Here is a 115,343-nt window from a genome sequence, read left to right as displayed (position 1 = left end):
AACGTTTTTATCCTTATGATGATTTGGCTGCCCATATTCTTGGTTTTACGGGCATTGATAATCAGGGCTTAACGGGTGTCGAGAAGAAGTATGATGATAAGCTGAATGGTTTGAATGGCAGTGTGTCCTACTTGTCCGATGCGGCCGGAAGGCTAATGCCGGGCTCATCCGAGAAGTATGTGGAACCGAAGGACGGCCTTAACCTCAAGCTGACCATTGATAAATCCATTCAGTCCATCATGGAGAGAGAACTGGATCAGGCCATGGTGAAGTTTCAGGCGAACTCAGCATTGGCCATAGCGATGAATCCCAAAACGGGTGAAATTTTGGGGATGTCCAGCAGGCCGGGATACGAACCTGCCGATTATCAGCAATATCCAGCGGAGATATACAATCGCAATTTACCGATCTGGATGACCTACGAGCCGGGCTCCACATTTAAGATCATTACTTTGGCAGCAGCGCTTGAAGAGAAAAAGGTCAATCTGCAACAGGATCAATTTTTTGATCCCGGATATGTTGAGGTGGGTGGAGCCCGTCTGCGTTGCTGGAAAAAGGGCGGCCACGGGAGTCAGACCTTCTTACAAGTTGTGGAGAACTCATGTAACCCGGGCTTTGTGGCTTTGGGGCAGAGACTGGGCAAAGAATCGCTCTTCTCCTATATTAAAGATTTTGGTTTCGGTACCAAGACAGGGATCGATCTCAGCGGAGAAGCCAGTGGAATTCTGTTCAAACTGTCCAGAGTGGGACCTGTCGAGCTTGCAACGACTGCTTTTGGTCAAGGTGTATCGGTAACGCCCATTCAGCAAGTAGCAGCTGTGTCAGCGGCCATCAATGGGGGTAAACTTTACAAGCCTTATGTTACGAAAGCGTGGGTCCATCCGGTCACAGGGGAAGTTATGGAAGAAGCCAAGCCGGAACTGGTTCGTCAGGTGATCTCGGAGAATACATCCAAACAAGTACGTGAAGCACTCGAGAGTGTTGTCGCAAAAGGTACCGGGCGTCCGGCATTCATTGATGGATACCGGGTTGGTGGCAAAACAGGTACAGCCCAGAAGGTTATCAACGGACGTTATTCCTCGACTGAGCATATCGTATCCTTTATCGGATTTGCACCGGCAGATGACCCACAGATTGTGGTTTATACCGCAGTGGATAATCCCAAAGGAATTCAGTTCGGAGGTGTGGTTGCCGCCCCGATTGTGCAGAACATCCTTGAAGATGCTTTGCATTATATGAATGTACCTGTTCGGAAAGATCAGGTCGCCAAAGAATACAAGTATGGTGAAACCAAAATCGTGACAGTCCCAGACCTGACAGGAGCTACTGTTGAAGATCTGTACGAAGACCTGAACATGAATTTTATGCTGGCGAAGTCTGGTAGTGGTAAATACGTAATTAATCAGGCACCTAAGCCTGGGGCGAGGGTAGATCAGGGATCAACCATCCGCATTTATATGGGGAATGTACTGAACGATGCACATGATCACACAAAGGATGAATAACAGGACTTAGGGGTAGTTTGAGGCTTCTAGCGCAACAAAATTCATCCAAGTGCGTTTCATTATAGGGTTGTATTGACGATATTAATAAATACAGACATATGTTAAAACAGAAGTATAATTGGAAAAGTGAGGTTATTCATGTGCTTTTAAAACAATTTGCATCGATGCTGACCACCGCCCGCCTCGTGGGCGAATCAAATACAGAATGCCAAAACCTTCAGACAGATTCCCGGCAGGTAAAACCGGGTGATCTGTTTATCTGTCTTCCGGGACATACGGTAGATGGTCATGATTATGCAGAAAAAGCTGTAAATGCTGGTGCAGTTGCATTGGTGGTTGAACGGCAGCTGGATCTGCCTGTACCACAATTGCTGGTGAAGGACAGCCGATTTGCGATGGCTGTTCTGGCAGATTTCTTTTTTGACTCGCCAAGCCAGAAGATGAATATGATTGGTGTAACGGGAACGAACGGAAAAACAACGACCACCTATTTAATTGAAAAAATCATGAGTGATTACGGGCGCAAGACGGGATTGATCGGTACTATTCAAATGCGGTATGACGGTCGCACCTACCCGATGTCAGGAACGACACCAGAGGCGCTTGATCTGCAGCGTAGTCTGCATGATATGGTTCAGAAGGGTACGGACTGTTGTGTTATGGAAGTTTCTTCTCACGCATTGGAACAAGGACGAGTAAAGGGAACAAATTTCCGTACTGCGGTATTTACTAACCTGACGCAAGATCATCTGGACTACCACCATTCCATGGAGGAATATCGCGGGGCCAAAGGATTGTTCTTTGCACGTCTGGGTAACGGTTATACGGAAGATGTTTCACAGCGTAAATTCGCTGTCATCAATGCAGATGATCCGGCTGCGGCTTATTTCATCTCTGTGACTGCGGCTGAAGTGATTACATATGGCATGGGTGAAAAGGCGGATGTACGCGCATCCCAAATCTCAATCACGTCTCAGGGAACTTCTTTCCACGTGGATACATTTGCAGGCAGCACGGATATTCGATTGCGCATGGTAGGCAAATTCAATGTGTACAATGCAATGGCAGCAATCTCTGCAGCGCTGGTGGAAGGTATTCCGCTGGAAGAGATCAAGCGCAGTCTGGAGACGGTTCCGGGCGTGGATGGACGTGTTGAAGGAGTGGACGAAGGACAGCCATTTGCTGTTATTGTCGATTATGCCCATACACCGGATGGACTGGAGAATGTGCTGCGGACGGTGAAGGAATTTGCCGAAGGACGTGTAATTTGCGTGTTTGGCTGTGGTGGTGACAGGGACCGTACCAAACGCCCTCTCATGGGGAAAATTGCTGCGAATTATAGTGATTTTGTACTGGTTACTTCCGATAATCCACGGACAGAAGATCCGGATCTGATTCTCAAAGACATTGAACAGGGCCTGATTGAAGAATCCGTTCCTGCTGAACGTTATACGATGATTGTGGATCGACGCCAGGCGATTCATGAAGCTATTGAAATGGCAAGCCCAGCCGATGTAGTATTGATTGCGGGCAAGGGTCACGAGACCTATCAGATTATCGGCACAACCAAAACCGATTTTGATGACCGAATCATAGCCAAAGAAGCGATAAGGGGCAAATCCAATTGATAAAAAGAACATTGGCACAATTGGCCGAGATGTGTGGAGGAACATTAAGTGACGTTGCCGCTCATGGCAATGTAATGGTTGAAGGGGTGTTTACCGATTCGCGTAAACCTCTGGAAGGCAGTTTATTTATTCCGCTAGTGGGTGAAAGGTTTGACGGACACGAATTTGTGCAAGCCTGTCTAGAGAAGGGGGCTGCAGGCGCGATCTGGCAAAAGGATCATGGTATTCCGCCACAAGGAGCTGTCATTGTTGTTGACGACACACTTGTCGCACTGCAAGCACTCGCATCTGCTTATCTAACGGAGAATAAAGCGGCTGTTGTTGGCATTACAGGCAGCAACGGCAAGACAACAACAAAGGACATCGTTGATGCCATTCTCTCAACGACGTTCAAAGTGCATAAGACGCAAGGCAACTTTAATAATCACATTGGTTTACCACTGACTGTACTAAGCATGGACCCGGATACCGAGATTATCATTTTGGAGATGGGTATGAGTGGTCGCGGGGAAATTAACGATTTGTCGGTTATTGCTCAGCCAGATGTAGCGATTATAACCAATATTGGTGAATCTCATCTGCTTCAGCTGGGGTCCAGATTGGAGATTGCCAGAGCCAAAGCCGAGATTGCCGCGGGATTGAAGTCTGGCGGGTTACTGATCTACAACGGAGACGAGCCTTTAATTGCACAAGTCCTTGAAGAGCCTGCAACGAAACAACCTGTGGGATTACAGCGGTTTACATTTGGTCTGCAATCCGATAATGATGACTATCCTACCGGACTTATGAATGCGCAGAACGGCGTAGTTTTCACCACCAAACAGTCTGGAGAACATGCATTTACGCTACCTCTGCTAGGAACGCATAATGTCGTTAACTGTCTGGCTGCTTTGGCTGTAGCCCGTCATTTCAAAGTGACGACGGAGCAGATTGCAGCGGGATTGTCTCGCTTGAAACTGACAGGCATGCGTATTGAGGTTACTCAAGGCGTTAGTGGTCTAACCCTGCTGAATGATGCATACAATGCAAGTCCAACCTCCATGAAGGCCGCAATTGATGTACTAGAGGGTCTGAAAGGATACCGCATGAAAGTGGCTGTGCTTGGTGATATGCTTGAACTTGGACCTGAAGAACAGAATCTGCATCTTGGAATTGGTGAGTATATTACATCTGCCAAAATGGACATGGTGCTCGTATATGGTCACCTATCAGCACATATTGCTGAAGGAGCAAGAAAGCATATGCCGGCAGAGGCTGTGCATGCTTTTATAGATAAAGAAGAAATGACCCGTTATCTACTGGAGAAACTACATCCCAGAGACGTTGTCTTGTTCAAAGCCTCAAGAGGCATGAAGCTGGAGGACGTGGTCGAAGCATTACAAATAGCACCATTACAGAATCGAGTAGACTAGAGGGGTGAACCCATGGATTTTCAGGTATTACTGTTAACAATCGGTGTTTCATTTATTCTGGCGGTGATTGCCGCACCGCTCCTGATTCCGCTGTTACGTCGAATGAAATTCGGACAGCAAGTTAGGGAAGATGGGCCTCAGAGCCATTTGAAAAAAAGCGGAACACCTACAATGGGTGGAGTCGTCATTTTAGTTGCGTTCACATTGGCCTTTTTGAAATTTTCGGCAGTCAAGAATACAGACTTTTATGTCTTGCTTGTGGCTACGCTGGGATTTGGGCTGATTGGCTTCCTGGATGATTACATCAAAATTGTGTTCAAACGTTCGCTGGGACTGACGGCCAGACAAAAAATGCTGGGTCAATTGTTCTTCAGTGCAGTGATGTGTTTCTTGCTGATTCAGAATGGACACAGCACAGCCATCTCTATTCCGGGTACGTCATTTTCGTTTGACTGGACCGGATGGTTCTATTATCCGTTTGTTGTATTCATGATGCTTGCCATTACCAATGCGGTTAACTTTACCGACGGTCTGGATGGTTTGCTGTCAGGTGTAAGTGCGATTGCCTTTGGCGCGTTTGCCATTGTGGCGATGCAAGCCACGTCGATGCCGGCAGCAGTGTGTGCAGCAGCGATGATCGGAGCCGTACTCGGTTTTCTGGTATACAATGCACATCCGGCCAAAGTGTTTATGGGAGACACCGGTTCTCTGGGGATTGGCGGTGCGATTGGTGCGGTAGCCATTGTAACCAAGACAGAGCTTCTTTTTGTCATCATTGGCGGTATTTTTGTTATCGAGATCCTGTCTGTCATCATTCAAGTGGTATCTTTCAAGACTCGTGGCAAGCGTGTATTCAAAATGAGCCCCATTCACCATCACTTTGAATTAAGTGGTTGGTCAGAATGGCGGGTTGTTATTACCTTTTGGGCGGTAGGCGCAATTTTGGCCGCTCTTGGACTTTATCTCAACAAGGGGTTGTAGATCATGAACCATCCTGAATCATATCGCGGACAACAAGTAGTCGTGCTCGGATTGGCGAAAAGTGGCGTACAGGTCGCCAAAGTGCTGGATCGCGCCGGAGCGAAGGTTACAGTAAATGATAAAAAAGAGAGAGATCAATGTCCCGAAGCTTCCGAATTGGAGGCTTTGGGAATTTCTGTTGTATGCGGAGGGCATCCGGATGATCTGATTCACAGTGGTGTGAAGCTGGTCGTTAAAAACCCGGGTATCCCATACCATGCAGCTCCTGTGCAGCAAGCTATGGCATTGGGCATTGAAGTGGTGACCGAAGTAGAGGTAGCTTATCATCTATGTGCTGCACCCATGATCGGGATTACGGGTTCCAACGGTAAAACAACAACGACCACTTGGGTGGGTAAAATGTTGGAGCATGCCGGCCTCAAACCGATCGTTGCCGGTAATATAGGAACACCTCTCTGTGAAGCGGCAGAGCAAGCTTCTCCAGATCACTGGATGGTTGTTGAGCTTAGCAGTTTCCAGCTCAAAGGAACGGTTGATTTCCGTCCCCGGATTGCCAGCTTACTTAACGTTGCAGAGACACATCTGGACTATCACGGGAACATGGATGATTATGTGGCTTCCAAAGCCAAACTGTTCGCCAATCAGCAGCCTGACGACGTAGCCATTCTGAATTGGGATGATGCGGTATGTCGTGGTCTGGTTCCTTACATCAAAGGCAGATTGATCCCCTTCTCAGTGACAGAGAAATTGGATACAGGTGTGTATGCAGATCCTCCTTATGTGGATGGAGAAGAGGACGATGTGAAGCGTCAGGTTATCTACGCGGATGAAAACGGAGATCACCACATCATTATCGACATCGAGGATATTGGCCTTCCTGGGCGATTTAATGTGGAAAATGCACTGGCTGCTGTAGCCATTGCGGTAGCGGCAGGAGCTGATCCTGCGGTGCTGGCTGCACCGCTCGCAGACTTCAAGGGAGTTGAACACCGACTTGAATATGTCCTGGAGCATAACGGCTCTGCATACTACAACAACTCCAAAGCAACCAATTCGAAAGCTACGGTCATGGCCCTGAATTCGTTCAAGGAACCGGTCGTATTGATTGCCGGAGGGCTAGATCGTGGATCAGACATGATGGAGTTGTTGCCCTTGTTCCAGGAACGGGTAAAAGCTGTCGTTGCAATTGGAGAGACACGGACAAAAATTGCCAAGGTCGCGGAACTTGCCGGATTAAAGCAAATTAAGGTCGTCGATAATGAGGAGGACGCTGCCCGGACGTTAACCGTTGCTGTGCAGGAAGCATCGAAGCTTGCCAGTGCCGGTGATGTCGTTTTGTTATCCCCGGCATGTGCAAGTTGGGACATGTTTGCTTCCTATGAGGAGCGGGGACGCATTTTTAAAGAGGCGGCGCATAACTTGTAAGTAGGGGGGTGGAAAAGCCCCTACTTACATGCAAGGGGTGGCCTCCTGATGAAACAGACGCGACCGGCACCAGATATTTGGTTGCTGATTTGTATTTTGGCATTGCTTGCCATCGGCATTATTATGGTATATAGTGCGGGCTCGGTGCTTGCCTTTCATGACTATGGCGATTCATTTTATTTTGTAAAAAGACAGGCCCTGTTTGCGGTGCTTGGGCTTGTGGCCATGTTCGTAACTGCTAACGTAGACTACCGGGTGTGGAGGAAATATGCCAAGCCTATATTGATTGCCTGTTTTATTATGCTCATTGCGGTGCTCATTCCTGGAATCGGTGTGGTTCGCGGTGGTGCAAGAAGTTGGCTGGGCATTGGTTCGTTCGGTATTCAGCCCTCGGAATTTATGAAGCTGGGCATGATTCTGTTTCTCGCTCACTGGCTGAGCAAGGAGCCGGGCAAAATCAAAACCTTCACAACGGGGCTTCTGCCACCGCTGGGATTGATCGGTTTGGCTTTTGGGATTATTATGCTGCAACCTGATTTGGGGACTGGCACCGTGATGATGGGCGCATCGATGCTTATTATTTTTACAGCCGGAGCGCGAATGAAACATCTGAGCTTGCTTGCTCTTGGCGGCGTAGCGGGGTTTGCAGCTTTGATTGCAGCAGCACCCTATCGGTTGCAGCGTATCACAGCGTTTTTGGACCCGTGGTCTGATCCATTGGGTGCCGGATATCAGATCATTCAATCCTTATACGCGATTGGTCCGGGTGGACTGGCGGGATTGGGACTGGGTATGAGCCGGCAGAAGTACAGTTATGTACCTGAACCGCAAACGGACTTTATTTTTAGTATTTTGGCCGAAGAACTCGGCTTTATAGGTGGAATGATTGTATTATTGTTGTTTCTGGTGCTGGTGTGGAGAGGAATGCGTGTAGCCATGACCGTTCCGGATGCCTTCGGCAGTCTGCTTGGTGTTGGTATCGTAGGTATGGTCGCCGTACAGGTCATTATTAACATTGGTGTTGTCATTGGCATGATGCCTGTTACGGGCATTACATTGCCCCTGATCAGTTACGGCGGATCATCATTGACCCTCATGCTCACAGCACTGGGCATTTTAGTGAATTTATCCCGTTATGCGAGGTGACTATGCGATGCGAGTCGTTCTAAGCGGTGGCGGTACGGGTGGACATATCTATCCGGCCGTTGCCATAGCAAGACAATGCGAGGCGGAGAACCCGGACTCGACATTTCTATATATTGGAGGAACCAGAGGACTGGAAAGCAAGCTGGTTCCCCAAGAAAATATTCCTTTTAAATCCATTGATATTACGGGCTTTCGGCGGAAATTGTCCATCGACAACCTGAAAACGATCATGCGTTTCATTCAAGGTGTACGCAAGTCCAAAAAAATGCTGAAGGAATTCAAACCGGATGTTGTGATTGGTACAGGTGGATATGTGTGTGGACCTGTGGTATATGCAGCAACAAAACTGGGAATTCCGAGTATAATTCATGAACAGAACGCCATTCCTGGTCTGACGAACAAATTTTTGATGCGTTATGTGGACACGGTTGCCGTTAGCTTTGAAGGTTCTGAAAAATCGTTTTCCGGCGCAAAAAAGGTGATCTACACCGGTAATCCCCGAGCGACTACTGTAGCCCAGGCTAGCCGTGATCGTGGTTTTGCCACGTTAGGTGTACCGATGAACAGCCGTGTTGTTCTTGTGGTTGGTGGCAGTCGTGGGGCAAAAGCAATCAATCAGGCCATGGTGGACATGGCTCCATTGCTGGAACAACTGGACGATGTACATGTAGTTTACGTGACAGGGGATACCTATTTTGATGAAACGCGTGAAGCCATTCGCAGCTCATTGGGTACGATGCCAAACCACCTGCATGTCCTGCCTTATGTGCACAATATGCCTGAGGTTCTTGCCTGCACATCCTTGATTGTAAACCGTGCAGGTGCATCATTTCTTGCGGAGATTACATCACTGGGTATTCCTTCGATCCTGATTCCGTCACCTAACGTGACTAATAATCATCAGGAAGCCAATGCACGTACGCTTGAAGGTGGAGGCGCATCACTCACGATGCTGGAGAAGGATCTTACAGGCAAAGTCCTGTATGAAGCCATCGCCAAGATTATGAATGATGAATCGGGACGCAAACGAATGGCTGAAGCCTCTAGGAAACTGGGGAAACCCGATGCAGCTGAAGTGCTTGTTCATGAAATTCAGCGTCTTGCTGCACGCCGATAAAGTGTGTTTGTGGGCGATTGTCACACACAAGACGGGGCTGACATAAGATACCGTATAAATCGTGACCATCGTTCCATGGCGCCAGAACACGGTCTGTCACAACAGAACATACCGTGCTCATCGGTTTTGAAGCAAAGGAGGAAGCAAACATGCATCAGTGGATATCGTTACTATCCCAGAATAATGTTGGCAGAGTTCTTGAAAACGAATCGCTAGCCAAATACACCACATGGAAGATCGGCGGTCCTGCGGATGCACTGGTCATTCCCGAGAATAAAGAGCAGATGATGAATCTCATTCAATTGCTTCACACGTATCAGATTCCGTGGATGCAACTTGGACGGGGCTCAAACATGCTGGTGTCAGACAAAGGAATACGTGGTGTTGTGGTGAAACCAGGCGAGGGCTTTGATTATGCCGAATTTCACGAAGGTGGTGTAACTGCCGGAGCGGCGCATTCTTTTGTTAAACTCAGTGTGGTTGCTGCCAAAAAGGAATGGGCCGGTCTGGAATTCGGCAGCGGTATCCCTGGCACTGTCGGTGGAGCTGTGTACATGAATGCAGGCGCGCATGGATCGGATGTGTCACGGATATTCAAATTCGCTGAGATTGTACTGGAGACAGGGGAATTGGTACGTTACAGCAAGGAGGACATGGATTTTGCCTACCGCCACTCTGTTCTGCATGATCGGAGAGGCATCGTGCTGGAAGCTGCATTTGAACTCCAGTATGGAGAGCGCAACGTCATTTCGGAAACCATGGCGGCTTACAAAGATCGCCGGCGCCGCACACAGCCACTGCAGATGGCATGTGCAGGTAGTGTATTCCGAAATCCACCGGGTGATCATGCAGCCCGCCTAATTGAAGCAGCAGGGCTGAAAGGAATGACCCAGGGAGGCGCACAGGTATCCACCATGCATGCCAATTTCATTGTTAATACAGGCCAAGCAACAGCAGAGGACGTTATCACCCTAATGCAGCAGATACAGAGCACTATATCATCTCAAAACGGTATTAACCTGGTACCGGAAGTCTTCGTAGTGGGTGAGCGGTAAACCCCGGAGGTGATACATTGGACAAATTGGTGATTGAAGGCGGGAAACCCCTCTCAGGATCCATACGCATCCATGGAGCAAAAAATGCCGCTTTACCGATTATGGCCGCAAGTTTGTTGGCAGATGGAGAAGTTACACTGCATAACGTTCCACACTTGCTGGACATTGAAGTGATGCTGTATATCCTGGAACGGCTTGGATGCACGTGTCGGCATGAACAGGGAACAGTGACGATTAATACCTCGTCTATCCGGTCATATGATGTGCCAGAAGATCTAATGAAGCAGATGCGCTCTTCCATTTTTTTGATGGGACCATTGCTGGCTAAGTTTGGGCAAGTGTCAGTGTATCAGCCAGGCGGCTGTGCCATTGGAGAACGCAAAATTGATCTTCACCTCCGGGGCCTTGAAGCGCTCGGAGCTTTGATTGAAGAGCAGGACCAACAGATTATCTGTCATGGGCACAATCTGGTGGGTACAGATATTCATTTGGATTTCCCGAGTGTGGGAGCGACCGAGAATATCATGATGGCAGCCGTTATGGCTAAAGGGACGACAACCATTTGCAATGCGGCAAGAGAACCTGAAATACAGGACCTGCAACACTTTTTGAATGCTATGGGTGCAAGCATTATTGGTGCAGGAACGGATACAATCACGATCAATGGCGTTGAGAAACTGAAGCCTTGTTCCTATGAGATTATACCGGATCGAATCGTTGCCGGAACTGTGATGATTGCAGCAGCAGCAACACGAGGCAATGTTACGCTTACACACTGCAATCCTGCTCATCTTACTTCACTTATACATGTATTGAAGCGCACTGGTGTTCAAATCACAGTCTGCAATGATATAATGACGGTGAGCTGTATGAGCCGTCCCAAATCAGTAGACCGTATTGTGACTTCTCCGTATCCTTCGTTTCCGACAGATTTGCAATCGCAAATCATGGTGCTGCTCAGTCTGGCAGACGGATTCAGTGTGATGAAGGAAACGGTATTCGAGGGCCGGTTTAAACATGTGGATGAACTGAATGTGATGGGGGCTGATATTTCAGTCGATCTTAACGCAGCATTTATCCGTGGTGTTCCCCGTCTGTACGGGGCTACAGTAGAAGCAACCGATCTTCGTGCAGGTGCAGCTCTGGTAATTGCTGGTCTGGCTGCTCAAGGCAAAACGGTTGTGGAGCAAGTGCATCATATTGACCGGGGCTACGATCAGATCGAGAAGTTATTCCAAAGTCTTGGAGCATCGGTTGAGCGACAGTCGCCCGTTTCGAAACAGTTGGATTTTGCCAATTAACGTCCTTGGAGTCCCCTTCTTGAAGGGAGGGGACCTGAGGCTTTGTGGAGCGCTACTTATGCCTAAAAGTCAAATTCCGGTTCTGAAGAAGAATCGGCCAAAAGGAAACACAAGCCGAAAAATTGTAATTATTCTCTTATTATTATTTATTGTATTGCTCGCTGTATTATTCTTTCGTTCTTCCATGAGTCGGATTTCGGCAATTGAAATTACGGGTAATGTATATACAGCAACTTCAGAACTGCTGGAGAAAAGCGGGCTGAAAGAAGGCGAACAATTTTTTGGGACAAGTACTGCCGAGGTTATTGAGCGTCTCAAGACCATCAAGGCGATTTCCACCGTTACCGTGGACAAGCAATTTCCGGGTATTATCCATATCAAGGTTCAGGAATATGCCACGGTTGCTTATGAGCTTGGTTCTGACGGTACGTTAAAAGCGATATTAGCCAGTGGGACAAGCTTGACGGTTCCGGCAACAATTGGTGTTGCTGTGGAGAAGCCCATATTGACCCAATGGAAGGCTGATGATCCACTCAAAGCCAAACTGAGCCAGACACTGGCTAAAATTCCGAATGAATTGACGACGGATATTTCGGAAATTATTCCGAATCCAACGCCTTCATTTCCGGATCAGATTCGGATGTATACCAAATCACAGTTTGAAGTGATTACAACCGTCTCTCTTTTATCGGATAAAGTGGAGTATCTGAATCAGGTGATTGAGACCGAACGGCCTGGGAAAATCACCATGCTTGAGGCAGATACCTATGTCCCTTTCATCCCGGATGACCCAGAAGATGATGCTGAACTAGGAGCAACCCCCTGATCTTTGCCACTATGAGGCTGGACTGAATATGAAAGCCTAGGCAGGTCGGGGTTTGACCCCGTCAGAGCAATGAAACTTGTTCTTTCTGAGATGAAGAAAAAATGATACACTTGAACTTATGGCACATGAGTTGCCTCCTTCTTTTTTCTTCAATGTTTTATGTCTGGCAACCAGATTTTGACACCCAAAAACATTGTAGAAAAAAGAGGGAAAGCCTGAAGTGTGTTGAATATGTTTTAAGAGTGTTTAAATTCGAACGTAATTTACTATTGGAGTCAGGAGGTGCCACAGACTTGAGCAACAATGACATCATTGTTAGTTTGGACATCGGTACATCCAAAATTCGCGCTATTATTGGGGAAATGAATAATGGAACCTTTAATATTATAGGAGTTGGATCTGCCGACTCGGAGGGAATTCGCAAAGGTGTAATCGTAGATATCGATCAGACGGTGCAGTCGATTCGCAACGCAGTGGATCATGCAGAACGTATGGTAGGTATTCAAATATCCGAAGTGTATGTTGGAATCTCGGGAAATCATATCGGACTGATGAGCAGTCACGGCGTCGTGGCTGTGTCTAACGAGGATCGTGAAATCGGAGAAGAAGACATGGAACGGGTGTTGAAAGCAGCCGAAGTCATTGCAGTTCCGCCGGAACGGGAAATTATTGATGTTGTCGCCAAGCAATATGTTGTAGATGGCTTGGAGGGCATACAGGACCCCCGTGGTATGATTGGTGTTCGTCTGGAAGTTGAAGCAACGATCATTACGGGTGCAAAAACCGCGATACATAATCTTTTGCGCTGCGTGGAAAAAGCGGGGCTGAAAGTAAGCGATCTGGTTCTCATGTCGCTTGGAGCGGGTCAACTGGCTTTGTCCAAAGATGAAAAAACGATGGGTTCAGTGCTTGTTGATATTGGAGCAGGTGCAACAACCATCGCCATTTTTGAAGAAGACAGTCTTGTTGCAACATCAACGTTGCCTATAGGTGGGGAATTCGTAACAAATGATATCGCCTATGGCTTACGCACGTTAACGGATCAGGCAGAGAAGGTGAAACTGAAATATGGCTGCGCCTGGTTGGATGATGCTGCTGCGGATGTGATGTTCAAAGTCACCCGAATTGGCAGTAATGTAGACAAGGAGTTTTCACAGGAGGATCTGGCAGCAATTATTGAACCTAGGGTTCAAGAAATATTCCAGATGATATCCCAAGAAGTGAAGCGTCTTGGTTACAACGAGCTTCCTGGAGGTTATATACTAACGGGAGGTACGGTCTCTATGCCGGGGGTTCTGCAGGTCGCTCAGCATGAGCTTGCTGCTTCGGTACGAGTTGCAGTTCCGGATTATATTGGTGTGCGTGACCCTGGGTTTACAAGCGGAGTCGGCATATTGCACAGTGTAATTCGCAGTTTGCGCATTCGTCCCTCGATCAATAACGGCGGTGGAAATAACAACAACAATAATAACAACAAGAAACCGACCAACCGTCCGAAGCCAAATACGGCACAGGAATCGGAGCAAAAACCTGGTCTGTTCGAGCGGCTGAAGAATATGTTCAGCGAATTTATATAACAGGTTGGATCCATTTCATACATTCTTGAAGCCGTCTGAATGCGCCGGTACTAAAATAAACGCTTTCGTTCGTCGATATATGAAATTGATTCGGTTCAAATCAAAAATTGGACGGGCCATCCATGCACATTGAGGGGGAGATGGAATAATATGTTGGAATTTGATTTCGAGATGGAGAGCTTGGCTCAAATTAAAGTCATCGGTGTAGGCGGCGGCGGAAGCAATGCAGTCAACCGTATGATTGAAAATGGTGTACAAGGTGTTGAATTTATTACGGTAAATACGGATGCTCAGGCGTTACACCTGGCGAAATCCGAGCATAAATTGCAAATCGGTGATAAATTGACTCGTGGTCTTGGTGCTGGTGCCAACCCGGATGTAGGTAAAAAAGCAGCGGAAGAGTCCCGAGATCTGATCATGAACACGTTGAAAGGTGCAGACATGGTATTTGTTACAGCCGGTATGGGCGGCGGTACAGGTACAGGTGCGGCTCCGGTTATTGCCGAAATCGCTAAAGAGTGTGGTGCACTTACCGTTGGTGTCGTAACTCGTCCATTTACATTTGAAGGACGCAAGCGTTCCAGCCATGCAGAGCAAGGTATTGAAGCTCTCAAGGAAAAAGTCGACACACTGATCGTGATTCCTAATGATCGTTTGCTCGAAATCGTAGACAAAAAGACTCCTATGCTTGAAGCATTCCGTCAAGCGGATAACGTACTTCGTCAAGCTGTACAAGGTATCTCTGATTTGATCGCTGTACCGGGTCTGATCAACCTTGACTTTGCTGACGTCAAAACGATTATGCACGAACGTGGTTCAGCCCTTATGGGGATTGGTGAATCAACTGGTGAGAATCGTGCCGCAGAAGCAGCACGGAAAGCCATTATGAGTCCTTTGCTTGAAACTTCTATTGAAGGTGCTCGCGGGGTAATCATGAACATTACGGGTGGCGTTAATCTGTCCCTGTATGAAGTGAACGAAGCGGCAGAGATCGTAACGTCTGCTTCCGACCCGGAAGTAAACATGATCTTTGGTGCCATCATTGACGAAGACCTGAAAGAGGAGATTAAGGTTACAGTTATTGCAACTGGTTTTGAAGATAAACCTGCTCCACCACCACCAGGACGTAAGCCAGCTCCAGCAACAGCGGAGACGACAGATACGCGTTCGCCGAACCTGCGTCCTTTCGGAAATCAGCCGAGCAATGATCAGCTGGACATTCCGACATTTTTACGCAATCGTTCACGCAATAATAACAACGATTAATACACAAATCAATGTATTGGAAACCCGGTACTCCTTATGGAGCGACCGGGTTTTTTCTGTTTATTTAGATATCATAGCATACAGCAATGAACAAATTCTGAACAAAGGGCCTGAGCAATTCCGACAAAAAAAGTTGGAACCACACCCCCATGATTAGACAGACTTTGAACAGGGGGCTCCGTATACTTGTGAATATGCTCATGAATATCAGGATATCGGGTACCGGTATTTCGATATGTTGCGCGCAGGCAGGTGAAGACTTTGGTTGTTTATGTGGATCTAATTTTTTTGACAAACCTGTGTATTGACGGTGCACTCATCGGAATGACCGCCTGGATGCGCAAGACAAAGCTGGTTTGGTGGCGATGGTTGCTGTCAGCCATTGTCGGTGCATTATACGTGGTCATGATGTTTGTACCGGAGTTTGATTTTATGTTCACCTTTTTGATCAAGTTCGGGTTCTCGCTGGTCATGCTTACGATTGCTTTTGGTTTTAAAGGTCTGCAGGCTTTTGCGAGGACGCTGGGTACCTTCTATGTGATTAATTTTGTCGCTGCTGGAGGTATTCTGGGTGTGCATTACATGCTTCAGAGCTCCGGTGAGTTGTTTAACGGCATTTGGTTCACGGCTTCTGGCGGTATGTCATTTGATCTGAAAATTGCTTTCTGGTTCACGTTTATCGTATTTTTTGCTGTCCTGTTTTTATTCAAAGCTGTGCAGAGTTCAAAACGGAAAACGGATCGCATGACGACCTATTTGGGCAAAGTTGAGGTCTGCATCGATGAGGTAGTCATTTCTTGTACAGGCCTTCTGGATACGGGCAATCAACTTACAGATCCCTTATCGCGCATGCCGGTCATGGTGATGGAGGTTTCGTTATGGCAAGACATGTTACCTGCTTCATGGAAGGGTAGACTCAAGGACGAGGCGCCGGACAACCTTATTCTGGAGCTTGATCAGGAAAGTTTTCAGTGGCAGGATCGACTGCGGCTAGTGCCTTATCGGGGTATTAACAAAGGGACTGCGTTTATGCTGGCAATGAAGCCGGACCGGGTGAAGGTGACGATGGAGGAAACATGTTATGAGACGACAAGGGTACTTATTGGGCTGGATGGAGGTGTTTTGTCGTCGGATGGGAAATACCAGGCCGTGATTCATCCTGAACTTGTGCAAGACGCTGCTTCTGCGCAGTCTACGGCTCTCTCTGCGGGAGCAACAGAAAAGCCGCTGAATGTGGTATAGGAGGAACGTACATGCTTGTGAAATGGAAACTGGTGGCGCAGCTGCAATATTACCGTCTGTTATTTTTATTGGGACTCAAAAGCGAAGAGATCTATTATATTGGGGGAAGTGAGGCACTTCCGCCGCCATTGACACGGGAAGAGGAAGAATTTTTGCTGCAAAAATTATCCTCGGGAGACTCGGCCATTCGCGCGATGCTCATTGAGCGCAACCTGCGTCTGGTGGTGTACATTGCACGCAAATTTGAAAACACAGGAATCAATATTGAGGATTTGGTCTCCATAGGAGCCATCGGATTGATTAAGGCAGTGAATACATTTGACCCGGAAAAGAAAATCAAACTGGCAACCTATGCATCACGTTGTATCGAAAATGAAATTTTGATGTACCTGAGACGTAATAGTAAGATCCGAACTGAAGTTTCTTTTGATGAACCGCTTAACATTGATTGGGATGGAAATGAACTATTATTATCCGATGTATTGGGTACAGAAAACGATACAATCTATCGGAATATTGAAGAGCAGGTAGACCGGAAACTTTTGCACAAGGCACTGGAAAAATTAACGGAGCGCGAGCGAATGATTATGGAGCTTCGTTTTGGCCTGACGGATGGGGAAGAAAAGACACAAAAAGATGTAGCCGATCTCCTCGGAATCTCCCAATCCTACATCTCTCGTCTCGAAAAAAGAATCATTAAAAGACTCCGCAAGGAGTTCAATAAAATGGTCTGAAATACATGATTGGTCAGAATGGGTATTACTGGCAAGGGTGCCAAGTACGAATAAAAAAGCCTGCCCCGGAGATAATGTACATTAATGTTTCTCCTTGGGAGGTAAATCACGATGACCCGAAACAAAGTCGAGATTTGTGGCGTGGACACCGCAAAATTGCCTGTCCTCACCAACACTGAAATGCGGGAATTGTTTCATTCCCTTCAGCAACACCATGATCGCTCAGCAAGAGAGAAATTAGTGAATGGCAACCTGCGTCTGGTGCTCAGTGTCATTCAGCGTTTTAACAATCGGGGGGAGTTTGTCGATGATCTGTTCCAGGTTGGTTGCATCGGCCTGATGAAAGCCATTGATAATTTTGATTTATCCCAGAATGTCAAATTTTCAACCTACGCGGTGCCGATGATTATCGGTGAAATCCGTCGATACCTGCGTGACAATAACCCAATTCGGGTATCTCGCTCCTTGAGGGACATTGCTTACAAAGCACTTCAGGTCCGTGACAGCCTGACGAATAAAAATTCCCGGGAACCGACGATATTTGAAATTGCGGAAGTACTGAATGTGCCGAAGGAAGATGTTGTTTTTGCATTGGACGCCATTCAGGACCCGGTCTCGCTCTTCGAACCGATTTATCATGATGGTGGAGATCCGATCTATGTAATGGATCAGATCAGCGATGACAGAAACAAAGATGTGTCATGGATCGAGGAAATTGCACTCCGTGAAGCGATGCATCGTCTTGGTCAGCGGGAAAAAATGATTCTGTCGATGCGGTTTTTCGAAGGGAAAACCCAGATGGAAGTGGCTGATGAAATTGGCATTTCCCAGGCTCAGGTATCACGTCTGGAGAAATCAGCGATACAGCAGATGCAAAAACATGTAAAGTCATAACAGGATGCAAAGGCAGAAGGACGATCAATCGGGGCAGTGTATACCGTTGGTCGTCTTTTTGTTCTGGACTGTTTCCACATTCGATGAAAAACAGGACATTTTTCGCCCCTGAAACATATATTGTATAGAAGCGTGAAGAACGGGCAGAAGAGGAATAACAGGGGGCGGAAATGAATGAAAGTAAATACGAGCGAAATAGCGGCACGAGGCATGAAAATCTCGGACTTTCAGACAAAGGATGTCATTAACATTACGGATGGTAAACGCCTCGGTCAGATCAGTGACTTGGAGCTGGATCTGAAGCAGGGACGAATTGAAGCGATTGTAGTGCCAGGGTACAGCCGTTTTATGGGACTCTTTGGAGGGGGAACGGATCTGGTGATTCCCTGGAGAAACATTGTGAAGATTGGTTCAGATGTGATTCTGGTAAAGATGGATGAGGTGAAGGAAAATACGTATGACGAGCGTGATCGCGAAGCGCGCCTGTATGATGAACAGCAGCATAACCGTACAGAGCGTGTGGAACGCATTGAACGGTCGGAACGTAATCAGCGTCGAACGATATAAATGAGACAGAATGTGGCTCATTTGGTACACTGGAAGTGGTGAGGTGAGATAATGGAACCCTTTGTATTGGATAAAGAATTACTTGAACGGACCAAGAACCCAAATTCAGATTTCGGTCCTGATCCGTTATTATTATATGTTGAGCCCTGGACACAGCAATTTGAACAGCTGTCAGTCGGGTTTACGACGAGGCATGGTGGAGTCGGAAAAGTTCCGTATGCCACGCTCAATTGTGCTTATCATGTGGGGGATGATCCTGAAGTTGTACTTAACAACCGCAGGCTTGTAACCAAGAAGCTTGGCTTTGCAGCAGAAGCATGGACCTGTGGAGAGCAGGTGCATGGAAAACATGTGGCTGTAATTACCGCTGAAGATCGGAGCAGAGGATTACTTGATCGTCAATCTGCGTTGCAGGATACGGATGGATTGGTCACGAATGTGCCTGGTGTGCTGCTGACTTCTTTCTACGCAGACTGTGTTCCGCTTTATTTCTATGACCCTGTGCGGCAGGCGGTAGGTCTTGCTCATGCCGGCTGGAAAGGTACAGTCGCGGGTATCGCTGTATCCATGGTGGAGACGATGGAACGGGAGTATGGCAGCCGTAGGCAGGACATTCGAGCTGCAATCGGTCCGTCGATTGGGGATTGCTGTTATGAAGTGGATGAGGCGGTCATGCAGCATGTACGGGTTTGGTTTGATGATTCCCCGGTTAATGATGAATACAAGGATTCTGCTTCCAAACAAGCATATCGAGCCGTGAATAACGGTAAAACGATGTTAAACTTGAAAGAATGTAATCGACACATTATGATGAAAGCAGGAATAATGCCGGATCATATCGAATGTACAACATGGTGTACAAGTTGTCATCCCGAACTATTTTTCTCCTATCGGAAGGAAAATGGTGTTACAGGGCGGATGGCGAGCTGGATTGGGCTGGAAGAGAGGTGACCCTCTGTGTCATTGGAGGAGCGTATTCAACAGGTAAATCAGAAGATCGAGGACGCATGTCGGCGCAGTAACCGTCATCGTGATGATGTGAATGTGATTGCGGTCACGAAATATGTCTCACTTGAAACAACGGGATCGGTGCTGAATCATGGTCTTGAGCATATTGGAGAAAACCGGTGGCAGGATTCACAGGCCAAATGGGAAGCTTTTGGTCAGCAGGGTACCTGGCATTTTATCGGTCATTTGCAGACAAATAAGGTGAAGGATGTGATTGGCAAGTTTCGTTACATACATTCACTGGATCGTTTGTCATTGGCGAAGGAGTTGGATAAAAAAGCAGCTTCACTTGGCATCCAAGTGGAAACGTTTTTGCAGGTGAATATTTCGGGTGAAGAGAGCAAGTATGGCTTACAGCCTGAACAGGCAAGTTCTTTTTTGCGTGATATTCGTTCGTTCAACAATCTCAAGGTCGTTGGCCTGATGACCATGGCACCTCATGAGGAAGATCCGGAGCTGACACGTCCCGTATTTCGTGGATTGCGTGAGTTGAGAGATCAATTGAATGGACAAGCCCTTACAGCAGAGCCATTGACTGAGCTGTCAATGGGGATGTCCAATGATTTTGAAGTGGCCATTGAAGAAGGTGCAACCTGGGTACGGCTAGGATCGATTCTCGTAGGAAAAGAGGAGGGTTCACGATGGGCGTAATGAATAAATTTATGAATTTCCTCGGACTTCAGGAAGAGGAAGAGATTGTGGAACGTGAACGGATGGCAGCACAGGAGGAAAATGAGTCTGAACATCAGGAAGCTGAAACCTCCAGTCTCGATAAACGTAGAAACCAAAGGGGGAATAATGTGGTGAGCATTCATTCCCAGAAAAATGTTAAAGTTGTCCTGTATGAACCGCGTTCTTATGACGAGGCTCAGGAAATTGCCGACCATCTGCGTTCGCATCGTACCGTTGTGGTAAACTTGCAACGAATTCGCCAGGACCAAGCGCTGCGCGTTATTGATTTTTTGAGTGGCACGGTATATGCATTGGGTGGCGGTATTTCCAAAATCGGCGGAAACATTTTTCTCTGTACGCCAGATACGGTTGAAATTCAGGGCTCAATTACGGAAATACTGGCTGACAGCGAGCAAGATTATAACAGAATGAGGTGAGCCACTTTTGTATCAGATTGAAAGCGTGTTGTACACGTTATACCAGATTTACTTTTACATGGTCATTGTCTACATATTGATGTCTTGGCTTCCCAATGCGCGGGAAAGCTTCATCGGTGAATGGCTGGGCAAATTAGTGGAGCCATATCTAAGACCATTCCGTCGATTTATCCCCCCTTTGTTCGGTGTGCTGGATATTTCCCCAATTGTGGCGCTGATCGTTCTGCAACTCGCGCTTAATGGGCTGATCTCCATACTTCGGTATTTTGTATATTAGAGGTTGTTCAAAAAGTCCGCTTATGATTACGAAGGATGCCTAGTGGCATCGTCAGCATCGAATATGGAATTCAGCCGAAATAAGTGGGAGGCTTACGAAGTGTGTTTCCTTCAGAAACATTGAGGTTGCTCACGTAGTTTTCTCTACGCTCCGCTACTCCATTTCTAGCTTTATCCCATCTTCTCGGTACTGAAAACCGGTCTTTTTGAACACGGACTATTAGGGTAGGGTGATATAGATGAGCGGTGAAATTTACGAACATTTTAGCCATGATGAGCGGGATTTTGTAGATAAGGCTTCGGATTGGGTTGAGCGGGCAGGCAAGTATCATGACATGAAGCTAACTGACTTCCTTGATCCAAGACAGGTTTTTATATTACAGACTCTTGCCAATCGTCGTAACGACGTGCAGATTCGTCTGGATGGTGGTTACGAGGCTGCTGAACGCAAGCGTGCGCTGGTTGCACCTGATTATATGTATCTGGATGATGAGGATATGGGAATGCAGGTGCTCAGTATCACGTCTGATGATCAGAAAATCTCGGAGCTGGAGCATGGGGACTATATGGGTTCCCTGCTCGGGCTTGGGATGAAACGTGGAAAGATCGGGGATATCCAAGTGCTGGAGGACGGTTGCCATACAGTGGTGGCGGCGGAAACCGGCGCTTTTTTATCGCTTCAACTGAATCAGGTGCATCGGTTACATGTGTTTACAGAGTTACTTCCTTTGGATCAGATGCGATGGTCAGAGAGTAAACTGGAGACGATGGACATTACGGTCGCTTCTCTTCGTTTGGATGGAATCTGTGCAGATGTGTATCGGCTTAGTCGCAGTAAAGTGCTGGTGCCGATCAAAGCTGGTCGCTGCCGTGTGAACTGGAAAGTTGAGGAAGATCCCTCCAAATCGCTAAAAGCGGGTGATGTCGTATCCATTCAGGGATTTGGCCGTTTCAAGGTTATGGAACAGGATGGGATGACCAAAAAAGGGCGCTGCCGAGTGAAAATCGGCAAATTTGCCTGAGTCTGTTGCAGGAAAATCCGCTTTCTTGTCGAAATGTTTATCATAAAGGTGTAGAAAATACGCGGTGTATCCGATATACATTAAGTCAAAGCTTTACATGAACGTTGGAGGATGCAATTCTGATCCTGCATTCCGTATACGTTGCCAAGTTTATAGGCATCAACGATACGGCCCCTTGGGTGGTACCCATGTGCTGCAAACCTTCTCTGGACGGGAAGGAACTTTAACAGGAGGTGGACAGCATGCCATTAACGCCGCTGGACATACACAACAAGGAATTTTCCCGACGTTTGCGCGGGTATGACGAGGATGAAGTCAATGAATTCCTGGATCAAGTCATCAAAGATTACGAAGGCGTCATTCGCGAGAACAAAGAGCTGAGCAATCAGTTGCTGTCCGTTCAGGAAAAGCTGGATCATTTTGCCACGATTGAAGAGACACTTAGCAAAACGATCATCATTGCGCAGGAAGCTGCTGATGATGTGAAAAACAATGCGAAGAAAGAAGCGCAGTTGATCGTGAAGGAAGCAGAGAAAAATGCAGACCGGATCGTGAACGAATCGCTGGGAAAATCGCGTAAAATTGCTTTGGAAGTGGAAGAACTGAAAAAGCAGGCATCGATTTATCGTGCCCGTTTCCGCACGCTTGTTGAAGCGCAGCTTGAACTGTTGACTCAGGATGGTTGGGAAGTGCTGGAGAGCCGGGAGCAGGAAGTGCGTGACCGTGAGCGGGAGATGAAAGAAATTTATTAGTCTCTCTCCTGGTTGACTTTTGTCTGCAAAGAGGCTATAACTATATTCATAATGAATAGTGATTCCATGACGGGTTCAGTACGTTATGATCTCATCCCTCAGAGAGTTGGTGGTTGGTGCAAACCAATGGATGAGTTATAGCCGAATATCTCCCCGGAGAAGTGACGCTGAAGCGGTGATCTTGATTGCCGTGTGTAAGCCGAACCGTAAGCCGTACGTTATAACGGCACCCTGCAGTAGTATAGCGGGGCATAAGCGCTGTTGATGACAGAGCATACCCAGGCTTGCCTGGATGTGGTTTGTGATGAACAGAATTAGGGTGGTAACGCGAGTATAGCCTCGTCCCTTTCCAGGGACGGGGCTTTTTTGTGTCCAAAAAAGGCGAACGTTCATGAGGCCCGCAGGGACCTCAGGGAGAGAGCCAACCGCCGGGAAAGCGAAGCACCCGGCAACCGGGGTTTCGCCAAGGCGAACGTCCATGAGGTCCGAAGGTGCCTCAGGGAGAAAGCCGCCCGCCGGGAGAGCGAAGCACCCGGCAACACCCGCCTCGCGGTAAGGCCATGCGGCGTTCACGCAGGGAACAGCCGCAAAATGGCCGCCACCACGCACATAAACCCTCGCCCATAAGCACGCCACACGATTCCCAACGACAACCCATTCCGGGTGTCCAGAGGGCGGAGCGCCTATGGGGTCCCCCTTGGCAAGGGGGATTTAGGGGGATTGAAACGCTTTTTGTGGACGGTCCACAATCCAACCAAAGAAAGGGAAGATAATCATCATGCAACGAGTTGACGTCAAAGAGAAGGCACGTGCCAGAGAATTACGCGTGTTGGATAAATGGAAAACGGAGAATACATTCAAAAGATCCATCGAAAACCGGGAGGGCAAGCCAAACTTCGTATTTTATGAAGGGCCACCTACAGCGAACGGAAAACCGCATATCGGTCACGTGCTTGGACGTGTAATCAAGGACTTTGTTGGTCGTTATAACACGATGAAGGGTTACCGTGTTGTGCGTAAAGCAGGCTGGGATACACATGGTCTGCCTGTAGAACTGGGTGTACAGAAAAAGCTTGGTATCTCCCACAAGTGGGAAATCGAAGATTACGGCGTGGAGAAATTCATTAACGAATGTAAAGCGAGCGTATTCGAGTACGAGCAACAATGGCGTGATCTGACAGAAGGTATCGGATATTGGACGGATATGGATAACCCGTATATCACCCTTGATAACAACTACATCGAGAGTGTATGGAATATCCTGGCGACGATCCATGAGAAAGGCCTGTTGTATCGTGGTCACCGTGTGAGTCCGTATTGCCCATCTTGCCAGACAACACTGAGTTCCCATGAAGTTGCACAAGGGTACAAAGACGTCAAAGACCTGAGCGCTACAGCGAAATTCAAACTGAATGACAGCGGAGAATTTGTACTGGCTTGGACAACAACACCTTGGACGCTGCCTTCACATGTTGCACTTGCCGTGAATCCGGATATGGACTACTCCCGTGTTCGTCAAGGTGATGAAGTGTACATCATGGCAACCAATCTGGTTGAGAAAGTGATGAAAGATACCAAAGGTGAGTATGAGATCATCGGTGCACTGAAAGGTGCCGATCTGGTTGGCAAAACGTATGATCCTCCGTTCAACTACGTTCAGGCTGAGAAAGCCAACATCATTCTGGGTGCAGGCTTTGTAACGGATGCAAGTGGTACGGGTATCGTACACATGGCTCCTGCCCATGGTGAAGATGACTACCGTGTATGCCGTGAGAATGGAATCAGCTTTGTGAACATGGTGGACTTGGAAGGTAAATTTGTCGCTGAGGTTACTGACTTTGCCGGACGTTTCGTGAAGGATTGTGATATTGATATCGTGCGATATCTGTCTGAAAATGGACGTTTGTTCAGCAAAGAAAAATATGAGCACAGCTATCCATTCTGCTGGCGTTGTGATACACCGCTTCTGTACTATGCAATGGACAGCTGGTTTATCCAAACAACAGCCATCAAGGACCAATTGATTGCCAACAACAGTGAAGTGGATTGGTACCCAGGTCACGTTCGTGAAGGTCGCTTCGGGAAATTCCTTGAGGATCTGGTGGATTGGAACATCAGCCGTGATCGCTATTGGGGAACTCCGCTAAACATCTGGGTGTGCGAGGAGACTGGCGAACAATTTGCTCCACACAGCATTGCAGAATTACGTGCCCGTGCGGTAGGTGATGTGCCTGAGAATCTTGAATTGCATAAACCGTATGTGGATGACGTTAAAGTCATGAGCTCTTGTGGCAAATATGAAATGAAACGTACACCGGAAGTGATCGATGTCTGGTTCGACAGCGGCTCCATGCCGTTTGCCCAGCAGCACTATCCATTTGAAAATAAAGAAGTTTTCGAACAGCAGTATCCTGCTGATATGATCTGTGAGGGAATTGACCAGACACGTGGCTGGTTCTACAGCCTGCTGGCGGTTTCTACCCTTTTGACAGGCAAAGCGCCTTACAAAGCGGTTATGGCTACAGGACACGTTCTTGATGAGAACGGACAGAAGATGTCCAAATCCAAAGGTAACGTTATCGATCCTTGGGAAGTAATTGAAGAATACGGTACAGATGCATTCCGCTGGGCTTTGTTGTCTGACAGTGCACCGTGGAACAGCAAACGTTTCTCCAAAGGTATCGTAGGCGAAGCAAAATCCAAAATGGTGGATACGCTGGTTAACACCCATGCATTCCTGACGCTTTATGCTACCATTGATGGATTTGATCCACAGGAGCACCCGTTCCAACTGTCCGCACACAAGCTGGATCGCTGGATTCTGTCGAGGCTGAACAGTCTCATCCTGGTTGTGGAAAAAGCGCTGTTGGTTAACGACTATCTGAACTCCTCCAAAGCGATTGAAGCATTTGTTGATGAGCTGAGTAACTGGTATATCCGTCGTTCCCGTGACCGGTTCTGGGGAAGTGGCCTGACAGAAGATAAACTGGATGCTTACCGTACATTGACTGAGGTACTGGTGACTACTGCGAAATTGGTTGCTCCGTTCACACCGATGCTGGCAGAAGACATCTATCTGAACCTTGCAACAGGTGAGAGTGTGCACATGGAAGACTATCCGGTAGCTAATGAAGCGCTGATTGATGCAGGACTGGAACAGGATATGGAGACGGCTCGCCGCGTAGTTGAACTTGCCCGTAACGTTCGTAACGAAACAGGCATCAAGACACGTCAGCCGCTGTCCGAATTGATTGTTTCCCTGGATAAAGGGTTTGACCTGGCAAGTTATGAAGAGATCATCAAGGAAGAGATCAATGTAAAAGGAATCCGTACGGAGCATAACGATGCGGAATTCGTTGACTTTACATTGAAGCTGAACCTGAAAGTTGCAGGTAAGAAATACGGTAAAAACGTTGGATTCCTGCAAAACTTCTTCAAGGGAATGTCAGCTGATGAGACGCGTAAAGTGGTTTCGGAGGGTATGCTGAACATCGTTTCTCCGGAAGGCGAAGAGCTGCAAGTAACGAGCGAAGAATTATTGGTTGATAAACAGGCCAAATCAGGTTTTGCTTCAGCATCAGGTTACGGTCTGACGGTTGCGCTCAATACCGAAATCACCCCAGCATTGGAACAGGAAGGCTGGGTGCGTGAAGTGGTTCGTGCTGTGCAGGATACCCGGAAACGACTGGACTTGCCGATTGAGAAAAGAGTACGTTTGACGCTGGATGTGGATGCATCCCTTCAGGAAGCTATTCAGGCGTTTGATGATGTCTTGCGTGAAAATGTTCTCGTAACCGAAGTTACATTTGGCTCGAATGAGTCCATGGAACGCGTTGAAGCCGGAGGCAAATCGATCGGTATTCACATCGAAGCGTAATTCGGAGCATCACCCATTCAACAGTGATAGAATATAGAGTATAAACAAACGAGCCGCAGATAAAGGGACATATTCCCTGTATCTGGGCTCGTTTGTTTTTTAGGCAAAAAGGCAATGATTCTATAGTGCAGTCAATCTATATTGATCAAAGGAACTGACCAAAACATGAGCGAACATGACAAGCAAACCGCATCCACTTCACAACAATCAACATCAGATAATCTGAATTCCCATGACAAAATTGAAGAGTTACATACTCTGACGAACCGTCTGGCGGATGAACTGGAACGTTCACGAATAGCGCAATACACAGAATTGCTGAACAGACCATGGAAATTGATCGGACTTAACCTGTTGTCTGGAGCCGCACGAGGTGTGGGGATTGCGATTGGATTTACCTTTTTTGCAGCAACGATTATTTACGTTTTGCAGCTACTTGGGGCGCTCAATCTTCCCATTGTTGGAGACTACATCGCTGATATTGTGCGCATTGTCCAGCGTCAGCTTGATATGAACACCTACTAAGCGATTAAAGGTGAAGGATATCAAAGTGCATTTAATAAATGTCATCCGTCTCCATGTCCGGTTCTAACAGACCCTCGCCCTCACGGTTCTCCAGGTACTGGCGATATTGCCGATTGCGCACGATGGAGACGTCATGACCATAGATGTCCGTTGCAACAAAGCTTTCGTACGCTTCAACGCAGCCTTCCACTTCATCAGTTGCTTCAATCGCCATAACATCATAGCTGTCGATATCGCGTCCTTCAGCCATGGCTGGAGAGTTCGATGTGCCCCAGCTTTCAACAATCTGCCACGTGTCTTCACCATCGAAGCCATTTTGATCATCACGCTCGTCCAGACTGGTTCGACCAAATGCCGGGGCAAGGAATTCTTCCTCTACAGGACGGTTTTCGGAGACAACGGTTTCCGGTTGATGTTTTTTGCAGTATTTGGTGTAGGGAACAGCTTCCATGCGTTCATAAGGGATGGGTTGCTGGCAGACCGCACATGTACCGTAATGTCCTTCTTCGATGGAGTGCAGTGCAGAATCGATACGTTCCAATTGGAATTCATCATGTTCCAGCAGGGAAATATCTTTCTCGCGTTCATACACCTCCGTAGCTATGTCGCCAGGATGATTATCAATTGGTGATAATTCACCTGTCTGTAGTTTAAGGGAATCTCCAAGGCCATAATGCTCGTTTTCCGAAAGTCTATGTTCAATATCGCGCTTATCGGACATCAGTTGGGAACGTAAAAATTGCAGTTGTTCGTTAGTGAAATGTGACATGTTTTTCCCCTTTCTGCTTTCATGCTGGAATCCGGATTTTGACTCTATTGTAGGATGTGCCATTTAGGGCAAGATTACAGAAGGGAAATGTTATCGTTTTTGCCATAAGCATTGCTGATATAGCGCGTCGTGGACGATTTCCAAACAGCTGTGCTACAATAAACAAGTCTGGCGTAAGCCTGGTATCGTTTGGAAAAGACAAGAACGGAGTGACAAACAAACGTGGTGTATTATATCCTCGCTTTTATCGTATTTTTATTGGATCAGGGAACCAAGTATTTGATTGCAACCCGGATGGAGCTCAGAGAAGAAATTCCGGTCATCGGCAATTTTTTTGTCATCACATCACATCGTAACTCAGGAGCAGCATTTGGCATTCTGCAAGACCAGCGTTGGTTCTTTATCGTGGTTACGTTGATTGTGGTCGTTGCCTTGATTTGGTATTTGCAAAAGGTAAAAGATACCCCGCACAAATTGCTGCCTGTGGCGCTTAGTTTGGTGCTTGGTGGAGCAATTGGCAACTTCCTTGACCGGGCATTGACCGGAGAAGTTGTAGACTTTGTACAACTTAATTTTGGAAGTTATACGTTTCCCATTTTTAACATCGCCGATTCGGCAATCTGTATCGGTGTAGCGTTAATCATTGTGGAGACGTTGCTTGAAGGACGGCGCGAAAAAGCAGCCGCGAAGATTGAAGGGAATGAACATCATGAGTAATCCGAATAAGGAAGAGATTAACGACGAAGAACTAATGAATGGCAATGAACGTATGGAATGGACCGTTGCCGCTGAACATAAAAAAGAACGAATTGACAAATATATTACGGAAGCTGTGGATAACGTATCTCGCTCCCAGGTTCAATTGTGGATCGGAGACGGAATGGTTACGGTAAATGGTGCTGTTGTCAAAGCCAATGCCAAGTTATCCGAAGGTGATCTGGTTGAGTTACAGATTCCTGAACCGGCTGCCGTTGAGATCATTGCTGAAGATATTCCGCTGGAAGTGGTATATGAAGATAGCGACTTGATCGTGATCAATAAACAACGTGGTCTTGTGGTGCATCCAGCACCAGGACATACGTCGGGCACACTCGTCAATGCACTTATGCACCACTGTAAAGACCTCTCGGGTATTAATGGGGAGTTGCGTCCTGGTATTGTGCATCGGATCGATAAGGATACATCGGGTTTGATCATGGCTGCCAAGAACGATCGTGCTCATGCATCACTGGCTGCTCAGTTGAAGGAACATACGGTGAATAGACGGTATATTGCGCTCGTTCATGGTCATCTAAACCATGATCAAGGGACCATTGATGCACCGATTGGACGGGATACCAATGACCGCAAAATGTATACGGTCACGGAGCGTAACAGTAAACATGCCGTTACGCATTTTACCGTTACTGAGCGGATTAATGATTACACCTTGTTGGAATTGAAACTGGAGACAGGACGTACTCACCAGATTCGGGTTCACATGAAATTTATTGGTCACCCGCTTGTAGGAGATCCAACTTATGGACGGAATAAAGGCATCAAAATGCAAGGACAGGCTCTTCATGCGGCCATTCTTGGATTTGTGCATCCAACAACGGGAGAATACCTTGAATTTTCAGCTCCGATTCCGCAAGATATGGAAGACGTGCTTGCCTCGCTACGCAGTCGTTAACAGCTCCAAGAAAGTACAAATGTTCGGATACTTTGTCCATGGCTTTGATCACGCAAATGCTTCATATTAAAGTGTAGAAATTTGCGTCAAATGAGGAGATGAACAACGTTATGAGTATCGATAAATATCAAGAAACTTACATTCAGACTAATTTTGCCGACCGTATCGGTGGCTCCAACTATGGTAAAGACACGAACATTTATAAATTCGAGAAAATCAAACGTGCCAAAGCTTCAGCCAAAAAAGATTTTCCCGATGTGGAACTGATTGACCTTGGTGTAGGTGAACCGGACGAAATGGCTGATGCAGGCATTGTAGCTGCACTTGCAGAAGAAGCTTCCAGACCTGAGAACCGTGGTTATGCCGACAATGGTATTCCTGAATTCAAGGCTGCTGCGGCTTCTTACCTGAAAAACGTATTCAACGTAGAAGGTATCGATGCAGATACCGAAATCGTACACTCCATTGGTTCAAAACCGGCTTTGGCGATGATGCCTTCATGCTTCATCAATCCGGGTGATGTGACCATCATGACCGTTCCAGGTTATCCGGTTATGGGCACACATACGAAGTATCTGGGTGGAGAAGTGTTCAACATTCAATTGACGAAAGAGAACAACTTCTTGCCTGATCTGACGGCTATCCCGGAAGACATCGCAAAACGTGCGAAGTTGCTCTACCTGAACTATCCGAATAACCCTACAGGCGCAAGCGCGACGGTGGAGTTCTTCACTGAAGTCGTTGAATGGGCTAAGAAATACAATGTTGTGGTTGTACATGATGCTCCATATGCAGCATTGACGTATGATGGCAAAAAACCGTTCAGCTTCCTGTCGGTACCTGGAGCGAAGGATGTCGGCGTAGAGCTGCACTCTTTATCCAAGTCCTACAACATGACGGGTTGGAGGATCGGATTTGTAGCGGGTAACCCGCTTGTAGTCAAAGCATTCAGCGACGTGAAGGACAACAATGACTCCGGTCAGTTCATCGCAATTCAAAAGGCTGCTGCTTATGGATTGAATCACCCTGAAATTACGGAAAAAATTGCAGAGAAATATTCCCGTCGTCACGATATGCTCGTTGCCGCATTGAATGAACTGGGCTTCCAAGCTGAAAAACCCAAAGGTTCATTCTTCCTGTATGTAGAAGCACCAAAAGGAGTGGTTGGCGGACGTCGCTTCGAATCTGGCGAAGATTTCTCCCAATTCCTGATCCGTGAGAAACTGATCTCATCCGTACCTTGGGATGATGCTGGTAACTTTGTTCGTTTCTCCGTAACCTTTGAGGCGAAGGGTGAAGAGGAAGAGAAACGTGTTATTGCTGAGATCAAACGTCGTCTGAGCGACGTACAATTCGAATTTTAATCGTATTACCCAATAATTAAATCACGTACTAACGAAGAGACCGGAAACGGTCTCTTTTTTTATGCCCATATTAGATTTTTTTCATTTACTCCCTTTACAAAATTATACAAGCAACATATGATTAGATCTTTACGTTATTTGTTATATACAGAAGTTGTTTTTGAAGGGAGTTATTACAATTGTTATCATCACGAACAAGTACGGTGTCTTCACCGGCTACAGGAACAGGCAGTACAGTGTCAGGATTATTCAGATTGTTAAGACCCAAACAGTGGACTAAAAATCTGCTGTTATTTGCTGCGTTATTATTCTCTTTTGAGGAGATTCGGGCTGAAACCATTCTTGCGACGTTGCTCGGTTTTATTCTATTTAGCCTTGTTGCAGGCTGTGTGTATATTTTAAATGACTTTGTAGACCGGGACAGGGATCGACAGCATCCGGTGAAAAAGTATCGTCCTATGGCTTCTGGGCAGGTGAATCCGAGTCATGCTTTGTTGTTTGGCATTATTCTATTAATCCTTTCCGTAGGAACGGCTTTCATGATGAACCCTCTATTCGGGGTGTTATGTATCGTCTATTTCCTGTTGAATGTATCGTATTCATTTGTGCTGAAACATCTCGTTATTCTGGATATGATGACCATTGCAGCCGGGTTTGTACTTCGTGCCATTGCAGGTGGTGTGTTGATCCATGTGCCGTTCACACCGTGGTTTTTGATCTGTACAATGCTGTTGTCGTTATTTCTGGCCATTGGCAAACGCAGAAATGAACTTACGTTGCTTGAGGGAAATACGGGATCACATCGTAAGGTTTTGGATAACTACTCCATTACGTTACTGGATCAATTCAATACGATTGTGACGACAGCTACGATTATCAGTTATTCCCTGTTCACATTCACTTCAGATCGAACCATTCATCTCATGTGGACGATTCCATTAGTCATTTACGGCATGTTCCGTTACCTGTATCTGATCCACATGAAGAACCAGGGAGGTTCGCCCGATCGTGTGCTGTTTGAGGACAAGCCCATATTAATTACGGTTATGTTGTATGTGATAAGTGTTGTTACAATCTTTGCAATCTTTGAATAAAGGCTGAGGGGGATCAGGGTGAAAAGCACGAAAGTCGCAATTTTTGATATTGATAAAACGATCATACGCAGAGATTCCATGTTTCAATTTGTGCATTACGGTGTTCGCCGTTACCCGTGGCAGGTATGGAGATTACCTGTCATCGCATTACATACCGTGTTATTCAAGGCAGGCTTTATGACGGTTGAACAAGTCAAACGATCCTACTTTCAAGAAATTGAGCGTATGTCTGAAAAAGATCTCGAACATTTCTTTGATACCCGCTTGCGTACATCCATTTTTGCCGAGGCCAGTGTAGAGATGCAACATCGTAAAGAAGCAGGCTATCATGTCTTGCTGGTAACCGCATCTCCGCATGCCTATATGAAATACTTTAAAAACTTTCCCTGGGTGGATCATGTCATTGGAACTGAACTTGTCCGACATGAGAATGGTTACACATGCAGAATTGATGGCAGCAATTGCAAGGGGGAAGAGAAGGTACGCCGAATTCAGGCTTATCTGAGTGAGAAAAATATGGTAATTGATTATGACCAGTCATGTTCCTACTCGGACTCCTTATCCGACCTTCCAGTCATGCAGCTAGTGAGTCAACGATACTTTATTAACAAGCGTGTTCCGGACATGGAGGCATTAACGTGGGGGAAATAAGATCGCGTCATACCGGTAAATGGTTGATGCTCGTCTCCGCATTTCTGACAGCAACGGGTCAATTGTTCTGGAAATGGGGACTAACCGAGTGGATCTACCTGGGTGTTGGTTTTCTTTGTTATGGACTTGGAGCGATTTTGATGATTAAAGCTTTTGCTCTGGAAAAACTCTCTGTTGCTTATCCTCTGATGTGTGCCAGCTACGTATTTGCCTTAATCTATGGATATTTTTTGCTTGGGGAAGAAATTACGGTGCAGAAGCTGGCAGCAGTTGTGTTGCTTGGAATCGGGGTGACATTAACCAGTGTTGATCGATAGCTGGATGGTTGCCGTATTAATTGTCATGACGTTGTGTGGTGCACTGGGCGGGGCCGGACTGAAAGCTTATGCATCCAGTCGCAATCGTCTGCATGTACTCATGGGACTTGGATTCTACGGAACGGGTGCGTTGCTGAATATTGTATTGCTGAAGTTTCTTCCATTAACCGTAGTGTTGCCTGCGAACGCATTAACATATGTGTGGACCCTAATCATTGCGATGTTGGTATTCAAGGAAGCGGTGGGGCCTTTACGTTGGATTGGCGTGGCTTGTATTATGGGTGGCCTATGTTTATTGGTGTTCTAATTTGAACTATCCATTATTTACACGAGCACTACGATGACAGAATAACCTTCCAATCGCTCAAATTATGATAGTTTTTTATAAAATTTATTGGATGTGAAATGATAGTATGAAATTTTTGGACTACTTATTTTATAATCGAAGAGCCAACTGCACAGCCTTTTACCTGTTTGCAGGATTTGCTCTATTCTATGGTTTAATGAACGGCTCGTACGTTCTGTACATTGAAAATAATGCAGAACTGCTTGGAAAGTATACCCCATTTAATACGACGCTGTTTCCACTCAATTTATTCAACTTTGATCCTTCAATGTATTACGGTGACAACGGATCTTCGGTGATCCATCCGCTTATTTCCTTTCTGGTCGTCATACTTGCGGCTGTAGCGAAGCTGCTGGGAGGTAACTGGTTCTTTCTAGTCCTGCAATCGCTGGTAAATGCGGCTTCGGTGGTGCTGGCGTATCTGTTCCTGAGTCAAAAAGAAGATAAACAGACCATCGTACCGTTGCTGTTGGCCTTACTGTTTGGTTTCAGTTCCTACCTGATGTATACTGCGTTGATTCCGGACTCGTATCCGTATGTACAGTTCGTTATCCTTCTCTCTGTAGTTTACATGCAGTATACTCGTGAGCGTCAGGACGTACGTTATGTACCCAATGCATTGCTTGCGTCGATTAACTTTGGACTAACCTCGACTAATATCGTACCATTTGCTGCGGCCACATTCTTCAATATGGATGCATGGCGCAATAAGGCGAATCTGAAAAAATACATCGGCATCTTGGCACTGGCGGTTCTGATCATCGTCGTATTAACTGGTATTCAGTATGTTGCCTTTGGAGGCCGCAGCTGGGTTAGTAACTGGCTGTTGGGCATTCAAAATGGTGGAACCAGCTATGCAACGCCATTCCAGTTCGCTGTTCATTGGAGAGCATTGAACATGTTAACCATTAATCCGATGCTGACACCGAAGATGCATTTACTGGACCCGGGCATGGCAGCCTTTGTTACGGATCTATCCCGTTCCAATCCAATCTATGTGCAGATGACAGGTATCTTTATTTTACTACTGGCATTCATGGGCTTCATTAAAGGAATTCGTGAACGAGAAGTGTGGACCCTTGTGCCATATATTCTGTTTGCCTTTTTGCTTCATGTAGTCGTGGGCTTTGGTCTGGCTGTATTTCAATATGATATGTACCTGTATGCGGGGCATTATCTGTTTGCGTTCTTCCTGTTGGGTGGAGGTTTTGTCATCAGCCTTCGTCCGGGATTGGGGAAAAAAGTGGTTATAGGCTTGATCATGTTATGTGTTATCGTTACGGCAAGTAACAACATCTATCGCCATGTAGAAACATTAACAACAATCAAACAATCCTATAATCAGTTGGAACAGGAACGCTCAGTGAAATAATCAAAATGTATCGATTCATATAATGAAATGAAATAAGATAAGGCCATGGGATGGAAAGTCCAATGGCCTTATCTTATTTAGTGTTGAGCAAATGAGTTAAGCAATAATTTTGGTCTTCTTGGCATTCTCGGCTGAACGTTTGGTGAGACTGCTGAGTGGACGTTTCAAAGTGAGAGCAACAATGAGACTCAGCGCGATGAACATACACAACCACAGAATATCCTTGATGGCAGTAGACCACAATATGCCGCCTACCGACTCACGCAGCAGACTGATTGCATACGTGAAGGGCATGAACGGATTCAATGCCTGGAAAAAGGGTGATGTCATGCTGATTGGGAACGTACCGCCGGAGCTGGAGAACTGGAACACCATGAAGATAATGGCGATCCCTTTTCCGATATTCCCAAAAACGGACAGCAGGGTGTACGTGATGGTGACAAATACGGCACTCACCAGCATGGCAAACAGGACAAACCACAGTTTATCTGCAACATAGGTACCCAGGATTAAGATATCTCCCAGGGTGACGCATAACGCCTGAAGTAACCCAATGGTCAGAAAAGTAGCAAGACGTCCAAGATACAACTCATATCCCCGGAACTTGCTCTCTGGATTTTCGGCTTCGGCACGAAGCAGAGATATCAGCAGTGTTGAGCCAACCCACAAGGACAGCACGCCATAAAATGGTGACATAGCCGATCCATAATTCGGAATTGGGTAAAGCTGTTGTTCCTTAATTTGCACCGGACTTGCAAGGAAAGCACTTTCTTCTTCGATATCGCCACGCAAAAGTTTGGCAAGTTCGGCAAATTGGTTATTACCTTCGACTTCCCGAAGTTTGTCAGCAGCCTTACTGATGGCACTTTCTAATGCTGGCAGATCATCACGTACCAGCGTGGCAACACGATGTACTCCTTTTTCGACCTCCGGAAGCTGGTTCTGGACAAAATCGGATGCCTTGCCTATCTGTTTCTCGGCATTAGGCAGATCATTACGAACAAAATCAGCGGCTTCGTTCAGTTTGTTTCCCAGTTTGGGCAGATCGTTTCGAATTAATGAAGACACGGTGTTCAAAGCTTGGATAAAACCTTCACTTTTGTTCGCGAGTGTCTCTGATACCTCATGGATCTTAGATTGTACTTGAGGCAGTTCGCTCTGGATTTTTGTCAACTCGGTCTGCCCGAACATAATCCCTTCTTTGGCTGATGCCAGAATGTCAGCAATATCCGGAATACGATCCTTTGCTCCTTGTAGAGTTTCTGATGAAGTGGAGAGGATAGACCTGAGTTTATCCGCACCAGCTGCAAGTGCAGGCGATATTTCACTTTCATAGGTGTTTAAGATATTGCCAATCCCGCTGCTAATGTCCTTCGAGAGAGCATTTAACTGAGCGATGACTTCTGTCGGTGGAGTTGTATTACGACGCATGGCATCACTGATGATGCCAGCCAAGCGGATTTGCAACTGAAGTTTATCTGAAATGGAGTTCAATTGTGTAATTTTATCGGCAAGTAGTTGGCTTGGAAGCAAGTTATTGATGTTGCCCAGTAATTCTGCCATACTGTTCACGAGTTTTACCGCAATCCCTAAACGCGAAGCAATCCGGTCGAGATCTTCTACTGTAGGAAGGTTATTAAGATCCGAATTTTGCAATTGTGCAAATACGTCTCCTGCAGCGTTAGTAATCTGCTGCACCAGCAGCAGATTTTGGTGGATCGCCGGGCTAATTGTCTGGAACGCTTCTTCACTGGAATCCACGAACTGATCTAATCCCTCTGCAAGCTCAATCCCGTTGCCAGCGATTTGTGATACTTTGTCCAGATCTTGTTCTGCGGCCGTTACGATAGACAGAGCTTTGTTGGTTTTATCCAGCGCCGTTTGGATGACATCTGATACCTGACCAAAGTTTTCATCCACTTCTCGAATTCGTTCTACCGCTTTTTGTAAATCCGGTATCCGTCCTTGAATATCCAGCACCTCGGAAGCCGCATCATTAATTTGTGGCCAATACTCCTGCACCTTGAGCACATACTGTGCTGCTTCATTGATTTCAGGCAGTTTTTTCTCGATTTCAACGATCTTTTGAGCATCTTTTACAATCTCGGGCATGGCTTTTTCTACTTCCAGAACCTTTTGTCCTGCGGCTTGAATAGCCGGAAGATTTTTCTCCAATGTAAAAATGCCATTCTCCATTTTGCGTAATGTTGGAAGCTGGGAATTAATCTCAACCCCGGCTTCATTCAACTTGGTTAGAACTGCCTCACTGACGGCTTCAGTGAAATTTTCATTGATTTGTGTTGTTATGGCAGATACACCAGAGCCTGTGATTTTAGGAGCAATGGCATTCACCTTTTCATTAACGGTATAGATTACCTCTGGGCGTTCCAGCTTTCCGTCAACGATACCTGTAATTTTAGACGAAAAGTCTCCGGGAATGAGCAGGCTGGCATAATATTCTCCTGTTTGTACCCCCCGACTAGCCTCAGCTCGATCTACAAAAGTCCAGCCCAGCTTTTCGTTGTTTTTGAGGCTGGATACCAGTTCGTCTCCGATATTAATATTGGTTCCTTCAACAGTCGCACCCGCGTCCTCGCTTGTCACTGCAATTTTGATCCCCTGGGTATTACTGTACGGGTCCCATACGGACTTCACGTTGACCCAGTCATACACCCCGGGAAGTAGAATAATAGCCACAATTAGAAATATACCTGTGGGAACCTTCAGAATATGTAACCAGTCTGTTTTGTAAACGTGCCAAATGTGACGCATGACTTCCTCCTAAATGTACATAAATGTAGGGCGTATCTTATTTCCATGTCGCATATTTGTGAATCTTATGTATATCGGCATTATTCCAGCATCTATGAATGGGTTCATGTTTATAAACTGTACCCATTTCACTTGGTACTAATTCAGAGCCTTCATATATTGCGTAAAACGAAACTCACCGTTTGTTCTCAAAAGAAGTGTTTTGTCTCTACTTAAGTATAGTCAGAGGTTTATTTTGGTTATATCAAATTTCTCATTTGCCTATGGATAAATATGCAGAAATGTTGTATAATTATGAATAACCAATGAGATGTATTGTGCATGGATGTTTTTCAGCCTAACTGCTGATTCTAAGAAGAACGTAGCAGAGGGTTTTCACCTGCGATGGTGAGGTGTTGACAGGGGGTTGTCTTTCTGTCATAATTCATGAAGACAAACGGACATATTGATTACAGAACCCTGTGAGGTCCTGCAAATATGAACGACATGAATAGCACCTTTAAATCAGTCCCGTGAGACTGGCAAGGTAACGTGAACGATACATCGTTTTTTTGCTGCGGCAAATGAAGCGATGCATCCCCGAGAGTAAACTTTCTTCAGAGCGGTCTGAAGTTCGGAGACTCCTTGCCAATAAACACGGCAAGGAGTCTTTTTTTTTCTCCTCGTCACGGGGCCATGATGCTGAAGGGAAATCCTGAGGAGGCTGAACGCATGAGCACAGAGACACATGTCATTATGGATGAGACGGCGATCCGCCGCGCACTAACACGGATTGCCCATGAGATATTGGAGAAAAACAAAGGAATCGACGATTGTGTGTTGGTCGGTATCCGCACACGCGGGGTTTACCTCGCAGAACGGATTGCCGCCAAGATTGAAGAAATCGAAGGCGCCAAAGTCCCCTGGGGAGAACTGGATGTGACTCCTTACCGCGATGACCGCTTGGACGAAAATAAAGCGAATCGCAAGGAAATGTTGATTATGACACCTGAATCACTTTCGATCCATAACAAAAAAGTGATTTTGTTCGATGATGTGCTCTATACCGGACGGACGATTCGCGCAGCGATGGATGCCCTGATGGACTGTGGAAGACCGCAGAACATTCAGCTGGCTGTACTCGCAGACCGCGGACACCGGGAACTTCCAATTCGACCTGATTTTATCGGCAAGAATGTGCCGACTTCCAAATCAGAGGAGATCGAAGTTGCACTCATGGAAACGGACGGACAGGACGAAGTCAAAATCACTCAGAACCGGGGGGAGCAAGCATAATGATTACACAGACAGCATTGAGAGACCGAAGCTTGCTTGGACTGAAGGAACTTAGTCGAGGAGAAATCGAGTCCATTCTGAACAGAGCGGCTCACTGGGAAGCACAGAAAGAGAAACTGGTTCCTGTACTGGAATCACGCTTTGTTGCGAACATGTTCTTCGAGAACAGCACACGTACCCGCTTCTCCTTCGAAATGGCAGAGAAACGCCTGGGCGCACAAGTGCTGAACTTTACGGCAGCCGCATCCAGTGTGGAAAAAGGAGAGTCCATCTACGATACGGTACGAACACTTGAGTCGATGGGCATTGATGCAGGCGTGATCCGGTTGAAACCGGCAGGCGTTCTGCAACAACTGGCTCAGAAAGTGAATGTACCACTCGTGAACGCCGGAGACGGCAACAATGAGCATCCCACACAGGCGTTGCTGGATCTCTACACGATGAGGAAAGCATTTGGCGAACTGAAAGGCTTGCGTGTTTCCATCATTGGTGACATCTTGCATAGCCGTGTAGCTCGTTCCAATCTGTGGGCACTGCAAAAGTTTGGTGCAGATGTACGCTTCTGTGCTCCGCAAACGATGCAGGCACCGGAACTCGCAGAGCATGCTCCTTATGTCGGTCTTGAAGAAGCGCTGGATGCAGATGTGGTCATGATGCTCCGTGTTCAACTGGAACGTCATCAACATGGCTTAATTACTTCAGCTGAGGATTATCGCGAACACTACGGATTGACGGAAGAACGGGCATCACGCCTAAAACCAAGCACCATTATCATGCACCCTGCTCCTGTGAATCGCAATGTCGAGGTAGATGACGCGGTTGTGGAGAGTGAAGCATCGCGGATCTTCCCGCAGATGGCAAACGGCGTTCCAATCCGCATGGCGGTTATGGAACGTGCGATGAAACTGTAACAGGGTCTGGCTGTGGGTCATAGGCTGACGGTACGGTAGTTCTTATAGAGCAATAAGAGAGTACACGATAAAGAAAATCATCCGGCTTGCCTGGTAAGCCGGACAGAACCGAAGCGGAGGGCAATTATGCTACAGATTATAAAAAACGCGAACGTCTTGAACCAAAAAGGGGAACTTGAACGGAAAACCATCATTATAGATGAAGGTAAAATTAAAAAGATCGTTGGTCTGGAAGACCAAGCGGTACTGGATGCCGAAAAGTCAGCGCAAAGTGTGACAGACGCATCAGGCAAACTGGTCATTCCGGGATTGATCGATATGCACGTGCATCTGCGTGAACCTGGATTCGAACACAAAGAGACGATCGAGACAGGTGCCCGTTCAGCAGCACAAGGTGGTTTTACAACAATTGCTTGCATGCCGAACACAAGACCAGTAACAGATACAGCGGAAGTTGTGAAGCTGGTGCTGGATAAAGCCAAAGAAGCTGATCTGGTTAAAGTGTTGCCTTATGCAGCCATTACAAAAAATGAACTGGGTCGTGAACTTACCGATTTTGCCGCATTAAAAGAAGCAGGCGCTATTGGATTCACGGATGACGGTGTAGGCGTACAAAACGCTCAAATGATGAAAGATGCCATGAGCCTCGCGGCAAGCATGGATATGCCCGTGATCGCACACTGTGAAGATGACTCACTGGTTGTTGGTGGATATGTGACGGAAGGTGAGTTTTCGAAGCGCCACGGCATCAAAGGGATTCCAAATGAATCCGAAGCCATTCACGTTGGCCGTGATATCTTGCTCGCAGAAGCAACAGGAGTTCACTACCATGTCTGTCACGTAAGTACAGAGCAATCGGTTCGTCTGATTCGTCTAGCGAAGTCCATTGGCATTAAAGTAACTGCTGAGGTATGTCCGCACCATCTGGTGTTGTCGGATGAAGATATCCCGGGCATGGACGCCAACTGGAAGATGAACCCGCCGCTGCGCTCACCACGTGATGTGCAGGCTTGTATCGAAGGTTTGCTGGACGGCACGCTGGATATGATCGTAACTGATCACGCGCCACACAGTGAAGAAGAGAAAGCCAAAGGCATGGAGCTGGCACCTTTCGGAATCGTAGGATTCGAAACAGCCTTCCCGCTGCTGTACACCAAGTTTGTGGAAACAGGACTTTGGAGTTTGGACTTCCTGGTGAAGCGTATGACAGCTGATCCGGCACGTGTATTCCGACTGGATACAGGCAAACTGGAAGAGGGAGCACCAGCCGATATCACAATGATTGACCTGAACGAGGAAAAAGCGGTTGATCCTGCAACGTTTGCCACCAAAGGAAGAAACACACCATTCACAGGTTGGAAGCTGAAAGGCTGGGCCGTACAAACTTGGGTGGATGGCAAAAGCGTGTGGCATAACACGGTACAACAGTAAAACGGTAACTCAGCAAATTAATAAATCAGTAACAGTAATTCTTAACTTTTTTGAAAACAACAAATCTTTTAAACTCTAAAACTTATCTATAACTTTTTTACCAGTAACATCTTTTCAACTAACTCAAGGCAAATCATGCCGAGAGTCTAACATACGAAACAAGCAAAGTTGAATGTCATGATTTTGAACTTGGAAACCAACGTAACTGCGGAGTGGGCAGAAAGAACCCGAAGAAGCAAAGCGTTCGCCTTTATCACCGGATTACTCCATTTGAAGAATGGGATCAAAGTAATCCGGGGATAACAGCGATCAAAGGGTTTTCTGTACGCGGAGCCGCACAATCGTAACGTCCCCCATGTTCAACCAATTCCATTCAACGTTGATAAACACAGAGGAGTGAAATGGGATGCAGGCACAGGCAAGATTATTGTTGGAAGACGGCACACTGTTCACCGGGAAAGCATTTGGTGCTGAAGGTGAAACGACAGGTGAGGTCGTTTTTAATACGGGAATTACAGGCTATCAAGAGGTGCTTTCGGATCCTTCCTATTGTGGTCAAATCGTAACCATGACGTATCCGTTGATCGGAAACTACGGCATTACGCGTGATGACTTTGAGTCGATTCGTCCATACGTACACGGTTTCGTTGTGCGTCGTCATGAGCCAACGCCAAGCAACTGGCGTGCGGAATATAGCGTAGACAATCTGCTCAAGGAATACGGCATCGTAGGAATCAGCGAAATTGATACACGCATGTTGACTCGCCGGATTCGTCACCACGGCACAATGAAGGGAATTCTCACAACAGGATCGAAGCCTGTGGAAGAACTGCTGGAGATGATGGGAGACACCACCATTGCCGAACTGCGTAACCAGGTGCCAATGACTTCTACAGAGCATGTCTATAACAGCCCGGGAACGGCTGAGCGTATTGTGCTCGTGGATTATGGTGCTAAAACAGGAATCTTGCGCGAACTCAGCAAACGTAACTGTGACGTTGTTGTTGTTCCACACGATGTAACAGCAGACGAGATTCGTCGCTTGAACCCGGACGGCATTCAACTGTCCAACGGCCCTGGGGACCCGAAAGACGTACCTCATGCGGTTAACATGATCAGTGAACTGCTTGGCGAATACCCGATCTTCGGTATCTGCCTGGGTCACCAGTTGTTCGCACTTGCGGCAGGAGCAGACACCGAAAAACTTAAGTTTGGACATCGCGGAGGAAACCACCCGGTGAAAGAACTGGAGAGCGGACGTTGCTTCATCACATCCCAGAACCACGGATTTACCGTAAACGAAGAGTCTGTGAAGAGTACAGATCTGGAAGTTACACATATCAACAATAACGATAAGACCATTGAAGGTCTGAAACATAAATCATTCCCGGCATTCTCGGTTCAATATCACCCTGAAGCAGCCCCGGGTCCTTACGACAACAGCTATCTGTTCGACCGCTTCATCGAGATGATTCGCGAGCACAAGATCACTAACCCGCAAAAGCCGCGTCAAGCCGTATTGGCAGCCGCAGTGAAAGGAGCACAATAACATGCCGATTAACAAAGATCTCAAAAAAATCCTGGTGATTGGTTCCGGTCCAATCGTCATCGGTCAAGCGGCCGAGTTCGACTATGCCGGTACACAAGCTTGCCAGGCTCTGAAAGAAGAAGGCGTGGAAGTTGTACTCATTAACAGCAACCCGGCGACCATTATGACAGATACAAACATGGCTGACAAAGTATACATTGAGCCAATCACCCTGGATTTTGTAACCCAAATCATTCGTCAGGAGCGTCCAGACGGCTTGCTGCCAACACTGGGTGGTCAGACGGGTCTGAACATGGCGGTAGAACTGGCACGTGCAGGCGTGCTGGAACGTGAAAATGTGAAATTGCTCGGAACACAGCTGACATCCATCGAGAAAGCGGAAGATCGTGATCTGTTCCGTGACCTGATGCGTGAATTGGAACAGCCTGTACCTGAGAGTGTGATCGTAACGACACTTGAAGAATCACTTGAATTTGCAAATGAGATTGGTTATCCAATCATCGTGCGTCCAGCCTATACGCTGGGCGGAACAGGCGGCGGAATCTGTGCGAACGAAGAAGAGCTGCGCGAGACCGTGGTAGCGGGAATTCGTTACAGCCCAATTGGGCAATGTCTGGTCGAGAAGAGCATTGCAGGCATGAAAGAAGTCGAATATGAGGTTATGCGGGACAAAAACGATAACTGTATCGTTGTCTGCAACATGGAAAACTTCGACCCGGTAGGTGTTCATACAGGCGACAGTATCGTTGTAGCACCAAGCCAAACCCTGTCGGACCGTGAATATCAAATGCTGCGTTCAGCTTCCCTGAAAATCATCCGTGCCCTGAACATCGAGGGTGGATGTAACGTACAGTTTGCACTGGACCCACACAGCTTCCAATACTATGTTATCGAAGTAAATCCACGGGTAAGCCGTTCATCGGCTCTGGCTTCCAAAGCAACGGGTTATCCGATTGCAAAAATGGCTGCCAAAATTGCCATGGGTTACACGTTGGATGAAATCGTGAACCCGGTAACAGGCCAAACGTATGCTTGCTTCGAGCCTACGCTGGATTATATCGTGAGCAAAATCCCACGCTGGCCGTTCGACAAGTTCATCTCGGCGAACCGTAAACTGGGAACTCAGATGAAAGCAACAGGCGAAGTAATGGCGATTGGCCGGACATTCGAAGAGTCGATCCACAAAGCAGTTCGTTCCCTGGAAATTGGCGTACATCGCCTCTACCTGAAGGATGCCGAAACGCTGGACGAAGCTACCCTGAACGAGCGTCTGATCAAAGCAGATGATGAGCGTATCTTCCTGATTGCCGAAGCATTCCGCAGAGGTTATACGTTGCAACAGCTACAGGATTTGACCAAGATTGACTGGTGGTTCCTGGACAAAATCGAAGGTCTGATCGCATTCGAAGATCGCATTCGCGAAGAATCCGAATTGTCTTCCGACATTCTGTATCAAGCGAAACGCCTTGGATTCACAGACCGTGCCATTGCTGAACTGCGTGCGCAAGGTCAACCAGGAGGCACATTAACAACTGAAGCGGAAGTTAGAACTCGTCGGGAAGCAGAGAACCTGCGCCCAGTGTACAAAATGGTAGATACATGTGCGGCTGAGTTCGAAGCCACAACGCCATATTACTACTCAACTTACGAGACAGAGAATGAAGTGATCCCTTCCGACAAGCAAAAAGTTGTGGTACTGGGTTCAGGACCAATCCGGATCGGTCAAGGGATCGAGTTCGACTACTCTACTGTACACGCAGTATGGGCATTGCAAAAAGCAGGCTATGAAGCAGTCATTATCAACAATAACCCGGAGACGGTGTCTACGGACTTTAATACATCCGATCGCCTGTACTTTGAACCGCTCTTCTTCGAAGATGTCATGAACGTGATTGAACAGGAGAAACCAGTAGGGGTTATCGTACAGTTCGGTGGTCAAACGGCCATTAACCTGGCAGCACCACTGCGTAATGCAGGTGTAACCATTCTCGGAACGGATCTGGAAAGCATTGATGAGGCGGAGGATCGCAAGAAGTTCGAACGTCTGCTCTCCCGTCTGGAGATTGCACAGCCAAAAGGTAAAACGGTCATTTCCGTTGATGATGCGGTAGAAACAGCTCAAAGTCTGGGCTACCCGGTACTGGTTCGTCCTTCCTATGTACTCGGCGGTCGTGCGATGGAGATTGTATACTCCGATGCTGAATTGCTGACATACATGGAACAGGCGGTTAAAATCAATCCAGAGCATCCGGTCCTGATCGACCGTTACATGATGGGTAAAGAAGTTGAGGTTGACGCCATCTGTGATGGTGAAACGGTATTGATTCCGGGAATCATGGAACATATCGAGCGTGCAGGGGTTCACTCTGGTGACTCCATCGCGGTATATCCTCCTCAACACCTGTCCCAGGATTTGAAAGAGAAAATTGTAGAGATTACAATCAAAATTGCGAAAGAACTTAAAACGGTTGGTCTGGTCAACATCCAGTTTGTTATCCATGATGGCCAAGTGTACATTATCGAGGTGAACCCGCGTTCATCCCGTACTGTACCATTCCTGAGCAAAGTAACCAACATTCCGATGGCGAACTTGGCAACACAAGCCATTCTGGGTGTGAAACTAAAAGATCTTGGTTATGTTGACGGGCTGTGGCCTGAATCGGATCATGTATCTGTCAAAGTTCCGGTCTTCTCCTTCGCGAAGCTGCGTCGTGTAGAACCAACCCTCGGACCTGAGATGAAATCCACAGGTGAGGTTATGGGTCGTGACCCGAATTACGCCAAAGCGTTGTTCAAAGGCCTGATCGGCGCAGGAATGAAAATTCCGGCAACCGGAGCGATTGTTGTGACTGTGGCAGACAAAGACAAGGACGAAGCGGTTCCTTTGCTCGAAGGTTTCTACAGACTGGGTTACAAAATCATGGCTACCGGCGGAACAGCAGCTGCGCTTGAAGCAGCGAACATTCCGGTAACGACTGTGAACAAATTAAGTGAAGGTTCGCCGAACATTCTGGATATGATTCGCAGCGGCGAAGCGAACTTTGTCTTCAACACACTCACCAAAGGCAAAACACCGCAGCGTGACGGATTCCGAATTCGTCGTGAAGCGGTAGAGAACGGCATTGTATGTATGACTTCACTGGATACGATTCGTGCGCTGCTGATTATGCTGCAAACGATCAACTTCTCCTCAGAAGCAATGCCTGTCTTTGTAAAATAAATAAGTCTCTGATGAAGGACATCAGTCAGCCTGCGGGCTGGCGGGATGTCCTTTATATCGGGCAAAAACGGAAAAAATGAGCAAGTGGAGGGGAGCGCTGGTGATGAATCAAGCGAGTTTCAATGAAATGGCTGGCCGTCTGATGGTGGCACTGGATTATCCTGGAGCGGAAGAAGCGAAAGCATTGGTACAAGCTCTTGAAGGCATTCCCTGTTATCTGAAGGTGGGCATGCAGCTGTTCTACGCAGCAGGACCGGACTTTATTCGGGAGCTAAAATCCAAAGGTTACTCCGTTTTTCTGGATGTGAAAATGCATGACATTCCCAACACCGTTCGTGGCGGTGCTGAAAGTATCACACGTCTTGGGGTAGACATGTTCAATGTACATGCAGCGGGTGGAGCCCTCATGATGCGTGCTGCACGTGAAGGTGCTGAGGCAGCAATCGCTGCCGATCCTTCCCTTAGCAAGCCCGAGATCATTGCAGTCACCCAACTCACCAGTACAAGTCTGGAAACGATGAATAACGAGATTGGCATCCCGGGAAGTGTGGAAGCTGCTGTGGTCCGTTATGCAGGACTAGCCCAAGAGGCCGGACTGGATGGGGTTGTTGCTTCTCCACTGGAAGTGCCCGCAATTCGGGTAGCGTGTGGCAGTGCTTTTCACACCGTTACACCAGGAATTCGTCCAGCGGGTAGTGGTCTGGGAGATCAGACACGAGTCTTGAGGCCGGTTGAAGCCATTGCCAGAGGAAGTCATTACATTGTTGTAGGCAGACCCATTACAGGCGCTCCCAATCCGCGTGAAGCGGCAGAAACCATTTTGAAGGAGATGTTGAACGCATGATCGAACTGAATGAGATTCCGAATCATATTGCTTCCCAACTGTTGAAAATTAAAGCCGTGGCGTTACGTCCGCAACAGCCATTTACATGGACATCCGGCATCAAATCACCAATATACTGCGATAACCGTTTAACGATGTCCTATCCCGAGATTCGTAATGATATCGCTGAAGCCTTTGCAACGATCATTCGTAACCAATACCCGGATGCAGAAGTCATTGCAGGTACGGCAACCGCGGGTATCCCGCATGCTGCCTGGGTGGCTCAGAAGCTGGATCTGCCGATGGCCTACATTCGTGATAAAGCGAAAGGACACGGCAAGGAGAACCTGATCGAAGGTTTGATTACCGAAGGACAGAAAGTGGTTGTCATCGAAGATCTGATCTCTACAGGTGGAAGCTCGATCAAAGCAGCCGAAGCCGTACGTGTAGCAGGCGCAACACCGTTGGCCGTGCTTGCCATTTTCAGCTACCAGCTGGATAAAGGTGTTAAAGCATTCGAAGATGCTGGAATTCCACTTCAGACGTTGTCCAATTATACGGCTCTGATGGATGTGGCTTTGGCTCAGGGAACGATTCAGGAAAGCGATTTTGAATTGCTAAAATCATGGCGTGAAGATCCTTCTTCATTTGGTAAATAATTTAATTGATACCTCGAAAAAATGTTCATGAATGAACGGTATCAAAATTGTAATGATTGCCGTCATATCGGCAAAACCATCGAATATGCAAGAGGCATCCCGCACTTTGGGGTGCTTTTTTCTTTTGTTCATCAAAATATTAACTTTTTCACTCTACCGTTGTAAAAAGCTTGTAACTTTTAGTTGGGATCGGTCGTTTATAATTCAGTGTAGGTTGGAACAGATTTCTAATTTTAGGTTTTTTGAAGAAATGATCGGGATATCAAGAAAGGATGAGCGTGATTGCTGGCATGAAGAATTTATTTCTCAGAAAAAGACCTGCCAAGAGCCAGTCAGGCGATGAACATCAACAGGGGGAAACACCGTTGGAGGCATCGACGGAGTCGGGAGAAAATACATACATAGGTGAATCAGCGCACCCGACAAGTGAAGTATCTTTATCTGAAAGTGAAATCGCTTCGGATGAAGTGGCTGCAGCTGCTATCACCACCGTTGATGAACCCCAGAAGAAGATCAAACCAAAGAAGGATATGCTGCCTCCATATGATGGACCTGTACTGGAGGTGCGTAACGTGCATCGCAGTTTCCAGACAGGCAGTCGCATTATCCATGTGCTCAAAGGCATTGATATGGAAGTGAATCCGCAACAACTGGTCATGCTGAAGGGGCGATCGGGCTCAGGCAAAACAACACTGCTGAATATGCTCGGTGGACTGGATCAGCCTTCAAGTGGAGACATTCTGTTCTCTGGCCAGCCTCTTCAGGATTGGGGAGACCGGAGGCGGACCGCTTTGCGGCGCAAAGAGATCGGTTTTATTTTTCAGGCATATGCACTCATGCCCTTATTATCTGCTTGGGAAAATGTAGAACTGTCGCTGCGCATGGCGGACGTTCCGCGAGCGGAATGGAAGGACAGGGTTGGTCACTGTCTGGATCTGGTTGGACTATCCAAACGGGTGAAGCACCGACCTTTCGAGATGTCCGGGGGAGAGCAACAGCGGGTGGCTATAGCGAAGGCCATTGCCCATAGACCCAGATTGTTGCTTGCGGATGAGCCTACAGCGGAACTGGATTCCAAGATGGGCGCTCAGGTCATGGCCGTATTCCGCAATATTATTGAAGTAGAACAAGTAACAATATGTATGACTACACACGATCCTACAATTTTGGAGGTTGCGGACCATGTTTATGAAATGGCGGACGGCAGATTTATCAAGTAAAGGGGCCGCTCCGAAGAGGGGGAAACGCGCAGCACTTATTGTACTTGGTGCGATAATGGTTGCAACGATGTCCGGCTGCTCATTGCTGCCGTCAGAAACAGAGGAAGAAGTACTTCCGCCTATTACACCACCAACGATCTCCAAGAAACCGGAATATGAAGTCCGGACGGAAACGTTGGAGAAAAAAGTAAGTGGTAGTGGCAAGATGATGAGTCAGCGGGAAGAGAAGGTGTACTTCACGCTTGATGGCATGCATATCAAAGAGTTAAATGTTAAACCAGGGGATAAAGTGAAAAAGGGTCAACTTCTTGCTGTCCTCGATGTGGAGAGTGTGGAGAAGGAGATCCGTGGCAAGAAACTGGCTATTCGCAAATCCGAAGTTCAAATGAAGGAAACACTCCGCAAGAAGGATGAGATGGACCCGGTAGAGTTCGAAGAATCAACGATTGCGTTTGAAGAACTGCGCCAGGAACTCGCTGATCTGGAGGAACAACTGGGCAAAGCCACGTTGACAGCTCCGTTTGGCGGTACCGTTATTGCTGTGCAGGTAGAGAAGGGTGCAGCCGTGAAAGCGTATGATCCGATTGCTACGATTGCGGATACATCCAATCTGGTTGTGGCAGCTACCTTTGCCAAGGAAGATCTGGAGAAGTTCTCCGCTGGTATGAAGGCAGAAGTAGATATTAATGGAGCTGGTAAAGTCGCTGGCAAAATTAAAGTCATGCCTATCGCGGAAGCATCGGGAAGTGGCAGTGGCGAAGGGACGGGTGAAGGCGGTACGCCTCCAACCAAGGAAACGCTGGATAAGTTTGTTATCGTAACACTTGCAAAAATGCCAAAAGGCGTCGAACGTGGCACACCACTATCGGTCTCAATTGTAACGCAGCGTACCGAGAACGCGATTGTGATTCCTGTATCCGCTTTACGCTCCATCGGTTCAAGAACGTATGTGCAAGTGGTGGAGAGTGATGGCAGCAAGCGTGAAGTGGACGTTGAAGTTGGTCAGCAGACATCGACAGATGTTGAGATTTTGAAAGGTCTGACCGTAGGCCAGAAAGTAGTGGGACGCTAATGGGGCTGCCATTGCTTCGGCTGCTGTTCCGCAAAATGTGGAACACGCGCTGGATGACCTTCAGCACACTGATCGGATTGATTGTGGCGGTAGCGTTCACCGTCAGTATTCCAATGTATGCCGATGGTGCGTTGAAACGGGTCGTCGCGCAAACGCTGCAGGATAACAGTGAAGGGTTGCCAGCCGGTTCGTTGCTTATGAGTTATCAGGCACCCGGTGGCGTGAAGACAGACACACGGGGGCTGGATGAAGTAGATCGTTATATTCGTGAGGATGTTCCTCGCGACATCGGGTTTCCTTTTCATACGTATGTGAATTCAAGATCTATTCGCAGCACAGAGGTGAGCCCGGAAGATCCAACCAAAGTGGATGCCAGCAGGGCGCGCAGTATGAGTCTGGGTACGATGAGTGGGCTGGATGCACAGGTGAATTACTCTGCCGGGGTGAAACCTGGAAACCAGGTCAAAGATGACACGATCGAGGCAGTCATGTTGGAAGAGGGCATGTACCGTAACGACCTGCATATCGGTGATATTCTGGAATATCCGGTGTATAGCGGTCTTGATATCACATTACGTGTGAAGATTACGGGTTCCTTCAAGGCAGATGATCCGAACAGCCCTTACTGGGTACAAGGATTTGACGGCATGATGAATGGACTTTATGTGGATGAATCGGTTTTTAATGATGTTTTACTGAAGGAAAAAGGGATTCCACTTCAAAATTCACGTTGGTATTATGCCTTTGATCTGAAAGAAATTCAAACCAGCCAGTTATCAGGTCTGACTTCCATGCTGGAAAGGCTGGATATCGATCTGTACCAGCGGCTGAAAGATACAAAAGTGGACATCACCTTTGGTGATCTGCTTAAGCAGTTCCGCAGTCAGAGTCTGCAACTGCAGACGATGTTGTTTACCTTGGCAGCACCGATGATTGCGATGGTCTTTTATTTTATTGCCATGAATGCCAGACAGTCATTACAAAAGCAAGAGAGTGATATTGCGGTATTGCGCAGCCGTGGAGCTTCAGCTCGGCAGATCTTCTCTCTCTACCTGCTTGAAGGCATATTTCTGGGCGCTATTGCACTGGTTATTGGGCCGTTGCTCGGTTGGTTTATGGCTAAGAGTATCGGTTCAGCAAGTGGCTTTCTCTCGTTCGTAGATCGGAAGTCTATTCCGATCGGTGTATCAAAAGAAGCTATCCTCCTGGGCGTAGCAGCGGTCCTTGTTGCGATCATCGCATCACTTATCCCTGCGATAACCTATGCACGGGCAACCATTGTATCTGCCAAACGGCGGCAAGCACGGACAGACCGTGCTCCAGTATGGCAACGCTGGTTCCTGGATGTTGTGTTGCTGGGTCTGGCTGGATATGGATACTACCTGTTCTATGAACGTCAGATGTTGACCTTCCAGACTGGAATGACAACTGATCAGTTGCAGGTACAGCCGTTTCTGTTTTTTGTACCCGCACTCGCGATCTTTGCGCTCGGACTATTCTTCCTGCGCTTGTTCCCGTGGATATTAAAGCTTATTCAGCTGATCGGTCGCAAGTTTCTCCCGGTCCCGTTGTATCTGACATTAACACAGCTATCGCGTTCATCTTCTTCATATTATCCGCTGATGATCCTCCTTGTACTGACACTGGGACTTGGGGTGTACAACTCGGCTGCTGCTCGGACGATTGATCTGAATTCCACTGAGCGTACCTTGTACCGTTATGGTTCTGATGTGATTATGCAGACTGTGTGGGAAGGAACACCTGAGGTTAAACCCGGTGGTTCCGGACAGAATGGCGGTACGGGTGGAGGTCAACAAGGTGGTGGCAATGGAGAAGGGGGTTCTGCTGGTGGTGGTTCCGGCGGAGGCAACGGCGGTGGAGGTGCTCCAGGTGGTGGTGGCGGCGGTTCTTCGCAGCCATCCAAAGTCATCTACTCCGAACCTCCATTCGAAGTGTTCCGCAGATTAGACGGGGTTGAACATGCAGCAAGAGTGCTGCAGACCAAAGGCAATATTATCGTCTCTGGTAAATCGGGCGGACAGGGGATGCTGGTCGGAATTGATAATGTGGACTTTGCTCAAGTGGCGTGGTTCCGCAACGATCTGTTCCCGGCACATCCCTACAAGTACCTTGACTTGCTTGGTAAATATGAAGGGGCTGTATTGATCTCTTCCAAATTTGCTGACAAATTTAAGTTGAAAACTGGAGACCTCGTCTCCATGGGTGTGCAGGGACAGGCGATTGAATTCGTAGTCTTCGGGATCATTCCTTACTGGCCAGCCCAGTATCCGGATCAGATGCCATTCTTCGTGGCGAATCTGGATTATATCTATGATCAGGTGCCTCTGATTCCTTATGAGGTATGGCTGAAAATGGAACCGGATGCCAAAGTGGCTCCATTAATGGAGAAACTTGCAGCAGAAGGCATTGAGTTATCTTCTGTGCGTGACGTCCGCACCGAATTGGTATCTCAGGGTAAACATCCGTCAAGAGGTGGCGTATTCGGGATTCTGAGCCTTGGTTTCCTGGTATCGGTTATTATCTCGTTGATCGGATACGTGCTGTACTGGTTCTTCAACCTGTCCGGACGTGTTGTGCAATTTGGTGTATTACGGGCCATGGGTTTATCCCGGGCACAACTGAGCGGTATGCTGCTGCTGGAGCAGGTGTTCACAGCGGGGCTATCGATCCTGCTAGGTATTGGGATTGGTCAGGTATCCAGTCGTTTATTCCTGCCATTCCTGCAAACGACGGATAATGTATCTGCTCAGGTACCTCCGTTCCGGATTGTGTTTGAACAGCAAGATATGTTGCAACTGTATGGGGTCACCGTAGTGATGCTGGTCATTGGTGCAACGATGTTGCTCTGGCAGATTCGCAGATTGCGGGTTCACCAGGCAGTCAAAATGGGAGAGGAGAGGTAAACGTGATCCAATGCGAAGGACTTGTCAAAATTTTTAAATCCAGCGATGTGGAAGTCGTTGCCCTTCAGGGTCTCAACCTGACTGTCAATCAAGGTGAAATGATGGCCATCATCGGTAACAGCGGTAGCGGTAAATCCACACTGCTGAATATTCTGGGCGGGCTTGATCGTCCTACGGCTGGTACGGCCGTTGTGGGAGACTGGGATTTGCTCAAGATGACAGATGCCCAATTGGTCGAATACAAACGTCATACGGTAGGTTTTATCTGGCAAAATAACGGTCGTAACTTGCTGCCTTATCTCACTGCACTGGAAAATGTGGAGACTCCCATGATTCTGGGAGGCAAGCGTGATCGTGCTTACGCGAAACAGTTGCTCGAATGGGTAGGTCTTAAGGATCGGATGCATAACAAATTGCATCAATTGTCAGGAGGAGAGCAACAAAGGGTAGCGATTGCGATCTCCTTATCCAATCGTCCCAAAATTCTGCTTGCAGATGAACCAACCGGTTCGGTCGATTCCGAGACATGTGATACAATCATGGGCATTTTCCGAAGAATGAACAAGGAACTCGGCGTTACGATTGTCATCGTTACCCATGACTTGACGCTAGCTGGCAAGGTAGACCGGATCGTTGCGATCCGGGACGGCTTGACCAGTACTGAGTTTGTGAAGCGCAACCCGAATTTGGACGATGAGCATAGCTTATCCGAGACGGGTATGCCGGACATTCACGAAGCATTTGTCATTATTGACCGTGCAGGGCGGCTTCAGGTGCCAAAAGAGTATCTGGAGGCCTTATCCATTGATAACCGGGCTACATTGGAATTTGACGGTGAACGCATTGTCATTACACCGCCAAGATAATAAATGAGGGGGAATTGGGAAATGAAGAACAGGTTATGGGGAAAACATGTGCTGGCTGTCATGGCTACTGCGACGCTAGCATTGCCGCTGATTGCTGGCTGTACGGCAAGTGAGGCGAAAGATACAGAGCAACGTGTATTACGTGTGGCTACAATGTGGGGAGGGCAAGACGACAGTTATTTCCGTCAACAGTTTACTGATGCTTTTGAGCTGACCCATCCCAATGTAACCATTGAGATTGTAGCTGCCGTTGATCAGAGCAGCATGTATGGGTATGGCAACACCGAAGAACAGCCGGAAGTTCCGGATACGATGGAAAGTCTGAAGAAGATTATGACTGGCGATAACCCGGTTGACGTCATCGTGGCGGATACCTCTACTGTCAAATCATTAATTCAGGAGAATCTGGTGAAACAGCTGGACCCATTAATGCAAGAAGATAAGTTTGATACCACTGACATTGTTCCTAGTGTGCTGGAGGGTATCAAAGATCTGGGGGATCAGAGCATCTATGCATTGACACCAACGTTCTCATCTTCGGCTTTGTTCTATAACAAGGGCATGTTTGAAAAAGCAGGTGTGGAACCGCCAACGGACAATATGACTTGGGACGATATCTTCAATCTGGGTACCCGACTTACAAAAGGCGAGGGTAAAGATCACGTATTTGGTTTCGCCTTCACGACATATCAGGGTGGTTCGCCTTATTACTCCATGCAGCAGTACTACAGCGCGTTGCAGCTGAAGACGTTTGATGACAAAGCAGAGAAGATGACAGTAGATTCTCCTCAATGGGAGAAAGTGTGGAGCACCATCAGCAAACTTGCGATTGACAAAGTTATTCCTAAAGGCGACGAACCACAGGATCAGAATCCGAGTGGACGTTATGATCCAGTACAGGGTGACCTGTTCCTGAGCGGCAAGGCAGCCATGGCTATTGGTGATTACAGCTATATTAATCAATTAATTGATGCCAATAAAAACGCGGATAAAATGAAAGACTTTACGAAAGTAGATTGGGATGTGGTAACACCTCCAGTTCACCCGGAAGCTCCTGAAATTGGAGGCAGCATCTACCTGAGCAACCTCATGGCGATTAATAGTTCGGCTCAGAACCCGGATGATGCGTGGGAACTGATTAAGTACATGAACAGTGAGGACTGGGCTAAGATCAAAGCACGTAGCAGCTATGAGATGGTATCCCGGAAGAGCTTCATCAAGCCAAAAGATGGCTTGGATTACAACATTCAAGCATTCTATGCACTGAAGCCGATTCCGCCAACAAATACCAATCTGGATAAAATGTATCAAAAATCCCCAGGCTTATGGCAAGTAAATGAAAAAGGTATGGAATATTTCAACCAAGTACTAGAGAACAAAAAGACACCAAAAGAAGCACTTGGTGAGTGGGCAGCTAAAGGAAACGAGATGCTGGAGAAATTAAAAAAGGATCCTAAAGCTACGTTCCAATGAGATTTGATGAAGTAGTCATATCATGATAAGGATAGCCGCTGAAGATTTTAATCTTTGGCGGCTATTTTTATGAAAATGGGGTATTCTACAAAAAGCAGGAATAAATGACGACTCCGGAAAGGACGAGCGGTATGCACTGGGTATATTTCAGCAAGTTGTATGCAACCAAATTTCAGGCAGGATGTCTGGCCAAACGTATGGAACAGGACGGATGGATCTATGGTCACAATGAACCGGCAGAAGTCGAAGTGTATCGTTCACGCAAAGGTCGTTATGGTGTACGTTTTATTCCCTGACATTACCCCTTGACTTATTAGGGTAGTATGGTGTATATTAATTAAGTCGCTGTTTTAATATTTCTTACTGACGCGGGGTGGAGCAGCCCGGTAGCTCGTCGGGCTCATAACCCGAAGGCCGCAGGTTCAAATCCTGCCCCCGCAATTTAGTTTCACTTGGATGATCCACAGCCATCATCTGCACGTTATACATTATGTCTAGGGCCCTTAGCTCAGTTGGTTAGAGCGGTCGGCTCATAACCGATTGGTCACAGGTTCGAGTCCTGTAGGGCCCATACTCTTGAAACCCTTGCCGAGCAAGGGTTTTTTTCTGTCTTCATATAGGTGCTGGACCAAAAGGTAACTTGTTATCATCATCAAGGAATTGTTGGTATGCCCTTTTTTGCGCATCTCAATGTATGTCCATGCCGTATATCAAATCTCGCATATACTATCCTATCCCACACACAGGAGGTAGATTTCATGAGTCAATTTATTGATGCAAGAACCTCGCAGAATGCGAGTTTGGCAGGATCAATCTCCATACCAATCCTTGTAGTTAACACGCCTCAGTTATTTGGACAGATTGGTTTGATAACCACTGCTGGCATTGGAGCAAACCCACGGGTTCAGTTCAAGGGTACCGTATCTGTGCAACTCCCATTAGCTCTCGCTGGTATAACGATCACCATTGTCAGAGGAACTGCGCCAACAGACCCCGTAATTTACTCTGCAACGTCTACGTTTAACTTGAGCGTCCTCGCACCTCAGATTATTACCTTCTCTGCAGATGACTTCAATCCGCCTATCACGCCTCAATTGACGTACACTGCATTTATCAGTTCCAACTTGCTCGGTACGATCCGTGTAGGCCCTGAGAACTTTGATGGAGTCTTGTTTTCCGATTAATGTTGAGCTCACTTACTCCAAAGTGAATTAGAGCAATCAGTTTTAAATGAAGGAAATCACAGGCCTGCCCTCAAAAGCAGGTTTTTTTCTTGTTGAAGGGGAAAACTGAACTTCATCGAGTAGGTAGGGTTCTATGATATAATGCATTACAGAGATTGAATGGTATTGGACATAAAATAGTACGTGAACATCTTGGAAAAGTATGAAATTAGTGATAGAAAGCAGGTTTCCGTTTAATGACGTCAAATGAAAGTCAACGTTTTCGTTACAGTGAAGCTCCGGTCTGGGATTGGCAGAGGGCTTATTATGAACAGAAGGGGCTACAAGCTTGGACAGAGAACCAAGTCCCTCAATATATTACGAGTAATCCGATGATTGCCACGGCGTATGCAGAGATGATCTTTGGCTTTCTTCAGGACCTCTCGAACAAAGGAAAGATCAGCGAGACCGTAACCATTCTTGAACTTGGAGCTGGTGTAGGGCGTTTGGCACACCAAATTCTCCTGAAACTGCTTGAGTTAAAGGAATTTGCTGGAATACTGTTACCGCCTTTCAGATATGTGATGACGGATCTGGTAGCGGAGAATGTGCTGGGTTGGCAGGAGCATCCATCCATGCAATCCTTTATTCAACAAGGCATAGTGGATTTTGCGCGTTTTGATGCTGTAGCGGATACGGAATTGAATCTGGTCGTTGCAGGAACGGTTATTCGACCCGGTGATCTGAAACAACCGTTGTTGTTGATTGCCAATTACTTTTTTGACAGCATCCCACAGGAACTAATCTATATTGGGGATGGCGAGATATATGAGTGTGATCTGCTTGTTCAGTCTCCGGATCATCGTGAACTTGATCCCGCTGAGATGCTGAAGAATATGACGCTGAGTTATGAGTATCGCCGGGCGCCCGAATACAGTGCAGATAACTATCCGTATTCGGAGCTGATCACATTGTACAAGGCAGAGCTGGAGGATTCACATATTCTTTTTCCTGCCATCGGCTTGTCCTGTCTTGAACGGTTGAACAAATTGTCACAGTCAGGTTATGTGTTGATTACCGCTGATAAAGGGGATCATCGTCTGGATAACTGGAAGTTCGCAGAGCCACCTGAATTTGTTCTTCACGGGAGTTTTTCGCTAACTGCTAACTACCATGCCATTCAATATGTCTTGGAACAACAGGGTGCCCATACACGATTCACAACACATCATTATAAAGACCTGAATGTTGGGTGCATGTTGATGTTGGACGAACCCATTAGCTATGTGAACACACGTTTGGCCTACCATCGATTTGTTGAACGTTTTGGCCCGGATGACTTTTTCAGCATGAAACAATGGGTAGATCAACGGATAGAAAGTATGGAGTTGAAGCATATTTTACCGTTTTGGCGTCTGGGCGGGTATGATGCTGAGTTCTTGATTCACAGTGCAACGCACATTTCCAGTCTTCTTCCTGATGCAAGTGATGAGGAAATGCTGGATATTCAGTCTGGTATTCATACGATGTGGTCGTCCTACTATGTGATGGAGCAGCAAGGAGGTCTCGCATTTCTGGCAGGGCAGCTATTATATGAGATGTATATGTATGAGGATGCAAAACGGTTTCTGGAGATATCGCTGGTTGCAGATCCGAGTAACCATAATCCAGCCGTCTTATACGATTTGGCTGTGTGCTGTTATGAACTTGAACTGGAAGAAGAAACACTGTCATATACCCATAAGGTACTGGCTTTAGAACCTGATCATGAAGAGGCAGCAGCGTTACTTCAGAGTTTTGAGTTGATCTGAACGGAACAATTGAAGTCTTGTCTCCTATATGTCTAGAACCGGCTTTTATTTATGAATGGGGGATACCGGATGAAGATTATCATTGGACAACCGAGGCTGGAACAGCATGTGCTGCAGCTTGAAGCCGAACTCAAGCAACACCCTGATGCGGATGTGTTGTTCTTTCCTGAAGGATATCTGAACCAGAATGTCGAAGACGCTTGCCGCCTGGCAGCTGCATATGGAACCATGATTGTAACAGGTCATCGCAGACTGGACGAACGTCCGAAGGACCGATCAATCATCATCAGTAAGGCTGGAGAGATTGTATTGGAGAAAGCTAAATATACACCTGCTGAGATGGTTGAGGAACAAGGCTGGGTGATAAGCACTTTGTTGTGTGATGAGCTGGTCCTGCAAGGATTTCGCAACGAAAATGTAGGAAGCGTGGACATTGTGATGCATTCCATTGGTGTGGGTATGTTCAGTGAAGGGCAGTACAGTGAGTGGGTTGAAGAGGCACGTAAGATCGCTTTACAGCATCGATGTGTTGTCATGGGGACAAGCCATGCGGATGGTTCGTACCGTGATAGCAAGATCTCCATTCCGATCGCCTATTGTATAACACCTGATGGAGAGGTTGTTCTGGCATCCCGAAGTGATACACGTACTCGTACAATCCTACTGGACAGAGGAAGTATAGACCCTTCACCTTAGGAGTCACAAGAAAAACAACTGAAAATCTCCATCGACTCATCTGGTTAAGTTACCAAGCATGAAACCCGTATGAATGGGCTGATGAACTTTCCGATTCGCCCGGTCACTTGCGCGTAATACGCATATGTTATGGCATACCTTGAAATTCAAAGGAGGCCAATCAAATGAGTCAAGTTGGATACGGTTGTGGCAATGTTGGTGGATTCGGCGGCGGATGGACTTCCACAAGTGCAATTCTCGTGCTTTTCATCCTGCTCGTAATCATCACAAAATCTTTCTGGCTGTAAGTCACGTATAGAAACGTGCAAACAGTGGCTCCGCTGAGACTTCAGCGGGGCTTTTCCTGTTTAGAAGAAGCAACATATGCCATCCATGACATTTGACAACTGAAAACAATGTGCTTAAAATCACATAAGAGACTATTAACAGAGATTGAAGGGATAGCAATGCCGTTTATTCGCTTTAAAGGATTCACAGGTCCTCAGCTAGAGGAAGTTGTACCCCAAATTACAGAGCAGATGGCCCTAATTACTCATATTCCAAGGGAGAGAATGAAGGCAGAGCGTCATGATGTACAAGCGCTAACACCTTCTCCGGCTTCTATAGAGATTCTGATGTTTCAACGTGACCAGGAGATTCATAATCGGATTGCATCGTCGGTGCAAGCTATTTTGGAAGAAGCATACATGCCGGATGTGCATATTTTCTTCAATATATTGTCACCTAATTTGTATTATAAAAAAGGCAGGCCGCTGACCGATTATCGATTGGATTGAGATTGTGAGGGACGAGCAGAATGTTGCTCGTCTCTTTTGATTTACATATTTTTCGTATGTTTAACAATGGGCTGGTTCCTGTGAACCCTGTTCAACGATAAAGAGCATATCGCAGACACAATAAACAAGGCTCCACCGATAAGGTATACCCACCGAACGCCCAGTTGATCGGCGACTAGACCAAAGATGACTATGGATACACTCATAACCGTGGATATCAGGACGCCATGGGTGGCGTATACCTTGGTTAGGGATTCGACAGGTACACTGTTCTGAAGCGCTGTCTGCTGAGCCACATCACGAATCTGATGAACTGGACCCATGAGTATGCATAACACCAAAGCGAGCCATGGCAGGTTGTTTAGACCATAAACTACGGTCAGCAGGCTGAAGAGAAGAGAACCCATGGTCATACTAGCGATTAGATGCTTCTGAATACGTTTGGCCAGTGCAAGAGCCAGAATACCTCCAAGCATGGTTCCAGCAGCGTAACTCGAGTTCATGAGTCCCCACCAACCTTCTCCTCGTCCCAGAGCTTCTTTTGCAAAGGCCAGCGTAACAGCTCCGATCCAGATGGAGCCCGTAAGTGCCTGGGCTATGTCCATAAGCGTAATCAGTCGTAATGATGGATTCTTCCAAAGTATACTCCAACCTTCCCTAAATACTTTCCGCGATACAGCAGATTTGTGGGGTTGTTCTACATTCCGTGTGAGCGATCCCATGGTAATCATGAAGATCAGAACGGCCCAGGACAGGCTTGTAGCTGCCCAGAAGGTCTGTGCCGCCCCCCAGTTCATCACGGCGAATCCCGTCATGGCATAACCGACAATGGTTACAGTCTGATTGGAGACGGATAGTAGGCTATTTGCTTTTATAAGATCTTCACCTTGAACCAATTGTGGCGTTAAAGTCTTCAGTAACGGGGTTTCCCATCCGTCCAAAAAGGATAGTATGACCACTGCGAGCAATAAAAGCGGCAATTGTGAAATCAAGTGATTCAACGAAATGGCTATACAGGTCATGATTAATGTTTTGGCTATGGAAATGCGGATCAATAGTTTGGAGAATGGGAAATGGTTCACAAGTAATGGCAAAGTGAAACTTGCTGTTATACGTGTAATGATCTGAATTAGTGGAAACATTGCAGCATAGAGTACCGATCCAGTGTGACTGTAAATAAATGTAGTAATGACCATGATATATATGACATTAATAAGCGAGAGCAGCGTTTTGACGGCCCAATACGGATAAAATGCGATGTTCATGCCAATGATGTCCTTTCCGAAACGATATATCTATATTACGGGCATTGTCATCATTGCACCACAAACAAAGTTATCATTTTCCCGTCATTTCAGCTCAAAAAAAGAAACTGCCCAACAGGGCAGTCATCTTCTAATGGTTATAGTTCATGCCATGGTGAGTGTGAAGGCGATAAGTAACATCAGCAGGCTGGTCGTTCTCACCATCGTCATATAAGGCCTGCTGGGTTCGGCCTCACCGCGGAAAATCCAGCCATAGCGCAGATACCAGCCGAATTTTGGGAAACAGAAATTGATGATACAGAGTACCATGAATATAAAAAAGAGGGTTCTCATACCCATCTTCCTTTCTTACTTACATAACGAATCTCATCTTAACGTTTGCGTCTGGTAAAAAAGACTACAATCAAAATGATAATGATGATAATTAACAGAAATTTCATGTATGTTCCTCCTAATGAGTAGTTAGGTTATTGTGTAATGTTAGTTATCAACTATTACCCAAGAACCACATGACTTGAATAACTGTGTTACAATTAAAATATATTGATTTAATATCAACACATTCCGACTGGTTAGTTTTCTCTCCTTATAATGTACGATTGCAGAATATATAAACATTAATGTGTGTGAGATGAAGGAGGAAGGCATGAGCCAACATAATCAACTCCCATTACAGTGGGAATTTATCATCTCGAAAGTGAAATCCTCCGTGACCGTGGTCGATGCTACCTTGTCTGAGCTTCCGCTCATGTATGTAAACGAACACTTTACTCGGCTGACAGGATACACGTATGAAGAGTCTGTAGGACAGAATTGCCGATTTTTGCAAGGACAGGACACAGACCCCGAAACGGTAATGCAGATTCGTGATGCATTAAAGAAACAACAGTCCATTAAGATTGATATCTTAAATTATACAAAAAGTGGCCAGAAGTTCTGGAACGAACTGAATATTGACCCGATCTTTAATGAATCCGGAGAGTGTTTATATTTTGTAGGCATTCAATACGATATCTCAGAACGGAAGTATGCCGAACAACAGTTGAAGTTCGCAACTTCCATGGCTGAGATGAACAGCAGAGGGCAATTGGAATTCATCGGAAAGCTAAATCACGAGCTTCGTACCCCGCTTAACGGCATTATGGGCATGATCGAACTTGCCAGTATGGGTGAAACTACGGATGAGCAGAAAGAATATCTGGAGCTTGCACGTCAATCAGGTGAGGCGCTGCTTAACATCATTAACAATAGCCTGGATATGGCGAAACTGGGCAGAGGCAAAATGGATGTTGAAAACATTGAGTTTCAACCATTGAAGCTAATTCAACAGATTGTGAAGACACATGAACCTGCCGCACAGAATAAACACATACGTTTGCTCTGTCATGCTGATCTGAATGTTCCTGATGTGCTTATCGGTGATCCGCTAAGACTTCGGCAGGTACTGGATAATTTGCTGAGTAATGCGATCAAGTTCACAGAACAAGGTGAAGTGCAGTTACAGGTTGATGTGAGGCAACAAATCATGGATACCATAGTTTTGGTATTCTCTGTGCGTGATACGGGAATTGGCATTCCTCAGCATCAGATCGAACAATTGTTTGATGCGTTTACCCAGACCGACATCTCCCATGCGCGCCGATTTGGCGGAAGCGGTCTTGGTCTGACCATCTGCAAAGAACTGCTGGAACTGATGAATGGTCAGATTTCGGTGGAGAGTACCGAGGGAATAGGTACACAGTTTGAGGTGACACTGCCCTTGCTGCGCCACCAGGCCATTCCCAATGTAGGATAATCAATCAAGCCGGGCGGTCTCGGCTGTTTTTTTTATTTTATTGGATTGTTTTACGAACGGGCGTTCTGTTATAATGCAAGTGTTGAATGGGGGAGACACAGCATGAGTAAGAGACGCACTGGACGAAAACGAAAAGGTAAACAAGGCTTCAAAAAGCAGGTACTGACACTGGTAGCGATGCTGCTGGTAGCCCTCTACGCCTGGGCAGGGGGAGAATGGCCGGAGGAGATACCTAATCCATTCGGAGGGGTTAATAAGAGTGTGGACCACACCATTACGTTCCCTTCAGAGCGCTATCCCGAAACAGCCAATCATATTAAAGCTGCCATTAAGGCAGGGCATTCGGATGTATGCACCATTGATCGTAGTGGAGCCGAAGGCAATCGGGATCTATCACTCAAGGGTGTTCCGGTCAAAAAAGGTAAGGATCGTGACGAGTGGCCCATGGCGATGTGCGCTGAGGGAGGCACAGGTGCAGATATCCAATACATTACCCCGAAGGATAATCGCGGTGCAGGTTCATGGGTAGGGAATCAGTTAAGTACATATCCGGATGGAACACGAGTGAAGTTTGTAGTGAAGTAACAACAGGATATGGGTGGGAAGAAACAATGATAGTAGGGCCTTTGTTGTGAGGTCAGTGGCGGTATGTTACAGGATAAGTAGAAGAGAAAAACCAGACGTGCATGCGTCTGGTTTTTTGGTATAAAGTGCTGGCATAAATAGATCTAGTTAACGTATTTTTTTATAAGGGAAGTGAGTTTCTAGAATTACAGATCCGACTATACGAGTTGCATTCCGCTTAAATGATGAGACCGGATGCTTAACAGACGTGTAACATGTTCAACCTCATCAAACGGAATCCACAGACTTCCGTGAACGGTACGTAAGGAGAGGATGGATGTATCAGCGGTGCGCTCGGGAAAACCGGTTACCGTCTGACCGCTTGTATTACGAACCATAATCTGTTGCTTGCGCCGGATGGCAATTTCTACCTCTTTTTTCATAAGTCATTGCTCCTGATTATGAGATGTTAAATCCATATGTCAATGTTTTCAATGGTTAAATTGTCTTCTTTATCTAGTCTATCAGAACTAGGTATAGATTTCCAGAAGAGAAATCAACAATCTTCTAGGTGATTTGTCATAGCTGGCGTGTATCCGTTTTTGAATGGGCATTACGGGGTTATATTAGGGTAAAAGGAGGGGAACGGAATGACACAATTGATTATTGGGCTGGCCCGTACCGAAAACGAGGCTATATTGATGCTGAATCAGGTGAAAGAGGAAGGCATCAAGGATAAATATTTAGGAGCGGTGGCAAAGGAGCAGCTTAATCTGGAGCTGGTGAGCGAAAAGACGGGGTTGCCCAAACCTCTGAAGGGTGCCGGAACAGATGGTGCCTTTGGCGCTCTGAAAGGCATATTGGCTGGTCTGGGGAAGCGAATGGATCAGACGATGTCGATCGGAAATGCAGTGCGCAGGCTCGCTGGTAATGAGATTGGGAGTGAGACTGATGATTTGGTGCTTACACTGACTGAAGCGGGGATCTCGGAGGAGGATGCGCGGTATTACGAAGATTGGCTGTTAAAGGACCATATCTTGGTTATCGTGGAGTGTAGTGAGGAAGAAGCGGCTCGTGTTCGACCTATTTTACTTTTTTAGTTTAATTTAAGGCTGATTTTAGGTTTCTTTAATGTTGGGGAGGTATTCTTATCTCACACCTCCCTTAATATAGATTGGTTTACCGGAAGTCCGGGACCGCAACTCGGACTTTCTAGGCACTGTGAGCTGACGCTTGCAGTGCCTGTTTCATTTATATAAGTTGAACTAAAGATTATTTAAACTGACACTCCGATGACAGAATAACCTTCTAATCGCTGTTATCCCCAGATTTTTTCGAATCCCTTTTCTCAAGGGAAAATCCGGTGATAAAGGCGAACGCTGCGCTTTTTCAGTTTTTTCTGTCCTCTCCGTTATCGTGTAAATCATTAGATAAACTTATATAGTTGGATTATTTTTAATAAAAGGTGTTGCAAAGTTAATTATTTCATGGTAAGATATTTCTTGTCGCCAAGAAATAATATCCATGCCGGGGTGGCGGAATTGGCAGACGCACAGGACTTAAAATCCTGCGGTAGGTGACTACCGTACCGGTTCGATCCCGGTCCTCGGCATCTTAAAAAGAAAGATCGCATGACGCTTGTTAACCAAGCTGCATGCGATCTTTTTTTATGTTCTTTAATATCAATGTCACTTCATTGTAGACCACATCACCATGCAGCTCATAAACATAAACCCTGCATAATACATATCAGAAGGTACATTTATCTGACTTTTATGAAGAGACGGAACAATGGTGTATACTATCCGTAGGCATATATTACCTTTACCTTGCTGAACGATATAAGTTCAACTACTCATTTACACGATAACGGAGAGGACAGATGTTATTCTGTCATCGGAGTGCCAGTGTAAATAACCATATTTGAACTTATGTAGATTCACAAAACCAATAAAACAATCTTATGGACGGAGGACTCAAGTTTATGTTGAAACAGCTCAAGCCATACAAGGTGTTACAAGAGCGCAGAATTGAAGAACTGAAATCGGATGCGTATCTGTTGGAACATCAGAAATCCGGGGCCAAAATTGTACTTTTGTCCAATCAGGACGACAACAAAGTATTTAGTATCGGTTTCCGCACACCTCCGGAAGACAATACAGGGGTAGCCCATATCCTCGAACACTCCGTGCTCTGTGGGTCCAAGAAATTTCCGGCCAAGGATTCTTTTGTTGAGTTGCTAAAAGGTTCATTAAATACATTCCTTAACGCCATGACATATCCCGATAAGACGATCTACCCGATCGCGAGTCGTAATGATCATGACTTCCATAACCTGATGGATATTTATCTGGATGCGGTATTAAATACAAATATTTACGAGAATGAAAAGATATTTTTGCAAGAGGGCTGGAACTACAACCTGACCTCTGCTGACGATGAGTTAACCTACAATGGAGTTGTATATAACGAGATGAAGGGTGCCTTTTCTTCACCGGAACGAATGGTGCGCAGAGAAGTGTTGAACTCCCTTTTCCCGGATACTACGTACTCCTCCGAGTCTGGCGGATTCCCGGAAGCTATTCTGGATCTAACGTATCAGGGCTTGCTGGATTTCCACACGAGATACTATCATCCTTCCAACAGTTACATCTATCTCTACGGCGATATGGATATGGAAGAGAAACTGCAATGGCTGGATGAAAACTATCTGAGCGCATATGATCGAGTCGAGATTGATTCGGCCATTCAACTTCAACCTGCTTTTGCAGAACGGGTAGACACAGTTAAGACTTACTCTGCGGGAAGTACGGAATCGGAAGTGGATAACAGCTTCTTGACCTATAACGCGGTGATCGGCACAAGTCTGGACAAGGAACTGAACATTTCGTTCCAAATTCTGTTATACGCCCTGCTGAACGCTCCGGGAGCGGTATTGAAACAGGCTTTGCTGGATAAAGGAATTGCCAAGGACGTATACGGTTCGTATGATGACAGCCTATATCAGCCTGTGTTCACGGTTGGACTGAAGAAGAGTAATCTAGCGAGCAAAGAGGATTTCCTGGGAACGGTCAAAGAAGTGCTTGAGCGTGTGGTAAAAGAAGGCTTTGATCCAAAAGCACTGCTTGCTGGAATTAACTCGTATGAGTTCAATCACAGGGAAGCGGACTATGGCAGAATGCCGAAAGGCCTGATCTACGGATTCTCCTCCCTGCAAAGCTGGTTGTACGATGAAGAAGCACCTTTCACTCATTTGGAAGCCAATGACGTATTTGCTGAACTGCGGACAAAAATGAACGAAGGTTACTTCGAGCAACTGATTGAGAAATATATTTTGCAGAACACACATACTTCTTTTGTGGCGCTTACCCCGGATAAGGGGCTGAACTCACGCAAGGAGGAAGCATTGAAAGAACGTCTGAAAACTATTCAGTCCGGTCTTAGTGAGGAAGAAGTTCAGACGTTGATTCAGAAAACAGAAGCACTCGCCGAGTATCAGAATACACCTTCAACCAAAGAGCAGCAGCAGGTCATTCCGACGTTATCGATTGAAGATATTGAACCAAAAGCCTCTACGTTGCATCAAACGGTGAACCAGGTCGACGGCACAACCATTCTCCATCATAACCTTTACACCAACGGAATTGGTTATCTGAGACTGCTGTTTGATATCAAAGAAGTGCCACGTCATCTCCTGCCGTATGCAGGATTGCTGAAAAATGTACTGGGTTACGTGGATACTCAAAACTACTCGTTCAATGAACTGTCCAATGAAATTCATATCCATTCGGGTGGTATTCATAGCGGGATAGGATCTTATGCTAACGCGCATAAGCACAATGAATTCAAGGCTACCTATGAGTTCAACGCAAAAGTGTTGTATGACAAGCTTGGATTTGCCTTTGATATGATCAAAGAAATTGTGTTCACATCCCGATTCGATAATTCGAAGCGATTGTATGAGATCATCTCCCAGATGAAAGGTAATCTGCAACGTAATCTGATCAATAGCGGACACTCTGCGGGAATTGGTCGGTCATCGTCCAAACATTCAGCGGTTGCGGATTTCAGAGAAGCTGTGAGTGGCATTGCCTTTTACCAGTGGCTTGAGGATCTTCAGGCGAATTTTGAGGCTAGAAAAGAAGAGTTATCTTCCAGCCTGCAAGAGTTAACGGGGTATATTTTCAGACCGGAGAACTTGCTTGTCAGTTACACTGCCGATGAGCAGGGATATGAAGGACTGGAACAACAGGTTTCCGATCTGAAAGCGAAGCTGTTCACACATGAGGTTGCCAAGGAAGAGTTTACGTTCACACCGGCTACGCGTAAGGAAGGATTCCGTTCTCCTTCAGAGGTGCAGTACGTGGTGCAAACGGGTAATTATATCGACAAAGGATATCAATACACCGGTTCACTACGGGTCTTGCAGGGAATCCTGTCTCTGGATTACTTGTGGACCAATATCCGCGCCAAAGGCGGAGCATATGGTTGCATGTCAGGTTTCAGACGGAACGGAGACAGCTACGTTGCATCGTATCGTGATCCTAATCTCGATAAAACGTACAAAGTATATGAAGAGATACCGCAATATTTGACCGATTTCCGGGCAGACGAGCGGGAAATGACGCGTTACATCATTGGTGCGATCCAGGATCTGGATACGCCGAGAACACCTTATGGCGAAGGGGCATTCTCTCTGGAGTGTTATCTGTCGAATGTGACGGAAGCAGATCTGCAACAGGAACGTGACGAAGTGTTAAGCACGAAGGAAAGCGACATTATCGGTTTTGCTGAGCTCTTATCGGCCGTACTTGAACAGCAACAGCGCTGCGTGATCGGTAATGAGAACAAGATTGAGGAACAGAAGCAAATGTTTGACGAAACGCTGGATTTAATCAAAAACTAAACGTTAGTCTCGCTTATCCCCGAACCAATAGGCATCAAAGCGAAAGGCACTTTTATGAGCTGGTTTCAACAGCTTATAGAAGTGCCTTTTTTAATGAGGAGGAATGTGGAGCAACTGTCGCCGACCCATAATGAGAATGGGTGACACGCTGCGTTGTTCAAGTGACAGCAAGCATGTTGTATATTTTCAGTGTCCGCAGATCTTCTTTTGAGATTTTTAATTCATTATACAACTCCTGGTTCTCGGGCAGCGGGGTTCTGGAGAATAACATTTTGAGCGCGATCGGCATGAAAGGTCTGAACGAGACACCAGCCATCAGCCCCCATTTTTTCTCTGATTCCTGAAAAGACGCCAGAATATTAATATATAGGTTCTCCAGCGGCGTGGCCTGATTTTTCAAAATCAGCGTGGTGAGTGTATCATAATGCTCGGTGTGGCCCCAATACATATTCTCGCACTCTTGGTAGTTCTCAAAATCCTTCACATTCATATACATCACGGTGCGATAACGGTTGGCATCCGACTGAGCCATCATGTCAATGACACAACGAATGAGACTGTTGTTACGCCCGTCATAGAAGTAGGAATAGAAACGTGTAGAATTCTTGAAAAAGCTGGACGGGACGGCATTCATCAGAGGAGATGCATGCCTTGGTTCTTGGTACAAGAGTTGCTCCACCTGAATGTTGAGCGCGTTCGCAATATGATGTAACGTGACCAGATCAAGTGTAATATCTCCGCTCTCATATTTGGATAACGTGCCCTTGCTCTTGAAGATCTGATCCGCAAGCTGTTGAATGGTCAGTCCCCGCCACTTCCGAAAGTTTCGTATTTTCTTGCCAACTTCCTGATTGATATTGTTCATAACCGGTTCTCCTTATGCCAATGTTTCTTGAGAGTACGTGAAAATGATGAAAGTCATTCATAAAATGATGTTATATGAGAAATATATCACTTTTTCTCGGAAATACCTATTTTGAAGAAACAATAAACTTCATTTGTTTCGTCAGAATAGATTGTATTGCATTTGATGCAATTCCTGCATCATGAAATAATAGGTTAATACGACATGAAACGACAATGAAAAAGTAAAGCAGATAGAGGAGCAGAAGCTATGAAATATAATTTTGATGAGATTATAGACCGCACAGGTACAAATGCCATGAATACGGATGGTTTCCGTCAATATATTTTTAACGCCACAGAAGATATGACATTTCCATTCAAAGATGAAGAATTTATTCGCATGTGGATTGCAGATATGGAATTTGCCACACCTCCCGAGATTCTGGATGCAGTTAAGGAACGTCTGGACCGTAGAATCATGGGTTACTCTCAGGTATTTGATCCGGCATACTATGAAGCTGTTTCGAATTGGATGAAGAGATACTATGATTGGTCCTTCCCAAAGGAGCATTTGGAGACCTCAAACGGGATCATTCCCGCTTTATATGAATTGGTGGAATATATCTGTCAATCGGATGAGAAAGTACTGATCGTGACCCCATCCTATGGTTTCTTCAAGTCAGCTGCGGAGCATAACAATCTTGAACTGGTATGTTCGGATATGATCAACGAGCAGGGGCGTTACTCGATTGACTTTGAGGATTTTGAAGCCAAGGCCAGGGATGAGAAGGTAAGGGTATGTATTTTCTGCAATCCCCATAATCCATCTGGGCGCGTCTGGACAACGGAAGAGTTACAACGTGTGGGTGAGATCTGCCTGCGGAACAATGTATGGGTCATTTCAGATGAAATTCACTGTGATCTGCTGCGGACTGGCAAAAGACATACCCCGCTTGCGAAGCTGTTCCCGGATACGGATCGAATCATTACCTGCATGTCTCCGAGCAAAACGTTCAACATGGCTGGTCTGATGTTCTCCAATGTCATCATTCCAAACAATGCACTCCGAGAGGTGTGGCAGGCACGCCATTATGGTTTCAAAAACCCACTTAGCATTGCTGCCACTCAAGCGGCTTACGAAACGGGTGATGAATGGCTGAAACAATTAAAAGGTTATCTAGACGCCAATTTCGCCTGCGTAGAACAGTATGTGAAGCAGCATCTGCCACTGGCTGTCTTTCACATCCCGGAAGCCACGTATCTGGCCTGGATTGATATCTCGGCATATGCTCCCGAGCATGTAAGTTTACCTTTATTCTTCGCGGAGCAAGCAGGTGTGTTGCTGGAAGATGGTCATATGTTTGTAGCAAATGGTGAGGGCTGTATTCGGTTGAATCTGGCTTGTCCCCGTTCTGTCCTTCAGGAAGGATTACGGAGAATCAGTAGTGTGCTTGTGAAAGAAGTCGAAGAAGTGCCCGTTCAAGTGTAAAGTCATCAAGTCATCACGCAACAGCGAGGTGACTTTTTTGTATGAGTATACTGAATGTAGCAAGAATACGATTTTTTTTGAGGTGGACTTACACCTGATGCGCAATTCTGGTCTGCTGTCCCCGGTTATGTTAAAATGGTGGATAGTCTATGAGTTGCATGACATGTGGCTCTCAGAAGGAAGAGTCCAGTAGTTGGGCTGAACGAAACTGCACTCATCAGGGGAAAGGAGCCTATACATATGTTTGGAAACGATTGGGACAAGGTGCTTCAGGAAGAGACGGAAGCTGAATATTTTAACAAGATTCGTTACACTCTCGCCGCCGAGTACAAAACGCAGACGGTCTTTCCGCCCAAAGAAGACCTGTTCTCCGCACTGATGCTGACGCCATATCATCAGGTTAAGGCCGTTATTATTGGTCAGGACCCTTATCACGGAGCGGGACAGGCTCAAGGATTAAGCTTTTCGGTTAGACCCGGGGTACGCGTACCGCCTTCTCTGAAAAATATATATAAGGAACTTCATGCCGATCTGGACCTGCCAATTCCGAAGCATGGATCTCTGGTTCATTGGGCACAGCAGGGAGTCCTGCTATTAAATGCTGTTCTGACGGTTCGTGAAGGTCAGCCTAACTCGCATCAGGCACTAGGGTGGCAGACATTTACGGATGCTGTTATTCGTGCGTTGAATGAACGTTCAGAGCCAATGGTATTTATGCTATGGGGCAGTCATGCCCAGAAGAAAGGTGCTTTTATTAACAGGGACAAGCACCTGGTACTGGAGTCTACACATCCCAGTCCGCTGGCTGCACATCGTGGATTCCTCGGCAGTCGTCCCTTTTCCAAAGCCAATGATTTCTTGACCTCCAAAGGTATTGAACCGATCGATTGGAAGATACCTGAAAACAATATAAGTTGAACTAATCATTTACACAATAACGGAGAGGACAGAAAAAACCTGAAAAAGCGATGCGTTCGCCTTTATACCCGGATTTTTCCCTTCGGAAAAGGAAATCGAAAAAATCTGGGGATAACAGCGATTGGAAGGTTGTTCTGTCATCGTAGTGTCTGTGTAAATAATCTGTAGTCAACTTATATAGACAGATGGAGGTGAGAACATTGCGACATTGGATAGGACGAAAAGTAGCGGTATATCGTGCAACAGGCATACGGGAGCCATTGAAGGGAACGCTGGTCGAGTGGGATGAAGAAGCGGAATGTGTACGGATCGGACCGAAACGGATCAAGGTATCGTTTGACAATATCGCAATGATCAGACCTCTTCCCGAAGAGAGTCTTCCCTTAAAGAAAGCACGTTCTGAGGTGCACAAGGTTGGATATGTGATGAAAAAGGCAATTCAGTTCGAAAATGCGATCTATTTCAAGTCACAGGTTATGATCTGGCGCCGGGCCAAAATTGTAGCGTTATCCACGACGATTCTGCGTCATGACGAGGATCAGGTTGAACTTGCAGATGGTCGGGTTCTTCGTAAAGACAAGCATATGTTTGTCGTACGTTCACGCCGTGGGATACGTTAGTTATACGAAGATTTAATATTCATTTCATGCAAAGATCATACGGATTTAATGTTCGGTCTGTATATTAGATAGTAACAACCCCTTCTAAATTGATGTGTATTGAAATGGGAGCCCGGCCGGCTGCAAACGGTCGGGTATTTTTTTGTCCATTGATTCTGTTAACCTGTTGTACATACCCATTACATTCATGTTGTATACTATTAAAATAGATCATGAGAAGGAGTGAAACCCAATGAAACGTATAGCTGTTTTTGCAGGCTCCAATCCGGGAAATCACCCCGATTATACAGAGAAGGCTGTTCAACTGGGTAAACAGATTGCTGATAGTGGTTATGCACTGGTCTATGGTGGTTCTTGCATGGGCTTGATGGGTGCAGTAGCCGATGCTGCTCTTGAGCAAGGAGGAGAGGTAATCGGGGTTATGCCTACCGGATTGTTCCGGGGCGAGGTTGTTCATGGAGGACTCACACAACTGATTGAAGTGGGAACCATGCATGAACGGAAGGCTACGATGGCCGAATTATCCGATGGATTCATTGCACTTCCTGGAGGTATGGGTACATTTGAAGAACTATTCGAGGTACTGTGCTGGGCACAGATCGGTATTCATCGTAAGCCTGTCGGCTTATTGAATGTCAACGGATACTATGGACCGCTGATGAAGATGGTAGAACATAGTGTACAAGAGGGATTCTCCAATACTTCGCATCTCAGTCTGTGGAGTCTGGAATCTGATCCGGCTGCACTGATCAAACAAATGTCATCCTACATTCCTGCAGAGCTGACTCAGAAGTGGTCACAACTCAACGGGAAATGAGTGCATAAGAAGACGGGCCTGAACCCACTCGTTCCTCGGGAGAATTTTCGATCTGCCCAAGCAAGTTGCGCTATCGGACATAGTCTATAGTGTACTTCGATGAAGAGGGGAGTGTCACTGATGAGCGAACTCAAAGGTACAGGTTACGGATATTGCGGAGGCTTCGGTGGTGGAGCATGGACATCAACAGGTGCAATTCTGGTATTGTTCATTCTGTTGGTTATTATCTCTCGCACATTCATTCTGTAATTCGGTCAAATCCCGGGACGGGGATCACGCTGCAGAGGCAGCGCCCGAATAAAAAATGACCTTTCCAAAGAGACGCCGGTATATGTCGGCGTTTCAGGGGAACGGTTTTTTGACGTTTCCAGCATACGTTAAGTAATTGAAAAAGCAAAAACCTGCCCCTGAATAAGGTCAGAAGCAGGAGAGAGCCTCCTGAGCCATTAGCTGCACAACAAGCAGCTTACACCACAACAGCAGTTTGATCCGGATTACTTAACGATTTCCAGGCGATATATAGCCCGATGGCGGCTGCAATTAAGGAGAGTATTGCTGCAACAATAGCCAGCTGATCCAGTGTGTTGGGTGAACTGGAGTTAAGAGAACGCTGATTAGCCGTCTTGCCGGATTTGTTTTTGATATGGACAGATGATCTGGAAAGCCTGGAAGCCGACTGTAACTGGGATGTGTGAGGACGCGTAGGTATCGATTTTTTCTTTGAGGGATTCAATAGTCAACCTCCTTATAACGGAGTTCAGTGCTTCCATCGTTCATACTATGTTATGTCGATTTTCAGATTGAGTTCGCAAAAATGAGTGAATCCCCAGCCCGTTGATGTTCAACCCGGTCGCTAGTATTAGCGAAGCAGGTAACCCATTATACGCTCTGTTAATACAGGGCTAACAAACCGTGTTTATAGTAAGGATCATAGAGTGAAGCTTGAACACAGGAGGCGCTGGAATGAGGAACATGGAGATTATTGCCCATCGCGGTGCATCTGCCGTATGCCCGGAGAATACGATGAGCGCTTTTGAACGGAGTCTGGTGCTTGGAGCAACAGGGATCGAAACCGATGTGCAGATGACGAGTGATGGCAGACTGGTACTGATTCATGATGAGACGTTAAGCCGAACTGGCGGCGCAGAAGGCTGGGTTAAAGATACGACTTACGATCAATTGCGCACGCGGGATGCCGGGTCATGGTTCCATGCCGATTTTACCGGGGAACGTATTCCTTCTCTGGAGGATTTATTCAAGCTGGTACAGGGGAAAGGAACCCTGCTTAATCTGGAATTGAAAAATGGTATTGTGAGTTATAAGGGGATGGAAGAGAAGGTTATACAAGCGATCCGGGACTGGAATCTGGAGCAACAGGTCGTGCTGTCCAGTTTCAATCATGCTTCGCTCGTGAGATGTAAACGTCTTGCCCCGGAGATTCGTACAGCACTTCTATATATGGAAAAGTTGTACCGTCCCTATGATTATGCCGCCAAACTCGAAGCTTCAGGCCTTCATCCCTACAAGCTGGCTGTCACACAAGAAGATGTTGCTGCTGCATTGGCACATGGCGTTGTTACCTATCCATTTACGGTGAATGATCCTGCCGAGATGCAGGCCATGATTGACATGGGTGTGCAAGGAATCATTACCGATGTTCCGGATGTCCTGGCATCCTTACTTACGGTACATGCCCGTTAAACGAGTCTGTATTTTACATGTTCTAGATATGCAATGATAAGGCTGTGTTCGAGCTTTTTGGCTCTTGCGCAGCCTTTTTGCGTGTAAAATTGTGTGCAAATCTTCATATATGCAATAAACATGTCCTATTTGTCCATTGCCAGAGCTCGTGGATTCACTTACAATGGTCTATGGGAATGAGAATCAATATCATTAAAGTTCGGTATTTATAGAGAGGTGATTGTTATGTACATAGGTTTGAGCAGCTCCACTCATAACGAGGGTGGGCGCGTATGAGTTCACAAGCTTCACCAGAAAAACATAATCCGGATTCACCCACAGCGAAGATACACACTCGTCCGTGGGCAGCCACACTTATTCTTACAGGGGGAGTTTTGCTACTCGCTCTGGGTATGGCGTTGTCCATTTCATTTGGCGCTGCTGATATTAAGCTTAGTGTAGTCTGGAAGGCTATCTTTGATTTCAATCCTGAGCTGACTCCACATCAGATCATATGGGAGATTCGATTACCACGTATCCTTGGAGGAGCAATGGTAGGTGCATGTTTCGCTGTAGCTGGTGCGATCATGCAGGGCATGACTCGTAACCCGCTGGCCGATTCAGGTCTGCTTGGGTTGAATGCGGGAGCTGGATTTGCGCTTGCAGTTTGTTTTGCCTTCTTCCCTGGCTTGCCATTTATGTATATCATCATGTATTCCTTCCTTGGAGCAGGGCTTGGTGTCCTGTTGGTGTATGGTTTTGGTGCAGCTTCCAAATCGGGTCTTACACCACTACGCCTTGTGCTTGCAGGTGCGGCTGTATCAGCGATGTTGTCGGCACTCAGTGAAGGGATTGCATTATATTTCAGGATTGGACAAGATCTGGCTTTCTGGACAGCGGGTGGTGTAGCCGGAACGAAGTGGTCTCAACTTGAGGTCATGTTCCCATGGGTACTCGCTGCACTAATCGCAGGTCTTCTCATCTCCCGTTCCATTACTCTGCTTAGTCTCGGAGAAGATATTGCGGTGGGCTTGGGGCAACGTACTGGGCTGATCAAGCTCATAGGCCTGATTGTTGTACTGATTCTCGCGGGTACGGCTGTGTCCGTGGTGGGTGCGGTCGGTTTTGTTGGACTCATTATTCCCCATCTCACGCGGAAGCTGGTTGGGGTCGATTATCGCTGGATTATTCCATGTTCCGCTGTGATGGGCAGTCTGTTGCTTGTATTTGCGGATCTGGCTGCACGTATGATTAACCCGCCGTACGAGACGCCAATTGGCGCATTGGTTGCCCTCATCGGGGTACCATTCTTCCTGTATCTGGCGCGTAAAGAAAGGAGGACTCTGTAACGATGGAATCCTCAACAATAGTTGGAGCAGAGCGCAAGAAGAGAACCAGGAGTACGATTGTCCTCATTGTACTTGCCCTATTAATTATTACGGCTTTTGTGGTGAGCATGAACACAGGTTTTACCAAGCTTTCGCCGCTTGAGGTGATGCGAACTCTGTTTGGTGGAGGCACGGCGAAACAGGAATTGATTCTCTTTGAATTCCGTCTGCCACGTATTGTGATTTCGGTGCTGGTCGGGGCCGGACTTGCGTTATCTGGTTGTATTTTGCAGGGAGTATCTCGGAATGCGTTGGCAGATCCGGGGATCCTCGGGATTAATGCAGGTGCTGGTCTGGTCGTCATGTTATTTGTTTCCTTTTTCCCGACAACGACAGCAGCGCCGGTATTTCTTTTGCCAATTCTGGCCCTGATCGGTTCCGGTTTTGCTGCATTTCTGATCTACGTTCTCTCTTACAAAAAAGGAGAGGGCATCCTTCCTACGCGTATGTTGCTTACAGGGATCGGGGTAGCGGCGGGAATCAGTTCTGCCATGATCGTGCTTACGTTAAGGCTTAGTCCGGAAAAGTATCAATTTGTAGCTACCTGGATGGCAGGCAGCATCTGGGGTTCGAACTGGAAATTTGTAACGGCATTGCTACCGTTTCTTATTATTCTTGTCCCGCTTGTTCTGTATAAGGCACGTGTGTTGAACGTACTGAATCTGGGGGACCAGACTGCAAGCGGACTCGGGACTCCGGTTGAGCGTGAGCGACTGATTTTGCTTGCGGCTGCTGTAGGGCTTGCCGGCTCATGTGTATCTGTGAGTGGGGGGATCGGTTTTGTAGGTCTGATCGGACCGCATTTGGCGCGTCGTCTGGTGGGTCCAAAACATCAATTCCTGTTACCCGCATCTGCACTGATCGGTTCATTGCTTGTACTGGTTGCAGATACGCTGGGTCGTGTCATCCTACAGCCTTCGGAGATTCCTGCAGGGATCCTGGTTGCCATTATTGGTGCGCCATACTTCCTGTACCTCTTAAGCAAGACGAAATAGAACGTAATCATCATTGTGTGGTTGCATAAGGAGGACTTCAGTCCATGCTTCGCCGTTTCTTTGCCTATTATAGGCCTTACAAAAAGCTCTTTATTCTTGACTTCAGTTGTGCGATTTTAGTCGCTCTGCTGGAGCTGGCATTTCCACTGGCGGTCAACCGGGTAGTCGATGATCTGCTGCCAGGCGGCCGCTGGGACTGGATTCTATGGGCATGTCTGGCATTGCTCGGCATCTACTTATTGAATTCATTCCTGAACTTCGTGGTTACCTATTGGGGACACAAGCTGGGTATTAACATCGAGACGGATATGCGTAAAAGTCTGTTTAATCATGTGCAGAAGTTATCGTTCCGTTTCTTCGATAATACGAAAACCGGACACCTGGTCTCTCGCATGACTAACGATCTGATGGATATCGGTGAGATTGCCCATCATGGTCCAGAGGATGTATTTATCGCGGTCATGACGCTAATTGGTGCATTCAGTATCATGATGAGCATTAACGGAAATCTGGCGGTGTTAACCTTTATCATCGTGCCGTTGATTATCTATCTGTCGCTCTACTTTGGTAGCAAAATGTCCAAGGCATTCAGCCGTATGTTCGGAGATATTGCGGACTTCAACGCTCGTGTAGAGAACAATATCACAGGTATCCGTGTTGTTCAGGCTTTTGCTAATGAAGAGCATGAAAAAGCACAATTCGCTGTGAACAACGGTCGTTTCCGTCAGACCAAACTGATCGCATACAAAATCATGGCTTGGAACTCCTCTGTCAGTTATATGCTGATGAAGCTGGTATCCCTCTTTGTCCTGGTATGCGGAACATGGTTTGTCATTAAAGGCAGTATGACCTACGGTCAGTTTATTGCATTTATTATGTTGTCCAATGTGTTCTTGACACCGATCCAGAAGATCAACTCGGTTATCGAGACGTATCCCAAAGGGATTGCAGGCTTCAAACGTTATACGGAGCTGCTTGATATGGAACCGGATGTGGAAGATCGTCCAGGGGCCGTATCGGTATCCCATTTGCGTGGAGATATTCGTTATGAGCAAGTGACCTTTGGTTATTCGGATCAGGAGCCTGTTCTCAAAGGTATCGATCTGAACGTGCAAGCAGGCGAAACCGTCGCTCTTGTCGGTCCATCCGGGGCGGGTAAAACAACATTGTGCAGTCTGCTGCCACGATTCTATGATGTGCTGGAAGGTCGCATCACGATCGATGGGCAGGAGATTCAGAATATGACGCTGGATTCCTTGCGTAGTCATATCGGAATTGTACAACAGGACGTATTCCTCTTCGATGGAACCATTCGGGAGAATATTGCCTACGGCAAGCTGGATGCTTCCGAAGAAGAGATCTGGATGGCTGCCAGACGTGCACAGATGGAACCTTTAATTCAATCGATGCCGGAAGGATTGGATACGTTAATTGGTGAACGTGGCGTGAAGTTGTCCGGTGGACAGAAACAGCGTTTGTCTATTGCCCGTATGTTCCTGAAAAACCCGCCAATTCTGATTCTGGACGAAGCCACATCCGCGCTGGATACAGAAACGGAAGCGGCGATTCAGCAATCCCTTGCTGAGCTGTCCGAGGGCCGGACCACACTGGTTATTGCTCACCGATTGGCTACGATCAAAAATGCAGACCGCATTATTGTCGTTGCTGAACAAGGCATTACGGAGCAGGGACGTCATGAAGAATTACTCGCAGCAGGTGGGGTGTACAGCCGCCTTCACTATGCGCAGTTTGGCGCATAACGTATCAGATGTGGATGTAAAAATGTAAATATGAGAAGTAACGCCATCGTTCTTGACTTGGAAGGAGTCAGGGCGATGGCATTTTTTTCTGTGATGTGAATAGGATGTAGGTCTGGGGTGCTGAATTGTGTCTGCCTGTGATCAGGGGACATGGAAACGGGTAATGATCATCAAGTCTCAAACTTTACTTGGTTAAGATACTCATCATTATTTTTAGCGTAGGAGGTGCACGATATGCAGTTGAACGATATGCTGAAGATTCTTATAACCTGCCTATTATTTATTCTAATTTTGTGGTTTCTCATTCAAGGAGTTCGTAAACTTTCCAGTACTCGTGCGGGGTCCGGTTTCCGACGCTGGGGTGGATGGTCCATTGGGCTTTTCATTGTTGGCGCCGTGCCACTCGGTTTTTCGATGTATACGGAGATTTTTGATGAGCGCCTGGATGCCAACATCGGGTTGGGGCTTGCCATGTTTTTTGTATGGGCTTATTGTGTGATCTTGTTGTGTGTGGCGTTGGTGGTATGGGGAAGGTACGTGTACAAAAGGGATATAAAGAAGTGAATATATGGTTTGATCGTGCTGAGCCCGTCAGGAAGTTAAGGGTGAGATAAAGGCTATATTTGCAACAATAACCTGACATGGAACGTTAAAATTTAGAAAGAGGTGTTATTAAAGGGGGATTTACAAATGTCCACTCTTCGTCGAGTCCTCATATTGCTCTCAATCCTGATCGTATGCCTTACGGGATGTTCAGGACATATCGAGTGCAACTCCTTGCAGACTCAAGCGAATGCACCAAGTGAAGAAGGATTCACCGGTTATGTGGTTGAACGCAAAGACAATTCCATTCTTGTTGTTGATCCTGCATATGAGGATTTCAGTTCCAATGGAGGAAAGAGTCGGTATTATCCGGCAAAATGGTTCTCCAATGCGCCTGATCCGCAGATCGGCTCCTATGTTGAAGTCTGGACGGATGGAGGCCCGGAAAATCAACCCTATCCTGGGCAGGCCAGAGCAGAAAAGATAGCGGTATCTTGTCCAGTGGCACCTGATGGTGCGCACGTGACGGATGCGGATGCGATTCGTAGCGGACTGCATTCACTTGATACAGAGAACATGCATATTCCCGTCATAGAGGACACACGGTTTGATGCAGATACAGGGACATGGACCATTCAGATGCGAGATGCGAATACAGCGAATGAAGGGCAAGTAGTTCATGTGACCGTGAAGGATGAGGAGAAAGTTAAGACACAAGGCGAAGAATAAGGGGTTCATAGCTTTATGATGGTGGAGAAGCGCGCGTTGTACAAGATATGATTCAAATTGAAAGAAGTGACACGGATTGATTCATTGCACAATATCATGATTTTTGAACCGCCTGTAAGTTCCCTCACTGCCATCATGTATTATGATTTTATAAAAATGGAAAGGAATCTTCTGCTCATGGAATTATCAAGGTCTCAGCAATTAGCTCAAGAGCATGTAACCAATTATGCAAGAAGCCGCAAAAATGAGGCGGAGCAAACCATTAGGGAAATCCTTCGTATGTCCAACATCGAGCTGAAGACATTTGAAGATGCTATCACTAAACTAAAATCTCATGCAAGTATCGCGCTACACTTTCACCCAGATCGATTAGATCCGAATATGAAAAGCGTGGCTGAGGCACTACTTGAGCAGGGGTTTTATAAAAGTCAGTTTGAGACTTTCTTATCGAATGGAAGTGTATCCGCATTTCCAGGCGGTGAACGTGACGTTTGGGAGAATAAAATGTTTGGCGGAGCGTACCAAATTAATGGCTCAACCAATAGCGAACGTCCCAAGTATGGGGCACTCAATGTTATGTTACATCCCGATGGACCTGCTCCGCGTTTTGGATCATGTTACTTCCTTTTATCCACTGAGGTCTCTCAGCGTTGCACGTATACATATTTGGATTCTCACCAAGACCCCGAGGAAAAGGGAACGTATGAGGAATTTGACCTCGTTTTGGCTGCTCTTATGAGGGATGTAATTTATAGTGATTTTGCCATTGGTGAAAGAAATCTAACAGTTCAAAAGTTAATTGACCATATGCTCATCAATCTTGAGAAACCATTCCGAAATCCATCAAACCAAGAGCCAAATCGAAATCTGGACCATTATATCGAAGCTCAGGTTCATGGTGATATTTCCCTTGAAAAAGATGTAAAGATTCTTGTTGCCGACCCATCATTTAAAGGCACACATACAGGACGAATCTTAGAGCAGATATGTTTAAAGTATTCCATTGATCTCCACTGGCACATGGGCTTTACACTATTAGTAGATGAAGTTCCAATGGATTTTCGAGGCCCTTCGATGCCTTCAATAGCCAAGAGAATTGCAAAAAGTGATTTTATTGATGCAAATAAGATTGGTTCTGCAGCTATGGAATTGAAACGAAACCCAAGCAATTGGAGTGATAGAGGAACCTACACAGAAGTTCTACAAGAGTTGAAATTACTCTGGCATGTCTTAGTGAGATATGGAAAGCCAATGGAGTAATAGGGGAGAGTAAAAGTATAAGGAATGGAGAGAGAATTAATGGATATTATGGCGTGTCTTCCCCGCGGCAAACATGACTTTGAGGCGGTTAACAAGTTAAATGAATTTAGTAATGAAGAGTTGAGAGTCATCATCCCAGAGCTTATGGAGTGGTTACAAGACGGGAACTGGCCTATCTCTAAGCCGGTAGAGGATCTATTATTGCGACTGGGGGAAGACTTGATTCCTTATATTAAGGATGTATTACAAACCCAAGATCCACAGTGGGAATATTTCATTTTGGTGGGATTGATTGATCGATTATCGATATCGCATCTGAGTATGCTACATACGGATTTGGTAAGGATACTAGAGTCCCCTACACCAAGTGAGGTACTTGAGGAGTTGGATGAGGTTATCGTGGAACTTTTGGAAAAGATGGAGATACACCAAAGAGAGATCAGTGAAGAGGGAAGTTTGGATACATAGAAACTGGTAATTTAATTTCTAAGAAAGACTGAAATATTTAATATGGAGTGATAAAAATGCTAAAACATCAATTTCTTTTTCCTACTTGTTTGCGTGTCTCCTGAATTTTAAATTGTTACTCAATAATAGTACTCTAATAACCTTGAGCGCCTAGCCGTTCAAGTTTTTTTTATCATTGAAACGGATTACAGACTATAAATTTATCTATGAATCTGCTGTCACAAAAACGAACGTATGTTTTATAATTAAATCGACTTTTTGTCCTGACAATAATATATTATTGTCAGGACAAAAAAAGAGGTGAAGCAATGTCCGCCAAAAAGATGGGGCGGCCTAAATCTGACAAACCCAAAAGCAGAACGATTGAGATACGTGTCGATGAGGACATTATGAACAAGCTCGCTATTTCGGCTGAGAAGCTGAATACGAATCGATCAGACATCGTTCGCAAAGGGATTGAGAAGATTTACGACGAACTCCAAAAATGAAAAAAGGAAGCAGCGTAAGTCCCACGAAGAACACGCTGCTTCCTAACCCACAATCACTTGTTGAATGAGCGACTGCATAAATATCCTATCATGTGTAGAACGTTCATTCAAGTGAGGTGCGAATTGATATACAGGAGGATGCACATGAATTCGATATTAGAGGCATTATATAATGGACGACTTCGACCGGATGAGATGATGATGCCGACACATCCTGAATACCAAGCGTTAGGGCGGCAGATTGCAGCTCTGACAGAGCAATGGAAGAATCGATTGAGCCGAGAATGAATTTCTTGAGCTTGAACAGTTATTTGACTTGTGTGGTAGATGTGAGGGCATGCATACGGAAGCAGCGTTTGCACAAGGTTTTCGTCTGGGTGCCAACATGCTAATTGAAGTCATGAGTCAGCGGGAGGAATCGGTATTGGAGTTTAACTAAGTTTAATTATGTGAGCAGAGATCAGGTTTACTTTTACAGTTAGATTCTCAGGAATGACATGCATACAACATACTCATTTTGCATCATAAAATTGTATCATAAATTGATTATAACAAAGCCCTCAAATCCTCTCTGCATTCAGCAGCAGGGTTTGAGGGCTTCACCTAAACATAGAGTTAAGAATATATATATAGGGAAAGAAACTGTTAAACAACTTGACTTAATCCGCAATATTCCCTGCCATCTTCAGACGGCGAGCAATCTCTTTAAAGTCTTCTTGCGATATACCTGGTGCGAATTCTTCCTCTACTGCAGGAGCTTCCGGAATCGGGAATCCTTCAGGTATCCCTTGGATGACTTCAAGAGGTTGTCCATCTTCCGGGTGAGTACCTTTCCAGATCTGGCCGATCGCATTGAAGTCTTTATCACTATAGGTGTACAGCTTGGTGTGTACGCCTTTTTCTTCATATTTACGAGCCTCGTTGAAGGCTTTGTTGTTCAGTGAAGGAATAGGCACCAGCTTGGTCACATTTACGCCAGTTGCAATCTCAAGTGCTTTCGCATATGCGACGACATGCACACCGCCACGTACCAGCAGGAAACCAACTACTTCCCGGGCTGCCGGGTGATCCGTCATCTCATATACTTTCATTTTATGGGTACGAGCGCCACATTCTAGGAAGAAGTTATGCAGCAGATCCTCGACCAGGTTGCCGCTGTTGAAGACGTTTGCTCCCGTCCATGGATTACCCATAGAGTCGAAAGGCATTGCGCCTTGTGCACCTGCCAGATAATGATACGACAGACGAGCATCTTTCACGGAACCTAGCGGCGTATCATCGGGTTCTTTGTACTCGGTTGAACCTCTAAGGCACTTGTTAATGCCATGAGACACGAGTTCAACATGACCCAATTCTTCAGCCGTAATGCTCATGACCAGGTCATAGAAAGGCTTCAGCTTTTCTTTGGATCGAAAATTAAAAGATTGATAGAGGTAGTTGTTCAACGTTGACATTTCTCCGAATTTGCCGCCGAGTAATTCTTGTATGGCTGCCGCAGCATTCGGATCTGGCTTCTCGACATTGGGAATCTCAATCAGGATTTCATCCAAGCGTTTGAACATTCGGTGTAACCTCCTCAAATTGGTATGGCAGATCGTGTAGGGTTTCAGATCGTGAAGTAACTCTGTCATGGCCTATTACACGTCTATTGGATTTTTCAAACAAAAAATCAACCAAATGGGACTTAAGCATCGCATAACGAATGTCTCATATTTTTTACCACTTGTTATTTCCTACTATGGTAAAATTTTTGTATAATAAAACATTCAAACAAGTCTTCACGTACAAGAGAAGAGAGCCATGAATCCATAAAGGAGTAAGAGATGAACAAGCGTTGGATACAACTAGTTAGGATTGTGATGTTTCTAATGATTCTGATGTACATAAGCAGCGAGCCTGCCACAGCATATGTCGTTACGAACGAGGTTCAGGTGGATGAAGCAACGAGACAGTTACTTGAGAAGAAATACGGGTTGGAACGTCCTGAGGAGCCAAAGACACAACAACACGTTTTCTCGGGTGACTGGGGAATGAGCTTTCGGACGGAGCCTCCTGATTCGTTTGACCGGCTTGTTCATGTGGTTCCTTTTTCCCTACGGCCACTGGCCTGGATCTTTCGTTTATTCGTGTAAAATGAAACCCTGACGGGCAATATAACAGAAACATATTGTCCCAAGGAGTGAGTGAAATGAAAATGCTCATCGTTACTGTCATGTCGGTAGTCCTGAGTTTAGCCGGAATTACATCAGGAACAGGTGGCGCTATCCCAGATTATGCGAAGTGGGGAATTATTGCGGTCAAAGAAACACAGACCAAGTATAATGTGGATATTTTGGACTATAAGCATATCGGTCGTACCTCTCTAACAGCGGATCAATCACGGGAACAGTTCAAGCTGTGGGTTCGTGCTAAAGACGGCAAGCAATTCGCAGTCTATGTAAATGTTGATTTTAATCCATCTACACAACAGTTAAAGAAAGTACAATTTTCGGAATCGGATCGACACTGATCCGTTATGAACCAGACTGCCTTGATCATTAAGGTGAAAGTCTGGTTTTTTTATTTTACAAAATCCTTTTTTTACTATTGAATAAAGAACTTATGTTCGCATATAATATGAAATACAAACAAACGTTCTTATCGGAGGGATGATTATGCTAGGGAAATATATTGGCCAGATGGTGGAGCTTGTCTACATGGATCGTGCAGGGCAGATTACGCAGCGACACATTCGAATTAATAGTGTACGTGGCGGGATGATTAGAGCATCAGCGGGAAAAGAAGGCTCACCCCGAACATTTCTGGAGCAAGGTATTCTGGCATGGCGTCCTGTTAAGGACCAGAATGGGGAGGTACAGTATGCTGAACGACTTTGAACGCAAGATTTTGCGTATTATGGTGAACTATGCAGGACAACGGCGCAGGCTGCCGCGTATGGATGAACTGGAGACCAAGACGGGACGAAGCAGAGCTTACATTCATGAGTCATTGCTGGAGCTTGAACGCACCGGGTACATCGCGTGGGAGAACCGGTCTACTCTGGAAGGGATACAGATTTTGCAGGCATGGGAACAGGTACAACAGCCGATTCGCAAAAACCAACCTTCCGGGGACTCTGCAAAATATTTTACGGACTACTAATCATAATAAGAAAACGCCAACCCGGATATCCGGATCGGCGCTTACTGTGTCACACATACAACGTGTGCATCTATTTTAGAAATGGGGAAGTTGGTCCAGGTTGTTGGTTGGGTCACCGTCGGCATCTCCGCGAATGTACATTTCGCCATCCTTGCCTTTAAATACATTCACACCGGCAATAGCGCCAGCTTTTACTTCTGCAAGTGCCTGCTGATAATCCAGTACGCGTCCTGCTGAAGTCTGAAATGCTGTCAGGTCACCGTCGCCATTTTTCTGTACGGCTGTGAAACTCTCGCGTGTTGTTTGATCCATGATGTCACACTCTCCTTATATGACGAGATAGGAATCTGCTTACCTGATTAGCCTATCCGAATTCTTCGGAAGTATGCACCATATGCTGATAAGACCTGCCAACGCCGAGGTTTTACAGGCTCTTTCTCATACGAACATGCAGAATATCTGCATCATAAAAAGGTTCTTCCGAAATCACTTCATAACCCAGTTTTTCATAGAATTTCTGTGCCTGACATTGAGCATCCAGTACAGAATAGGATAAGCCGAGTTCACGTGCTCGCTCCTCCATCGCGAGCAGAAGCACACGTCCATAACCGAATGAACGATGAGACTCAAGCACCGCGATCCGCTGCATTTTGGCCGTATCCTTGCTGTAATAGATCAGACGTCCTGTGGCTACAGCTTGGCCAGCCGTACTTAACAATACATGATGCACATCTGGACTGATGACATCATATTGATCAATCTCAATCTCGGCAGGCACCTGTTGCTCGATCACAAAGACGTGATGGCGAATTCCCAGGGCTTGCTCCAGTTGTTCTTCTGTCGATACATAACTAATCTCAGCTGCCAATTCCATTCCTTCTTTCTGCTCTTGCGCGACATATCAGACTGAATTATACAAAAAAATGTTTTTCCTGTATAGTGAAGTCTGGAACATATTGGGAGAGGAGGGGATAGTGATGGGCATGACAGGCATCATGGTCATTACCTTGTTAATGTCGGCTGCAATGATTGCTCTGTTGTATTACGTGACCAAGAAAGCATACTCACGCAAGTGGGATGAAGATGAGTAATTCATCTGTTAACCTTCACGGCAAGACTTCACTGCTTCCTCGCGGAGAATATACATCTTGAATTACAGATTTGGAGTATACGTCCAGCCAAACGGGCAGAGCTTCACCATTTTCATTGGGCTGTTGTAATTGTTGGAATTGAACTGTATGTTCATCCCTCTCTAAGCTGCAACCAGTAACGGTTGTACTGAGAAGCACAAGCCCAGCAAAGAGAAAGAAGCATTTGGTAAATGTATATTCATTGGATTTTGACCGTTTTGTTAAGTTTCTCATAGGGAATTCACCTCGTTGTAGAAATGGTAATCTTTCCTTTATTGTGCACCATTTCGGGTGAATTATAACCAAATAAATCATTGACAATGAACACGGTTACTTGATATGATACTGTTACTTGATTGGGAAACATTTATATATCATGATCTGTTAGCTCAGCTGGGAGAGCACTATCTTGACAGGGTAGGGGTCAGTGGTTCGAGCCCACTACAGATCATACATGAGAAGCCTTACATTGTAAGGCTTCTTTTCTTTTTTTTTACATACAAACATGAATGCGATTTGCGATAGTTTCAGTTTCTCTCCTCTTTTTAAACAAAACTTAAATAAAACATAAATTCAGCGTAAGGTTCGTCTTCTATACTTGGTTCTGAGGTCAAGATAGAACAGAAGAAGGAGAGAACTTATGAATTATTCAAGTCCATTTACATCAAAGTTAGCCAGAGTAGGGATCGCGGGTACACTGGCTTTAATACTGGCAACAACCCCTCTTGCCAACATGGGGGTTATTGCCGCGGAAGCAGACCCAGCTCCTGTATCTACGAAGATACATAAAACACAGAAAGACTCTTTAGAGCAGACCCCGATTCAATACCAGATCCAGGCTCGATTAAATGAGAAGGACATGACGATCCAGGGGAGCGAGAAGGTAACGTATCGCAACACAAGCAAGGATACCCTCCAGCAGTTGGTCCTTCATACATATGCTGACGCAAACCTCTCCAAGTCTACACAGGCGAGCATGTACCAACAGCATAATGAAAAGATTAGTGAAGATCATCCGGAGAAGACGGCGGAGGACTTTCTGGGTGGCATCGATATTCAGGCTGTAACAGCAGATAGCCAATCGCTGGAGCTCCATAAGGAAAACCAAGCGTTGACCGTGCAGTTGAAAGAGCCCGTTCAACCAGGCGAATCGGTATCATTCCAACTGGAGTTTCAGTTGAATATACCCTATGGCTCACAGCGAGTTTCCTACTACAAGGACATGATCAATGGTGCGCACTGGTTCCCGGTGATGTCTGTTTACGACGAGGTTAAGCATCAATGGAACAAGGCACCGTATAGTCGAACATTTGAGAGCGATTATTACACCTCATCGGACTTTGAAGTTCAATTAAATGTTCCTGATGAGTATCAGGTAGCCATGCCGGGCACGATCACCACTCAAGACAGTACAGAACATGGACGTAAGATTGTGTCTGCTGTAGCCGAGAATACGAGGGAGTTTGTTTTCTTTGCAAGTCCTAATCTTCAAGTGGAACGCGCTACCCGTAACGGTCTGACGGTGGAATACTATTATTACAACGATGATCCATCCAAGAAAAAGATAGTTGACCGGTACATTAATCAGGCATTCAAGGTCATCGATTTTTATAGTGAGAAATATGGCAAGTATCCCTATCCAGAGTTCCGAATTGTCGAGACGTATGTACAAGGCGTTGCCGTGGAGTATGCGAGGCTCATCCAGATGGGACAGATTCAAAATGGTGCTATTCCAGAAGAAGACACAACCTTTGTTCATGAAATAGCGCATCAGTGGTTCCATGCATTGATCGGTAATAACTCGGAGACCGAATCCTTCCTGGATGAAGGCTTTGCCGATTTCTCCATGGTGTATTTTGCAGAGAAACAGGGAGATAAGTTAAATGGGTTCAGATCCGTACAGTTTGATACGGCGCCCGTAGAGATGGCGATTGCGTCAACAAACGATGAAGCTGGGGATTTAGCAGGTTTGGTATATTATCAGAAGGGAAGACAAGCGATCTATCAGCTTTACCGTACCGTCGGCGAAGAGAAATTTGACGAGTTCATGAGAACATATTTCAAACGCTACGTGTACCAGAATGCAACTTTAGAGGGGCTGCTTCACACCATTGAAGATGTGCTTGGTAAGGAAGTACGTTCAGAAATGCAGATGGCCCTATATCAGCCTAACTTTGTCTTAAAGCCGGAATACCAATTATCACAGGAAGAGACCGCCGCCTATGTACATGACATGTTACAACAACAGTATCAGGCTGTCATGGGCATGATCCCTAATCTGCCTTATGAAGTGATGAATCGATTGATGGACAAAGTCCTTCAAGGCGAGGAATTAACCATTGTGCTCAGCGATCAGGTCAGTAAGCTTGCAACTAAACAGCAGGAAGATATGGTTAATCAGTTGACCGGATTCCTTGATATGACCGGTATGAGATACGACATTATACGGGATCGCAAGAAACTGAAGCAAAAGATGAAAAAAGAGATTGGCAACAGTAACCTTATTGTCATTGGCAATGCCAAGTCAAACGGATTGGTGCAGGCTTTAAAATTTAACATTATTGATCGAACGAAACAGACGGGTTTTCCTTGGAAAAATACCATGAACCAACCTCTCGCCGCGGGTGCATACGTTATCAAACATCCCTATAACCAGAATCGATTGATGCTTCATTATTTCTGGAATGAGGATCATCTGAGTGATGCGGCATTTGAAGCTTTTAAGCTGAAAACACAGGAGTCTATCGGATTCACTAACGACTTTTACCAGTACTATGTATTGGATAACCAAGGCAAGGAGAAATCCAATAAAAAAGTTGCGAATCCCATATCTTCACTTTTTGCGGAGTAATAAGTAATTGGTTTTGCAGTTTCTTCGTTCAAACAGGTTAGCCAATTCGTATTGGTTAGCCTGTTTAGTCTTGTTATGAAAACCAGACTTAGAATAATAGGCTGCAAGATGGGCATAATGCTTTAACAGAATGGTAACTTCATGAATATACTTATCGGGAGAAAACAATAGGAGGGATTAATATGAAGGATCAACATTATCCGGGCGTACCAATGAAAGGGACAATGGCTGATTACAACGGTAAAGGAAATAAAGGAATGAACAAAATGAAAGCGTATTCATATGATGCTAGAATTCGTCCTATCATTCGTATTACTCAGGTGCCGGCTGCGAATGTGGGTAATGTTGTTGATTATTCAATCCTATTAGAGGACACTTCGGATGTTTTAGATTTGCGACCGGTAAATGGTAATCCCCTGCTCACGAAGGAGTTGAGTTCCTATGTCTACGACTGAGAATATTGCTCAGGCAGCACTCGACGCAGCGATGAAGGCCAACAGGGCCATTGCGCCTTTTGATTATTGCGATGCAGAATCCAGACGGATGTACACGCCTCAATTTGATAAAAAAATGGACAATCCTATGTATACCGCCGCAATGGCTGGTCTTCAATCGATCTATTGGTTTCGGGCGATCAAAGTGAAGGGGCTTATCCCTGATGCAAAAGCAGATTATTATGCTACGTATTCTACCAACCATAATCATATCGGAGGAATTGGACTAGCCTACTCGAACAGCCCAACAGGACCATGGACCAAACACGGACAGGTGTATCTCGATACTGTGGTTGGGAATTCGACGGAAACTCCATTTGTGATCTGGAACGATGAAGAACAATTGTTCTTTATGTATTATCAACAAAACGGACTGGGGATCAATCAATCAACGGCACTTGCGACCTCTGTAGACATGATTAACTGGACAAGAGTGGGTTTGATTTTGGACAAACCTCCCGGGTTCCCTGGTGATGGTCATACCGGTTACTTCTCGTGTTTCAGAAATGGCGGCAAATGGATCGGTTTCTCGGTGATGGGCGGTGGTGACTTTGGTCGTAAATGTATCTGGCATTCACATGACGGACGTAGCTGGTTAGCTGATCCAAGACCATTAATGGGTGGTAATGATGCCACTTTAACAGCGGGAGAAAACATTTCGAGATCCAATGCTGGTGTATTTATGTACAAAGGGAGCATGTGGTGGCTGGGCATGTTATCGGCTTATGCTTCCGGTGGGGTTACGACTGTAGCTCGACCTGCCATTGCCAAGATCAGCGCAGACTTCCGTCAACTGCTGGACAAACCTACAGATATATATTTTCCGGCATTGACTTGGGAAACGACGAACATGCAGTCCTTGATGGTGTCCGTTATGGACGGTGTAGTTTACGTGTATTACAATACCGATCATAATATCGGTGTAGCCTATTCGGTGGGGGTGTAGAGATGGTTATACGTGATGCAGCGGGTCAGATCGTGCCATTTGGAAAGGTTCACAAACAGCTTGTGGCCGATTTTCTTTACGGAACGTTACCGGATTGGGTGGAGGTAGTGGGCAATCCTACGTTTGAGCCTTTGCCCGACAGAGGGACCATAACCGTTACAACACCGACAACGGCAGGAGCCACGGCAGAGTTGAAAATGAAACATCTGATTGACAGCTCGAAAGTAACAGCAATTGCAATCACTTTGGAAGCGCTACAATTAAACGGGAACATTGGAATTTCAGTTCAGGTTGGCATTAAATCAAAGGATAGCAAAGCCGGAATCACCTTTTTTCAAAACGTAAATCAGAAGTATGGTATGGTCCGTGCCTATAAAGCAGATGGAACGTACACGGATTTTAATCAAAACATGGTGTTCTTCACCACACATGGCGTAGCAGGAGATGAGGCACAGAACCGTAAGAATCTCACTGTGCTGCTCTGTACCGGATTACAGTTCTCAGCTGGACTCGAGAGACCGTCCGTATGGCTTGGTGCGGATGATCAGTATGGTGGTGTTGCTGCTGACCTTAGCGGTGGTTTGTTCCAACATGGAGAACTGCAATGTCTTTTGAAACTGACTACAAGCAAGGCAGAGGCCAAGTATTTCAAATGTGCACAGATGAAAGTGGATATTTGGAGCAACTGAACTAAAATGGAGTAGATAGAGGAGGTATCTGATGAGAGAATCGATACATTATTCAATAGAACCACCTGAGAGCTTCGACCAATTATTAACGCTATATGAATCTTTGGGATGGAATTCGCTGAATTTATCTCAACATGAATTGGAACGTATGTGCAAACAAAGTTGGTATGCAATGTATGCTTATGATCAGCAGCGCTTAGTGGGCATGGGGCGTGTAATATCAGATGGAGTGATAACAGGTATAATATGCGGGGTAGGCGTTCTGCCTGACTATCAATCTCAAGGAATAGGTACAGAATTAATGAAACGAATCGTTGAGCATTGCGAGAAAAATAAGGTCATTCCACAACTGATGTGCACGGAAGGTTTGGAAACCTACTACGCAAAACTGGGATTTGAGAAGTTTACGATTGGAATGACGAAGAGGATAAATCGATAATCTGCATGAAGCGGTAAAAAAGGTATGCTTAGAATAATCGGGTACCCGTACACTTGAACATTTTGAAAAAAAAGTGTTCAAGTGTACGGGTACCTTTTTTATTTAGAGAAGGTTGATGATTGTACCGCCTGCTGCACCAGCAACGACAACGATCCACGGTGGTACTTTCCAAAAAACGAGCATTAGAAACAACATGCATACCAGTGCAAAATCAACAGGAGTCAGGATCGCAGTTGTCCAAAGTGGATCGTACAACGACGCCAACAAAATACCTACTACGGCAGCATTAATTCCGGTTAATGCTCCTTGAATTTTAGAACTTTTACATAACGAATTCCAAAAGGGCAATGCTCCTACGATAAGAAGGAACGCTGGCAAAAAGATAGCAATCGTTGCAACCAAAGCACCCGGAACCCCACGCATCATCGCTCCTAAATAGCCGGCAAAGGTGAACAATGGTCCTGGTACAGCTTGTGCTGCTCCATATCCCGCCAAAAAGTCGGAATTGTTGATCAGGCCCGTAGGGACGAATTCACGTTCCAGTAACGGAAGTACAACATGCCCTCCACCAAATACAAGTGACCCTGAACGGTAGAAGCTATCAAAGAATAACAGCCATCCCGAACGATCAAAGGGTGTGAGTACCGGGAGAAGAATCAGGATTCCAAAGAACGTAGCCAAACATAATATTGCCAAGTTACGACTCACAGGAACAGACAAGTCTGCTGTCTTAATACTTGTCATTTTTCTAAAATGGATCATGCCTACTATGCCTGCAATAACAATAAAAAGGATTGGAGTGAACGCAGTCTGCCATATAAGAGTCGCCGCAGCAGTAAAGATAGCGATGGTTGCCCTGTAACGGTCAGGAGTTAGTTTTTGCCCCATGCCCAATATCGCTTGAGCGACAATAGCTACAGCAACAATCTTAAGGCCGTGAATCCAGCCAGTACTGCTGATATCAAATCCTTGAAGAAGGAAAGCGAACAAAACTAAAGCAATGACAGAAGGAAGTGTGAAACCAAGCCAAGCCATCAGTCCCCCCAGCAAACCTCCGCGGATGATGCCAATTCCAATCCCGACTTGACTGCTGGCAGGCCCGGGCAAAAATTGACATAGCGCAACTAAATCTGCATAGCTTCGTTCATCCATCCATTTCCTACGGCGAACATATTCTTCATGAAAGTAACCAAGATGAGCGATCGGTCCTCCAAATGAAGTAAGGCCGAGTTTGGTTGATACAGCCAGCACCTCATAGAGAGCCCTGGATTTATGTTTGGGCTTGTCCGGGGTTAGAAATGATTTATTCTCCAAACGTGTTATCCCTCCTTAGGTTTTACTTAGGTTATCCGATGGTGACAGTTAAGAAAGGACAAATTTCCTCTACCGATGACTACAATTATAATCCTTATCATCGCTATTCGTTTAAACGCAGCATTAAACTGTATTATTTTTTTTCATTAACTATTTACACACACAATTAAATTGTGTACAATGTAATTGTTAGCGATACAAGAGAAGTCGAATTTTAATCAACATAAATCCAATCAACTAAAGGAGTTTTCACAAATGAAAACATTATATGAAACAACAGTCATCAATACAGGTGGACGTCAAGGAATCGTACAATCCCCAGATAACGTGTTTATGTTGGATGTTGCGGCACCGCCTGAACTGGGAGGACAAGTGACGACAGCTACCAATCCGGAGCAGTTGTTTGCAGCAGGGTATAGTGCTTGTTTTAACTCCGCACTGGAGTTTCAATTGAAGAAACACAAAGTTGAAATTGAAAGAAGTACTGTAGCTGCAACCGTAATGTTGGTGACAGACTCTGAGGACAACGGCGTGAAGCTTCAAGTCGATTTGGAAGTTAAAATTCTTGGTCTGGATGAGGAGACAGCACAAAAGTTTGTGAAACTTGCCCATGACTACTGCCCATATTCCAAAGGAATCAAAGGGAACGTGAATGTTAACGTGGAACTCGCGTAATCACTGATACTATTTGTTATTGATAAGAAGCCTCCGAGAAATCGGAGGTTTTTTTGTATTATTTTGCTCCGTTCTAAGATGTGCTTTGCTCGGAAAAAGCACTATTAATGATTGCAACATACCTATAGGGGGTATAATGAATGGTATAAATAGAATTAAAGGAGTGCAGAACATGAAAAAGTACGTATTGACCATATCGACTATATTGATTACAAGCAGTTTGGTTTTGAGTGGATGTGGCAAGGAGACTCGACAGACTATTAAAAGTAACGATGGCAGTCATACAGCTGCCGCAGGTGAGATGCACCATTCTGAATCGGGAGAGCTACCGAAAGAACTGCGTGAAAAAAACAATCCCACCTTTCCAATAGGAAGCCAGGCAATGATGAGTGCCGACCACATGTCAGGCATGAAGGGTGCGAAAGCAAAGATCGTTGGAGCATATGAGACTACGGTATATGCAGTTACGTATACGCCAACCACAGGCGGAGATCCCGTGCATAATCATAAATGGGTTATCCATGAGGAAATAGAGGACCATACGGATCAATCGTATGCGGCAGGTTCTGAGGTAGTGTTGAGCGCTGATCACATGAAGGGAATGAAGGGTGCCAAGGCCACAATTGATTCTGCTGAACAGACAACGGTATATATGGTTGATTATACTCCTACAACAGGTGGAGATTCGATAAAGAATCACAAATGGGTCACAGAAGAAGAATTATCTGCTATCCAATAGAACCATTTGCGTGAAACAGCCCTTTTTATGCAGAAAAATCAATTTCATACTCAATTATGGGTTATAATGGTATTAGGATTACACAAAACTGCTGAAAGGGGAATGTACTCATGATGGATTTTGGCAAACCACCCCATGGCTCGGAGACCGATACACACCGTCAGCGACATCAGGAGAATGAACAGAAATACCTGTCCGGAGGCAAGAGCATTTGGTATGAAATCAGCAACTGGCTCATTCTCGGAGGTATCCTCCTTGTCATATTTTTATTATTTAAATACGTTTTTTAAATGCACCAATGGTGACTATACTAACTATTGTCAATTGTAGAGCGTCTTAATATACATGATAAGTAAGGCAAGAGAGCCCAGTTTTAATGGGCTCTTTTTTTGTTATGACTTCATTGGACGTTAAAATGATAAATGATACAAATGACAAAAATCAATATTTGTCATTTGTTATCAAGTGTGTTAATCTAACCTCAATGGAGGTGGCAAGAGGATGGTGTTAACCATCTCGTTAATATGGTAAAAGACAAAACTTCTGAATTTCTCACTAAAGAGCAGATTATTGCAGCTACACAGGAAACGATAAGACGCTTCGGTGCTGCCAAAACATCCGTCACCGATGTCGCCAAATTACTCGGAGTCAGTCATGGAACGATATACAGGCATTATGTCAGCAAGAAGGCATTGCTTGAAGGTGTCACTGAACAATGGCTTGAAGAAGAAATAATCACACCTTTAACTCTGGTAACCCAGGATGAGAAAAACGCAAGTGAAGGTACACATCATCTGAAAGTATATATAGAAACATTAATACATCTTAAATGTCATTATGCTGAGTCAGATCCCGAATTATTTGAGATGTATGCGCGGGTTACCCAAGAATCAGCTGATCTAATCCGCAAACATGTGGAGCATCTTATTCACCATTTGAGCGAAATTATTCGCGGGAATCAACAGTTTAAGTTCAGTGATCCTCAGGTAATAGCAGCGGCTATTCTTCATGCAACGGCTCGTTTCCATCACCCGGCACATGCCTATGAATGGCGTAGTGATACGATAGATAATGAATTTGCACAGGTATGGTTATTAGTCGAACACGGTTTATCCAAATATTAGTGAAGAGGATGGGAGATCGAATGAACAAATTATCAGGTAAGGTCGCTTTGGTAACAGGATCGTCGCGAGGTATTGGACGTGCAATTGCGGAGCAACTCGCGGAGCTTGGAGCCGATGTGGTGATTAATTATGCAAGTCGTCCGGACAAAGCAGAAGAGATAGCAGAGATTGTTCGGCAAAAAGGAGTTCGTGCCATTACCGTGCAAGCAGATTTGGCGCGGAAGGAAGATGTGGAACGTCTGTTTTCCCAAACGATCAGCGAGCTTGGCAAAGTGGATATTCTAATCAATAATGCAGGTATAATGAAGACAACCCCTTTGGCAGAAGTGACAGAGGAAGAATTTGATCAGCAGTTTGCCATTAACGTGAAGGGTACTTTCTTTGCTTGTCAACAAGCGCTTAAACATATGGAAGATGGAGGACGTATTGTGAATTTTTCTACCTCTGTAACAGGACAGATGTTTCCCAACTACAGCGTGTATGCAGGAACCAAGGGGGCGGTAGAGCAGATTACCCGTCAACTAGCTAAGGAGTTTGGTTCTAAACAAATTACGATTAATGCAGTCGCACCAGGTCCGGTTAACACGGAGTTGTTCTCGGTTGGCAAGACGGAGCAACAGCTAGAAGGAATCCGTAAAATGAATGCATTTGGTCGTCTGGGTGAGCCGGAAGACATCGCGAGTGTCATTTCATTTCTGGTTGGAACGGATTCACAATGGGTTACAGGTCAGACGATCCGGGTAAATGGTGGCTTTATTTAACATAACCGAGATCAGGAAGTTTGATCATTGCGTTTGACACACAACCGGGCGAATCCCCATATGATGCATTACATTAGTAAGCACTTGGGGAAATGGGGAATCCGGGATGGCAAAAGCAAAGGGCAAGAAAACTCCCGCATTAAAGAGTGACAAAATTCGTGTATCCATGAAGTTGGTCACTTCGGATGTATGTGAGAGATGTAAGACACCATGTACGCGAGGCATGGATTATGCTGCACGTATGAGAATTGAAGGGGCTTTAGGCAAGGGCGTTCCCTGTATATTGACCCGCCATACTTCTTCATAACTCTTCGTATAATCCCGTATATATAACAATTATAGATCAGGGGCATCCTTTAATGAGGATCGCCTCTTTTTGTGCATTCCAAGGGGTGGAAAAAATTCTGGATAAAAAATGAAAAATGATGAAAAACAGCGCAACTTTGTGGATGAATCTGCAGTATAAATGTACAACAGCTAGCAGCAGGGGAGGGAATATTGACGGGATGAAATGGAAACGAATATTGCTTTGTGTCACGGTATTCTCCTTGCTCGGCGGGTCTTTATTGTTTGCAGATTCGGTGAACGAGAAGATTCGTGTTCTCATTAACGGCAAGGAAGCAGCTGATGGAGGTTATCTCATTGATGGAACGACCTATGTACCTGTAAGAGAAGCCGGAGGCGTCGTCAAATGGGACAGCAGTAACAAGAGAGTAACGGTGATCAAACCGAATGTACATATTTTTCTCTTCAAGGGAGACACTGTATTTGGCAACGTTAACGTAGGTAAGCTGAAATTCAATGTATTTTCACAAGTGGACAGTCTGACAGCAGATGTAGCTGCCGTGAAAGTAACAATCACTAACCCGAGCGGTCAGGTGAAGGATATCCAGTCCCAGGAGCTCACGACCCAGAAGGATAACTTCTGGTTCCGCACATATGATTTTACGTACGATTTCAGTCGTGCCGGCAAGTATCAGGTCGGCTTTCATATTAAAGAAAATGCAAACAGCAGCTACGTCCTGGTAGCGGAGAAAATCATTACAGCGCTGAACGATTGAAGCGAAAATTACCCTGTGAGTTAAATTGACCTGGGTCATTGAACATGTTACGATATGCAAGGTTACACAATTTCTATTTATAAAGCGAGGTATTTCAATGAGCGATCACACACATGAACACGGCGATGGCTGCGGATGCGGGCAAGACCACGACCACGACCACGAGCATGAAGAAGTCCTTCTCACATTAACAGACGAGAACGGCCAAGACGTGGAGATGGTTTTGGTGGAGACGTTTGACGTGGAGAAGCATGTTTATGCGCTCCTGCTGGAACGTAACAATCCTGAAGCTGACGGCATCATCCTGCGTATGGAAGAAGAAGACGAGGAAATGGTGCTCTACAATATTGAAGACGAAGAAGAGTGGAACCGCGTTGAAGCGGCTTACAACGAACTCGTTGCATCACAAGAATAGTCATTCTTTTGGAACATAACATGAAGGCTCCTTGATCTCAGGGGGCCTTTTGTTTGTTTTTTTAAGAGGTATATGAGCATGTACACCACCGGTTTGAACGACGAAATAGACGGGAAAATGCAAACTCGCTTGTCTCATAAAATAAAAAAGGACCAAGCTAGGGCTTGGTCCTTTAAGTTTATACCCTGCACAGCGCAAGGGAGTTGTTTTAGAAAATGGCATCGGCTTCCACGATCACTTTAACGTTGGTTACGCTGCGATCTTCGGGTCCTTTGACGGGTAATCCAACTTCGACATGATCGATGATGTAGTCGATATTTTCCTGGGTGATAACCTCACCCGGTAACAGGATTGGAATTCCTGGCGGATAGACATAGATGAATTCCGAGATAATACGTCCTGCGGATTCCTTAAACGGAATCACTTCGGTATCACCGTAGAATGCATCACGTGGAGTCAGCATCAACTGTGGAATATCCGGAACTTTTACGACCAGTTCATGGGCTGGGTTCACTTGATAATAGGTGCGGGAGAGATCCTGCAAAGCGTTCAGCAAGATATCGACACTGTCATCCGTATCTCCTGGCGTGATGAGACACAGAATATTGTACATATCACTAAGTTCAACCTCGATGTTGTAATGTTCACGCAGCCAGTTCTCTGTCTCATACCCTGTAATGCCCAGATGGCGAACATGGATCGTTACTTTGGTTGGATCATAGTTGAAGGTCGCTTCTGTACCCAGAAGCTCTCTACCGAAGCAATACAGGCCATCCATATCGTTAATCGAACGTCTGGCAAACTCAGCTAGTTCAATCGCCTTCTGTGCAATTTCACGACCGTGGAGTGCCAGGTTACGTCTTGATGTATCGAGTGAAGCAAGCAAAATGTATGAAGTTGATGTTGAGGTGAGCAGACTCAGGATCGTCTGTACACGCTGTGGATTCACGAACCCATTCTTCGTGTTCAGGTTGAGTACGGAACTCTGTGTCATGGAGCCACCAAGCTTGTGAACACTGGTTGCAGCCATATCGGCACCTGCTGCCATCGCAGACAACGGCAGATCCTCATGGAAATGAATGAGTACGCCATGTGCTTCATCAACAAGTACAGGGACTTGGTAGCTGTGTGCCAGCTCAACAATCTCTTTAAGATCGGTAACCACGCCGTAATAGGTCGGGTTAATTACAAGTAATGCCTTGGCATCTGGATGACGCTCAAGTGCGCGACGGATAGACTGTGTGGTCACTCCGTGGTCAATGCCCAGATTGGCATCTTGAGAAGGAGAAACAAATACGGGTTTGGCGCCTGAGAAAATAATGGCGGACAAAACCGATTTATGCACATTACGGGGCACAATAATTTTGTCACCCGGTGAACATACAGACAGAATCATGGTCATAATGGCACTGCTTGTGCCTTGTACACTAAAATAGGTATAATCGGCTCCGAAGGCATCTGCTGCCAAAATCTGTGCTTCCTGAATGACACCGGTTGGCTGATGCAGGTCATCCAACGGTGCGATGTTAATCAAATCTATGGAGAAGGCATTATCGCCAATAAATTCACGGAATTCGGTATCCGCTCCCAATCCTTTTTTATGGCCCGGAATATGAAACTGTACCGGATTGAGTGCCGCATGATTTTTTAAAGCGGTAAACAGCGGCGTACGGTGGTGATTCATCAGTGCTGTCACAACCCTTCCTAATAAAATTGGTAAACAAAGATGAGTATAGCAAATTAAGAACCGAATGCAACAGTATAATCGACAATTTTTTAAATTGCCGAGATTTGGGCACATTCCCCACGGTTACACTAAGGATAGGGAATAGGCAAATGAACACCGAAAGGGGAAAAAGAATGCAAACCGATACAAAACCAGCCAAAATTTTGCGATCACCATTTTTTATCGCGATGTGGCTGACACTTTTTCTAGTTGAAATTATCAAAGGAGCCCTGTTGGTAGCTGTTTTGCCCGTGTACATGGATAATATACTGGGTCTGTCTGCAGGCGTCATTGGTGTGGCATTTGCTCTTCAATATCTGGGAGATAATCTGTTCCGGGCGCCTTCCGGCTGGGCAGCAGAACGGATCGGGTTCCGCGCAACGATGGTTACAGCACTAATCTGTACCTTAATCGCTGTTATTATGATCCTTTTTCTCAAAAGTGCCTTTGGACTGGCCATGGCCTGTCTCATTCTTGGCATTGGTACGTCACCACTCTGGCCTTGCGCCATGACAGGGGTGACGGCGATGTCAGGCCCACAGAACAAGAATGGTACAGCGATGGGGGCGCTGGAGATGGCTGCTCTCGGCGGAACGGGGCTTGGACCTATAGGCATGAACTGGCTGCTGGAGCGCACGCATCATGATTATCGAACTATATTCCTCGTGCTGATGGGTTGTGCCATTCTTGTTATTCTGGTGGCTATGATTCTTCCTGGACGTGTCATTGTTGAAGGAGAGCATACCGAGCAAGCGGCGAAGAATGGAGATGTGAAATATCCAGCCAAACCGAATCTGCTCACGCCGTTCATCCGGCTGCAAAAGAGTGTGAAGGGCACACTGCAACGGGTACGCAGCACGCTTAATGTTAATCCACTGGTGTATCCTGCCTTGTTTATGCAGTCGTTTGTCATTGGGCTGCTCAGTCCAGTAATCACGCTATATACACGCACAGATCTGCACATCTCACCGAACCTTTACAGTTTGTTGCTGATTGCGGGAGGTGGAATAACCGTTATTGCCTTACTGCCTGTAGGTAAAATGGTAGACAGGTTTGGCACGAAACCGTTCCTGAACGTTGGTTTTTTGATGGCGGCTGCGAGTCTGTTCGCATTCTCCTCCATAACATCCATTCCGGTGGTGTTTGGTGTTGTGATGCTGGTGGGCATCAGTTATGCCATGATTTTGCCCGCCTGGAATGCTTTTGTAGCCACACTGATTCCGAAAGGAGAGCGGGGAGCGATCTGGGGATTTTTCCTTACATTGCAGGGATCAGGCATGGTTGTCGGCCCTATTGTTTCCGGGCTGCTGTGGGACCATGTGAGCCATCCGGCCCCATTCATTGGCAGTGCCATCGTCATGGCAGGACTTGCCGTTGTGCACTTTGTGTTATCCCGCAATCCGTTTCGCACCGCTCCGGCCAAATAAGCAAAAGAAAAGGGAGTTCCACCGACCGTCTTGGTTGTGGAGCTCCCTTTTTCGCATCCATTATATCACGATAATCGGGGGCTTGCCCCTGTGCGTCTGCGGAAAGCTGCAATCCTGCGGTCCTTTCGGTGAAAAATAGTCAAATAACCAAGTACCCTTACATAAAATGAAGTATAAAATAGGGTAAGCCGATTGAGTAGAAGCGATTGAAGACGAGGGCCGGAGTTGATCCGGTACAGATGGAGGGAGTGCCGTGAATAAGAGTTATGAAGTTGAATATTGCAATCTGGAGCTGCGGTTCAACCGTCGGCATATCCAAAATTTGATCAGAGACCTTATTCGTGAGGGATATTCACTATATTGGAGCGAGGACGAATCCTTTTTTATTCTGTCAGTCCGGACCGGTCGCAAGCTGGTAAAGCTCCGCTTTCAACAGACACGCACGGGGAACTACAAGATGACTGGAGATTATATCATTAAGGATGCAAAGCTTGCAGAGTGGCTGGAGAAGCTGATTGGAGATACACGCGGGCATGCGGTTGTGAAGCGGTTTAAGGATCAGCAGATGACCGTGGAAAACATTTTGTTCGGTGAAGTCATTCGGCTCGTGGAAGTGTCCGGATTCAAACAGCGTGTCATTTTTCAAAAGGAACCTGCGCCGACGGCGGAAGAGATGGAAGAAATGTTCCTCTCGCGTGAAGGCGAGGAAAGGCTCATGTTGTTGCGCATGGAAGTGGACGATGAACTGGAGCGCCTCTACACGGCCATGCAGATGGATAATATCGAAAAAGCGAATGCTTGCCGTGAAGTCTTAAAACAGTTGTCTGGACATCTGTTAATGTTGGAAGGGTGACAAGATAAGGCCGTATTTATGAAAATACGATGAACACCTCAGCAGATTGGGGTGTTTTCTCGTTGCGTAGCTGTGCCACGGGGTTCACTTCTATACATAAAACCGTTAAAATGGGAGTATTGTTGAGAATTTATTTCAATAAAATTAATTGGAGCAAAGGATGGAGGACCAGATGACAAAACAACAAATTGGCGTAATTGGCCTGGCTGTCATGGGCAAAAATTTGGCCCTTAACATTGAAAGCAAAGGTTTCTCAGTATCGGTATATAACCGTTCCCCGGAGAAAACCAATGATCTTCTGAAAGAAGCTGAAGGTAAAAACCTGACAGGCTCATTCTCCATTGAAGAGTTCGTAGCATCCCTGGAATCCCCGCGCAAAATTTTGATCATGGTACAAGCCGGCAAAGCGACCGACGCTACCATTGAACAACTGCTTCCTCACCTGGATGAGGGCGACATCATCATTGATGGAGGGAACGCATACTTCCCTGACACGCAACGTCGCAGCAAAGAGTTGGAAGACAAAGGCATTCGTTTCATCGGTACAGGTGTATCCGGTGGTGAAGAAGGCGCACTGAAAGGCCCTTCCATCATGCCAGGTGGACAGGAAAGTGCTTATAAACTGGTTGAACCGATCCTGACGGCGATCTCGGCCAAAGTCGGTGACGATCCATGTTGTACATATATTGGACCAGACGGTGCCGGACACTATGTGAAAATGGTGCATAACGGTATCGAGTACGGAGACATGCAGTTGATTGGTGAAGCGTACCACTTGCTCAAATCCGTACTGAACGTTTCCGTTGAAGAGCTTCATGCAATCTTTACGGAATGGAATCAAGGGGAGCTGGACAGCTACCTGATCGAAATCACTGCAGATATCTTCTCCAAATACGATCCAGAAACGGGCAAACCAATGGTTGACGTCATTCTGGACGCGGCTGGACAAAAAGGAACAGGTAAATGGACAAGCCAAAGCGCGCTGGATCTCGGCGTACCATTGTCCATGATTACAGAATCCGTATTCTCCCGTTTCCTGTCTGCCATGAAGGACGAGCGTGTAGCAGCTAGCAAAATCCTGAGTGGACCAGCGACTGAAGCGTTCTCCGGCGACAAAAAAGCGTTCATCGAGAGCGTGCGTAAAGCCCTCTTCGCAAGTAAAATCGTATCCTACGCACAAGGATTTGCACAAATGCGTGCAGCTTCCGACGAGTATGGCTGGGATCTGAAATACGGCAACATTGCCATGATCTTCCGTGGTGGCTGCATCATCCGTTCGCAGTTCCTGCAAAACATCAAGGAAGCTTATGATAAAGACGCAGCTCTGAAAAACTTGCTCTTGGATCCTTACTTCCAAAACATCGTTGAGTCTTATCAAGGGGCATGGCGTGAAGTTGTAGCGGCTGCTGTAAAACAAGGTGTTCCGGTACCTGGCTTCTCCAGCGCTCTTTCTTACTACGACAGCTACCGTACAGAGCGTCTGCCAGCAAACTTGCTGCAAGCTCAACGTGACTACTTCGGTGCTCACACGTTCAAACGTGTGGACAAAGAAGGCAGCTTCCACCACAACTGGATGGAGTAGTACCACCTATACAAGTCTATTAGATTTGGCCAAAGTACCCTTAAGCAGGAGCTTTGGCCTGCTAAGGGGCTCAAAAGAGGTTTGGTGTTCCGGTGATTGCCGGTTAACGCTGGGCCTCTTTTTTACTGTGTTATACAGTAATAATGTTGATGGAGAAGATATGTAGCTGGTTCTAGACATAACGAACATGAGACACTCTATTTTGGCAAAATGAGCCGATTCTATTTTTTAACGAACTCAGATGGCCCTATTTCAATAATTCGCAGCGAGATGTCGAGGTTTTGATGGTGATTTTTGGAAATAAGTTTACTGAGATTCGTTAGAAGTTTAACTGCGCCTATTTTACGTAAATAAGTCCATTGGAGTTCGTTAGTTTGCTGGGATGGTTACTGATTGAGACGTTTGGAGGCTCATAACTGCTTGAGGGTAATCTGACGTAGGCTTAGATGCCGGGAGTTACTTGATCTGTCTTGGAAGTACTTGCAGATGGTCGAAAGGAAGTCGGTTAGGAGATGGTCTTTCCCAGTCCGCAGGGCTGTGTTATGATAGGACAAAAGTGCTCACGAATTGCTTGAATTAAAGGAGTGTACACCTTGAGCAAGTCTAACAATATTATTCTCATCGGTATGATGGGAACCGGCAAATCAACCGTCGCTGACATGCTTGCACGCGAGCTTGGTTATCGATTGATTGATGTAGACGCCGCGGTGGAAAAAGAGGAAGGCTGTACGATTCCGGAACTGTTCACTGGCAAGGGAGAGACGTATTTCCGTGATGCCGAGAGCCGCATGTTATGCTCGATGCTGGAGAAGAAGTCACAGGTCATAGCGACCGGAGGTGGCGTGGTGCTGCGTTCGGATAATTGTGACGTGATGTTGAAAAATGGTTGGGTTGTTGCCTTGACTGCTGATCCGGCAGTGATTGTAGAGCGTGTTAGTGGCTGTGACAATCGTCCACTCCTCGCAGGCAATGCAGAGGAACGCATTCAGGCAATTATGGAAGAACGGAAAGACGCATATCGGTTCGCACATTATACGGTGGATACAACCGAGTTATCCGCTGCTGAAGTGACTCGTTTAATTTTAGCGCATTACCGCGTCTAAGCTTGTTATCATCGAAGTTTGATGGATGAAAGATGGTGGCAGATATAACAAAACGGGCCATATTGGCCCGTTTCTAGAAGTGGAGCAGAGCAGAGGTCACAAGGTTACAAATGACTTCGCTCCGCTCCGGGGTTCTCTAGTCTTCCTGTTGCCACTGAAGCATACCGCCGACCATGTTTGTACAGCCTTCATATCCCAGTTGCTGCAGATATTCACAGGCACGCTCACTGCGGTATCCGCTACGGCAGATGATCACGATCTCGCCTGACTTCTCAATCTCAGACAATCGGTCCGGAATCTGTCCAAGCGGAATATGCTTGGCTCCTTCGATCATGCCTTGCGCGACTTCATCGTCCTCGCGGACGTCTATCATCTGCAGCTTCTCTCCTGCCTGTAAACGGCGGCGCAGCTCAGACGTTTCAATTTCAGCTATTTGTGTCATATTCAGGTCCTCTTTTCTGTATGGACTTAACGCTATAATGATACCCAAGCGATGCACGGAATGTCAATTTGGCCACAATATAATCAATGAAGGAGAATTTCATCCATGGACGTTATTGTTAAACCAACCCCCACTTTGAACGGGGAAATCGGGGCTCTGTCCTCCAAAAACTACACTACCCGCTATTTGCTGGCTGCTGCGCTGGCAGAAGGCACAAGTACCATTCATTTCCCGGCACACAGTGAAGACAGTGACGCCATGCGCAGATGTATTCGTGATCTTGGGGCAGTGCTTGAAGAAGACGACAGCAAGATTGTGATCCAGGGCTTTGGCAGTCATCCACGTGATGTGCGTGAATTGAATGTAGGAAATGCAGGTGCTGTACTTCGTTTCCTGATGGGTGTTACAGCGCTCTGCCCTGAAGTTACTTTTGTGAATACGTACCCGGATTCTTTGGGCAAACGTCCACATGATGACCTGATCGATGCGCTGGGCCAACTGGGTGTAGAAGTACAGCACGAACAAGGACGTTTGCCGATTACAATCAAAGGTGGCAATGCCAAGGGTGGACACATTCGTGTATCCGGCTCCGTCAGCTCCCAATATCTAAGCGCATTGTTGTTTGTTACGCCGTTGCTTGCAGAAGACAGCACCATCGAAGTACTGAATGACCTGAAGTCCAAGGTGGTTATCGGACAGACGCTGGAAGTACTGGAGCAGGCAGGCATCGTTATCCATGCAAGTGATGATTACATGTCCTTCCGTGTACCAGGTGGACAGGCTTACCAGCCGACGACCTACACGGTTCAAGGGGACTACCCGGGCTCGGCAGCCGTTCTTGCCGCAGCAGCGGTTACACAGTCTGATGTGAAAATTCTGCGCCTGATGGAGCAGAGCAAACAGGGTGAACGTGCCATCGTTGACGTGCTGCGTATGATGGAAGTGCCATTGACACATGAGAACGATGTTGTACACGTTCAAGGTAATGGCAGACTGAAAGCGATCGAATTCGACGGGGATGCCGCAACGGACGCCGTTTTGGCTATGGTAGCCGCAGCTGTGTTTGCGGAAGGAACGTCACGGTTCTATAATGTAGAGAACCTGCGTTACAAGGAATGTGACCGAATCACCGATTACTTGAACGAACTGCGGAAGGCAGGAGCGAACGTTGAAGAGCGCCAAGCTGAGATTATCGTACACGGACGTCCAGAAGGCGTTGAAGGCGGTGTTGAGATTAACGCTCACTACGATCATCGCGTAATTATGGCGCTCACTGTTGTTGGTCTGCGTTCCAAGGAGCCGCTTCGTATTCGGGATGCACACCATGTAGCCAAGTCTTATCCGCAATATTTCGATCATTTGCAGGCGCTTGGTGCCTCGGTTCAATGGGTAAAAGAGTAAATAACTGAAAACCTGTTTTTTGAACACGCACTTTAATCAGAAAAGGATGGTGCTTGAACATGGAATTTAACAACCCTACTCGTGAAGAAATTGGACAACTTTTGCGCAAGGCAGGCAACATCGCAGTCGTCGGTTTATCAGACAAATCGGATCGCACTTCCTATATGGTGGCAGAAGCCATGCAGAGCAGAGGTTATCGCATCATCCCGGTTAACCCACAGGTGCAAGGTGAAATCCTGGGAGAGACGGTATATGCTACACTCGCGGATATTCCAGAGCCGGTAGACATTGTCAATGTGTTTCGTCGCGAAGAGTTTTGCGCGGATGTCGCTCGTGACGCCGCTGCCATCAAAGCAAATGTTCTATGGTTGCAGCTTGGCATCCATAGTGATGAAGCGGTCCAGATTGCTGCAGAGAACGGCATGACAGCGGTAACTAATCGTTGTATCAAGGTAGAGGATTCCATTGTTCTGCGCGGCGCTGGACGCGGCTGAGAGGCTCGTTCACCTGTGATCGGATGATCTCCTGATCTGACCCAATTGAATGAACATAGGTTGAATCCCGTTAACTTGAAGTTGACGGGATTTTTTCTGTTCTATTTTTGCCGTTATTAATTACCAATTGGTTACTGTTTTTACTTTGACAAAACGTTGCGTAAAGCTTACCATCTAGGATAGAAAGGAGAGGTCGCCATGAATTGGCTCGGATCCTTGCAGCAGCTCGGACGAGCGGTAATGCTGCCTACAATGGTCCTGCCCGCCGCCGCAATTTTGCTCAGTGTTGGCAGTCTGCCTTGGGACGCCTGGGGATTGGATATTGTCGGTGAAGTGTCTACCGTGGCCGGACACGGTATTTTTTATTTCTTACCGTATTTGTTCGCTGTCGGTGTAGCACTGGGACTCTCCAACCAGGCCGGACAAGCGGGACTTGCTGCTCTGGCTGGTATCGTGATATATGATCAGGTAACTCGGAACTTCGGGGATGGCACCGTTCAGCCCGCTTCCTTAATCGGAATCATACTCGGCGCGCTTGCCGGTGGGATGCATAATCGGTTTAAAAGCATTAAACTGCCTGAAATTTTACAATTTTTTGGAGGTTCAAGGTTTGTTTTGCTCATCGTCGGACTCTGTTCGGCATTGTTCTCCTGTTTTATGTTATGGCTCGCTCCGATCCTACAGCATGGATTGAACGGCATTGCTACTTGGGAATACAGTCTCGGGGGGTTTGGCCTGTTCATTTACGGGGTGTTATACAGGGTGCTGGTCGCTTTCGGGCTTCATCACCTGCTTAACAATGTGTTTTGGTTCCAGTTAGGGACGTTTGAAACGCCTGATGGTAACATTGTTCAAGGGGATTTGCCCCGATTTTTTGCAGGTGATCCAACAGCAGGATTCTTTATGGCGGGTTTGTTTCCCATCATGATGTTTGCCATTCCGGCAATAGCCTTTGCTATTATTCAGGAAGCCAGGGAAGATCTGAAACCAAAAATCAAGAAAACTTTTCTGACATCGGCACTCGTTTGTTTTCTAACCGGGGTATCGGAACAGATTGAGTTTGCTTTTTTGTTCGCGGCACCTTATCTGTTCATCGTGCATGCAGTGATGTCGGGCGTTGCCATGTGGATTAGTTACTGGCTTGATATCCGGCATGGATTTTCTTACTCCGCAGGTATTATTGATTACATACTCAATTTCCATCTATCGGAGAATGCTTGGAAGCTCATTCCGATTGGCATACTATATGGGCTGGTTTACTACTTTCTGTTCCGATGGGCGATTCGTACGTTCAAGATTCCAACACCAGGACGTGAAGAGGGCTCCATGCTGGAAGATTGGGTAGGTAACATTCCTTATCAGGCACCTTTAATCCTCGAAGCGTTGGGTGGGAAGAGTAACATTGTACAGGTTGAAGCTTGTATTACACGTCTTCGCCTGACTGTGCATGATGACCGCCTGATCGACACGGGTGCCATGAAGAGTATGGGGTCTGCTGGACTGATCAAGCTGGGTGGCGGTAACGTACAGGTGGTATTCGGTACCTACTCGGAATTGATTCGGGAAGAAATCGCGAAGCTGCTGGAAAGAGACCTGCAACAGGTTCTGTTCTGTGCCCCCGTTCAGGGCAAAATGCTCCCGATTGAAGAGGTGCCGGATCAGATCTTTGCAGCCAAGCTTGTCGGTGATGGTGTAGCCTTTGTTCCGGAAATGGGAGAGCTGGTCTCACCCGTGTACGGAACGATTATGCACCTGTACCCGACCATGCATGCCTTGGGTATTTCTACCCGTGAGGGGCTTGAAGTGTTACTGCATATCGGCATCGATACCTCTCAGTTGAAAGGCCATTTTGAAGCTTTTGTTCAGGAGGGCGATACGGTGGAGCCAGGGCAGTTGTTGATCAAGTTTGATCTGGCAGTACTCCGCGAGCAAGCGGCGTCACTAACAACACCAATGGTAATTACGAATCCAGATCGTGTAAAATCATGGAGTTTTGCTCCATTTAAGCAAGTTAAGAAAGGTCAGGCATCCGTTATGTCCGTGGTGCTCTATGACAGGAACGTTGGAGGGGTAGAATGAAGATACAAGGCATCAACGGAGCTGCAGGCATAGCCATCGGCAAAGCATTTGTCCTGCCCAGTTGGGAATGGGATCTGCCGGATCAGAAGATGGATTCGGTGGATCTCGCCCAAGAGTTCGAACGGCTGTATGAGGGCATACGGACATCTAAGGATGAGATCGAATATATCAAAAATGAGTTCAAGGAAGTTGTTGGTCCAGAAGAGTCCAGTATCTTTGATGCACATCTGGCAATCCTGGAAGATCCGGTATTCATGAACGAAATTCGCGGTATTATTGAGCGTCAATATAAGGCAGCAGAAGTGGCGGTCAAAGAAGCCATAGACCATTTTGTCACGATGTTTGACTTGCTGGAAGACGAGTATATGAAGGAGCGGGCCATTGACATCAAGGATGTGGGGAACCGTCTGCTCAAGCATTTGCTCGGTGCACCGGAGATTACACTTCCTTCGGATACCCAGCCGTATGTACTCGTTGCCAAAGAACTGTCGCCATCTCAACTGGCGCATCTGAATCCCACCCATGTACTAGGTATTGTAACCTTGATTGGCGGGAAAACATCACATTCCGCGATTATGGCTCGTGCCCTTGGCATTCCTCTCGTTTCCGGTCTGGAAGCGAGTCTTGGCATGCCGGTAGAGACAGGGGATATGCTTGTGGTGGATGGTGACAATGGCTTGGTATTTACGGACCCGGATCGCAAGACGATTGAACGGTATACCATGCTTCGCAGCAAACAACTGAAGAAAAAGGAACAACTTCAAGTCCTTGCTACCGTGGATGCCGTAACCAAAGATGGGGCCGTTTTGCACTTGGCTTCCAATATCAGTTCGGTGAAGGAATTGGACCTTGCTTTGAAACAAGGAGCCAAAGGTGTGGGCTTGTTCCGAACAGAATTCTTGTATATGGACCGTGCTACTTTCCCGGGTGAGCAAGAACAGTATGAGGTGTACCGCCTTGTGGCGGAGAAAACAGCAGGACAATCCGTTGTTATTCGTACATTGGATATCGGTGGTGACAAGCAACTCGATTACTTTGAACTGCCGGAGGAAGACAATCCGTTTCTGGGGTACCGTGCCATTCGGATTAGTCTGGACCGCAAGGATCTGTTCAAAACACAGCTTACAGCCATTCTGCGTGCCAGCGCTGCCGGAAATGTCAAAATCATGTATCCGATGATCTCTTCGGTGGAAGAACTTCAGCAGGCCAATGAGATTCTCCGTGAGGCGATGTCTGATCTGGACGAGCGCGGATTATCATACGACCCTCACATTCAGGTGGGAATTATGATTGAAGTTCCTGCAGCGGTGATGATTGCTGATCTGCTCGCAGAGGAAGCTGATTTCTTCAGTATTGGTACGAATGACCTGGTTCAATATGTACTGGCAGTAGATCGAATGAATGAGCAGATTGCTCATATGTATCACCCCTATCATCCGGCTGTTCTGCGGATGCTTCGTGCGACAGCAGATGCGGCTCATACGGCTGGAATTGATGTCAGTGTGTGCGGAGAGATGGCAGGGGACGAACGTGCCATTCCGCTTTGGTTGGAGCTTGGCATTCGCCACTTGAGTATGTCTCCACAATCCCTGTTACGTGTGAAGCACAGAGTGCTGAACACAACAGCATCGGCCGCCAAAGAAGAAGCGCGAAAGTGCTTCGCCTTACGGACCAGCGGAGATATTGAGGAGCGACTGCAAGTTTTTAATGACTCCACGGGAAGTCCAGATGAACAAAGTGGTTCGAACGCATCGTGATTAGGGAAACTGGATATAAATACCTTTAAGTTAATATATTTACATTTGTGATAATTATTTATTGGAAAACTTGTTATATAAAACAACCCCACTGTGCTTGAGAGCACAATGGGGTTGTTTTTATTTGTCAGCGAGTGCATCACAGAATGCCTTGCCATAAGGTGGAAGGTCAGGCGGACGACGTGCTGAGATGATATGTCCATCAACAACAACGGCTTCATCTTTCCAGATAGCACCTGCATTTTCCATGTCATCCCGAATGCCTGGTGTAGAGGTTACTGTAACCCCGTCCAGAATTTTGGCAGAAATCAGCACCCAGCCCGCATGACAGATCTGTCCAATCGGTTTCCGGTCTGCATTCATTTCCTTCACAAGCTCCAGTACTTTGGGATAACGACGCAGCTTGTCTGGCGCCCAGCCGCCTGGCACGAGAATGCCATCGTAATCTGAACTGTCGAGTTCATCGAAACTGTATTCGGCTTCAGCAGGCACACCGTATTTGCCAATATAGGTTTTTCCTTTTTTCTCTCCAGCAAGATGCACTTCTGCACCTTCTTCACGAACACGATGCACAGGGTACCACAATTCCAAATCCTCGAATTCTTCATCGACCAGAGCGATGACTTTTTTACCAGTTAATCTCATGTCCATCTCTCCTTTTTGCGGTGATTAGGTCTGTTGCGTCTTTAATTGTAACAGATTCTCCAAGGGACTTCATGGAAGTGCATATTCAGTTTGGAGGAAGCGATTACAAGTCAGTAACTGCCTGCATTCGACAACCTTCATCCGGAGGGAGTGGTAATTTGTGCAACCTTTCGTTTATAGCAGGATTTGAGCCGAAATAGGTCGAATGGTACTTATATAGAGTATAGAACGAATGAGGTGATGGTGGTGCGCAAGTCGTGCAGATGTGGACATGTAATGGAGTTGGAATTAAGAACAGTGGTATACGCCAAAAAAGTGGAGATTCGAAACGTACCCGTATTTGCGTGTACAGACTGTGTATCTTACGAAGTGCTTCCGCCGGTCAAGCCGGACTTAACAGAATGCATTAACACATTGGGTGAACAGCCCGTGAAGCAAGACGTATCTTTTGGTGAACGTAATGAACTGGCAGACCTGTTTCATGAGCTACTGCTGGCCTGGCCGGATGCGACCGATCGGGAGATGGAATATCGAATGCAGCAAGCAGTGGAGGAGCGTATCAATTTGTTGCTGGACATTATGGGTTACGCAACGAAGTCTGGTGATACAGCGTGGATTGAGACCACGGAGCGCAGATTAAGTCAATTATCCGGATTTGTGTGGCAGGAGTACTTCTCAAATGCTGTCTAATTTTGACGTGTAAAATGCTTGTTTTCATGAAAATTGGCTTTTTCGCGCACTTTTTGTTAAGATATCGAAGAGTGAAAACGCTCAACATAGCGGTATTCCTGGTAAAGGGGGATGTATATCTAATGGCTGACATGACTAAAATGACAAGTATTGAACAGCTAAACTCCGCAGTGGAGGCTACCAAGGATCAACCCTTGCTTCTGTTTAAGCATAGCACGCGCTGTCCGATCAGCTCGAACGCTTATCAGGAGATGAACGATTATTTGCTTAACAATGCCAATGAACAAGTGAAATATGGCATCATCTATGTTGTGGAAGATCGCCCGGTATCGAACGAAGCAGCAGACAAGCTGGGTGTTAAGCACGAATCTCCACAGGCAATCCTGATCAAAAAGGGAATTCCTGTATGGCATACTTCCCATTCAGATATTACTAGAACCACACTTACGAATGTTTTGAGTGAGTCCTAAAGCCTATTTTAATTGATTAATGCAAAAATTTGTCGTAATATAAATCTTAATGAAAATGGTATGAAAATTTACTGGTAATGGAGAGAAGTACTGTGACGGTAACCATTTATGATGTGGCACGTGAAGCTGGAGTGTCTATGGCAACGGTATCACGGGTAGTTAATAATAACCCTAATGTCAAACCGCAAACGCGGAAAAAAGTATATGAAGCCATCGAACGGTTGGGATATCGTCCGAATGCGGTAGCCAGAGGTCTGGCAAGCAAGAAGACAACCACGGTCGGGGTCGTTATTCCAGATATTTCGAACTCAACCTTCGCGGAGATTGCCCGCGGAATTGAAGATATCGCGAATATGTATCACTACAATATTATTTTGTGTAATGCAGACAAGAAGAAAGAAAAAGAAATTCGTGTTATTAACACGTTGCTTGAAAAGCAAGTAGACGGACTGCTCTTCATGGGTGGAACAGTAACGGACGAACACATTCAGGCGTTCCAGTCTGCGGCTGTGCCGATCGTACTTTGTGCAACGAGTGATGAGAAGGGCACATTCCCTTCGGTGGATATTGACCATGAGGCGGCTGCGTTTGACGCGGTAAACACCCTGATTCGTCATGGACACAAGGAAATTGCGATGATCAGTGGTACACTGCAAGATCCTGCGAATGGATATGCCCGTTTCCAAGGTTACAAGAAAGCACTGGAAGCAGCAGGTATGGAATACCAAGAGGATCTGGTACGTATCGGTAATTATCGTTATGAATCCGGTGTGGAAGCGATGAAATATTTCCTCGGACTGAAGAAGAAGCCGTCGGCGATCTTTGCTGCAACAGATGAAATGGCGATTGGTGCCATTCACAGCATTCAAGATGAAGGCCTGAAAGTACCGGATGATTTCTCCATTATTAGTGTGGATAACATCCGTATGGCTTCCATGGTGCGTCCTCAGTTGACAACAGTGGCTCAGCCAATGTACGACCTGGGTGCAGTAGCGATGCGTTTGCTGACCAAGTTGATGAAGAAAGAAAATGTGGAGAACCCACGGGTTATTTTGCCGCATGAAACGATTCTTCGTCTGTCTGTAAGTCACGCGGATGTAGTTTAATCGGGATTATATAGAGTAAGGGAGAAGTCATTATTCTCTCTACATAGTGGATATGCGAAAGCTCCGGAGACGGAGCTTTTGTGCTGAATGAGGTTAAAAGTGAAAACAGGAGGTATCGGAAGATGCGTGAAACGATTGGGATTATCGGAGCGATGGATGAGGAAGTCGAGCTTTTGCTGGCAGGTATGAAGCAGCTTGAGACGGTTAAACAAACCGGCATTACATACGTTGCAGGCGAGTGGCTGGGCAAGCAAATTGTCGTGTGCAAATCTGGCGTAGGTAAAGTAAATGCAGCGGTTACGACGCAGATCTTGATTGATCGTTTTCAGGTTAATCGGATTATCTTCACAGGTGTTGCGGGTGCAGTTAACCCCGATCTGAACATCGGAGATATGGTTATATCGTCTGTATGTGTTCAGCACGACATGGATGTAACGCCACTGGGGTTCGCACGCGGGGTTATTCCTTACCAGGAGACATCTGCATTCCCTGCCGAGGCTTCGCTTATTACACTGGCTGAAGAAGCATGTAAAGCTCAGGGAGCCAATTACCTGATCGGTAAAGTGTTATCTGGAGACCAATTTATTGCAAATAAAGATACGGTTAATATGTTATATACCGAAATGGACGGTGCATGTGCCGAGATGGAAGGGGCAGCAGTTGCTCAGGTCTGTTACATGAATCGAGTACCATTTGTTGTCCTGCGGGGGATGTCAGATAAAGCGGATGGTTCGGCGCATGTTAACTTTGCTGAATTTACCGTGGAATCTTCTCAGCGTTCACACCGTATTGTGGAGCATATGTTAGAAAATATGTAATGGAAGTAACTTGAAAAACCGCCTTTTGATTAGCTGTTCCATGAAGTATGGAGCAACGCTGCGAGAGGCGGTTTTTGTTATGTATATCGTTTTTCGAACAGATCATCAAATTAGTACATGAACCGATGGCGAAAGCGTACACGATCAAACTGTTCTTCTGATGTGATCGGCACCTGACTTCCGATTCGCACCATCAAACAGTTCGCAGGATGTGAACAGATTTCGGGGTCGTCTGTTGCATACCAGGTCATGTCGATCGTTTCCATCAGCCTCTCCATCATTTTACGATAATCCCATACGTTTAGTCCGCTGCCCTTCAGATCCCAATGCCAATAATATTCTGTGGTGAAAATAATGTAGTTCTCCATATGTTTATCTTCCAAAGCAGTAAGCAACATCTCACGTCCAATGCCAAGCGAGCGATAGTCGTCCGCAACCTCGATTGCCCCAAGCTCAATCAGATCAGTCATATTGCCCTCGGACCAGCGTTCACAATCATCCGCATAGTGAAAGGTTACATAACCGATAATCGTTTCATTTTCATGTGCAATGATAATTCGCCCTTCAGGTAATGCTGCGATCTCGGCCAGAGCTTCCTGCTGCTCCGTTGGTCGCCGAAAGGCATCCAGATCCGGATGGAAGGCAAGACGGGTTATCTCCTCGGCCTGCACGGGGCCTTCAACAGTAATTCGGTGGCCGGACTTGAAGATGGAACGTATATGATGTTCTTTGATATGCTCCATGGTTCATGCTCCTCTCTCTCCTACTTATAGAGGTTGTTCCAAAAGTTCGCTATAGCAAAATCCAAAAAATTGAAAAGCCATAGACGACAATTGAAAAGATTTGCTATAATTGCGTAGACAAAAAATGTTCACAATTCAATACAGTATAGTTAACATCTGTTTGGCCGAGCAAGTACATGATGAGAAGTTCTCTCTACTAATGTAAGCGCTAACTGGAAGTTCAGTC

General features: G+C 46.2%; 114 protein-coding genes, 4 tRNA genes and 1 other annotated feature (1 of these 119 only partly in view). Of the genes, 103 read left to right on the top strand and 15 right to left on the bottom strand.

What is annotated here, in order from left to right; all coding sequences use genetic code 11:
* The 24 genes from J2X75_RS12870 to J2X75_RS12755 all read left to right on the top strand — a co-directional run.
* Positions 1-1,505, top strand: partial view of a stage V sporulation protein D gene (locus J2X75_RS12870; RefSeq protein ID WP_036614879.1) — the 3' portion only. It extends 448 nt beyond the left edge of the window; the window shows 1,505 of its 1,953 coding nt (coding positions 449-1,953); its start codon lies beyond the left edge, outside the window; the stop codon is at positions 1,503-1,505.
* Between the two features lie 140 nt (positions 1,506-1,645).
* Positions 1,646-3,133 carry a UDP-N-acetylmuramoyl-L-alanyl-D-glutamate--2,6-diaminopimelate ligase gene (locus J2X75_RS12865; protein WP_017687296.1) on the top strand — a complete coding sequence of 496 codons (1,488 nt, stop codon included), beginning with the start codon at positions 1,646-1,648 and terminating at the stop codon, positions 3,131-3,133.
* A complete protein-coding gene (locus J2X75_RS12860; RefSeq protein WP_310337646.1) occupies positions 3,133-4,545 on the top strand; it encodes a UDP-N-acetylmuramoyl-tripeptide--D-alanyl-D-alanine ligase in 1,413 nt (470 codons plus the stop codon). The genes J2X75_RS12865 and J2X75_RS12860 overlap by 1 nt, the downstream gene beginning before the upstream one ends.
* Before the next feature lie 12 nt (positions 4,546-4,557).
* A complete protein-coding gene (gene mraY, locus J2X75_RS12855; protein ID WP_047843751.1) occupies positions 4,558-5,526 on the top strand; it encodes a phospho-N-acetylmuramoyl-pentapeptide-transferase in 969 nt (322 codons plus the stop codon).
* 3 nt (positions 5,527-5,529) lie between these two features.
* Positions 5,530-6,951: a UDP-N-acetylmuramoyl-L-alanine--D-glutamate ligase gene (murD, locus tag J2X75_RS12850; protein WP_310337030.1), complete on the top strand. Its 1,422-nt coding sequence runs from the start codon at positions 5,530-5,532 to the stop codon at positions 6,949-6,951.
* 48 nt (positions 6,952-6,999) lie between these two features.
* Positions 7,000-8,097: a stage V sporulation protein E gene (gene spoVE, locus J2X75_RS12845; protein WP_062835457.1), complete on the top strand. Its 1,098-nt coding sequence runs from the start codon at positions 7,000-7,002 to the stop codon at positions 8,095-8,097.
* Positions 8,098-8,104: 7 nt separating this feature from the next.
* Positions 8,105-9,214, top strand: a complete 1,110-nt coding sequence (gene murG / locus J2X75_RS12840) for an undecaprenyldiphospho-muramoylpentapeptide beta-N-acetylglucosaminyltransferase (protein WP_310337028.1) — start codon at positions 8,105-8,107, stop codon at positions 9,212-9,214.
* 149 nt (positions 9,215-9,363) lie between these two features.
* Positions 9,364-10,269, top strand: coding sequence for a UDP-N-acetylmuramate dehydrogenase (murB, locus tag J2X75_RS12835; protein WP_310337026.1), 906 nt, complete (start codon positions 9,364-9,366; stop codon positions 10,267-10,269).
* 17 nt (positions 10,270-10,286) lie between these two features.
* Entirely contained in the window at positions 10,287-11,570 is a 1,284-nt protein-coding gene (gene murA, locus J2X75_RS12830) for a UDP-N-acetylglucosamine 1-carboxyvinyltransferase (protein ID WP_036614867.1), read from the top strand.
* Positions 11,571-11,628: 58 nt separating this feature from the next.
* Positions 11,629-12,396, top strand: coding sequence for a cell division protein FtsQ/DivIB (locus J2X75_RS12825; RefSeq protein ID WP_149846753.1), 768 nt, complete (start codon positions 11,629-11,631; stop codon positions 12,394-12,396).
* 293 nt (positions 12,397-12,689) lie between these two features.
* Entirely contained in the window at positions 12,690-13,973 is a 1,284-nt protein-coding gene (gene ftsA, locus J2X75_RS12820; RefSeq protein ID WP_036614863.1) for a cell division protein FtsA, read from the top strand.
* A gap of 150 nt (positions 13,974-14,123) precedes the next feature.
* On the top strand, positions 14,124-15,239 hold the full coding sequence (ftsZ, locus tag J2X75_RS12815) for a cell division protein FtsZ (protein ID WP_017687306.1): 1,116 nt from the start codon (positions 14,124-14,126) through the stop codon (positions 15,237-15,239).
* 261 nt (positions 15,240-15,500) lie between these two features.
* Complete coding sequence (gene spoIIGA, locus J2X75_RS12810; protein ID WP_091014080.1) at positions 15,501-16,481, top strand: sigma-E processing peptidase SpoIIGA; 981 nt, start codon at positions 15,501-15,503, stop codon at positions 16,479-16,481.
* A gap of 11 nt (positions 16,482-16,492) precedes the next feature.
* The gene (gene sigE, locus J2X75_RS12805; protein ID WP_017687308.1) at positions 16,493-17,215 is read left to right on the top strand and encodes an RNA polymerase sporulation sigma factor SigE; all 723 of its coding nucleotides are present in this window, start codon (positions 16,493-16,495) and stop codon (positions 17,213-17,215) included.
* A 111-nt stretch (positions 17,216-17,326) separates the two neighbouring features.
* Positions 17,327-18,109 (top strand): RNA polymerase sporulation sigma factor SigG, encoded by a 783-nt coding sequence (gene sigG, locus J2X75_RS12800; RefSeq protein ID WP_017687309.1) that lies wholly within the window; start codon positions 17,327-17,329, stop codon positions 18,107-18,109.
* A gap of 174 nt (positions 18,110-18,283) precedes the next feature.
* A complete protein-coding gene (locus tag J2X75_RS12795) occupies positions 18,284-18,676 on the top strand; it encodes a YlmC/YmxH family sporulation protein (RefSeq protein ID WP_310337019.1) in 393 nt (130 codons plus the stop codon).
* 51 nt (positions 18,677-18,727) lie between these two features.
* Positions 18,728-19,627: a peptidoglycan editing factor PgeF gene (gene pgeF / locus J2X75_RS12790; protein WP_310337018.1), complete on the top strand. Its 900-nt coding sequence runs from the start codon at positions 18,728-18,730 to the stop codon at positions 19,625-19,627.
* A gap of 6 nt (positions 19,628-19,633) precedes the next feature.
* On the top strand, positions 19,634-20,335 hold the full coding sequence (locus J2X75_RS12785; RefSeq protein WP_310337016.1) for a YggS family pyridoxal phosphate-dependent enzyme: 702 nt from the start codon (positions 19,634-19,636) through the stop codon (positions 20,333-20,335).
* Entirely contained in the window at positions 20,326-20,793 is a 468-nt protein-coding gene (locus J2X75_RS12780; RefSeq protein WP_017687313.1) for a cell division protein SepF, read from the top strand. The genes J2X75_RS12785 and J2X75_RS12780 overlap by 10 nt, the downstream gene beginning before the upstream one ends.
* Before the next feature lie 7 nt (positions 20,794-20,800).
* The gene (locus J2X75_RS12775; protein ID WP_260632824.1) at positions 20,801-21,070 is read left to right on the top strand and encodes a YggT family protein; all 270 of its coding nucleotides are present in this window, start codon (positions 20,801-20,803) and stop codon (positions 21,068-21,070) included.
* 238 nt (positions 21,071-21,308) lie between these two features.
* On the top strand, positions 21,309-22,091 hold the full coding sequence (locus J2X75_RS12770) for a YlmH family RNA-binding protein (protein WP_091014083.1): 783 nt from the start codon (positions 21,309-21,311) through the stop codon (positions 22,089-22,091).
* Between the two features lie 242 nt (positions 22,092-22,333).
* Positions 22,334-22,843 (top strand): DivIVA domain-containing protein, encoded by a 510-nt coding sequence (locus J2X75_RS12765; protein WP_062835445.1) that lies wholly within the window; start codon positions 22,334-22,336, stop codon positions 22,841-22,843.
* 57 nt (positions 22,844-22,900) lie between these two features.
* Positions 22,901-23,193: a binding site (T-box leader), on the top strand.
* A 428-nt stretch (positions 23,194-23,621) separates the two neighbouring features.
* Positions 23,622-26,720 (top strand): isoleucine--tRNA ligase, encoded by a 3,099-nt coding sequence (gene ileS / locus J2X75_RS12760; RefSeq protein WP_310337010.1) that lies wholly within the window; start codon positions 23,622-23,624, stop codon positions 26,718-26,720.
* Positions 26,721-26,885: 165 nt separating this feature from the next.
* Complete coding sequence (locus J2X75_RS12755) at positions 26,886-27,245, top strand: DUF5665 domain-containing protein (RefSeq protein ID WP_310337008.1); 360 nt, start codon at positions 26,886-26,888, stop codon at positions 27,243-27,245.
* A gap of 31 nt (positions 27,246-27,276) precedes the next feature.
* Here the strand turns inward: J2X75_RS12755 and J2X75_RS12750 are convergent, their stop codons facing one another.
* A complete protein-coding gene (locus tag J2X75_RS12750; protein ID WP_036614837.1) occupies positions 27,277-28,014 on the bottom strand; it encodes a TraR/DksA C4-type zinc finger protein in 738 nt (245 codons plus the stop codon).
* Between the two features lie 222 nt (positions 28,015-28,236).
* Between J2X75_RS12750 and lspA the strand changes: the two genes are divergently transcribed.
* The 8 genes from lspA to J2X75_RS12710 all read left to right on the top strand — a co-directional run bounded on the left by lspA (position 28,237) and on the right by J2X75_RS12710 (position 34,830).
* Positions 28,237-28,731: a signal peptidase II gene (lspA, locus tag J2X75_RS12745; protein ID WP_091028497.1), complete on the top strand. Its 495-nt coding sequence runs from the start codon at positions 28,237-28,239 to the stop codon at positions 28,729-28,731.
* Positions 28,724-29,686, top strand: a complete 963-nt coding sequence (locus J2X75_RS12740; protein WP_397383577.1) for an RluA family pseudouridine synthase — start codon at positions 28,724-28,726, stop codon at positions 29,684-29,686. The genes lspA and J2X75_RS12740 overlap by 8 nt, the downstream gene beginning before the upstream one ends.
* A 110-nt stretch (positions 29,687-29,796) precedes the next feature.
* A complete protein-coding gene (locus J2X75_RS12735; RefSeq protein WP_036674844.1) occupies positions 29,797-31,050 on the top strand; it encodes an LL-diaminopimelate aminotransferase in 1,254 nt (417 codons plus the stop codon).
* Positions 31,051-31,253: 203 nt separating this feature from the next.
* Entirely contained in the window at positions 31,254-32,144 is an 891-nt protein-coding gene (locus J2X75_RS12730) for a decaprenyl-phosphate phosphoribosyltransferase (RefSeq protein ID WP_310337645.1), read from the top strand.
* Positions 32,145-32,162: 18 nt separating this feature from the next.
* Complete coding sequence (locus tag J2X75_RS12725) at positions 32,163-32,795, top strand: HAD family hydrolase (RefSeq protein WP_310337000.1); 633 nt, start codon at positions 32,163-32,165, stop codon at positions 32,793-32,795.
* 26 nt (positions 32,796-32,821) lie between these two features.
* Positions 32,822-33,112, top strand: a complete 291-nt coding sequence (locus tag J2X75_RS12720; RefSeq protein WP_197997836.1) for an EamA family transporter — start codon at positions 32,822-32,824, stop codon at positions 33,110-33,112.
* The gene (locus J2X75_RS12715; protein ID WP_310336996.1) at positions 33,099-33,419 is read left to right on the top strand and encodes a DMT family transporter; all 321 of its coding nucleotides are present in this window, start codon (positions 33,099-33,101) and stop codon (positions 33,417-33,419) included. The genes J2X75_RS12720 and J2X75_RS12715 overlap by 14 nt, the downstream gene beginning before the upstream one ends.
* Before the next feature lie 106 nt (positions 33,420-33,525).
* Complete coding sequence (locus J2X75_RS12710) at positions 33,526-34,830, top strand: DUF6080 domain-containing protein (RefSeq protein ID WP_310336994.1); 1,305 nt, start codon at positions 33,526-33,528, stop codon at positions 34,828-34,830.
* Positions 34,831-34,926: 96 nt separating this feature from the next.
* Here J2X75_RS12710 and J2X75_RS12705 read toward each other — a convergent pair whose 3' ends face one another.
* Positions 34,927-37,602 carry a YhgE/Pip family protein gene (locus tag J2X75_RS12705; protein ID WP_310336991.1) on the bottom strand — a complete coding sequence of 892 codons (2,676 nt, stop codon included), beginning with the start codon at positions 37,600-37,602 and terminating at the stop codon, positions 34,927-34,929.
* Positions 37,603-38,313: 711 nt separating this feature from the next.
* Between J2X75_RS12705 and pyrR the strand changes: the two genes are divergently transcribed.
* The 20 genes from pyrR to J2X75_RS12605 all read left to right on the top strand — a co-directional run bounded on the left by pyrR (position 38,314) and on the right by J2X75_RS12605 (position 59,471).
* Positions 38,314-38,877: a bifunctional pyr operon transcriptional regulator/uracil phosphoribosyltransferase PyrR gene (gene pyrR, locus J2X75_RS12700; RefSeq protein WP_017687330.1), complete on the top strand. Its 564-nt coding sequence runs from the start codon at positions 38,314-38,316 to the stop codon at positions 38,875-38,877.
* On the top strand, positions 38,877-39,788 hold the full coding sequence (locus tag J2X75_RS12695) for an aspartate carbamoyltransferase catalytic subunit (protein ID WP_036674848.1): 912 nt from the start codon (positions 38,877-38,879) through the stop codon (positions 39,786-39,788). The genes pyrR and J2X75_RS12695 overlap by 1 nt, the downstream gene beginning before the upstream one ends.
* A gap of 126 nt (positions 39,789-39,914) precedes the next feature.
* The gene (locus tag J2X75_RS12690) at positions 39,915-41,219 is read left to right on the top strand and encodes a dihydroorotase (protein WP_307534343.1); all 1,305 of its coding nucleotides are present in this window, start codon (positions 39,915-39,917) and stop codon (positions 41,217-41,219) included.
* A 406-nt stretch (positions 41,220-41,625) separates the two neighbouring features.
* Positions 41,626-42,768 carry a glutamine-hydrolyzing carbamoyl-phosphate synthase small subunit gene (gene carA, locus J2X75_RS12685; RefSeq protein WP_047843735.1) on the top strand — a complete coding sequence of 381 codons (1,143 nt, stop codon included), beginning with the start codon at positions 41,626-41,628 and terminating at the stop codon, positions 42,766-42,768.
* Between the two features lies 1 nt (position 42,769).
* Positions 42,770-45,988, top strand: coding sequence for a carbamoyl-phosphate synthase large subunit (gene carB / locus J2X75_RS12680; protein ID WP_124116035.1), 3,219 nt, complete (start codon positions 42,770-42,772; stop codon positions 45,986-45,988).
* A gap of 103 nt (positions 45,989-46,091) precedes the next feature.
* Positions 46,092-46,832: an orotidine-5'-phosphate decarboxylase gene (gene pyrF, locus J2X75_RS12675; protein WP_310336981.1), complete on the top strand. Its 741-nt coding sequence runs from the start codon at positions 46,092-46,094 to the stop codon at positions 46,830-46,832.
* Entirely contained in the window at positions 46,829-47,470 is a 642-nt protein-coding gene (gene pyrE / locus J2X75_RS12670; RefSeq protein WP_036614805.1) for an orotate phosphoribosyltransferase, read from the top strand. Before pyrF ends, pyrE begins: the two co-directional genes overlap by 4 nt.
* A 272-nt stretch (positions 47,471-47,742) precedes the next feature.
* Positions 47,743-48,690 carry an ABC transporter ATP-binding protein gene (locus tag J2X75_RS12665; RefSeq protein WP_310336979.1) on the top strand — a complete coding sequence of 316 codons (948 nt, stop codon included), beginning with the start codon at positions 47,743-47,745 and terminating at the stop codon, positions 48,688-48,690.
* Positions 48,653-49,762 (top strand): efflux RND transporter periplasmic adaptor subunit, encoded by a 1,110-nt coding sequence (locus J2X75_RS12660; protein ID WP_310336977.1) that lies wholly within the window; start codon positions 48,653-48,655, stop codon positions 49,760-49,762. Before J2X75_RS12665 ends, J2X75_RS12660 begins: the two co-directional genes overlap by 38 nt.
* Positions 49,762-52,686, top strand: a complete 2,925-nt coding sequence (locus tag J2X75_RS12655) for an ABC transporter permease (RefSeq protein ID WP_310336974.1) — start codon at positions 49,762-49,764, stop codon at positions 52,684-52,686. The genes J2X75_RS12660 and J2X75_RS12655 overlap by 1 nt, the downstream gene beginning before the upstream one ends.
* 2 nt (positions 52,687-52,688) lie before the next feature.
* Positions 52,689-53,552, top strand: coding sequence for an ABC transporter ATP-binding protein (locus J2X75_RS12650; RefSeq protein WP_310336972.1), 864 nt, complete (start codon positions 52,689-52,691; stop codon positions 53,550-53,552).
* 21 nt (positions 53,553-53,573) lie between these two features.
* Positions 53,574-55,025, top strand: a complete 1,452-nt coding sequence (locus J2X75_RS12645; protein WP_310336969.1) for an ABC transporter substrate-binding protein — start codon at positions 53,574-53,576, stop codon at positions 55,023-55,025.
* Positions 55,026-55,129: 104 nt separating this feature from the next.
* Positions 55,130-55,321 carry a hypothetical protein gene (locus tag J2X75_RS12640; RefSeq protein WP_047843730.1) on the top strand — a complete coding sequence of 64 codons (192 nt, stop codon included), beginning with the start codon at positions 55,130-55,132 and terminating at the stop codon, positions 55,319-55,321.
* Positions 55,322-55,392: 71 nt separating this feature from the next.
* Positions 55,393-55,466: transfer RNA gene (locus J2X75_RS12635), tRNA-Met, on the top strand.
* Positions 55,467-55,522: 56 nt separating this feature from the next.
* Positions 55,523-55,596, top strand: a tRNA-Ile gene (locus J2X75_RS12630).
* 187 nt (positions 55,597-55,783) lie between these two features.
* A complete protein-coding gene (locus tag J2X75_RS12625; protein ID WP_310336967.1) occupies positions 55,784-56,209 on the top strand; it encodes a hypothetical protein in 426 nt (141 codons plus the stop codon).
* A gap of 236 nt (positions 56,210-56,445) precedes the next feature.
* Positions 56,446-57,999: a tetratricopeptide repeat protein gene (locus tag J2X75_RS12620; protein ID WP_310336966.1), complete on the top strand. Its 1,554-nt coding sequence runs from the start codon at positions 56,446-56,448 to the stop codon at positions 57,997-57,999.
* Between the two features lie 69 nt (positions 58,000-58,068).
* Positions 58,069-58,695: a hypothetical protein gene (locus J2X75_RS12615; RefSeq protein ID WP_310336964.1), complete on the top strand. Its 627-nt coding sequence runs from the start codon at positions 58,069-58,071 to the stop codon at positions 58,693-58,695.
* 164 nt (positions 58,696-58,859) lie between these two features.
* Positions 58,860-58,982, top strand: coding sequence for a sporulation protein YjcZ (locus tag J2X75_RS12610; protein WP_083679583.1), 123 nt, complete (start codon positions 58,860-58,862; stop codon positions 58,980-58,982).
* 159 nt (positions 58,983-59,141) lie between these two features.
* Positions 59,142-59,471 (top strand): DUF1904 family protein, encoded by a 330-nt coding sequence (locus J2X75_RS12605; protein WP_091028528.1) that lies wholly within the window; start codon positions 59,142-59,144, stop codon positions 59,469-59,471.
* A 41-nt stretch (positions 59,472-59,512) separates the two neighbouring features.
* On the opposite strand, the gene J2X75_RS12600 is transcribed toward J2X75_RS12605, so the two are convergent.
* Positions 59,513-60,736: an MFS transporter gene (locus tag J2X75_RS12600; protein WP_310336960.1), complete on the bottom strand. Its 1,224-nt coding sequence runs from the start codon at positions 60,734-60,736 to the stop codon at positions 59,513-59,515.
* Between the two features lie 144 nt (positions 60,737-60,880).
* Complete coding sequence (locus tag J2X75_RS12595) at positions 60,881-61,069, bottom strand: DUF6199 family natural product biosynthesis protein (RefSeq protein ID WP_124116435.1); 189 nt, start codon at positions 61,067-61,069, stop codon at positions 60,881-60,883.
* Between the two features lie 313 nt (positions 61,070-61,382).
* Between J2X75_RS12595 and J2X75_RS12590 the strand changes: the two genes are divergently transcribed.
* Positions 61,383-62,531 (top strand): sensor histidine kinase, encoded by a 1,149-nt coding sequence (locus J2X75_RS12590; RefSeq protein ID WP_310336958.1) that lies wholly within the window; start codon positions 61,383-61,385, stop codon positions 62,529-62,531.
* A 102-nt stretch (positions 62,532-62,633) separates the two neighbouring features.
* Positions 62,634-63,116: a NucA/NucB deoxyribonuclease domain-containing protein gene (locus tag J2X75_RS12585; protein ID WP_307534374.1), complete on the top strand. Its 483-nt coding sequence runs from the start codon at positions 62,634-62,636 to the stop codon at positions 63,114-63,116.
* A gap of 197 nt (positions 63,117-63,313) precedes the next feature.
* Here J2X75_RS12585 and J2X75_RS12580 read toward each other — a convergent pair whose 3' ends face one another.
* Positions 63,314-63,538: a hypothetical protein gene (locus J2X75_RS12580; RefSeq protein WP_017687353.1), complete on the bottom strand. Its 225-nt coding sequence runs from the start codon at positions 63,536-63,538 to the stop codon at positions 63,314-63,316.
* Positions 63,539-63,745: 207 nt separating this feature from the next.
* Here J2X75_RS12580 and J2X75_RS12575 point away from each other — a divergent pair, with 207 nt between their 5' ends.
* From J2X75_RS12575 to J2X75_RS12565, 3 genes are all read left to right on the top strand, one after another.
* Positions 63,746-64,195, top strand: coding sequence for a general stress protein (locus tag J2X75_RS12575; RefSeq protein WP_124116048.1), 450 nt, complete (start codon positions 63,746-63,748; stop codon positions 64,193-64,195).
* 426 nt (positions 64,196-64,621) lie between these two features.
* Positions 64,622-64,707 (top strand) — tRNA-Leu (locus J2X75_RS12570).
* 372 nt (positions 64,708-65,079) lie between these two features.
* Positions 65,080-68,001: an insulinase family protein gene (locus tag J2X75_RS12565; RefSeq protein WP_310336953.1), complete on the top strand. Its 2,922-nt coding sequence runs from the start codon at positions 65,080-65,082 to the stop codon at positions 67,999-68,001.
* Between the two features lie 157 nt (positions 68,002-68,158).
* On the opposite strand, the gene J2X75_RS12560 is transcribed toward J2X75_RS12565, so the two are convergent.
* The gene (locus J2X75_RS12560) at positions 68,159-68,866 is read right to left on the bottom strand and encodes a helix-turn-helix domain-containing protein (protein ID WP_017687366.1); all 708 of its coding nucleotides are present in this window, start codon (positions 68,864-68,866) and stop codon (positions 68,159-68,161) included.
* Between the two features lie 249 nt (positions 68,867-69,115).
* Here J2X75_RS12560 and J2X75_RS12555 point away from each other — a divergent pair, with 249 nt between their 5' ends.
* The 5 genes from J2X75_RS12555 (at position 69,116) to J2X75_RS12535 (ending at position 72,940) form a co-directional block, all read left to right on the top strand.
* Positions 69,116-70,336, top strand: coding sequence for a MalY/PatB family protein (locus J2X75_RS12555; RefSeq protein ID WP_310336950.1), 1,221 nt, complete (start codon positions 69,116-69,118; stop codon positions 70,334-70,336).
* Between the two features lie 240 nt (positions 70,337-70,576).
* Positions 70,577-71,254, top strand: a complete 678-nt coding sequence (gene ung, locus J2X75_RS12550; protein ID WP_310336948.1) for a uracil-DNA glycosylase — start codon at positions 70,577-70,579, stop codon at positions 71,252-71,254.
* A 200-nt stretch (positions 71,255-71,454) separates the two neighbouring features.
* Complete coding sequence (locus tag J2X75_RS12545; RefSeq protein WP_017687369.1) at positions 71,455-71,874, top strand: hypothetical protein; 420 nt, start codon at positions 71,455-71,457, stop codon at positions 71,872-71,874.
* A 232-nt stretch (positions 71,875-72,106) separates the two neighbouring features.
* Entirely contained in the window at positions 72,107-72,691 is a 585-nt protein-coding gene (locus J2X75_RS12540) for an LOG family protein (RefSeq protein ID WP_310336946.1), read from the top strand.
* Between the two features lie 120 nt (positions 72,692-72,811).
* Positions 72,812-72,940: a hypothetical protein gene (locus tag J2X75_RS12535; protein WP_255319930.1), complete on the top strand. Its 129-nt coding sequence runs from the start codon at positions 72,812-72,814 to the stop codon at positions 72,938-72,940.
* 217 nt (positions 72,941-73,157) lie between these two features.
* On the opposite strand, the gene J2X75_RS12530 is transcribed toward J2X75_RS12535, so the two are convergent.
* Entirely contained in the window at positions 73,158-73,424 is a 267-nt protein-coding gene (locus J2X75_RS12530; protein WP_036614763.1) for a hypothetical protein, read from the bottom strand.
* Positions 73,425-73,654: 230 nt separating this feature from the next.
* Here J2X75_RS12530 and J2X75_RS12525 point away from each other — a divergent pair, with 230 nt between their 5' ends.
* From J2X75_RS12525 to J2X75_RS30365, 11 genes are all read left to right on the top strand, one after another.
* On the top strand, positions 73,655-74,392 hold the full coding sequence (locus J2X75_RS12525) for a glycerophosphodiester phosphodiesterase (RefSeq protein ID WP_310336941.1): 738 nt from the start codon (positions 73,655-73,657) through the stop codon (positions 74,390-74,392).
* 272 nt (positions 74,393-74,664) lie between these two features.
* Complete coding sequence (locus J2X75_RS12520; RefSeq protein ID WP_036614761.1) at positions 74,665-75,720, top strand: FecCD family ABC transporter permease; 1,056 nt, start codon at positions 74,665-74,667, stop codon at positions 75,718-75,720.
* 2 nt (positions 75,721-75,722) lie between these two features.
* Positions 75,723-76,754 (top strand): FecCD family ABC transporter permease, encoded by a 1,032-nt coding sequence (locus J2X75_RS12515; RefSeq protein WP_310336938.1) that lies wholly within the window; start codon positions 75,723-75,725, stop codon positions 76,752-76,754.
* A 44-nt stretch (positions 76,755-76,798) separates the two neighbouring features.
* The gene (locus J2X75_RS12510) at positions 76,799-78,514 is read left to right on the top strand and encodes an ABC transporter ATP-binding protein (protein WP_124116053.1); all 1,716 of its coding nucleotides are present in this window, start codon (positions 76,799-76,801) and stop codon (positions 78,512-78,514) included.
* A gap of 234 nt (positions 78,515-78,748) precedes the next feature.
* Entirely contained in the window at positions 78,749-79,078 is a 330-nt protein-coding gene (locus J2X75_RS12505; protein ID WP_310336936.1) for a hypothetical protein, read from the top strand.
* Between the two features lie 126 nt (positions 79,079-79,204).
* Positions 79,205-79,786, top strand: coding sequence for a DUF3221 domain-containing protein (locus tag J2X75_RS12500; protein ID WP_310336934.1), 582 nt, complete (start codon positions 79,205-79,207; stop codon positions 79,784-79,786).
* Between the two features lie 177 nt (positions 79,787-79,963).
* A complete protein-coding gene (locus J2X75_RS12495; protein ID WP_310337642.1) occupies positions 79,964-81,046 on the top strand; it encodes a DUF3626 domain-containing protein in 1,083 nt (360 codons plus the stop codon).
* Between the two features lie 39 nt (positions 81,047-81,085).
* Positions 81,086-81,514, top strand: coding sequence for a DUF5071 domain-containing protein (locus J2X75_RS12490; RefSeq protein WP_310336933.1), 429 nt, complete (start codon positions 81,086-81,088; stop codon positions 81,512-81,514).
* A gap of 308 nt (positions 81,515-81,822) precedes the next feature.
* Positions 81,823-82,002, top strand: coding sequence for a CopG family transcriptional regulator (locus tag J2X75_RS12485; protein WP_310336932.1), 180 nt, complete (start codon positions 81,823-81,825; stop codon positions 82,000-82,002).
* A gap of 144 nt (positions 82,003-82,146) precedes the next feature.
* The gene (locus J2X75_RS12480; protein WP_310336930.1) at positions 82,147-82,290 is read left to right on the top strand and encodes a DUF6809 family protein; all 144 of its coding nucleotides are present in this window, start codon (positions 82,147-82,149) and stop codon (positions 82,288-82,290) included.
* Positions 82,291-82,339: 49 nt separating this feature from the next.
* Positions 82,340-82,441, top strand: a complete 102-nt coding sequence (locus J2X75_RS30365) for a hypothetical protein (protein WP_397383566.1) — start codon at positions 82,340-82,342, stop codon at positions 82,439-82,441.
* 220 nt (positions 82,442-82,661) lie between these two features.
* On the opposite strand, the gene J2X75_RS12475 is transcribed toward J2X75_RS30365, so the two are convergent.
* The gene (locus J2X75_RS12475; RefSeq protein ID WP_091014199.1) at positions 82,662-83,564 is read right to left on the bottom strand and encodes a manganese catalase family protein; all 903 of its coding nucleotides are present in this window, start codon (positions 83,562-83,564) and stop codon (positions 82,662-82,664) included.
* Between the two features lie 261 nt (positions 83,565-83,825).
* On the opposite strand from J2X75_RS12475, the gene J2X75_RS12470 reads away from it, so the two are divergent.
* The 4 genes from J2X75_RS12470 to J2X75_RS12455 all read left to right on the top strand — a co-directional run bounded on the left by J2X75_RS12470 (position 83,826) and on the right by J2X75_RS12455 (position 85,143).
* Positions 83,826-84,134 (top strand): hypothetical protein, encoded by a 309-nt coding sequence (locus J2X75_RS12470; protein WP_310336928.1) that lies wholly within the window; start codon positions 83,826-83,828, stop codon positions 84,132-84,134.
* Positions 84,135-84,190: 56 nt separating this feature from the next.
* The gene (locus J2X75_RS12465) at positions 84,191-84,511 is read left to right on the top strand and encodes a DUF3889 domain-containing protein (protein WP_310336926.1); all 321 of its coding nucleotides are present in this window, start codon (positions 84,191-84,193) and stop codon (positions 84,509-84,511) included.
* 145 nt (positions 84,512-84,656) lie between these two features.
* Positions 84,657-84,878, top strand: coding sequence for a hypothetical protein (locus J2X75_RS12460; protein ID WP_307534408.1), 222 nt, complete (start codon positions 84,657-84,659; stop codon positions 84,876-84,878).
* The gene (locus J2X75_RS12455) at positions 84,862-85,143 is read left to right on the top strand and encodes a LexA family transcriptional regulator (RefSeq protein ID WP_310336923.1); all 282 of its coding nucleotides are present in this window, start codon (positions 84,862-84,864) and stop codon (positions 85,141-85,143) included. The genes J2X75_RS12460 and J2X75_RS12455 overlap by 17 nt, the downstream gene beginning before the upstream one ends.
* Positions 85,144-85,218: 75 nt before the next feature.
* Here the strand turns inward: J2X75_RS12455 and J2X75_RS12450 are convergent, their stop codons facing one another.
* Together J2X75_RS12450 and J2X75_RS12445 are read right to left on the bottom strand one after the other, a co-directional pair.
* Entirely contained in the window at positions 85,219-85,455 is a 237-nt protein-coding gene (locus J2X75_RS12450) for a DUF3892 domain-containing protein (protein WP_017687389.1), read from the bottom strand.
* A gap of 112 nt (positions 85,456-85,567) precedes the next feature.
* The gene (locus J2X75_RS12445) at positions 85,568-86,011 is read right to left on the bottom strand and encodes a GNAT family N-acetyltransferase (protein ID WP_310337640.1); all 444 of its coding nucleotides are present in this window, start codon (positions 86,009-86,011) and stop codon (positions 85,568-85,570) included.
* A gap of 640 nt (positions 86,012-86,651) precedes the next feature.
* Between J2X75_RS12445 and J2X75_RS12440 the strand changes: the two genes are divergently transcribed.
* The 6 genes from J2X75_RS12440 (at position 86,652) to J2X75_RS12415 (ending at position 91,692) form a co-directional block, all read left to right on the top strand.
* Positions 86,652-86,724, top strand: a tRNA-Val gene (locus J2X75_RS12440).
* A gap of 189 nt (positions 86,725-86,913) precedes the next feature.
* On the top strand, positions 86,914-89,124 hold the full coding sequence (locus J2X75_RS12435) for a M1 family metallopeptidase (protein WP_310336920.1): 2,211 nt from the start codon (positions 86,914-86,916) through the stop codon (positions 89,122-89,124).
* 182 nt (positions 89,125-89,306) lie between these two features.
* Complete coding sequence (locus tag J2X75_RS12430) at positions 89,307-89,579, top strand: hypothetical protein (RefSeq protein WP_124116061.1); 273 nt, start codon at positions 89,307-89,309, stop codon at positions 89,577-89,579.
* Complete coding sequence (locus J2X75_RS12425; protein WP_310336917.1) at positions 89,566-90,564, top strand: glycoside hydrolase family protein; 999 nt, start codon at positions 89,566-89,568, stop codon at positions 90,562-90,564. Before J2X75_RS12430 ends, J2X75_RS12425 begins: the two co-directional genes overlap by 14 nt.
* A 2-nt stretch (positions 90,565-90,566) precedes the next feature.
* Entirely contained in the window at positions 90,567-91,253 is a 687-nt protein-coding gene (locus J2X75_RS12420) for a hypothetical protein (RefSeq protein ID WP_307534421.1), read from the top strand.
* Between the two features lie 31 nt (positions 91,254-91,284).
* The gene (locus J2X75_RS12415; RefSeq protein ID WP_192134129.1) at positions 91,285-91,692 is read left to right on the top strand and encodes a GNAT family N-acetyltransferase; all 408 of its coding nucleotides are present in this window, start codon (positions 91,285-91,287) and stop codon (positions 91,690-91,692) included.
* Between the two features lie 102 nt (positions 91,693-91,794).
* On the opposite strand, the gene J2X75_RS12410 is transcribed toward J2X75_RS12415, so the two are convergent.
* Positions 91,795-93,006 (bottom strand): chromate transporter, encoded by a 1,212-nt coding sequence (locus J2X75_RS12410; RefSeq protein ID WP_310336915.1) that lies wholly within the window; start codon positions 93,004-93,006, stop codon positions 91,795-91,797.
* Between the two features lie 255 nt (positions 93,007-93,261).
* Here J2X75_RS12410 and J2X75_RS12405 point away from each other — a divergent pair, with 255 nt between their 5' ends.
* The 8 genes from J2X75_RS12405 (at position 93,262) to J2X75_RS12370 (ending at position 97,781) form a co-directional block, all read left to right on the top strand.
* On the top strand, positions 93,262-93,681 hold the full coding sequence (locus J2X75_RS12405; RefSeq protein WP_017687397.1) for an organic hydroperoxide resistance protein: 420 nt from the start codon (positions 93,262-93,264) through the stop codon (positions 93,679-93,681).
* Positions 93,682-93,853: 172 nt separating this feature from the next.
* Positions 93,854-94,420: a YdhK family protein gene (locus J2X75_RS12400; RefSeq protein ID WP_310336913.1), complete on the top strand. Its 567-nt coding sequence runs from the start codon at positions 93,854-93,856 to the stop codon at positions 94,418-94,420.
* Between the two features lie 110 nt (positions 94,421-94,530).
* Complete coding sequence (locus J2X75_RS12395) at positions 94,531-94,710, top strand: hypothetical protein (protein WP_310336912.1); 180 nt, start codon at positions 94,531-94,533, stop codon at positions 94,708-94,710.
* A gap of 234 nt (positions 94,711-94,944) precedes the next feature.
* Positions 94,945-95,544, top strand: coding sequence for a TetR/AcrR family transcriptional regulator (locus tag J2X75_RS12390; protein WP_310336910.1), 600 nt, complete (start codon positions 94,945-94,947; stop codon positions 95,542-95,544).
* Between the two features lie 20 nt (positions 95,545-95,564).
* Entirely contained in the window at positions 95,565-96,305 is a 741-nt protein-coding gene (locus tag J2X75_RS12385; RefSeq protein ID WP_150364997.1) for an SDR family oxidoreductase, read from the top strand.
* Between the two features lie 106 nt (positions 96,306-96,411).
* Positions 96,412-96,612, top strand: coding sequence for a hypothetical protein (locus tag J2X75_RS12380; RefSeq protein WP_091014226.1), 201 nt, complete (start codon positions 96,412-96,414; stop codon positions 96,610-96,612).
* A 199-nt stretch (positions 96,613-96,811) separates the two neighbouring features.
* On the top strand, positions 96,812-97,366 hold the full coding sequence (locus J2X75_RS12375) for a stalk domain-containing protein (protein WP_036614723.1): 555 nt from the start codon (positions 96,812-96,814) through the stop codon (positions 97,364-97,366).
* A 97-nt stretch (positions 97,367-97,463) separates the two neighbouring features.
* Positions 97,464-97,781: a DUF1292 domain-containing protein gene (locus J2X75_RS12370; protein ID WP_036614722.1), complete on the top strand. Its 318-nt coding sequence runs from the start codon at positions 97,464-97,466 to the stop codon at positions 97,779-97,781.
* Positions 97,782-97,989: 208 nt separating this feature from the next.
* Here J2X75_RS12370 and J2X75_RS12365 read toward each other — a convergent pair whose 3' ends face one another.
* Positions 97,990-99,465: an aminotransferase class I/II-fold pyridoxal phosphate-dependent enzyme gene (locus tag J2X75_RS12365; protein WP_047844430.1), complete on the bottom strand. Its 1,476-nt coding sequence runs from the start codon at positions 99,463-99,465 to the stop codon at positions 97,990-97,992.
* Between the two features lie 176 nt (positions 99,466-99,641).
* Here J2X75_RS12365 and J2X75_RS12360 point away from each other — a divergent pair, with 176 nt between their 5' ends.
* The 4 genes from J2X75_RS12360 to J2X75_RS12345 all read left to right on the top strand — a co-directional run bounded on the left by J2X75_RS12360 (position 99,642) and on the right by J2X75_RS12345 (position 104,472).
* The gene (locus J2X75_RS12360; RefSeq protein ID WP_310336905.1) at positions 99,642-100,934 is read left to right on the top strand and encodes an MFS transporter; all 1,293 of its coding nucleotides are present in this window, start codon (positions 99,642-99,644) and stop codon (positions 100,932-100,934) included.
* Positions 100,935-101,187: 253 nt separating this feature from the next.
* Positions 101,188-101,787, top strand: coding sequence for a hypothetical protein (locus J2X75_RS12355; protein WP_076211433.1), 600 nt, complete (start codon positions 101,188-101,190; stop codon positions 101,785-101,787).
* A 172-nt stretch (positions 101,788-101,959) separates the two neighbouring features.
* On the top strand, positions 101,960-103,369 hold the full coding sequence (gndA, locus tag J2X75_RS12350) for an NADP-dependent phosphogluconate dehydrogenase (RefSeq protein WP_124116071.1): 1,410 nt from the start codon (positions 101,960-101,962) through the stop codon (positions 103,367-103,369).
* A 593-nt stretch (positions 103,370-103,962) separates the two neighbouring features.
* On the top strand, positions 103,963-104,472 hold the full coding sequence (locus tag J2X75_RS12345; RefSeq protein ID WP_223868845.1) for a shikimate kinase: 510 nt from the start codon (positions 103,963-103,965) through the stop codon (positions 104,470-104,472).
* Between the two features lie 136 nt (positions 104,473-104,608).
* Here the strand turns inward: J2X75_RS12345 and J2X75_RS12340 are convergent, their stop codons facing one another.
* Positions 104,609-104,914 (bottom strand): rhodanese-like domain-containing protein, encoded by a 306-nt coding sequence (locus J2X75_RS12340; protein WP_017687407.1) that lies wholly within the window; start codon positions 104,912-104,914, stop codon positions 104,609-104,611.
* Positions 104,915-105,019: 105 nt separating this feature from the next.
* Here J2X75_RS12340 and aroA point away from each other — a divergent pair, with 105 nt between their 5' ends.
* The 4 genes from aroA (at position 105,020) to ptsP (ending at position 110,645) form a co-directional block, all read left to right on the top strand.
* A complete protein-coding gene (aroA, locus tag J2X75_RS12335; protein WP_145151207.1) occupies positions 105,020-106,315 on the top strand; it encodes a 3-phosphoshikimate 1-carboxyvinyltransferase in 1,296 nt (431 codons plus the stop codon).
* 59 nt (positions 106,316-106,374) lie between these two features.
* Positions 106,375-106,809: a CoA-binding protein gene (locus J2X75_RS12330; protein WP_017687409.1), complete on the top strand. Its 435-nt coding sequence runs from the start codon at positions 106,375-106,377 to the stop codon at positions 106,807-106,809.
* Between the two features lie 198 nt (positions 106,810-107,007).
* Positions 107,008-108,888: a glucose PTS transporter subunit IIA gene (locus tag J2X75_RS12325; protein WP_310336896.1), complete on the top strand. Its 1,881-nt coding sequence runs from the start codon at positions 107,008-107,010 to the stop codon at positions 108,886-108,888.
* The gene (gene ptsP / locus J2X75_RS12320) at positions 108,885-110,645 is read left to right on the top strand and encodes a phosphoenolpyruvate--protein phosphotransferase (protein ID WP_036614699.1); all 1,761 of its coding nucleotides are present in this window, start codon (positions 108,885-108,887) and stop codon (positions 110,643-110,645) included. The genes J2X75_RS12325 and ptsP overlap by 4 nt, the downstream gene beginning before the upstream one ends.
* A gap of 120 nt (positions 110,646-110,765) precedes the next feature.
* On the opposite strand, the gene J2X75_RS12315 is transcribed toward ptsP, so the two are convergent.
* Entirely contained in the window at positions 110,766-111,290 is a 525-nt protein-coding gene (locus tag J2X75_RS12315) for a type 1 glutamine amidotransferase domain-containing protein (protein WP_036674874.1), read from the bottom strand.
* A 276-nt stretch (positions 111,291-111,566) separates the two neighbouring features.
* Between J2X75_RS12315 and J2X75_RS12310 the strand changes: the two genes are divergently transcribed.
* The 4 genes from J2X75_RS12310 to J2X75_RS12295 all read left to right on the top strand — a co-directional run bounded on the left by J2X75_RS12310 (position 111,567) and on the right by J2X75_RS12295 (position 114,374).
* The gene (locus tag J2X75_RS12310; protein ID WP_091014249.1) at positions 111,567-111,980 is read left to right on the top strand and encodes a hypothetical protein; all 414 of its coding nucleotides are present in this window, start codon (positions 111,567-111,569) and stop codon (positions 111,978-111,980) included.
* Positions 111,981-112,102: 122 nt separating this feature from the next.
* Positions 112,103-112,450 (top strand): bacillithiol system redox-active protein YtxJ, encoded by a 348-nt coding sequence (gene ytxJ, locus J2X75_RS12305; RefSeq protein ID WP_036674876.1) that lies wholly within the window; start codon positions 112,103-112,105, stop codon positions 112,448-112,450.
* A 92-nt stretch (positions 112,451-112,542) separates the two neighbouring features.
* Positions 112,543-113,556 (top strand): catabolite control protein A, encoded by a 1,014-nt coding sequence (ccpA, locus tag J2X75_RS12300; protein WP_062835383.1) that lies wholly within the window; start codon positions 112,543-112,545, stop codon positions 113,554-113,556.
* Positions 113,557-113,678: 122 nt separating this feature from the next.
* Positions 113,679-114,374, top strand: coding sequence for a 5'-methylthioadenosine/adenosylhomocysteine nucleosidase (locus tag J2X75_RS12295; protein WP_047843701.1), 696 nt, complete (start codon positions 113,679-113,681; stop codon positions 114,372-114,374).
* Positions 114,375-114,484: 110 nt separating this feature from the next.
* Here J2X75_RS12295 and J2X75_RS12290 read toward each other — a convergent pair whose 3' ends face one another.
* The gene (locus J2X75_RS12290) at positions 114,485-115,117 is read right to left on the bottom strand and encodes a GNAT family N-acetyltransferase (RefSeq protein WP_307534450.1); all 633 of its coding nucleotides are present in this window, start codon (positions 115,115-115,117) and stop codon (positions 114,485-114,487) included.
* Positions 115,118-115,343: the final 226 nt, after the last annotated feature.

Origin of the sequence: Paenibacillus sp. 2003 (assembly GCF_031455635.1) — a bacterium.
GTDB lineage: Bacteria > Bacillota > Bacilli > Paenibacillales > Paenibacillaceae > Paenibacillus > Paenibacillus amylolyticus_B.
Note: the sequence above shows the minus strand (reverse complement) of the source record. Positions and strands in the feature narration are given on the sequence as shown.

Bases quoted from the DNA above. Each gene is read 5' to 3' on its own strand.
- ytxJ (WP_036674876.1), top strand. From the start codon at position 112,103: ATGGCTGACATGACTAAAATGACAAGTATTGAACAGCTAAACTCCGCA.
- J2X75_RS30365 (WP_397383566.1), top strand. From the start codon at position 82,340: ATGCATACGGAAGCAGCGTTTGCACAAGGTTTTCGTCTGGGTGCCAAC.
- J2X75_RS12615 (WP_310336964.1), top strand. From the start codon at position 58,069: ATGAAGATTATCATTGGACAACCGAGGCTGGAACAGCATGTGCTGCAG.
- J2X75_RS12765 (WP_062835445.1), top strand. From the start codon at position 22,334: ATGCCATTAACGCCGCTGGACATACACAACAAGGAATTTTCCCGACGT.
- J2X75_RS12580 (WP_017687353.1), bottom strand. From the start codon at position 63,538: ATGAAAAAAGAGGTAGAAATTGCCATCCGGCGCAAGCAACAGATTATG.
- J2X75_RS12590 (WP_310336958.1), top strand. From the start codon at position 61,383: ATGAGCCAACATAATCAACTCCCATTACAGTGGGAATTTATCATCTCG.
- J2X75_RS12500 (WP_310336934.1), top strand. From the start codon at position 79,205: ATGTCCACTCTTCGTCGAGTCCTCATATTGCTCTCAATCCTGATCGTA.
- J2X75_RS12405 (WP_017687397.1), top strand. From the start codon at position 93,262: ATGAAAACATTATATGAAACAACAGTCATCAATACAGGTGGACGTCAA.
- J2X75_RS12595 (WP_124116435.1), bottom strand. From the start codon at position 61,069: ATGAGAACCCTCTTTTTTATATTCATGGTACTCTGTATCATCAATTTC.
- J2X75_RS12340 (WP_017687407.1), bottom strand. From the start codon at position 104,914: ATGACACAAATAGCTGAAATTGAAACGTCTGAGCTGCGCCGCCGTTTA.
- J2X75_RS12695 (WP_036674848.1), top strand. From the start codon at position 38,877: ATGATTACACAGACAGCATTGAGAGACCGAAGCTTGCTTGGACTGAAG.
- J2X75_RS12520 (WP_036614761.1), top strand. From the start codon at position 74,665: ATGAGTTCACAAGCTTCACCAGAAAAACATAATCCGGATTCACCCACA.
- J2X75_RS12525 (WP_310336941.1), top strand. From the start codon at position 73,655: ATGAGGAACATGGAGATTATTGCCCATCGCGGTGCATCTGCCGTATGC.
- J2X75_RS12560 (WP_017687366.1), bottom strand. From the start codon at position 68,866: ATGAACAATATCAATCAGGAAGTTGGCAAGAAAATACGAAACTTTCGG.
- J2X75_RS12720 (WP_197997836.1), top strand. From the start codon at position 32,822: ATGCTCGTCTCCGCATTTCTGACAGCAACGGGTCAATTGTTCTGGAAA.
- J2X75_RS12625 (WP_310336967.1), top strand. From the start codon at position 55,784: ATGAGTCAATTTATTGATGCAAGAACCTCGCAGAATGCGAGTTTGGCA.
- ptsP (WP_036614699.1), top strand. From the start codon at position 108,885: ATGAAGATACAAGGCATCAACGGAGCTGCAGGCATAGCCATCGGCAAA.
- J2X75_RS12750 (WP_036614837.1), bottom strand. From the start codon at position 28,014: ATGTCACATTTCACTAACGAACAACTGCAATTTTTACGTTCCCAACTG.
- J2X75_RS12515 (WP_310336938.1), top strand. From the start codon at position 75,723: ATGGAATCCTCAACAATAGTTGGAGCAGAGCGCAAGAAGAGAACCAGG.
- pyrF (WP_310336981.1), top strand. From the start codon at position 46,092: ATGAATCAAGCGAGTTTCAATGAAATGGCTGGCCGTCTGATGGTGGCA.
- J2X75_RS12795 (WP_310337019.1), top strand. From the start codon at position 18,284: ATGAAAGTAAATACGAGCGAAATAGCGGCACGAGGCATGAAAATCTCG.
- J2X75_RS12540 (WP_310336946.1), top strand. From the start codon at position 72,107: ATGAAACGTATAGCTGTTTTTGCAGGCTCCAATCCGGGAAATCACCCC.
- J2X75_RS12565 (WP_310336953.1), top strand. From the start codon at position 65,080: ATGTTGAAACAGCTCAAGCCATACAAGGTGTTACAAGAGCGCAGAATT.
- J2X75_RS12465 (WP_310336926.1), top strand. From the start codon at position 84,191: ATGAAAATGCTCATCGTTACTGTCATGTCGGTAGTCCTGAGTTTAGCC.
- J2X75_RS12555 (WP_310336950.1), top strand. From the start codon at position 69,116: ATGAAATATAATTTTGATGAGATTATAGACCGCACAGGTACAAATGCC.
- carA (WP_047843735.1), top strand. From the start codon at position 41,626: ATGCAGGCACAGGCAAGATTATTGTTGGAAGACGGCACACTGTTCACC.
- J2X75_RS12450 (WP_017687389.1), bottom strand. From the start codon at position 85,455: ATGGATCAAACAACACGCGAGAGTTTCACAGCCGTACAGAAAAATGGC.
- J2X75_RS12660 (WP_310336977.1), top strand. From the start codon at position 48,653: ATGTTTATGAAATGGCGGACGGCAGATTTATCAAGTAAAGGGGCCGCT.
- J2X75_RS12420 (WP_307534421.1), top strand. From the start codon at position 90,567: ATGGTTATACGTGATGCAGCGGGTCAGATCGTGCCATTTGGAAAGGTT.
- J2X75_RS12585 (WP_307534374.1), top strand. From the start codon at position 62,634: ATGAGTAAGAGACGCACTGGACGAAAACGAAAAGGTAAACAAGGCTTC.
- J2X75_RS12645 (WP_310336969.1), top strand. From the start codon at position 53,574: ATGAAGAACAGGTTATGGGGAAAACATGTGCTGGCTGTCATGGCTACT.
- J2X75_RS12290 (WP_307534450.1), bottom strand. From the start codon at position 115,117: ATGGAGCATATCAAAGAACATCATATACGTTCCATCTTCAAGTCCGGC.
- J2X75_RS12770 (WP_091014083.1), top strand. From the start codon at position 21,309: ATGAGCGGTGAAATTTACGAACATTTTAGCCATGATGAGCGGGATTTT.
- carB (WP_124116035.1), top strand. From the start codon at position 42,770: ATGCCGATTAACAAAGATCTCAAAAAAATCCTGGTGATTGGTTCCGGT.
- J2X75_RS12310 (WP_091014249.1), top strand. From the start codon at position 111,567: ATGGAGTTGGAATTAAGAACAGTGGTATACGCCAAAAAAGTGGAGATT.
- J2X75_RS12640 (WP_047843730.1), top strand. From the start codon at position 55,130: ATGACGACTCCGGAAAGGACGAGCGGTATGCACTGGGTATATTTCAGC.
- J2X75_RS12380 (WP_091014226.1), top strand. From the start codon at position 96,412: ATGGCAAAAGCAAAGGGCAAGAAAACTCCCGCATTAAAGAGTGACAAA.
- J2X75_RS12485 (WP_310336932.1), top strand. From the start codon at position 81,823: ATGTCCGCCAAAAAGATGGGGCGGCCTAAATCTGACAAACCCAAAAGC.
- J2X75_RS12430 (WP_124116061.1), top strand. From the start codon at position 89,307: ATGAAGGATCAACATTATCCGGGCGTACCAATGAAAGGGACAATGGCT.
- mraY (WP_047843751.1), top strand. From the start codon at position 4,558: ATGGATTTTCAGGTATTACTGTTAACAATCGGTGTTTCATTTATTCTG.
- J2X75_RS12325 (WP_310336896.1), top strand. From the start codon at position 107,008: ATGAATTGGCTCGGATCCTTGCAGCAGCTCGGACGAGCGGTAATGCTG.
- ileS (WP_310337010.1), top strand. From the start codon at position 23,622: ATGCAACGAGTTGACGTCAAAGAGAAGGCACGTGCCAGAGAATTACGC.
- J2X75_RS12360 (WP_310336905.1), top strand. From the start codon at position 99,642: ATGCAAACCGATACAAAACCAGCCAAAATTTTGCGATCACCATTTTTT.
- J2X75_RS12755 (WP_310337008.1), top strand. From the start codon at position 26,886: ATGAGCGAACATGACAAGCAAACCGCATCCACTTCACAACAATCAACA.
- J2X75_RS12740 (WP_397383577.1), top strand. From the start codon at position 28,724: ATGAGTAATCCGAATAAGGAAGAGATTAACGACGAAGAACTAATGAAT.
- J2X75_RS12490 (WP_310336933.1), top strand. From the start codon at position 81,086: ATGGATATTATGGCGTGTCTTCCCCGCGGCAAACATGACTTTGAGGCG.
- ung (WP_310336948.1), top strand. From the start codon at position 70,577: ATGTTTGGAAACGATTGGGACAAGGTGCTTCAGGAAGAGACGGAAGCT.
- J2X75_RS12620 (WP_310336966.1), top strand. From the start codon at position 56,446: ATGACGTCAAATGAAAGTCAACGTTTTCGTTACAGTGAAGCTCCGGTC.
- murD (WP_310337030.1), top strand. From the start codon at position 5,530: ATGAACCATCCTGAATCATATCGCGGACAACAAGTAGTCGTGCTCGGA.
- J2X75_RS12480 (WP_310336930.1), top strand. From the start codon at position 82,147: ATGAATTCGATATTAGAGGCATTATATAATGGACGACTTCGACCGGAT.
- J2X75_RS12605 (WP_091028528.1), top strand. From the start codon at position 59,142: ATGCCGTTTATTCGCTTTAAAGGATTCACAGGTCCTCAGCTAGAGGAA.
- J2X75_RS12535 (WP_255319930.1), top strand. From the start codon at position 72,812: ATGAGCGAACTCAAAGGTACAGGTTACGGATATTGCGGAGGCTTCGGT.
- ftsZ (WP_017687306.1), top strand. From the start codon at position 14,124: ATGTTGGAATTTGATTTCGAGATGGAGAGCTTGGCTCAAATTAAAGTC.
- J2X75_RS12690 (WP_307534343.1), top strand. From the start codon at position 39,915: ATGCTACAGATTATAAAAAACGCGAACGTCTTGAACCAAAAAGGGGAA.
- J2X75_RS12415 (WP_192134129.1), top strand. From the start codon at position 91,285: ATGAGAGAATCGATACATTATTCAATAGAACCACCTGAGAGCTTCGAC.
- J2X75_RS12425 (WP_310336917.1), top strand. From the start codon at position 89,566: ATGTCTACGACTGAGAATATTGCTCAGGCAGCACTCGACGCAGCGATG.
- J2X75_RS12435 (WP_310336920.1), top strand. From the start codon at position 86,914: ATGAATTATTCAAGTCCATTTACATCAAAGTTAGCCAGAGTAGGGATC.
- pyrE (WP_036614805.1), top strand. From the start codon at position 46,829: ATGATCGAACTGAATGAGATTCCGAATCATATTGCTTCCCAACTGTTG.
- J2X75_RS12395 (WP_310336912.1), top strand. From the start codon at position 94,531: ATGATGGATTTTGGCAAACCACCCCATGGCTCGGAGACCGATACACAC.
- J2X75_RS12370 (WP_036614722.1), top strand. From the start codon at position 97,464: ATGAGCGATCACACACATGAACACGGCGATGGCTGCGGATGCGGGCAA.
- J2X75_RS12610 (WP_083679583.1), top strand. From the start codon at position 58,860: ATGAGTCAAGTTGGATACGGTTGTGGCAATGTTGGTGGATTCGGCGGC.
- pyrR (WP_017687330.1), top strand. From the start codon at position 38,314: ATGAGCACAGAGACACATGTCATTATGGATGAGACGGCGATCCGCCGC.
- J2X75_RS12495 (WP_310337642.1), top strand. From the start codon at position 79,964: ATGGAATTATCAAGGTCTCAGCAATTAGCTCAAGAGCATGTAACCAAT.
- J2X75_RS12385 (WP_150364997.1), top strand. From the start codon at position 95,565: ATGAACAAATTATCAGGTAAGGTCGCTTTGGTAACAGGATCGTCGCGA.
- J2X75_RS12475 (WP_091014199.1), bottom strand. From the start codon at position 83,564: ATGTTCAAACGCTTGGATGAAATCCTGATTGAGATTCCCAATGTCGAG.
- J2X75_RS12825 (WP_149846753.1), top strand. From the start codon at position 11,629: ATGCCTAAAAGTCAAATTCCGGTTCTGAAGAAGAATCGGCCAAAAGGA.
- J2X75_RS12705 (WP_310336991.1), bottom strand. From the start codon at position 37,602: ATGCGTCACATTTGGCACGTTTACAAAACAGACTGGTTACATATTCTG.
- J2X75_RS12315 (WP_036674874.1), bottom strand. From the start codon at position 111,290: ATGAGATTAACTGGTAAAAAAGTCATCGCTCTGGTCGATGAAGAATTC.
- J2X75_RS12295 (WP_047843701.1), top strand. From the start codon at position 113,679: ATGCGTGAAACGATTGGGATTATCGGAGCGATGGATGAGGAAGTCGAG.
- J2X75_RS12460 (WP_307534408.1), top strand. From the start codon at position 84,657: ATGCTAGGGAAATATATTGGCCAGATGGTGGAGCTTGTCTACATGGAT.
- sigE (WP_017687308.1), top strand. From the start codon at position 16,493: ATGCTTGTGAAATGGAAACTGGTGGCGCAGCTGCAATATTACCGTCTG.
- pgeF (WP_310337018.1), top strand. From the start codon at position 18,728: ATGGAACCCTTTGTATTGGATAAAGAATTACTTGAACGGACCAAGAAC.
- J2X75_RS12375 (WP_036614723.1), top strand. From the start codon at position 96,812: ATGAAATGGAAACGAATATTGCTTTGTGTCACGGTATTCTCCTTGCTC.
- J2X75_RS12470 (WP_310336928.1), top strand. From the start codon at position 83,826: ATGAACAAGCGTTGGATACAACTAGTTAGGATTGTGATGTTTCTAATG.
- gndA (WP_124116071.1), top strand. From the start codon at position 101,960: ATGACAAAACAACAAATTGGCGTAATTGGCCTGGCTGTCATGGGCAAA.
- J2X75_RS12455 (WP_310336923.1), top strand. From the start codon at position 84,862: ATGCTGAACGACTTTGAACGCAAGATTTTGCGTATTATGGTGAACTAT.
- murG (WP_310337028.1), top strand. From the start codon at position 8,105: ATGCGAGTCGTTCTAAGCGGTGGCGGTACGGGTGGACATATCTATCCG.
- J2X75_RS12575 (WP_124116048.1), top strand. From the start codon at position 63,746: ATGACACAATTGATTATTGGGCTGGCCCGTACCGAAAACGAGGCTATA.
- J2X75_RS12390 (WP_310336910.1), top strand. From the start codon at position 94,945: ATGGTAAAAGACAAAACTTCTGAATTTCTCACTAAAGAGCAGATTATT.
- J2X75_RS12330 (WP_017687409.1), top strand. From the start codon at position 106,375: ATGGAATTTAACAACCCTACTCGTGAAGAAATTGGACAACTTTTGCGC.
- J2X75_RS12655 (WP_310336974.1), top strand. From the start codon at position 49,762: ATGGGGCTGCCATTGCTTCGGCTGCTGTTCCGCAAAATGTGGAACACG.
- J2X75_RS12710 (WP_310336994.1), top strand. From the start codon at position 33,526: ATGAAATTTTTGGACTACTTATTTTATAATCGAAGAGCCAACTGCACA.
- sigG (WP_017687309.1), top strand. From the start codon at position 17,327: ATGACCCGAAACAAAGTCGAGATTTGTGGCGTGGACACCGCAAAATTG.
- J2X75_RS12600 (WP_310336960.1), bottom strand. From the start codon at position 60,736: ATGAACATCGCATTTTATCCGTATTGGGCCGTCAAAACGCTGCTCTCG.
- J2X75_RS12510 (WP_124116053.1), top strand. From the start codon at position 76,799: ATGCTTCGCCGTTTCTTTGCCTATTATAGGCCTTACAAAAAGCTCTTT.
- J2X75_RS12735 (WP_036674844.1), top strand. From the start codon at position 29,797: ATGAGTATCGATAAATATCAAGAAACTTACATTCAGACTAATTTTGCC.
- J2X75_RS12780 (WP_017687313.1), top strand. From the start codon at position 20,326: ATGGGCGTAATGAATAAATTTATGAATTTCCTCGGACTTCAGGAAGAG.
- murB (WP_310337026.1), top strand. From the start codon at position 9,364: ATGCATCAGTGGATATCGTTACTATCCCAGAATAATGTTGGCAGAGTT.
- spoVE (WP_062835457.1), top strand. From the start codon at position 7,000: ATGAAACAGACGCGACCGGCACCAGATATTTGGTTGCTGATTTGTATT.
- J2X75_RS12665 (WP_310336979.1), top strand. From the start codon at position 47,743: ATGAGCGTGATTGCTGGCATGAAGAATTTATTTCTCAGAAAAAGACCT.
- J2X75_RS12365 (WP_047844430.1), bottom strand. From the start codon at position 99,465: ATGAATCACCACCGTACGCCGCTGTTTACCGCTTTAAAAAATCATGCG.
- J2X75_RS12400 (WP_310336913.1), top strand. From the start codon at position 93,854: ATGAAAAAGTACGTATTGACCATATCGACTATATTGATTACAAGCAGT.
- J2X75_RS12505 (WP_310336936.1), top strand. From the start codon at position 78,749: ATGCAGTTGAACGATATGCTGAAGATTCTTATAACCTGCCTATTATTT.
- aroA (WP_145151207.1), top strand. From the start codon at position 105,020: ATGGACGTTATTGTTAAACCAACCCCCACTTTGAACGGGGAAATCGGG.